109 protein-coding genes, 7 pseudogenes and 1 riboswitch (2 of these 117 cut by a window edge) are annotated in these 115,343 nt (G+C 38.5%); of the genes and pseudogenes, 39 read left to right on the top strand and 77 right to left on the bottom strand.

The genetic code is table 11. From position 1 onward, the window contains the following. Positions 1–1,035: the 3' portion of a sigma-54 interaction domain-containing protein gene (locus PH210_RS12670; protein WP_289985787.1), read on the top strand. The gene continues 384 nt to the left of window position 1, outside the view; only the last 1,035 of its 1,419 coding nucleotides appear in the window; the start codon falls outside the window, past its left edge; the stop codon is at positions 1,033–1,035. A gap of 416 nt (positions 1,036–1,451) precedes the next feature. On the opposite strand, the gene PH210_RS12665 is transcribed toward PH210_RS12670, so the two are convergent. Both PH210_RS12665 and PH210_RS12660 read right to left on the bottom strand, forming a co-directional pair. Beyond that, complete coding sequence (locus tag PH210_RS12665) at positions 1,452–2,180, bottom strand: hypothetical protein (RefSeq protein ID WP_289985786.1); 729 nt, start codon at positions 2,178–2,180, stop codon at positions 1,452–1,454. 186 nt (positions 2,181–2,366) lie between these two features. Further along, positions 2,367–3,359 (bottom strand): VanW family protein, encoded by a 993-nt coding sequence (locus PH210_RS12660; RefSeq protein WP_289985784.1) that lies wholly within the window; start codon positions 3,357–3,359, stop codon positions 2,367–2,369. Between the two features lie 267 nt (positions 3,360–3,626). Between PH210_RS12660 and PH210_RS12655 the strand changes: the two genes are divergently transcribed. Beyond that, the gene (locus PH210_RS12655; RefSeq protein ID WP_223587903.1) at positions 3,627–3,944 is read left to right on the top strand and encodes a hypothetical protein; all 318 of its coding nucleotides are present in this window, start codon (positions 3,627–3,629) and stop codon (positions 3,942–3,944) included. Positions 3,945–4,115: 171 nt separating this feature from the next. Here PH210_RS12655 and PH210_RS12650 read toward each other — a convergent pair whose 3' ends face one another. After that, positions 4,116–4,736, bottom strand: a complete 621-nt coding sequence (locus tag PH210_RS12650; protein WP_289985877.1) for a molybdopterin-dependent oxidoreductase — start codon at positions 4,734–4,736, stop codon at positions 4,116–4,118. A gap of 344 nt (positions 4,737–5,080) precedes the next feature. Here PH210_RS12650 and PH210_RS12645 point away from each other — a divergent pair, with 344 nt between their 5' ends. Then, positions 5,081–5,959 (top strand): alpha/beta hydrolase, encoded by an 879-nt coding sequence (locus PH210_RS12645; RefSeq protein WP_289985780.1) that lies wholly within the window; start codon positions 5,081–5,083, stop codon positions 5,957–5,959. A gap of 119 nt (positions 5,960–6,078) precedes the next feature. Here the strand turns inward: PH210_RS12645 and PH210_RS12640 are convergent, their stop codons facing one another. The 7 genes from PH210_RS12640 to PH210_RS12610 form a co-directional block, all read right to left on the bottom strand. Further along, positions 6,079–6,531 (bottom strand): nucleoside deaminase, encoded by a 453-nt coding sequence (locus tag PH210_RS12640; RefSeq protein ID WP_289985778.1) that lies wholly within the window; start codon positions 6,529–6,531, stop codon positions 6,079–6,081. A 24-nt stretch (positions 6,532–6,555) separates the two neighbouring features. Beyond that, on the bottom strand, positions 6,556–8,097 hold the full coding sequence (locus tag PH210_RS12635; protein WP_289985777.1) for a xanthine permease: 1,542 nt from the start codon (positions 8,095–8,097) through the stop codon (positions 6,556–6,558). A 52-nt stretch (positions 8,098–8,149) separates the two neighbouring features. Next, positions 8,150–9,133, bottom strand: coding sequence for a carbamate kinase (arcC, locus tag PH210_RS12630; RefSeq protein WP_289985776.1), 984 nt, complete (start codon positions 9,131–9,133; stop codon positions 8,150–8,152). Positions 9,134–9,155: 22 nt separating this feature from the next. After that, complete coding sequence (locus PH210_RS12625) at positions 9,156–10,319, bottom strand: tetratricopeptide repeat protein (protein ID WP_289985775.1); 1,164 nt, start codon at positions 10,317–10,319, stop codon at positions 9,156–9,158. Positions 10,320–10,409: 90 nt separating this feature from the next. Next, positions 10,410–11,837, bottom strand: a complete 1,428-nt coding sequence (locus tag PH210_RS12620) for a YlbE family protein (RefSeq protein WP_289985772.1) — start codon at positions 11,835–11,837, stop codon at positions 10,410–10,412. Positions 11,838–11,839: 2 nt separating this feature from the next. Beyond that, positions 11,840–13,387, bottom strand: coding sequence for an acyl-CoA synthetase FdrA (gene fdrA / locus PH210_RS12615; RefSeq protein ID WP_289985771.1), 1,548 nt, complete (start codon positions 13,385–13,387; stop codon positions 11,840–11,842). Further along, positions 13,381–14,268, bottom strand: coding sequence for an oxamate carbamoyltransferase subunit AllH family protein (locus PH210_RS12610; RefSeq protein WP_289985769.1), 888 nt, complete (start codon positions 14,266–14,268; stop codon positions 13,381–13,383). The genes fdrA and PH210_RS12610 overlap by 7 nt, the downstream gene beginning before the upstream one ends. A 218-nt stretch (positions 14,269–14,486) precedes the next feature. On the opposite strand from PH210_RS12610, the gene PH210_RS12605 reads away from it, so the two are divergent. Next, positions 14,487–16,199 (top strand): PucR family transcriptional regulator, encoded by a 1,713-nt coding sequence (locus PH210_RS12605; protein ID WP_289985768.1) that lies wholly within the window; start codon positions 14,487–14,489, stop codon positions 16,197–16,199. Positions 16,200–16,242: 43 nt separating this feature from the next. Here PH210_RS12605 and PH210_RS12600 read toward each other — a convergent pair whose 3' ends face one another. The 3 genes from PH210_RS12600 to PH210_RS12590 form a co-directional block, all read right to left on the bottom strand. After that, positions 16,243–17,466, bottom strand: coding sequence for an amidohydrolase family protein (locus PH210_RS12600; protein WP_289985767.1), 1,224 nt, complete (start codon positions 17,464–17,466; stop codon positions 16,243–16,245). A gap of 21 nt (positions 17,467–17,487) precedes the next feature. After that, on the bottom strand, positions 17,488–18,726 hold the full coding sequence (locus PH210_RS12595) for an amidohydrolase family protein (RefSeq protein WP_289985765.1): 1,239 nt from the start codon (positions 18,724–18,726) through the stop codon (positions 17,488–17,490). 62 nt (positions 18,727–18,788) lie between these two features. Further along, a complete protein-coding gene (locus tag PH210_RS12590) occupies positions 18,789–20,366 on the bottom strand; it encodes a glutathione ABC transporter substrate-binding protein (protein ID WP_354669984.1) in 1,578 nt (525 codons plus the stop codon). A gap of 337 nt (positions 20,367–20,703) precedes the next feature. Between PH210_RS12590 and PH210_RS12585 the strand changes: the two genes are divergently transcribed. The 8 genes from PH210_RS12585 to ncs1 all read left to right on the top strand — a co-directional run bounded on the left by PH210_RS12585 (position 20,704) and on the right by ncs1 (position 28,863). Beyond that, complete coding sequence (locus tag PH210_RS12585) at positions 20,704–21,558, top strand: ABC transporter permease (protein ID WP_289985872.1); 855 nt, start codon at positions 20,704–20,706, stop codon at positions 21,556–21,558. Positions 21,559–21,583: 25 nt separating this feature from the next. Continuing rightward, positions 21,584–22,504 carry a nickel ABC transporter permease gene (nikB, locus tag PH210_RS12580; protein WP_289985764.1) on the top strand — a complete coding sequence of 307 codons (921 nt, stop codon included), beginning with the start codon at positions 21,584–21,586 and terminating at the stop codon, positions 22,502–22,504. An 18-nt stretch (positions 22,505–22,522) separates the two neighbouring features. Beyond that, positions 22,523–23,542, top strand: a complete 1,020-nt coding sequence (locus PH210_RS12575) for an ABC transporter ATP-binding protein (RefSeq protein WP_289985762.1) — start codon at positions 22,523–22,525, stop codon at positions 23,540–23,542. Next, a complete protein-coding gene (locus PH210_RS12570; protein ID WP_289985761.1) occupies positions 23,542–24,537 on the top strand; it encodes an ABC transporter ATP-binding protein in 996 nt (331 codons plus the stop codon). Before PH210_RS12575 ends, PH210_RS12570 begins: the two co-directional genes overlap by 1 nt. A gap of 100 nt (positions 24,538–24,637) precedes the next feature. Continuing rightward, positions 24,638–25,387 carry a sensor histidine kinase gene (locus PH210_RS12565; protein WP_289985760.1) on the top strand — a complete coding sequence of 250 codons (750 nt, stop codon included), beginning with the start codon at positions 24,638–24,640 and terminating at the stop codon, positions 25,385–25,387. After that, on the top strand, positions 25,387–26,079 hold the full coding sequence (locus tag PH210_RS12560) for a response regulator transcription factor (protein ID WP_289985759.1): 693 nt from the start codon (positions 25,387–25,389) through the stop codon (positions 26,077–26,079). The genes PH210_RS12565 and PH210_RS12560 overlap by 1 nt, the downstream gene beginning before the upstream one ends. Then, complete coding sequence (locus tag PH210_RS12555; protein WP_289985757.1) at positions 26,076–27,398, top strand: SLC5/6 family protein; 1,323 nt, start codon at positions 26,076–26,078, stop codon at positions 27,396–27,398. Before PH210_RS12560 ends, PH210_RS12555 begins: the two co-directional genes overlap by 4 nt. Positions 27,399–27,405: 7 nt before the next feature. Continuing rightward, the gene (gene ncs1 / locus PH210_RS12550; protein ID WP_289985755.1) at positions 27,406–28,863 is read left to right on the top strand and encodes an NCS1 family nucleobase:cation symporter; all 1,458 of its coding nucleotides are present in this window, start codon (positions 27,406–27,408) and stop codon (positions 28,861–28,863) included. 27 nt (positions 28,864–28,890) lie between these two features. Here ncs1 and PH210_RS12545 read toward each other — a convergent pair whose 3' ends face one another. The 4 genes from PH210_RS12545 to PH210_RS12530 form a co-directional block, all read right to left on the bottom strand. Next, the gene (locus PH210_RS12545) at positions 28,891–30,114 is read right to left on the bottom strand and encodes an amidohydrolase (protein WP_289985752.1); all 1,224 of its coding nucleotides are present in this window, start codon (positions 30,112–30,114) and stop codon (positions 28,891–28,893) included. 1 nt (position 30,115) lies between these two features. After that, a complete protein-coding gene (locus tag PH210_RS12540; protein ID WP_289985750.1) occupies positions 30,116–30,337 on the bottom strand; it encodes a hypothetical protein in 222 nt (73 codons plus the stop codon). A gap of 45 nt (positions 30,338–30,382) precedes the next feature. After that, positions 30,383–31,948: a glutathione ABC transporter substrate-binding protein gene (locus PH210_RS12535; RefSeq protein WP_289985749.1), complete on the bottom strand. Its 1,566-nt coding sequence runs from the start codon at positions 31,946–31,948 to the stop codon at positions 30,383–30,385. A 126-nt stretch (positions 31,949–32,074) separates the two neighbouring features. Further along, the gene (locus PH210_RS12530; protein ID WP_289985748.1) at positions 32,075–33,544 is read right to left on the bottom strand and encodes an amidohydrolase family protein; all 1,470 of its coding nucleotides are present in this window, start codon (positions 33,542–33,544) and stop codon (positions 32,075–32,077) included. 265 nt (positions 33,545–33,809) lie between these two features. Here PH210_RS12530 and PH210_RS12525 point away from each other — a divergent pair, with 265 nt between their 5' ends. Then, positions 33,810–34,970 (top strand): polysaccharide deacetylase family protein, encoded by a 1,161-nt coding sequence (locus PH210_RS12525; RefSeq protein WP_289985747.1) that lies wholly within the window; start codon positions 33,810–33,812, stop codon positions 34,968–34,970. An 87-nt stretch (positions 34,971–35,057) separates the two neighbouring features. Then, the gene (locus PH210_RS12520) at positions 35,058–35,687 is read left to right on the top strand and encodes a YitT family protein (RefSeq protein ID WP_354669983.1); all 630 of its coding nucleotides are present in this window, start codon (positions 35,058–35,060) and stop codon (positions 35,685–35,687) included. A 10-nt stretch (positions 35,688–35,697) separates the two neighbouring features. Here PH210_RS12520 and cysC (PH210_RS12515) read toward each other — a convergent pair whose 3' ends face one another. Genes cysC (PH210_RS12515) through PH210_RS12495 form a run of 5 tightly spaced genes read right to left on the bottom strand, consistent with a single transcriptional unit; the run spans position 35,698 to position 39,481 of the window. Beyond that, the gene (gene cysC / locus PH210_RS12515; protein WP_289985746.1) at positions 35,698–36,294 is read right to left on the bottom strand and encodes an adenylyl-sulfate kinase; all 597 of its coding nucleotides are present in this window, start codon (positions 36,292–36,294) and stop codon (positions 35,698–35,700) included. Between the two features lie 12 nt (positions 36,295–36,306). Then, positions 36,307–37,455 carry a sulfate adenylyltransferase gene (sat, locus tag PH210_RS12510; protein ID WP_289985744.1) on the bottom strand — a complete coding sequence of 383 codons (1,149 nt, stop codon included), beginning with the start codon at positions 37,453–37,455 and terminating at the stop codon, positions 36,307–36,309. A gap of 20 nt (positions 37,456–37,475) precedes the next feature. After that, complete coding sequence (locus PH210_RS12505; protein ID WP_483312102.1) at positions 37,476–38,186, bottom strand: phosphoadenylyl-sulfate reductase; 711 nt, start codon at positions 38,184–38,186, stop codon at positions 37,476–37,478. A gap of 15 nt (positions 38,187–38,201) precedes the next feature. Further along, positions 38,202–38,729, bottom strand: coding sequence for a histidine phosphatase family protein (locus PH210_RS12500; protein WP_289985742.1), 528 nt, complete (start codon positions 38,727–38,729; stop codon positions 38,202–38,204). After that, the gene (locus PH210_RS12495) at positions 38,714–39,481 is read right to left on the bottom strand and encodes a phosphosulfolactate synthase (RefSeq protein ID WP_289985741.1); all 768 of its coding nucleotides are present in this window, start codon (positions 39,479–39,481) and stop codon (positions 38,714–38,716) included. The genes PH210_RS12500 and PH210_RS12495 overlap by 16 nt, the downstream gene beginning before the upstream one ends. A 163-nt stretch (positions 39,482–39,644) precedes the next feature. On the opposite strand from PH210_RS12495, the gene PH210_RS12490 reads away from it, so the two are divergent. The 6 genes from PH210_RS12490 (at position 39,645) to PH210_RS12465 (ending at position 47,105) form a co-directional block, all read left to right on the top strand. After that, positions 39,645–40,889, top strand: coding sequence for an MFS transporter (locus PH210_RS12490; RefSeq protein ID WP_289985739.1), 1,245 nt, complete (start codon positions 39,645–39,647; stop codon positions 40,887–40,889). Positions 40,890–40,893: 4 nt separating this feature from the next. Next, positions 40,894–41,184: a hypothetical protein gene (locus PH210_RS12485; RefSeq protein WP_483312110.1), complete on the top strand. Its 291-nt coding sequence runs from the start codon at positions 40,894–40,896 to the stop codon at positions 41,182–41,184. Positions 41,185–41,301: 117 nt separating this feature from the next. Further along, the gene (locus tag PH210_RS12480) at positions 41,302–42,066 is read left to right on the top strand and encodes a sulfite exporter TauE/SafE family protein (RefSeq protein WP_289985736.1); all 765 of its coding nucleotides are present in this window, start codon (positions 41,302–41,304) and stop codon (positions 42,064–42,066) included. Between the two features lie 132 nt (positions 42,067–42,198). Next, a complete protein-coding gene (locus tag PH210_RS12475) occupies positions 42,199–42,471 on the top strand; it encodes a YqhV family protein (protein WP_289985734.1) in 273 nt (90 codons plus the stop codon). A gap of 69 nt (positions 42,472–42,540) precedes the next feature. Then, positions 42,541–43,686: a polysaccharide deacetylase family protein gene (locus tag PH210_RS12470; RefSeq protein ID WP_289985733.1), complete on the top strand. Its 1,146-nt coding sequence runs from the start codon at positions 42,541–42,543 to the stop codon at positions 43,684–43,686. Between the two features lie 983 nt (positions 43,687–44,669). Next, positions 44,670–47,105, top strand: a complete 2,436-nt coding sequence (locus tag PH210_RS12465) for a cytochrome P450 (protein WP_354669982.1) — start codon at positions 44,670–44,672, stop codon at positions 47,103–47,105. A gap of 33 nt (positions 47,106–47,138) precedes the next feature. On the opposite strand, the gene PH210_RS12460 is transcribed toward PH210_RS12465, so the two are convergent. Continuing rightward, entirely contained in the window at positions 47,139–47,567 is a 429-nt protein-coding gene (locus tag PH210_RS12460) for a MarR family winged helix-turn-helix transcriptional regulator (protein WP_289985731.1), read from the bottom strand. A gap of 197 nt (positions 47,568–47,764) precedes the next feature. Between PH210_RS12460 and PH210_RS12455 the strand changes: the two genes are divergently transcribed. Further along, positions 47,765–49,012 (top strand): MFS transporter, encoded by a 1,248-nt coding sequence (locus tag PH210_RS12455; protein ID WP_289985729.1) that lies wholly within the window; start codon positions 47,765–47,767, stop codon positions 49,010–49,012. 227 nt (positions 49,013–49,239) lie between these two features. On the opposite strand, the gene pgoN is transcribed toward PH210_RS12455, so the two are convergent. The 7 genes from pgoN to PH210_RS12420 all read right to left on the bottom strand — a co-directional run bounded on the left by pgoN (position 49,240) and on the right by PH210_RS12420 (position 54,733). Then, positions 49,240–50,082: a glyoxal/methylglyoxal reductase gene (gene pgoN, locus PH210_RS12450; RefSeq protein ID WP_289985727.1), complete on the bottom strand. Its 843-nt coding sequence runs from the start codon at positions 50,080–50,082 to the stop codon at positions 49,240–49,242. A gap of 120 nt (positions 50,083–50,202) precedes the next feature. Beyond that, a complete protein-coding gene (locus PH210_RS12445; protein ID WP_289985726.1) occupies positions 50,203–50,925 on the bottom strand; it encodes a sirohydrochlorin chelatase in 723 nt (240 codons plus the stop codon). Positions 50,926–50,953: 28 nt separating this feature from the next. Further along, entirely contained in the window at positions 50,954–51,553 is a 600-nt protein-coding gene (cysC, locus tag PH210_RS12440) for an adenylyl-sulfate kinase (protein ID WP_289985725.1), read from the bottom strand. Positions 51,554–51,565: 12 nt separating this feature from the next. Continuing rightward, on the bottom strand, positions 51,566–52,714 hold the full coding sequence (sat, locus tag PH210_RS12435) for a sulfate adenylyltransferase (RefSeq protein ID WP_289985724.1): 1,149 nt from the start codon (positions 52,712–52,714) through the stop codon (positions 51,566–51,568). Positions 52,715–52,719: 5 nt separating this feature from the next. Continuing rightward, the gene (cysP, locus tag PH210_RS12430; protein WP_289985723.1) at positions 52,720–53,892 is read right to left on the bottom strand and encodes a sulfate permease; all 1,173 of its coding nucleotides are present in this window, start codon (positions 53,890–53,892) and stop codon (positions 52,720–52,722) included. After that, positions 53,825–54,541: a phosphoadenylyl-sulfate reductase gene (locus PH210_RS12425; protein WP_289985722.1), complete on the bottom strand. Its 717-nt coding sequence runs from the start codon at positions 54,539–54,541 to the stop codon at positions 53,825–53,827. The genes cysP and PH210_RS12425 overlap by 68 nt, the downstream gene beginning before the upstream one ends. Positions 54,542–54,622: 81 nt before the next feature. Continuing rightward, a complete protein-coding gene (locus tag PH210_RS12420; RefSeq protein ID WP_483312109.1) occupies positions 54,623–54,733 on the bottom strand; it encodes a YezD family protein in 111 nt (36 codons plus the stop codon). A gap of 113 nt (positions 54,734–54,846) precedes the next feature. After that, a riboswitch (SAM riboswitch) is annotated at positions 54,847–54,947 on the bottom strand. Positions 54,948–55,112: 165 nt separating this feature from the next. Here PH210_RS12420 and PH210_RS12415 point away from each other — a divergent pair. Next, positions 55,113–55,970, top strand: coding sequence for an MBL fold metallo-hydrolase (locus tag PH210_RS12415; RefSeq protein ID WP_289985721.1), 858 nt, complete (start codon positions 55,113–55,115; stop codon positions 55,968–55,970). 36 nt (positions 55,971–56,006) lie between these two features. Here the strand turns inward: PH210_RS12415 and htpG are convergent, their stop codons facing one another. Continuing rightward, positions 56,007–57,887 (bottom strand): molecular chaperone HtpG, encoded by a 1,881-nt coding sequence (gene htpG, locus PH210_RS12410; protein ID WP_483312101.1) that lies wholly within the window; start codon positions 57,885–57,887, stop codon positions 56,007–56,009. Between the two features lie 908 nt (positions 57,888–58,795). On the opposite strand from htpG, the gene PH210_RS12405 reads away from it, so the two are divergent. From PH210_RS12405 to PH210_RS12395, 3 genes are all read left to right on the top strand, one after another. Continuing rightward, positions 58,796–58,906 (top strand): LuxR C-terminal-related transcriptional regulator, encoded by a 111-nt coding sequence (locus PH210_RS12405; RefSeq protein WP_354669986.1) that lies wholly within the window; start codon positions 58,796–58,798, stop codon positions 58,904–58,906. A gap of 57 nt (positions 58,907–58,963) precedes the next feature. Then, a complete protein-coding gene (locus PH210_RS12400) occupies positions 58,964–59,398 on the top strand; it encodes a DMT family transporter (RefSeq protein WP_289985718.1) in 435 nt (144 codons plus the stop codon). 146 nt (positions 59,399–59,544) lie between these two features. Next, on the top strand, positions 59,545–59,922 hold the full coding sequence (locus PH210_RS12395; RefSeq protein ID WP_289985717.1) for a hypothetical protein: 378 nt from the start codon (positions 59,545–59,547) through the stop codon (positions 59,920–59,922). Positions 59,923–59,926: 4 nt separating this feature from the next. Here PH210_RS12395 and PH210_RS12390 read toward each other — a convergent pair whose 3' ends face one another. After that, positions 59,927–60,436, bottom strand: a complete 510-nt coding sequence (locus PH210_RS12390) for a hypothetical protein (protein ID WP_289985714.1) — start codon at positions 60,434–60,436, stop codon at positions 59,927–59,929. Between the two features lie 136 nt (positions 60,437–60,572). Between PH210_RS12390 and PH210_RS12385 the strand changes: the two genes are divergently transcribed. Both PH210_RS12385 and PH210_RS12380 read left to right on the top strand, forming a co-directional pair. After that, positions 60,573–60,773, top strand: coding sequence for a hypothetical protein (locus PH210_RS12385; RefSeq protein ID WP_289985713.1), 201 nt, complete (start codon positions 60,573–60,575; stop codon positions 60,771–60,773). Positions 60,774–60,775: 2 nt separating this feature from the next. Next, the gene (locus PH210_RS12380) at positions 60,776–61,060 is read left to right on the top strand and encodes a hypothetical protein (protein WP_289985712.1); all 285 of its coding nucleotides are present in this window, start codon (positions 60,776–60,778) and stop codon (positions 61,058–61,060) included. A gap of 31 nt (positions 61,061–61,091) precedes the next feature. Here PH210_RS12380 and PH210_RS12375 read toward each other — a convergent pair whose 3' ends face one another. Continuing rightward, entirely contained in the window at positions 61,092–61,340 is a 249-nt protein-coding gene (locus tag PH210_RS12375; protein ID WP_289985711.1) for a hypothetical protein, read from the bottom strand. A 193-nt stretch (positions 61,341–61,533) separates the two neighbouring features. Between PH210_RS12375 and PH210_RS12370 the strand changes: the two genes are divergently transcribed. After that, complete coding sequence (locus PH210_RS12370) at positions 61,534–61,686, top strand: UTRA domain-containing protein (protein ID WP_289985710.1); 153 nt, start codon at positions 61,534–61,536, stop codon at positions 61,684–61,686. 53 nt (positions 61,687–61,739) lie between these two features. Here PH210_RS12370 and PH210_RS12365 read toward each other — a convergent pair whose 3' ends face one another. The 8 genes from PH210_RS12365 to PH210_RS12330 form a co-directional block, all read right to left on the bottom strand. After that, positions 61,740–62,303, bottom strand: a complete 564-nt coding sequence (locus PH210_RS12365) for a DUF2062 domain-containing protein (RefSeq protein WP_289985709.1) — start codon at positions 62,301–62,303, stop codon at positions 61,740–61,742. A gap of 229 nt (positions 62,304–62,532) precedes the next feature. After that, complete coding sequence (locus tag PH210_RS12360; protein ID WP_289985707.1) at positions 62,533–63,009, bottom strand: hypothetical protein; 477 nt, start codon at positions 63,007–63,009, stop codon at positions 62,533–62,535. Between the two features lie 124 nt (positions 63,010–63,133). Next, positions 63,134–63,454 carry a Dabb family protein gene (locus tag PH210_RS12355; RefSeq protein ID WP_289985705.1) on the bottom strand — a complete coding sequence of 107 codons (321 nt, stop codon included), beginning with the start codon at positions 63,452–63,454 and terminating at the stop codon, positions 63,134–63,136. Next, positions 63,454–64,707 carry a flavin-dependent oxidoreductase gene (locus PH210_RS12350; protein WP_289985863.1) on the bottom strand — a complete coding sequence of 418 codons (1,254 nt, stop codon included), beginning with the start codon at positions 64,705–64,707 and terminating at the stop codon, positions 63,454–63,456. Before PH210_RS12350 ends, PH210_RS12355 begins: the two co-directional genes overlap by 1 nt. 296 nt (positions 64,708–65,003) lie before the next feature. Further along, positions 65,004–65,186, bottom strand: a complete 183-nt coding sequence (locus PH210_RS12345; RefSeq protein ID WP_289985704.1) for a 4-oxalocrotonate tautomerase — start codon at positions 65,184–65,186, stop codon at positions 65,004–65,006. A 104-nt stretch (positions 65,187–65,290) separates the two neighbouring features. Continuing rightward, entirely contained in the window at positions 65,291–65,476 is a 186-nt protein-coding gene (locus PH210_RS12340) for an aspartyl-phosphate phosphatase Spo0E family protein (protein WP_289985703.1), read from the bottom strand. Positions 65,477–65,499: 23 nt separating this feature from the next. Then, a complete protein-coding gene (gene odhB, locus PH210_RS12335; protein ID WP_289985701.1) occupies positions 65,500–66,753 on the bottom strand; it encodes a 2-oxoglutarate dehydrogenase complex dihydrolipoyllysine-residue succinyltransferase in 1,254 nt (417 codons plus the stop codon). A gap of 295 nt (positions 66,754–67,048) precedes the next feature. After that, positions 67,049–69,937 carry a 2-oxoglutarate dehydrogenase E1 component gene (locus PH210_RS12330; protein ID WP_289985699.1) on the bottom strand — a complete coding sequence of 963 codons (2,889 nt, stop codon included), beginning with the start codon at positions 69,935–69,937 and terminating at the stop codon, positions 67,049–67,051. A 169-nt stretch (positions 69,938–70,106) separates the two neighbouring features. Between PH210_RS12330 and PH210_RS12325 the strand changes: the two genes are divergently transcribed. Then, a complete protein-coding gene (locus PH210_RS12325; RefSeq protein WP_289985697.1) occupies positions 70,107–70,991 on the top strand; it encodes a LysR family transcriptional regulator in 885 nt (294 codons plus the stop codon). 125 nt (positions 70,992–71,116) lie between these two features. Then, complete coding sequence (locus tag PH210_RS12320; RefSeq protein WP_289985696.1) at positions 71,117–72,676, top strand: catalase; 1,560 nt, start codon at positions 71,117–71,119, stop codon at positions 72,674–72,676. A gap of 51 nt (positions 72,677–72,727) precedes the next feature. On the opposite strand, the gene PH210_RS12315 is transcribed toward PH210_RS12320, so the two are convergent. Together PH210_RS12315 and PH210_RS12310 are read right to left on the bottom strand one after the other, a co-directional pair. Further along, positions 72,728–74,374 (bottom strand): alkyl sulfatase dimerization domain-containing protein, encoded by a 1,647-nt coding sequence (locus PH210_RS12315; protein ID WP_289985695.1) that lies wholly within the window; start codon positions 74,372–74,374, stop codon positions 72,728–72,730. Positions 74,375–74,411: 37 nt separating this feature from the next. Further along, positions 74,412–75,668 carry an MFS transporter gene (locus tag PH210_RS12310; protein WP_289985694.1) on the bottom strand — a complete coding sequence of 419 codons (1,257 nt, stop codon included), beginning with the start codon at positions 75,666–75,668 and terminating at the stop codon, positions 74,412–74,414. A 240-nt stretch (positions 75,669–75,908) separates the two neighbouring features. Here PH210_RS12310 and PH210_RS12305 point away from each other — a divergent pair, with 240 nt between their 5' ends. Next, the gene (locus PH210_RS12305) at positions 75,909–76,826 is read left to right on the top strand and encodes a LysR family transcriptional regulator (protein WP_289985692.1); all 918 of its coding nucleotides are present in this window, start codon (positions 75,909–75,911) and stop codon (positions 76,824–76,826) included. A 52-nt stretch (positions 76,827–76,878) separates the two neighbouring features. Here PH210_RS12305 and PH210_RS12300 read toward each other — a convergent pair whose 3' ends face one another. From PH210_RS12300 to PH210_RS12270, 7 genes and pseudogenes are all read right to left on the bottom strand, one after another. Then, positions 76,879–78,450: a class I adenylate-forming enzyme family protein gene (locus PH210_RS12300; RefSeq protein ID WP_289985690.1), complete on the bottom strand. Its 1,572-nt coding sequence runs from the start codon at positions 78,448–78,450 to the stop codon at positions 76,879–76,881. 37 nt (positions 78,451–78,487) lie between these two features. Next, positions 78,488–79,660 carry an acyl-CoA dehydrogenase family protein gene (locus PH210_RS12295; protein ID WP_289985688.1) on the bottom strand — a complete coding sequence of 391 codons (1,173 nt, stop codon included), beginning with the start codon at positions 79,658–79,660 and terminating at the stop codon, positions 78,488–78,490. 164 nt (positions 79,661–79,824) lie between these two features. After that, a complete protein-coding gene (locus tag PH210_RS12290) occupies positions 79,825–80,733 on the bottom strand; it encodes a LysR family transcriptional regulator (protein WP_289985686.1) in 909 nt (302 codons plus the stop codon). An 81-nt stretch (positions 80,734–80,814) separates the two neighbouring features. After that, a complete protein-coding gene (locus PH210_RS12285) occupies positions 80,815–82,053 on the bottom strand; it encodes an MFS transporter (RefSeq protein WP_289985684.1) in 1,239 nt (412 codons plus the stop codon). 444 nt (positions 82,054–82,497) lie between these two features. Further along, a pseudogene (locus tag PH210_RS12280) lies at positions 82,498–82,797 on the bottom strand (GNAT family N-acetyltransferase); the annotation flags it as partial. Positions 82,798–82,815: 18 nt separating this feature from the next. Next, entirely contained in the window at positions 82,816–83,487 is a 672-nt protein-coding gene (locus PH210_RS12275; protein WP_289985683.1) for a GNAT family N-acetyltransferase, read from the bottom strand. 32 nt (positions 83,488–83,519) lie between these two features. Then, on the bottom strand, positions 83,520–84,383 hold the full coding sequence (locus tag PH210_RS12270) for a carbon-nitrogen hydrolase family protein (protein ID WP_289985681.1): 864 nt from the start codon (positions 84,381–84,383) through the stop codon (positions 83,520–83,522). Positions 84,384–84,627: 244 nt separating this feature from the next. Here PH210_RS12270 and PH210_RS12265 point away from each other — a divergent pair, with 244 nt between their 5' ends. The 3 genes from PH210_RS12265 (at position 84,628) to PH210_RS12255 (ending at position 88,326) form a co-directional block, all read left to right on the top strand. Next, complete coding sequence (locus PH210_RS12265; RefSeq protein WP_289985678.1) at positions 84,628–86,109, top strand: spore germination protein; 1,482 nt, start codon at positions 84,628–84,630, stop codon at positions 86,107–86,109. A 154-nt stretch (positions 86,110–86,263) separates the two neighbouring features. Next, positions 86,264–87,238, top strand: coding sequence for a GerAB/ArcD/ProY family transporter (locus PH210_RS12260; RefSeq protein WP_289985677.1), 975 nt, complete (start codon positions 86,264–86,266; stop codon positions 87,236–87,238). Continuing rightward, a complete protein-coding gene (locus PH210_RS12255) occupies positions 87,235–88,326 on the top strand; it encodes a Ger(x)C family spore germination protein (protein WP_289985676.1) in 1,092 nt (363 codons plus the stop codon). The genes PH210_RS12260 and PH210_RS12255 overlap by 4 nt, the downstream gene beginning before the upstream one ends. Before the next feature lie 61 nt (positions 88,327–88,387). Here the strand turns inward: PH210_RS12255 and hxlR are convergent, their stop codons facing one another. After that, a complete protein-coding gene (gene hxlR / locus PH210_RS12250; protein ID WP_289985674.1) occupies positions 88,388–88,753 on the bottom strand; it encodes a transcriptional activator HxlR in 366 nt (121 codons plus the stop codon). A 150-nt stretch (positions 88,754–88,903) separates the two neighbouring features. Between hxlR and PH210_RS12245 the strand changes: the two genes are divergently transcribed. Beyond that, positions 88,904–89,896, top strand: a complete 993-nt coding sequence (locus PH210_RS12245) for an NADPH:quinone oxidoreductase family protein (RefSeq protein ID WP_289985673.1) — start codon at positions 88,904–88,906, stop codon at positions 89,894–89,896. A 42-nt stretch (positions 89,897–89,938) separates the two neighbouring features. Here the strand turns inward: PH210_RS12245 and rpiA are convergent. Further along, a pseudogene (rpiA, locus tag PH210_RS12240) lies at positions 89,939–90,606 on the bottom strand (ribose-5-phosphate isomerase RpiA). 57 nt (positions 90,607–90,663) lie between these two features. Then, positions 90,664–90,930, bottom strand: a pseudogene (locus PH210_RS12235) (DUF3231 family protein); the annotation flags it as partial. Between PH210_RS12235 and PH210_RS12230 the strand changes: the two are divergent. Continuing rightward, positions 90,923–91,576: pseudogene (locus PH210_RS12230) on the top strand (L-dopachrome tautomerase-related protein); the annotation flags it as partial. The pseudogenes PH210_RS12235 and PH210_RS12230 sit on opposite strands and share 8 nt — an antisense overlap. Before the next feature lie 155 nt (positions 91,577–91,731). Here PH210_RS12230 and PH210_RS12225 read toward each other — a convergent pair. The 8 genes and pseudogenes from PH210_RS12225 to PH210_RS12190 form a co-directional block, all read right to left on the bottom strand. Next, positions 91,732–91,821 (bottom strand): annotated as a pseudogene (locus PH210_RS12225) (spore coat protein); the annotation flags it as partial. Positions 91,822–91,895: 74 nt separating this feature from the next. After that, complete coding sequence (locus PH210_RS12220; protein WP_289985672.1) at positions 91,896–92,795, bottom strand: aldo/keto reductase; 900 nt, start codon at positions 92,793–92,795, stop codon at positions 91,896–91,898. Between the two features lie 174 nt (positions 92,796–92,969). Next, positions 92,970–93,434, bottom strand: a pseudogene (locus PH210_RS12215) (SDR family oxidoreductase). Then, positions 93,412–93,720, bottom strand: a complete 309-nt coding sequence (locus tag PH210_RS12210) for an SDR family oxidoreductase (protein WP_289985671.1) — start codon at positions 93,718–93,720, stop codon at positions 93,412–93,414. The pseudogene PH210_RS12215 and the gene PH210_RS12210 overlap by 23 nt, the downstream one beginning before the upstream one ends. Before the next feature lie 171 nt (positions 93,721–93,891). Next, positions 93,892–94,872 carry an LLM class flavin-dependent oxidoreductase gene (locus tag PH210_RS12205; protein ID WP_289985670.1) on the bottom strand — a complete coding sequence of 327 codons (981 nt, stop codon included), beginning with the start codon at positions 94,870–94,872 and terminating at the stop codon, positions 93,892–93,894. Between the two features lie 22 nt (positions 94,873–94,894). Beyond that, positions 94,895–95,176 (bottom strand): DUF3219 family protein, encoded by a 282-nt coding sequence (locus PH210_RS12200; RefSeq protein ID WP_040375763.1) that lies wholly within the window; start codon positions 95,174–95,176, stop codon positions 94,895–94,897. A 229-nt stretch (positions 95,177–95,405) separates the two neighbouring features. Continuing rightward, on the bottom strand, positions 95,406–96,266 hold the full coding sequence (locus PH210_RS12195; RefSeq protein WP_289985858.1) for an oxidoreductase: 861 nt from the start codon (positions 96,264–96,266) through the stop codon (positions 95,406–95,408). 301 nt (positions 96,267–96,567) lie between these two features. After that, positions 96,568–97,029 (bottom strand): annotated as a pseudogene (locus PH210_RS12190) (YitT family protein); the annotation flags it as partial. A gap of 277 nt (positions 97,030–97,306) precedes the next feature. Between PH210_RS12190 and hxlA the strand changes: the two are divergent. The 3 genes from hxlA to PH210_RS12175 all read left to right on the top strand — a co-directional run bounded on the left by hxlA (position 97,307) and on the right by PH210_RS12175 (position 99,340). Next, complete coding sequence (hxlA, locus tag PH210_RS12185) at positions 97,307–97,939, top strand: 3-hexulose-6-phosphate synthase (protein WP_289985669.1); 633 nt, start codon at positions 97,307–97,309, stop codon at positions 97,937–97,939. Between the two features lie 8 nt (positions 97,940–97,947). Continuing rightward, on the top strand, positions 97,948–98,505 hold the full coding sequence (hxlB, locus tag PH210_RS12180) for a 6-phospho-3-hexuloisomerase (protein ID WP_289985668.1): 558 nt from the start codon (positions 97,948–97,950) through the stop codon (positions 98,503–98,505). Positions 98,506–98,620: 115 nt separating this feature from the next. After that, entirely contained in the window at positions 98,621–99,340 is a 720-nt protein-coding gene (locus PH210_RS12175; RefSeq protein ID WP_289985667.1) for a 3-ketoacyl-ACP reductase, read from the top strand. Positions 99,341–99,400: 60 nt separating this feature from the next. Here the strand turns inward: PH210_RS12175 and PH210_RS12170 are convergent, their stop codons facing one another. The 16 genes from PH210_RS12170 to PH210_RS12095 all read right to left on the bottom strand — a co-directional run. Beyond that, positions 99,401–99,664, bottom strand: a complete 264-nt coding sequence (locus PH210_RS12170; RefSeq protein ID WP_289985666.1) for a hypothetical protein — start codon at positions 99,662–99,664, stop codon at positions 99,401–99,403. Positions 99,665–99,856: 192 nt separating this feature from the next. Next, a complete protein-coding gene (locus PH210_RS12165) occupies positions 99,857–99,982 on the bottom strand; it encodes a DUF421 domain-containing protein (RefSeq protein ID WP_289985665.1) in 126 nt (41 codons plus the stop codon). A gap of 221 nt (positions 99,983–100,203) precedes the next feature. Further along, positions 100,204–101,025 carry a GNAT family N-acetyltransferase gene (locus tag PH210_RS12160; RefSeq protein WP_289985664.1) on the bottom strand — a complete coding sequence of 274 codons (822 nt, stop codon included), beginning with the start codon at positions 101,023–101,025 and terminating at the stop codon, positions 100,204–100,206. Positions 101,026–101,075: 50 nt separating this feature from the next. Continuing rightward, positions 101,076–102,215, bottom strand: a complete 1,140-nt coding sequence (locus PH210_RS12155) for a M20 peptidase aminoacylase family protein (protein ID WP_289985663.1) — start codon at positions 102,213–102,215, stop codon at positions 101,076–101,078. 22 nt (positions 102,216–102,237) lie between these two features. Then, positions 102,238–103,356, bottom strand: a complete 1,119-nt coding sequence (locus PH210_RS12150; protein WP_289985662.1) for a mandelate racemase/muconate lactonizing enzyme family protein — start codon at positions 103,354–103,356, stop codon at positions 102,238–102,240. A 93-nt stretch (positions 103,357–103,449) separates the two neighbouring features. Beyond that, on the bottom strand, positions 103,450–104,781 hold the full coding sequence (locus PH210_RS12145; RefSeq protein ID WP_289985661.1) for a MarR family transcriptional regulator: 1,332 nt from the start codon (positions 104,779–104,781) through the stop codon (positions 103,450–103,452). Between the two features lie 130 nt (positions 104,782–104,911). Then, positions 104,912–106,942, bottom strand: coding sequence for an alkyl/aryl-sulfatase (locus PH210_RS12140; RefSeq protein WP_289985660.1), 2,031 nt, complete (start codon positions 106,940–106,942; stop codon positions 104,912–104,914). Positions 106,943–107,450: 508 nt separating this feature from the next. Beyond that, positions 107,451–107,798, bottom strand: a complete 348-nt coding sequence (locus PH210_RS12135) for a pyroglutamyl-peptidase I family protein (protein ID WP_289985857.1) — start codon at positions 107,796–107,798, stop codon at positions 107,451–107,453. A 57-nt stretch (positions 107,799–107,855) separates the two neighbouring features. Next, the gene (gene fdhD, locus PH210_RS12130) at positions 107,856–108,659 is read right to left on the bottom strand and encodes a formate dehydrogenase accessory sulfurtransferase FdhD (RefSeq protein ID WP_289985659.1); all 804 of its coding nucleotides are present in this window, start codon (positions 108,657–108,659) and stop codon (positions 107,856–107,858) included. A gap of 24 nt (positions 108,660–108,683) precedes the next feature. Continuing rightward, positions 108,684–111,041, bottom strand: coding sequence for an FdhF/YdeP family oxidoreductase (locus PH210_RS12125; protein ID WP_289985658.1), 2,358 nt, complete (start codon positions 111,039–111,041; stop codon positions 108,684–108,686). A 376-nt stretch (positions 111,042–111,417) separates the two neighbouring features. Next, on the bottom strand, positions 111,418–112,377 hold the full coding sequence (locus PH210_RS12120) for an aldolase catalytic domain-containing protein (RefSeq protein WP_289985656.1): 960 nt from the start codon (positions 112,375–112,377) through the stop codon (positions 111,418–111,420). Positions 112,378–112,629: 252 nt separating this feature from the next. After that, positions 112,630–112,767 carry a hypothetical protein gene (locus tag PH210_RS12115; RefSeq protein ID WP_289985654.1) on the bottom strand — a complete coding sequence of 46 codons (138 nt, stop codon included), beginning with the start codon at positions 112,765–112,767 and terminating at the stop codon, positions 112,630–112,632. A gap of 74 nt (positions 112,768–112,841) precedes the next feature. Continuing rightward, entirely contained in the window at positions 112,842–113,066 is a 225-nt protein-coding gene (gene sda / locus PH210_RS12110) for a sporulation histidine kinase inhibitor Sda (RefSeq protein ID WP_289985652.1), read from the bottom strand. A gap of 407 nt (positions 113,067–113,473) precedes the next feature. Continuing rightward, positions 113,474–113,749, bottom strand: coding sequence for a hypothetical protein (locus PH210_RS12105; RefSeq protein ID WP_289985650.1), 276 nt, complete (start codon positions 113,747–113,749; stop codon positions 113,474–113,476). A 255-nt stretch (positions 113,750–114,004) separates the two neighbouring features. Further along, positions 114,005–115,138 (bottom strand): alanine dehydrogenase, encoded by a 1,134-nt coding sequence (gene ald / locus PH210_RS12100; RefSeq protein ID WP_289985649.1) that lies wholly within the window; start codon positions 115,136–115,138, stop codon positions 114,005–114,007. Between the two features lie 25 nt (positions 115,139–115,163). Continuing rightward, on the bottom strand, positions 115,164–115,343 hold the 3' portion of the coding sequence (locus PH210_RS12095) for a EutN/CcmL family microcompartment protein (RefSeq protein ID WP_289985648.1). 102 nt of this gene lie beyond the right edge of the window; the window shows 180 of its 282 coding nt (coding positions 103–282); the start codon falls outside the window, past its right edge — the gene reads right to left on this strand; the stop codon is at positions 115,164–115,166.

Below are 115,343 nucleotides of genomic sequence, written 5' to 3'. Positions count from 1 at the left end.
GAACGTCTCATGAAAGGAAATTTGTATAAGGGGTCTACGAGGTATACCTTTGATAAAATTATTGGAAAAAGTCCTGCTATTCGAGAGGTTATCGAAGCTGCCACCCGTGCAAGTCGTACCTCTTCTTATGTATTAATTGTCGGCGAGACCGGCACAGGGAAAGAGCTTTTTGCCCAAAGTATTCATAATGCCAGCGGCCGGTTATCTGCTCCCTTTATCTCGCAAAACTGTGCAGCCTTACCTGACAATTTAATTGAGGGCCTGCTTTTCGGAACGAAACGAGGTGCGTTTACAGGAGCAACGGATCACCCAGGATTATTTGAACAGGCGGAAGGTGGCACGTTACTGCTTGATGAAATCAATTCATTAAATTTAAATCTTCAAGCAAAATTATTGCGTGTTCTTCAAGAAAAAATGATACGGCGCATAGGGGATACCAAAGATACACCTGTTGATGTTAGAGTCATTGCCAATATAAATGAGGATCCGATTGATGCCATCGCCAATAATCATTTGCGAAAAGATTTATATTACCGCCTTGGTGTGGTGACTATCTTTATTCCGCCATTAAGAGAAAGAAAAGAAGATATACCGTTATTAGTGGAGCATTTTATTGAAAAATATAATGAACGCTTCCAAATGAATGTAAAAGGATTATCTGAGGAGGTTAAACAATCCTTCTTTGAATATGAATGGCATGGTAATGTCCGTGAATTAGAGCATATTATTGAAGCGGCAATGAACATTATAATGGATGAAGAAATTATTCGTTACTCCCATTTACCCTATCAATATCGCAGCAGAATGCAGCTGAAAGAGCGGATGATCCCCCTCTCAACTGTAGATACATTTATAAATGAAAATGCAGATACCACGGTTCCATTAAAGGACCAATTGGAATTATTTGAAAAATCTTATATTGAGCATGTCTTGAAAAAAAATGATTTTAACATTTCAAAGACGGCGGGACTTCTAGGTTTAAGCCGGCAAAGCCTGCAATATCGGATGAAGAAATTAAACATTGAGAATAGCTAAAAAGATAAGCCTTCAGGCAAAAAACGCTCACAAAAGTGAGCGTTTTTACATATAAAATATTATCAAACAATAATAAAGAAGTTTGATAATGGAAAATATAAGCATAAAAATTCCATTTTTCCCCCATACTAATGTAAAAAGATGAGGTGAATTAAATGGGACTTCTCAACTCATTTAACCAATGGAAAGAGACCAGATATCAAAATCATGTTTCAAATATGAAAGACCAAGGCAAATGTCCTGATTGCCAAGGCAGAGGCTATACAGTTTATCCTTATAATGAATTTGCATATTTTAATTCCTTTGAATGTCCAGGGTGTCAAGGCAGCGGCAATTATACGGACTGGGAGGAAATGAGGTAATCCTTACAAAAACCTTTCACAGCTCTATTGCAAAATAGAGCTGTGAAAGGTTTTTTATATTAACCCCAACCTAATAGCTTTGTTAATTTTTTTTTCTAATTTAGCCGATATCTTTCCCAGTTGTAAAGCATCATGCAATTCCTCTTTTGTTAGAGCTGTTTCTTCATCGTCAATCTCTTCTGATATGACAACTTGAAAATCGTCCTGCAGTTCGATAATCGAGTCAAGTCCTAAATACTGATCAATCTCCTGAAGATAATTTGCTTCTGCACTCATTTCTTTTGATGCTTTACGAATCTCCTTAGTAGTTTTATTAAAATCTTTTTTTGCATGTTTTAATTCTTTAATAAATTTATTCTTGGCTTTGATTGTATCTTGAAGATAATCATATTTCGCCTTCATTAACTGATATTTTAATTTTTTCTTCTCTTGGTCAATTTCATCTACATATTGCTTTTTTAAGTCATTAAGCTTTGCATGAGCGGCTTCAAGTCGTTTTGCCATAATCGTATTGATTTCATCAAGCTTTTGATTTAATTCATTCATTGTTTCTTCTACCCGATTTAGATCCCTTTTCACTTGATCATATACTTCCTGTGTTGTTTCACCGCGTTTAAATGCTTCTTCTGTTTTCAGGAAGCGAACCTTGACATCCTCAAAAACCATTTTTCTTACTTCAAATTCTTCCAAAAGCCCATTCTCAGCAGTCTCAAAACTTTCTTTCACTTTCATCGCTTCTTCAATATAGTTTTGCATCATTGAGGAGTAATTACTTTGATCCATCCCACAGTTCCCCCTTCACCCACAAAAATATTTTTTCTATAGACGATTTCACCCATTATTAATCAAAATATGCAGTAAGACATATGATGGTTTAATATTCAAGAATAAATGGGTTTACTTCCTTTAATAAAAAGACCAGCATCTTAAGGATGCTGGCCAAAGGTTAAAAAACTAAGGATTTCCTATTTAAATTGCTTTCTTAATAAGACTTTTATATTCTTTTGAAGTTCTTACTTCAATTGTAAGAGAACCTTTTCTTACAATAGCTTTTAAGACAATCGGAACACCAGTGGTATTTTTAAATCGAAAATCTTTACCTCCATAGGATACTGTAGCATCCCTTCCTTCAGGAACGTATCCTACATGAAGGGAATGATGATGCTTTTCAATATAGCTGACAGCTAGCTGATCAATGGCATTATACAGAGTTGAAGAAGTCTGACAAATCCCGCCGCCATAGCCATCGACTAATTTCCCATCCTGAATCTCAGGTGCTTTTTGATAGCCGTGGGCTGCATCACTTGGGCCAACGGTTGTATTATAAGAGAAGCTGTCTTGGACACCGATGATTACATTATTAATAGCAGCTGCGGATAAAGCAATGTTTTTTGACCTGCCAACAATCCCGCTATTAAAATGGGTCGTATATGAAGCGACAACTGTCTCCCCTAAATGGGATACGTCTTCCACCTTATAACCACTGGCAGTTACATATAGCGGGACTTCAACATTGCCGCCTGTTTCTGAAAGCTGGAGGATCTTTCCTGTTAATTCATCCTCATCTAGAATGGTTTGAGGAGTCCCCTTGATCACCTGGCCATTTGCATCCAATTTATCAAGAATCATTCTTTTATCATATCCAGGGGTATCTTTTGTTCCCCTTGCAAAATCCTTCGCTATTTTTGCTATTTCGGCTTTATATTTTTCAATGTCGGTTTTAAATCCCATATCCTTTGGAGAAAACGTTTTTATAGTCGCTTTAGTATTCGGGTCGATAATATTAACAAAAACAGGTTTCTCTTCCTCTTGTTTTTTAGGTTCATCCTTCTTAACCAGTTTCTTCACTTGCTTTTCCGTTGCATGTGCTACTTTTTCTTTTGTTGTTTGCAACGAACAGCCAGCCAAACCTATTAAACTGACTCCTAATAAAAATGAAATTGCCCATTTTAATTTTTCCATTTCCCCCAGCTTTTCCCCTTCTGATTTACGTCGTTTTAATCTTAGACGTTTTCACACTCAATTTTGTTTCAATAAAATTCCAAAATACTGCTATGAAAAAAGGAAACTTGTATCTTTAGTTTTTAATTCTATCACTTTACCAAAAATAAAATAATGACAAAAGTACTAAAAAGGAGTAAAAGTCATTATCTATTTTCCCTATGAATATTTAAGGGATATTTGCAAATATTAGCATTAAACTGGAATTTAATTGCGGGGGTGCTAAAAATGTCTGTTTATGTTTATCAGACGTTTGAAATCAAACAGGATAAATTTAAAGAGGGGATTGATAATTTAAAAGAAATCAAAAAATTTCGGAATGAAAATTATGACCATAAGGTTGAAATATTGACTCCCATATCCGGAGAAGATCATACATATGCACTACTATCGACCTATGAAGGATTAGCAGAAATGGAGCTTCAAAATAAAAAGATGTTTGATGATGAAGAATATTTGAAGCTTATAGGTGATTTCTTTCTAGAAAATATCATTCAAGGCAGTATGTATACGCAAATATACAGGGCGTTAAACGAAATGAAATAGACTAAATAAATATAGAACATACCATCAAAGTATGTTCTATATTTTTAGTTAGTAAAACGGCTATTTCATCCAGCATATCAAAAGCCCGATATAAAATACCCCAATGAGATTTTTGTCGTTTCTTATCCCCTTGTTTTTTAATTAATTCGTGAATTTGGGTCTGTATTTCATTTATGACAATTTGAATCCGCTGGAAAAGTGAGTTGATTCTGACATCGAACTAGGCTGGCCGGCATGCTGAAAAGGTCCAGAGCCTGGTTTTCCTATTTTCCCCATAATCAAATGCATGGAATTTACCGTCTCATTGGAATTCCTTCCCAAAAAAACAATGACGTCTGTTAAATCGACATCTTCTTCACAGGCAGGAGGCCCATCCGACCCAAAGGTTTGAATTAGCGACCAATCAGCCGTTGCAGTACATTGCCTGGTATTGGCATCGACATGATGCATTCGAAGCCGAGCACATGTGATTTTTGCAATGGAATAATATTCTTCAAGATAGGCTTGGCCAGTATGATAGAGCGCTAAGTCCCCCGGACCCTTCCTCTTTATAACATCCTTAGTTTTATCAATTAATAATGAGTAGGCGTCTTCCCAGGTGGCTGACAGAACCCTGCCATTATGACGAATTAATGGTGACTTTAAGCGGTCAATACTATTATTTGCCCACCACTGTTTCTCTCCCTTTGGACCAAGTCTTCCTCTATTTATTGAATAATTTTCATTTCCCATAATACCCACGATTTTGTCGTCCTTTACGGCAATGAAACACCCACAGCCATTCGAACAAATATTACACTTTAGGGCTGCCTGTTTCCATGCGATATGGCGGGAATAATAATTGTTTGTAGGAAAGGTCTTTATGAAAGGGATTCATATCTACACTCCTTTTCCTGTCTATTCAACGATTATGATTAATTTTATTCTTTTTTTTGGCTTTATTACTTACTTAGTTGGAAATGAACGCAAATGCACTGGGTACTATACACAAAGAGCTCTATTGTACAACTTGTATAAATGAAAGGCTTCTTTTTTGGTCCGCGTGGACGATGAATTATTTGCTTTTTGAGAATACAATTTTTAATGAAAAGGATTTAAAATTAAAAACAAAATTCAACTTGGACGTGAGAATAGGTATGAAGGATACATTAATATACAAACAAATTGACGATTGTTCCATTAGGGCTGATTTTTATGGAACGAGCCTTGAGAACTCTCCAGTGGTTATTTATATTCATGGGGGCGGACTCGTTTGGGGAACAAGAGAAGAAATAACAGAAGAAATGATTAAGCTGTACACAAACAATGGGATATCTCTTTTTTCAATCGATTACCGATTAGCCCCAGAGACAAAACTACAAGATATCCTTGAGGATGTTGAAGACTCCCTTCATTGGCTGCAAACAGAAGGAGCAAAGCGATTTTCTATTGATCCAAAACGGATTGCAGTAGTGGGCAGTTCAGCCGGTGGATTTTTAGCACTTTCTACTGGGACATTTAAACATAAACCGCGTGCAATTGTCTCCTTCTATGGATATGGCGATCTATTAGGCAGCTGGGCAGCAAGTCCGAGTAAATATTACCTTGAAAAGGACCTTGTTCCGAGAAACCTTGCTAATGCACTAGTTACCGACCAGCAAATTTCAAAGGCATCTGTAGAGCAGCGATTCCTCCTCTATGTGTATGCAAGGCAACACGGCGTTTGGGTTGAAGAAATCACTGGTGTTAATCCTGCTTTCAATAAAGAAGCACTCCGTCCTTTTTGTCCCATACACAATGTTACGAAGGAATATCCGCCAACACTTTTGTTACATGGTACAAAAGATAAGGATGTCCCTTTCGAGCAGTCTGTTTTTATGAGAGCTGCTATTTTAAAACAGTCCGTCGAAGCAAAGTTAATTACAATCCCAAATGGAGAACATGTATTTGATAAAGAATTCCACAATCCCATTGTTCAAAGTGCATTAAAACAAGTCATTGAATTTCTACATACTCACTTTACAGGAATAGAGTAGCACTAAAAAAAGGCTCTGTTAAACTTTGTTGTTGATAATCAACATTGCCATTTAACAGAGCAAAAAAAACGACTTTAACATTCATAAATTTGAATATTAAAGTCGTTTTTATGAATTTTTTACTTCTCGTTTAACTTTTGAAAATGCTCAAATAAATAATCGCAATCCTCTCTTGGTTCTACTTTAAGCATTTTTATAACGCTAACATCTTCACCATTTAAATATTTGCGCAGGTGCATATCTGAAAACCCATGCTTTTCAGCATCTTCTTTCGTATTAACATAGTAAACCTTTTTAATCCCCGCCCAAATCATGACAGATACACACATCGGACATGGCTCACATGTTGCATACATTACACAATCTGACAAATCAAAAATCCCTAATTTTTTACAAGCTTCTCTAACAGCAACCAACTCTGCATGTGCAGAAGGGTCTGTATCTCTCATCATTGTATTGCTTACAGCGGCAATGACTTCACCATTGCGTACAATTGTGGCACCAAATGGTCCGCCAATTTTTTTATTCATTCCTTCAATCGTTGCATCTACCGCCATTTTAATGAAATCCATTGCCTAATTCCTCCAAGTTTACTTTTACTCTGTTACAGGTCCGATGTTTTCTTTCTTATTTACATAGAGTTTATATGCTAAAAATCCTGCAATTAATAGATATCCCCAAACGAAAGGCATAGCCGTTGTTTGGGCAATTCCGATTGTGTTTGTATGAATAGCACCAACAAAGGTTAAAACTGCCCCTATAAATGCAGCTATTATGCCCCCAATTGGCGTGTTACGGATCGTAAATATAGCTATACAACCCCAAAGAACACTAGTAATAGGAGCACCATTACCTAGAGCAACCAAGCCATCGTAGAAAAGTCCAGCATTATGCAGGGCATGTGCAGAAACTTGATTGGCAGCAGTTCCAACCGACATACCAGTAGCTGAAATTGCATTATTAACAGCCGTTAGGGCCCAAGTAGCCACCCATGGGAAGAAACATACAAATATTACTGGAACTTCAAATTGCGGACTGTTTTTGACAGCTTGATGCCCTGTTACAATCGCTATAAATACGAGCATCGGAACAATAGCCGCTATTGGGATAACAGCTAGCAACAGACCCATTAGACTTAAAATCGATAATATGAATATGGCAACAGAGCTAGCAATAGAATAGCCTATACCTGCACCAACTTCTTTCCAACCTGCATGACCTACATATACTGTTACTGGGAATGGGTTACCACAAAGGCCGCCTATTGCAGAACAAATACCATTTGTAAGCATAACGTCTCTAGTCTTGTATTCATCCCCACAAACAGCAGCAGCTTCAACGTTTTCTAGATTAAAAATGTAGTTTGCCAGCCCTAGAGGTACAGCAGTTAATAAATATGGCAGAGCAGCGTCGATATGGTCGAAAAGCCCATTTAAATGCAGCATAGGAGGATTAAAGCCAAATGATTTCAGAGCTTCACTAACCTCAGCAGGACTTTGATATCCAAATATCCAAGCAATTGCAGTTCCAATTACGATCAATAATAAACCCGTAGGTATTTTCTTTAATATTGGATGTTTACTTAACCAGTTCATGAAGATGATGATAATTGCAACAAATGCAACAACTGGCATTTCAAACGATTGCAGCATTGGGTTCATACCCAAGAATACAAATGCCAAACCTGCCAAAGCTGCCAGCAATACAGTTCTTGGGACGAACTTTCTAAGAGTATCACCCAGGAATGCACCTATTATTAGCATGGTAGCTTCAAAGAAGCACCAAAGCACACCGACTGTTGTTGTAAAAGCAGCATCCTTTGTTTGATGATATAGAGGAAGCATAATAACAAATACGATAAGAAAAATACCAGGTGAACTAGAACCTGATGGTAGTGCGGTAACATCTTTTCTACCTGTTTTCTTAGCTAGTTTATATGCAAAATAAGCAAAAACAAGGCCAGATAGAAGGACAGCAAAACCAAAGCCGGGAACAATTTGTTTAAAAACAAACTCTTTTGGCATCCCAACTACAGTAAGTAATAATGAGATCATAACCAAAAAGTCGGTCAAAACATTAACGAACAAACCGAAGGAAGCTGCAAAGTCTCCTTTTTTCCATAAAGCTATATTTCCCATGTAAAAATCTCCTTAAAAATGTATTCTTTCTTATTGCAGCTATATTGAAAAATCATTCATTTTTTAAATTATCAGCAGATTCTTTTTTTTTTACAATATGGGTTCCTGCTTTTTCTTGAATCGCATCCCTTAGACTTTCTGGGTTTGTGATGATGACCCTGGAACCTCCCTTTTCCAAAAAGTTTATACTTGCTTCAATTTTGGGAAGCATGCTGCCTTCAGGAAAGTGACCTTCTGAAACATACTGTTTTGTTTCTTCAATTGAAATATTTTCAAGCGCCTGTTGATTTGGCTTGCCAAAATGAATGCAAACTCTCGACACGCCTGTCGTAATAATCAATGTATCTGCCTGAACTTGTTCAGCTAATAGGCTTGTTGCAAAGTCTTTATCAATAACGGCATCAACGCCCACATACTTATTGCTTGCTGCTTTAACTACTGGAATACCGCCGCCGCCGACAGCAATGACAACAAAACCGGCCTCGATTAAGGTTTTTATTGCGTCTTTTTCTACAATATCAATTGGTTTCGGTGACGGTACCACTCTTCTGTAACCACGGCCGGAGTCTTCAATAAAGATCCAATCCGGATGTTCTTTCTTCATTTCTTCTGCTTGTTCAAAAGTAAAGAATGAACCTACAGGCTTCGTTGGATTTTCAAAATTCGGGTCATTTGCACTAACTGCAACCTGTGTAATAACAGTAGCCACTTTTTTGTTAATGCCTCTTTTGGCAAATTCATTAATCAAAGCTTGTTGAACTTGATAACCGATTCCACCTTGAGTTTCGGCACCGCAATTGACCAGGGGCACTTCCGGCATTCCGGCAACTTCATTGGCTATTTCAGATCTTCTTAGACCGAACCCTACCTGTGGGCCGTTACCATGTGTAACAACCACGTTTAAGCCTTCGGCAACCATATCAGCGATATTTACTGCCGTTTCGCAAACAGCTTCATATTGATCTTGAACGGAATCACGTCCATTTTCGCGGACTAATGAATTCCCTCCGATTGCGACAATCACTAATTTTTCCACTGCGTTCTCTCCTATCAGTTTTCTAGTTGTTTAATAATTTAATAGACTGCTCTTTATGAAGGTGATATAAAGGGTTCGATGGGTCATGTTTAATGGCATTTTCAATTGCTTCTATCGCTTCAATATGTCTCCCTAATGATCTTAAACTGTTAGCCTTGTGGAAGGAGAAATCATAGCGATGTGGCTTTATTGCAAGCAGCTTATCCATTTCCCTTACTGCTTCCTCATGTCTGCCCAATTCTCTTAAATAATTAGATTTGTGGTAACGATAAAACGTTTCATCAGGGTTTAATTCACAAGCTTTATCATATTCTGTAAGCGCTTCCTTGGTTTTGTTCATTAATCTTAAGCAATTTGCGGTGTAGAAATAGAAATCAAGATCATTGGAGTTGATTACTAAAGCTTTCTTGAACTCTTCCAGCGCTTCTTCGTATCGCTTTAATTCTTGCAAGCTGTATCCTTTGTAGAAATAATAATCAAGAGTACTTGGGTCCTCTGAAAGAGCTTGATTGATTACTAGGATTGCATCTTCAAAGCTATTTTCTTTATATAGCTTTTTGGCAGTTTGAATCGCTTGGTTATTTTCTTGATATTCCTTTTTAAGAATTTTAACTACTTTATCCTGCATTAATTCTTCGGCATGCTGAAGGGATGATTTTCCGTCTCGATCTGGCAAAGTCACATCTGCCCCTGCTTCCACCAGAACTTCTATAATGTTAGAGTATAATCGGCCTCCATTACCCAAAATCACAGATTCTAGAAGTGCTGACCAGCCTAAATTATTCACATGATTGACAGGAACTCCTGCATCTAAGCATACTTGAACTGTCTTTAAATACCCTTTCTCACTTGAAGGTAATAGGGCTGTACCTCCAAAGCGATTGACACTTTCAAGGTCCGCTCCATACTTTAACATCAGGCTAAGAATTTCATGAAAACCATTTGCACCAGAACAAATGAAAGGAGTTAGCTGGGTAATATCTCTGGTATTAACATCACTGCCTGCTTCTAACAACAGTTTTACAGCATTTGATTGATTTTTTTGAGTTGCAGCCATTAACGCTGTTCGCCCATTTTCATCTTTAAAATCAACACTGGCGCCGTCCTGTATTAATCTTCCTACAGCTTCTGCATCTCCCTGTTCACTTGCATAGATAAGTTCCATATTTAAGGATCTGTTCTCCATTTTTAACCGCTCCTGTTCTAATATCACCAACACTGCTCCAATGACGCATTTGGGGAAGTTACCCTTCTCTTCCCCAATACGCGCAATGGATTAATGAATATTTTCGCTTAAGGTCAACATTGCTTTCTCAAAAGCTTCTACTGGAGGATGAGTAATCCCCGCACCAATCATTCCTATACCTGCCTCTTTATGGGCAATTGCAGTATTAATAATTGGCATAATTCCGGTTTGAACAACCTTTCGAACATCAATTCCAGTTGGAATACCCATAAAATCAAGTAAAGGAATTGTCACGTTAGGGTTTTGCTCTGTGGTGATTTCCTTCATTTTAGTTGTAAAACCGATCGCTTCTTCCACGGTACCACCTACTAATGCCACAATTGCTGGTGCAGTTGCCATTGCAAATCCGCCGAATCCATATGTTTCAGTGATAGCACTATCACCGATATCAAGTCCGGAATCCTCCGGCTTGTAACCTGCAAACATTGGACCAATTACTTTTTGTGCTGGGCCAGTAAACCATGTGTTTCCTGCCATTCCACTGACACGGATACCGAATTCTACACCGTTACGGGCCATAGTTGTCACAATGGTACTATTTTCAATACCATGGGCAGCATCTAGGGCACATTTCGCCATTGCCATCCAGGTTGGACCGGAGAAATAGTCGCTGCTTGCCACGAAATCCAATACTTCCTTCTTCTGCTCGATTGTGTAATCTGTTTGCAAAATATAAGGAGCTAATGCTTGGATTAATAGGGTTGTTCCAGCAACATTCCGGTTGTGGCACTCATCTCCCATATGAAGAGCCTGTGCAAGCATCAAACGTAAATCAATGCCATCTGAATTTAGTTTCATAGCATCTCTTAAAATAGGACCAAATACATCGCGCATCCATATTAATCGATCGATGACACTCTGATCATTAGCGCCCATTCTAAGAATTTTTGCTAGTTGTTCACTTAAGTTTGTATAGGCAATATTGCCATATGTTTTGTTCTCAACGATATGCATGAACATTGATGCAGAAGTAACGCCAGCCATAGAACCAACACAGTTGTGTTCGTGACATGGTGAGAATGTAATTTCACCAGATGCAGCAAGCTCAGCTGCTTCCTCTAAATCCTTGGCCAAGCCTTCAAATATCAGTGCACCGGTAACAGCCCCCTTCATAGGACCATTCATTTTATCCCAAGTGATTGGAGGTCCGGCATGAAGAATTGTTGTTTTTGTCATACCAGGAACACAGTTAATCGCTTGATCATAACCGATTAATACTGGCTGCGAATTTATGATTCTTTCAACTGCCAATTTATTAGCTTCTTCAATTTTTTGCATAATAGCTGGATTTTCAAGTTTATCAAGTGCCGCAATTAAAGCAGGATTCCCTCTTCCAGGAGGTGTCCAATCTATATGAATGACTTGTGCACCTTGTTGTAATAAATCTTCTTTGAATGACTCAATTCCTACATTGACTACATGTGGCTTGCTTTTAAAAAGTTCATTAATCTTACTCATGACTATTCTCCCTTCACAACAAATTCACGAGCCAATAAACCTGCATTCTGCATGCTGCTTGCATGAGTTACATCAGCGGCCAACAGTTTATTAATTTGCTCTTCATAATCTTGCGGATCTAATTCTGTACCAAGTACATATCCAATGATTTCTAAATGTCTTCCTTCTTGTTCTGCCTGTTGTTTTGCTTCTATCATTGCAGGAAGGAATGCTCCGACTGGATCTTCGTGAGCACCGTAGCCTAAAACAAAGTCCATAACGATAACACCAACGGATGGATCTTTTGCTTCTTGAATAAACCTTTCTAGACGAGTAGACGGATCAATCATTGGGTGCGGCTTACCTTGCGTGTATTCATCATCGCCAAAGTCGATGAATGTATGCTCCTGGCTTGTAAATCTATCTTTCAAACGAAATTCTGGATTTCTTTGAATGTTACTGTATACATTGTCAAACTTCTCCATTGCCGCATGCATTGCTTCATCAGCCAACGTTCCTCCACTGAAAAGTCCACGAATATATTTCTGTTCCGCAGTTAACTTTGTGCGAACCTCTTCGATGAGCGGAATATTTAATGCTCGTTTATTTAACTTGCTTTCATCTGCACCAGCTAAAAGTACTGCTTTAAGTGCAGCTTCTTTGGACATTTTTGCAAAATGGGCGCCCGCAGCAGTAATCTTTTCTTCATCACCGCCAACAAACCAAACGACAACCGGTTTTTTACATAATTTAATTTTTGCTAATACTTTCTCTTCCACGCTAGATGCAGGCGGCTTTGAAACAAGAACGATTACTTTTGTTTCTTCATCGTCTTCAAGTGCTTGAATACCATCAAGCATCATGATTCCTCCTACCTCTTCTTTCAAATCTCTTCCACCTGTACCGATCAATTGGGAAATTCCGCCGCCAAATTCGTGGATACGTACGCTTACCTCTTGGCTGCCAGTTCCAGATGCTCCAACAATACCGATGCTTCCTTTTCTTACTGCATTTGCGAAACAGAGGGCTGTATTGCCAATAATCGCTGTTCCACAGTCAGGGCCCATCATTAATAAACCTTTTTCATGAGCTATATGCTTCAATTCAATTTCATCTTCGATGCTTACATTGTCGCTGAACATCATGACATGTAAATCATTCTCAAGAGCCTTTCTTGCTTCTCTGGCTGCATAAGCCCCATTTACAGCAATAATTGCCAAGTTGGCATCTAGGTTATTTTCAGCTGCAGCGGAAATCGTGGAATATTTAACATCACTTTTCCCTTTTTTGCCCGAATCCTTTTTAATAAATAAATCATTAATTTTCGCGAAAGCGGTTTCACAAAGTTCGTCAGTTTCAGCTTTTACGACAATAATTAAATCACTTGTGCCAGCTGCCTCCACTTCAGGTGTCAACAAACCGACATTTTTCATAACCTCTTTATTCATTTCTGTTCCCATTGCAATAATGGCCTGTTCCACACCATCAATTTGATTTGCTTTCGTTGATAGCGACATTAAAGATACGGAATCGAAATATGTGTTTGGCTTAATTAATGCTTGAACTAACATAGTTTACCTCCTGCTTTTATATTGGCTTCTAATCCGCAGACAAGCCCTAAGGCTATATCTGTCCCAGATGAAGAACCGATGTCTAATACTTTATTTAAAGAGAGAATTAAGTCATCCTCATTCTCAATTAACAAGGAGTTAACCAAGGAAATGATAGACTCTCTCACTTTACCAATGGATGCTTGCTTTAAAGCTGAATAGCTGATGTCATTCGTTAAAGGTTTGGCCTTCATTGTTACTTTTTCACAAAAAGATCTGTGTTCATAAAGGGGACTGTGCTCCATCTGAAGGGTTGTAAATAATCCTGTTAAGAAATCATCCCCTGATGGTGTCAAACCAGGTCCAAGTCCTATCAGTGATACGGCATGTTTAATTGCATGGTCCATTCGATTCATGGCTAAATCATATAAAAGAGATTTAGTTCGTTGTTCTAGCATATTGCATGTTTCAGCTTCAAATGGGTTTAATGGTATGAGGTGTTTTTTTATCCCCCCGCCTTTACCTCGACAATCAATGTATTCCCTTGCCCTCCTTACATTGTGAAGGAGGATTTCTTCATTGTTTGGATACGGCGGCAGTATGCTTTCCCAAATATTTACTCGACTTATATTTAAGGCGAGTTTATTTGAAATGTATAAGATTCTATCTTCCACAAACACCCTGTCATTTACCTCAATGTTCCATTGACTAGTATTTTCTGTATCAACAATTAACGTATTTGGCGCATTATCAATATATCTGCATGCAATCGTGTATACCTCGCCGCTATCAAAACATTGAATATTAAAGGTCCGCTTAAATGCACTATGAACAAATCCTGAGAAATTAGAGCCATTCAATCTCTTGATAAAATCGACATCACCAGATAATATATTTCTCACGAAAAACACCTCATAGATCCAGACTTTTTAGCTCTAATTTCTAATATTCAAATTGAACCCCCTTACAAATTTCATTTGACAATTTAAAACCCTTACATGATTATTTTAGTAATAATGCATAAGACAGTCTTCGTTTAATCAAACCAAAAAGCTCTATTTTCATATGTGCATCGTGCACAATGAAATGTGTGGAATTTTTGACAAGGGAGTGGTAAGAATTGCTGCGGGTTAAAGATCTTTTTGAAATAAAAGCTATCGATGGCTTAAAAATAGTGGCAGGTGAAAAAGGAATTAATAATGAAATATCATTGGTTAACATAATTGAAAATCCAGAGGCCTTTGATTGGCTTTCGCCTAATGAACTTCTATTATCAACCGGATACATTTTTAAAGATAATACAGAATTGCAAATTAGAATTCTTAACGAGCTTTCACAAATCAATTGTGCCGGCCTTATTGTAAAAATGAAGCGATACTTCGAGACTCTCCCGCAAGCTATGATCGATCACGCTAACAAGTTAGGCTTGCCATTAATCGAGTTACCTTTTGAATATACATTATCAAGAGTTATTTCTATCATTAATGAAAAGGCTTCTGGAAGATACGACCTGTTGAATAGAAAAACATTGGACATGCATAACTTGTTTTTTAGAATAACCCTTGAAGGCGGCGGAATTGAGAAAATTTCTTCAATGCTGTCGGAAACAATTAATAATCCGATTATTTTAGTGGACAATGATTGGAAATTACAACATTATACTGAGCATGTCGATAACAAAATCCCGCTCGCCTACTGCCTTGATTTAGTCAAAAACAGACCTGTTTTCAAAAAAGATTTCATTGATTCTATTCCACACAATATCAGTGAAATGAAGAAATCCATTAATCGGATGTATCAATTAGAAGGGATGGAGATAAAATGCCGCATTCTGCCTGTTGCTGTATCAAATAATATTTATGGGTATATCGTTGTTTGGCAGACAGTGCGTGAATTATCGGAGTTTGACTCTATTATTTTAGAACAGGCGTCAACCAATATGGCGTTAGAAAGGATTAAAGCAAAGGAAATCGAGGAAGTAAAATTAAAAATCAGGGAAGATTTCTTTGATGATTTATTAACTGGAAAAATAACCTCCAGTGAAACCATCCAGACCTTGAGTGAATTGCATGGGCTAAATTCTAGTTATAAATACTATTGTATCGTCATTGATATTCAGTCAAAGGAATTGGAAAAATATAATGACTTCATTGCACGAAAAGTCCAATTGGAAATCCGAACCAGAAAATGTGTGGACTTAATCTATGATCATTTAAATTTAGCGAATGGGGAGATTACTTGTTTTTATCGAAATAATCGCATTATCATTTTAAATGGTCAGAATGAACATAGACCGCCGATTACTGTAGTCGAAGCGAAGCTTTACGGTTCAAAAATTTATGATATTCTCAAAAAACAATTGAATGATACCACCCTATTAATTGGAATTGGAAGACAGTATGAAAAGATCCATTCGCTGCACAAAAGTTTTTCAGAAGCTAATGAATCCTTAAGACTGATGCAAAAATTTGATGAACGCGGCGGGATATCTCATTTTGAAGATCATTCCGTTTATTATTTCCTAGACTCCAATATTAAGGATATAGAATTAGAAGACTTTTTTATGAAGCATCTTGGAAAAATCTATGAACACGATCGATTACACGGAACCAGTTATCTTTATACATTAGAGAATTATTTTTCAAATAATCTTAATACCAGTGAAACAGCGAAAGCAATGTTCTTACACAGAAATACGCTCATTTACAGGATTGAAAAAATAAAGGAAATCTTAAAGACCGATCTAAAAAATTCTGAGGAACTGCTGCAAATTCAACTTTCTTTAAAGATATTTAGACTTTTAAATAAAAACTTACGATTAGATTCAAAATGAATGGTCCCGTCCAAATTCTAGACGGGACCTTTTACTATAACACTTATTGAAGTTGACCAAATACCACTTTCCCTTTAAAGATAACAGCCTCACGTTCTGGTGTTCTGGCAACGGCCTCTGCTGAACAAGAAGCATTCAATAGAACAAGGTTGGCATCCTCACCGTTAAGCGGCCAGACCATTTCTCCATTTTTAGTTAATGGTGTAGGTCCGCCTGTTGCAAATTTTAACGACTGGGCAAGTGATCGTTCATCACTTTTCCGATATAGCTCACAATATTTTGTTACTTTTTCTAATAGATCTCCTGTTCCGTATGGGCCCCATGAGTCATAGAAGCCATCACAGCCAAGAAAGACATTGACTCCCTTCCGTTCAAATAACTCGATTGGCGGTAATGTTCTGTTTATGGGGATAGTGGACATGATTGACATACCTAGATCACTTAATTTATCAGCGATTTCTTCTTGCTGCGGGAACGGAACATCACCTAAACAAAAGGCATGGCTGACAGCAACCCGGTTGTGCCATTTTGCGTCTGCTGCCAATTCTGCTAATTTATCGACTGTATAAAAACCAACATGGCCGCCGTCATGCAAATGAATATCAACATCAGCATCAAATTCTACTGCAAGGTTCATAACCTCATAGAGAGACTTTTCGATATTATGATCAATTCCGGCTGGGTCTAAACCGCCAACTAGATTGGCACCTGAACTCATCGCCTCTTTCATTAGCGGCAGGACATTCTCTCTTAGAAGGCCGTGCTGTGGGAAGGCGACAATTTCATAGGTTAGTTTATCTGAATAATCCTCAAGAGCTGCTTTGACGCCCTCTAAATTTTTTAAACCGATATAGGGGTCAATATTTACATGAGTTCGAATATGTGAAGCACCCTGTGATAGCAGTAAGTCGATCATGGCACTTGCCCGCTGTTTAGTGGTTGGCGCCAATTCCGCTAGCTCCATCGCTTCAAGACGTAATCGTTCTTCCAAATTCTTGGCCGGTATTGGGGCTTTCCAATTTAGTGAAAGATAGGTTTTATCTAAATGGTTATGCATTTCTTTAAAAGCTGGCACCGCTAAATATCCTTTTCCATCAACTGTTTTCTCGCCAGATGGAATGGAGAAACTACTCTTCTGTTTTTCGACTATTTTTCCATTTTGTATTTTTAAATGAAAAAGTTCTGTCTTTGTTTCATAGACTCCCTTTTCATCCTGGACGAAGCCTGTTTCTAGCTGTACATTTTTTAACCAATATGAGGTTGTCATCAAATCTCCTCCTTTATTATCTTAAACTCGTACTGAATCTACTTCTGTCAGCTTGCTTTCAACTTTTTTTCCTTTAAAAAACAACGCTTCTACGGTTGCCCTTCTTGCAACAGCCTCGGCTGAACATGATGCATTGACGAGCATCATGGTTGCCTCATCGCCAACCTTTGGCCAGACGCGCTCTCCTTTTTCATTAAGTGGCGTCACACCGCCAGTTCCGTACTTAAGGACAGTTGATAAAGAATATTCGTCGCTCAATCGAAATCTTTCGGCAAGAGTTCCCAGCTTTTGGATTGTATTGCCTGTTCCAAACGGGGACCAATGATCCGTAATACTATCATGGCCAACAGAAACGGGAACACCTAATTTATCTAGGGTTGGAATCGGAATCGTAGCCCGATTAATCGGTACTGTCGTCGTCACATCCATCTCTTGATCTTTTAAAATGGCAGCCATTTCTGTAAGTGCTTCCCCATTTAAATCGCCTAATGCAATCCCATGGCTAACGGTGGATCTTCCTTTAAGCCCCGCTTCCTTTGTATAATGCGCCATCCTTTCAAAGGTAAATGCCCCTAAGGTGTTGGGATCATGAAGATGAATGTCGACGCCTTTATTATTTTCAACCGCAATATCAAAGATGGTATATAAGGATTTTTCAATATTACGGTCCACTGTTGCAGGGTCAACTCCGCCAACTAATGTGGCACCATTCTTCATGGCATCCCGGATGAGCTGCACTGAATCACTTTTTAATAGTCCATGCTGTGGAAATGCAACAATATCATAGGTGAGCACATCCTCGTATTTTTTTAAGGCATTTACAGTTGCCTCTAAATTTTTCAAACCGATTACAGGATCCACATTACAATGGGTGCGAATATGGGTATGTCCGTTTTTCAAAAATAATTCAATCATTTTCTCCGCTCGTTCTTGAGCAGTTGGAAGCAGCTTCGGAAGTAATTCTTTCTCCTCTTCCAATCTAGTAAAAATACCGTTCGTGATAGGTGTACAGGCTTTCCATGGTCCGCCATAATAGGTTTTATCGATATGGATATGCATGTCCCTTAAGGAAGGAAGCAAAAGCATACCATTAGCATCCTTTTGCATTACGTCAATTTCAGGCTTTATATTTGTTATTTCAGTAATAGTACCGTCTTCAATCTTCAAGTGGCAATGTTCGGTTTCTGTACCGGAAATACGATCATTTTCATATGTAAAGCCTTTTTCTAAGCGGACATTTGTCAGCCAAAATGTGGTCATCCCAATTCCTCCTAATTTAAATTAGGAAAAGTACTTTCTTTCAAAAGTACTTTTCCCTTTTATTATTTTATGACTACATCATCGATCATTAAATAACTAGCAGCATTTAACCAGAATCCACTTACATTTTTACTATATGCAGCGATATGCTCGTAGTTTCGGATTGGAACATAAACGGCATCGTCAATTTCCTTCTGCATAACTTCTTCATAAAGCTTTAAACGCTTTTTCTCATCTGATTCTCTTCGTGCCGCTTCAATCATTTTATCTACATCAGGATTACTATAGTAGAAATGATTTCCTGGAGGTCCCTGTGATGCTGAATGGAATAGGTTATATTGGTTGTAATCTCCATCTCCTGTTGCATTTCCCCATCCGCCAATCGCCATGTCGTGCTCACCTTTTTCAATCATTCCGATATAAGCACCATACTCCATAACTTGAATTTTCACATCTACGCCAATCCCTTTTAACTGAGATTGAATAACTTCTGCCATATTGATACGTTCTTTTCGATCACTCGTTAGTAATGTCACTTTAAGACCTTTTTCATAGCCAGCTTCTTTTAATAGTTTCTTTGCTTCGTTTAAATCATAGTCATATGGCTTAATTTTATCACTATAGCCAAACACTTTCGGGCTCATCGCTTCGTTTGCAAGAGTTCCTACATTATTATAGACACCTTTGATAATGGCTTCTCTTTCAATCGCATGGCTGATTGCCTTACGAACTCTTACATCATCAAATGGCTTTTTCTTTACATTGAATCCAACATATTCAACGGCTAGTCCTTCTGTACGGTAAAGAGCCATCTTATCAGAAGCTTCAATGCGATCAATTTCTGTGACAGGTACTTGATCATTGATTTGTGCTTCTCCTGTTTCAATCATGGCAAGACGAGTAGCATCTTCAGGTACAACCTTGAATACAACACGATCAATATTAGGTTTTTTGCCCCAATAGTTTTCATTTTTCTTTAAGGAAATTTCTTGTCCTGTCTTCCAAGACTCGAACACAAAAGGCCCTGTTCCAACTGGATGCTGTGATAATGAATCCGGATTTTCCGCCAAAGCTTTTGGACTAATGATACTTCCTTCATTACTTGCCAAAATAGATAGAAGTGGCGCATACGGATATTCAAGGATTAATTGAACCGTGTTTTCATCCACAACCTTCACTTCTTTAATCATTGAAAACTTTTCGCGCTGCGGCGAAGCTGTTTTCGGATCGAGCAAACGATCAAAGGTTTTTTTAACAGCATCTGCATTAAATGGTGCACCATCGTGGAATTTTATACCTTCTCTTAATTTAAATTCCCAAGTAGTACCATCGATTACTTTCCATTCTTTTGCTAGTAATGGTTGAATTTTAAAATCTTTATCTGGTTCAACCAGACCCTCATATACCTTTTGATAAACAATGTTTGCTGAAGGTATATCAGTAATGAAATGCGGGTCTAGTTTGGTTGCATCAGAAAGCCTGACTACGGTTAAGGTTCCGCCTTGTTTTGGCCCTTCTTGTTTACTTGCTGACTCATTAGATGTAGATGGTTTTGTAGAACACGCTTGAGCAATCATCAGCATTAATCCAATTAATACAAATAGAATGCCATTTTTGATGGTTCGTCTTTTTCTCTCCATTTTCCCCTGCTCCTTTGTTGTCTTTTTAAAAATTCAGAATCTAAGATGTAAACCAATTTCACCTGCCTCTAAGCTTGCTTATCTGCATTATAGAAGATGATGAAAAAGAATATTTACAGAATATTTACTGAATTTTTAACTATTTTGACAAACAATTTAAAAAATATTTACATTCATTAAAATTTTGATAATTTGTACATATTCCCATTGAAAAAATGGTTTGGAAGGGGGATCAGAGCAGCGAGAGTCAGCATCATGTTTTTTCAAAAAAATATAAGGAGGTTTTTTCATGTCAGTAGAAGTGAAAACAGATCGTTCTGTCGTAATCAAACAATCTATGAGTCAACCAAAACAATCTAAATTGAAAGATTTCTTTTCTGTTTTAATGTTAAATAAAGCGGCTTTAGTTGGGGCAGTGATTATTGTTTTTTATATTCTCATCGCGATATTTGCCCCACTTTTGGCTCCCTATGATCCATATGAAATAAAATTGGAAAATAAATTAATGCCGCCCTCTGGTGATCATTGGATGGGAACAGATGATAAAGGAAGAGATATTTTAAGCCGGATTATTTACGGTTCAAGACTTTCCATGGGGGTCGGATTTGCAGCTGTATTTTTCGGAGCATTCTTCGGGATTATTTTTGGACTTGTCGCCGGCTATTATGGCAAATGGGTTGATTCTATTATTATGCGAATGATGGACGTTATGCTGGCATTCCCGGGAATTCTACTCGCATTAGCGATTATTAGTGCCCTTGGACCAAGTCTAATTAATGTTACGATTGCTGTTGGGGCATTTTCCGTTCCGTTATTTGCCCGGATTGTACGCGGCTCTACCCTTGAGGTCAAAAGGCTCGAATATATCGATGCGATAAGGTCGTTGGGTGCCAATGATGTGACGATTATTTTTAAACATATTTTTCCGAATATTCTTTCACCCATTATTGTTCAAGGAACCTTACGGCTTGCTACTGCGATTCTTTCCGCTGCAGGATTGTCATTCCTTGGTCTTGGAGCGCAGCCCCCTTCACCTGAATGGGGAACGATGTTAAGTAATGGAAGGGATTTCTTGTTCTCTGCTCCCTATATCGCTATTTTTCCTGGGTTAACGATATCAATACTCGTATTAGGCTTTAATATTTTCGGAGATGGATTACGCGATGCGTTCGATCCACGAATGAAAAAATAATAGATTAAAAGGAGGATGGCCATCAATGTTAATGTTTATTTTTCGTCGTTTATTGCAAACCATCCCGGTCGTAATCGGGGTAACGTTCGTTGTTTTCTTCATTATGCAGCTTGTTCCTGGTGATCCTGCCGTTTTGCTCGCAGGTGAGGGGGCATCTAAAGAAACAATTAATGGAATTCGTGAACAATTAGGATTAAACCGGCCTTTATTGGTTCAATATTTTGATTACTTAACGAATATCTTTCATGGTGATTTTGGCACTTCGTTAAAAAATAGTCAGCCAGTGTTAGATGAAATTATGGTTCGCTTACCGATTACTATGGAGCTTGCATTTTTTAGTATTCTTATCACGATTATTTTAGGGATGGCTGCCGGGATTATTTCAGCAGTAAAGCCTTACTCCCTTAGAGATACAGGTGTAATGTTAGTTGCCCTTTTAGGAATTTCACTTCCAAGCTTTTGGTTTGGATTAATGATGATGTATTTCTTTTCTGTTAAACTTCAAATTCTTCCAGTTGCCGGTTGGGACAGCATCCTGCATGTGATTCTTCCATCACTAACATTAGGTGCCGGCGGTGCCGCCATCGTCGCTCGGATGACCAGATCCAGTATGTTAGAGGTCGTTCGTCAGGATTATATCCGGACAGCGCGCGCCAAAGGACTTCGTGAACGTGTCATCATTTATAAGCATGCTTTACGCAACGCCCTTATCCCTGTTATTACTGTTGTTGGTTTACAATTTGGTTCCCTCCTCGGTGGAACGGTACTTGTTGAATCGATTTTCGCCATCAACGGGCTTGGACGAATGATTGTGGATGCGATTCGCATGCGCGATTTACCAATGGTTCAAGGTGGAGTCCTGATGGCCTCGCTTATCTTCGTAATCGTGAATTTATTTGTTGATGTATTCTATCGATTCTTCAATAAACGGATTGAATTAAATTAACAGGTGGTGAATGTAGAAATGATTGAAAAAAACAAACCGATATTAGAAGTCAAAGGATTAAAAACTCATTTTTATACGAAGCGCGGAGTAAGTAAAGCAGTAGATGGCATCGATTTCACACTTAATAAGGGAGAAACCTTGGGTATTGTCGGCGAATCCGGCTGCGGGAAAAGTATGACATCCCTTTCGATTCTCCGTTTAATCCCCTCCCCTCCTGGTAAAATCGCAGGCGGACAGATTCTTTTCAAAGGAAGGGATTTGGTTTCACTTCCTGAAGACGAAATGAGGAAAATTCGCGGGAACGAAATTTCGATGATCTTCCAAGAGCCGATGACTTCCTTAAATCCCGTCATTCCGGTTGGTGAACAAATTGCGGAGGCTTTAAGGCTGCATCAAAAAATGGGAAAAAAAGAAGCATGGACCAAATCGATTGAAATGCTCAAGCTCGTTGGAATCCCCTCTCCTGAAAAAAGGGCAAAACAGGAGCCTTTCCAATTAAGCGGTGGTATGCGCCAGCGGGTCATGATTGCAATGGCACTTGCCTGTACCCCTGAGGTATTGATTGCTGACGAACCAACAACAGCCTTGGATGTAACTATTCAAGCACAAATACTAGCGTTAATTAAAAACCTGCAAACCAAGTTAGGCATGGGTGTCATCATGATTACACATGATTTAGGTGTGGTCGCAGAAACATGTGACTCCGTTGCAGTTATGTATGCCGGCAATATTGTTGAACATGCAGAGACGGAAAACATTTTTGCAAATCCAAAGCATCCATATACCCTTGGTTTAATAAATTCTTTACCGAAGATTCACCAAGATCAGGAAGAATTGCAAACGATTGAAGGCAGTGTTCCAAGTCCATATAATATGCCAGTGGGCTGTAGGTTCGCCTCAAGGTGCCCTTTTGAGCAGCCGCTATGTCATGCCAAACAGCCGGAGTTAGTAGAACATACTGATGGCTCGAAAGTCCGCTGTTGGATGTATACAGATAAATGGACTGGGCAAGTGATTGAAAAGGAGGCTGTACAATAATGCAAACTGCGGAAAAAAAGAAAATATTATTAGAGGTGGACCATTTAAAGCAGTATTTCCCAGTTAAAACAGACTCCGTTTTTAAACCAAAAAGCTATGTAAAAGCCGTTGACGATGTTTCCTTCCATCTCTATGAAGGGGAAACGTTAAGTATTGTTGGCGAATCCGGCTGCGGAAAATCAACGACTGGACGAGCGATTTTAAGACTGGATGAACCGACAGACGGAAAAGTCCTATATTCTGGGCAAAATATACTCGATTTTAATAAAAAAGAAATGAGAAAGCTCAGAGGAGATCTGCAGGTTATTTTCCAGGATCCTTTTGCTTCACTCAACCCACGGCAAACTGTCAAGCAAATTCTAAATGAAGCAATGGCGATTCAACAAGTTGTTCCAAAGGACAAACGATTGGAGAGAATGTTAGAATTACTTGGTTATGTTGGTCTTCCCGAGGAAGCACTTGATCGCTATCCCCACGAGTTTAGCGGCGGTCAGCGTCAAAGGATTGGAATTGCCCGCGCTCTTGCGGTAAATCCTAAATTAATTATTTGTGATGAAGCAGTTTCTGCTTTGGATGTATCCATTCAAGCCCAAATACTAAATCTATTAAAAAAGCTGCAAAATCAATTTCAACTCACCTTCCTATTTATTTCGCACGATTTAAGTGTCGTACGTCATATTTCTGACCGGGTTATGGTGATGTATCTTGGTAAGGTCGTTGAAATTGCAGAAAAGAAAGCACTATTTGATTCACCGCATCACCCTTATACAAAGGCATTATTATCATCTATTCCTGTTCCAAATCCAACGTATTCAAGGGAACGCGTTATTTTAAAGGGAGATGTCCCCTCCCCTATCGATCCGCCTAGCGGCTGTCGATTTCACACACGCTGTCCGTTTGCGACAGAGAAGTGTAAAATGGAGGAACCTGCATTAAGAGAAATAAATAGAAATCATTATGTCAGCTGCCATTTTGCAGAGCAGCTTTTCCAATAAAGCTATTTTCAAAAATGAAAAAAATTAGATAAAATATTATATTAAAAAAGGGAGTGTGGTTTGACTCCCTTTTTCTACATCTAAAGGAGAATCTTGTTCCATGCTTAATATTGAAACCTTCTCCCTTTATATCATGCTATGTGTGTTAGCCCCTTTATTAGGTGCTTTTACCTTGTTGTTCTTATTTGTTTTTGAAAAACGAATAGACCTTCTAGAAAAACAAACACGGGAAATTGCCCTTGAAAAAGAGCTGCAAACAGCGCTATATAATCAATTAAATCAAGAAATTCAGCCGCATTTTCTCTTTAATACATTAAATTCGATTTTAAGCTTGGCCAGATTAGACAGAAAATCGGAACTAATTCGCTCGATTGAAACTCTCTCAAGATTACTTAAATTTAAATATAAAACCAATTCCCCACTTATTACAATCAATGAGGAATTATCGTATATTAATTACTACTTGGAAATACAAAAAATAAGGTTTCGTGAAAGACTTCATTATGAAATATCGATCGATCCAGAGGTTGGACAATCTGTTATTATCCCTTTTTTAATTCAAACTCTTGTCGAGAATGCCTTTAAACATGCCTTTGAAAAGCACATCGGTGAAGCCTTTTTAAAAATCATCATTAATAAAAAAAATGAAGAAGTATATGTAACCGTTTGGAATAATTCTCTAGAAGGACAGGTGCTCCAATCTAACGATGGCGGGCTTGGATTAGAAAATATCGCCAAAAGGCTTGAGATTCTTTTTCCCGGGGATCGTACTTCCGTAACATTAAACAATACAGATATTGGGACCAGTGTAACCGCCATTTTCCCATTAGCAAAAGAAGGTGCAATGTAATGAATATCCTTTTAGTCGATGATGAACCTCTTGAATTAGAACAACTGGAATATTTAATTCAAAAAAAATTTCCAAACTGGAAATTTTTCAAGGCCCTTGATGCCTCCCAAGCCCTTCAAATTATCAAACAACATGAAATATTTCTTGCTTTTTTAGATATCCAGCTGCCAGGAAAATCTGGTTTGGAGTTAGCGAAGGAACTGACCAGTTCTTATTCGATGGACATTATTATGGTGACAGCATTTCAAAATTTTGAATATGCACAGGCCTCGATAAGACTTGGTGTTGTGGATTACATTACTAAGCCAGTCATTGAAGACGAGTTGATGAGTGTTTTGAACAAGTATGAAAGGTTAGGGCGGTATACCGAACCAATTGTAAACGCTTTACAAATCATTCACCAGGAATATAGTGAAAAATTATCATTGAACTATCTCGCGTCTAAAATCCACATTAACCCTGCTTATTTAAGCAGAAAATTTCATGAGGAAGTCGGGATGGGCTTTTCGGAATACTTGAATGATTACCGTTTAAAAGAAGCGCAAAAAATGTTAATCGACTCCCCTGATTTAAGCATTAGCACGATCTCTGAAAGATGCGGCTTTAACAGCCAACATTACTTCAGTCAAATCTTTAGAAAAACGACTGGACAATCACCCCGTGACTTCCGTCTAAAGGAGACATACCGTTGAATAAAAATTCTTTTCAATTTTATATTAGCGGTGCGATTAAATTAGGTGTTGGCTATGGGGTTGTCAGTCTTTTAGCAAGGTGGATAACAGGCAATACCATCCTTTCCTCTCCTGAAACATTAATTAAATACGGATTAACAGGAGGTCTTGGATATTCCTTAATGGGGGCAATAGCACTCATTTTGTTTGGATTTATAGCCAAAGTACTCCGTGATAAATTCCCTGAGCAGCAAACGATTGGGGATGTATTAAGAAAAAAATTAACACCTGCCGGCTACTGGATCGTCATCGCTGTACTTATTTTTACGAGCCTGCACTCTCTATTTATTCAGGCAATGGGTGCCGGAATCCTCATCCACATTATGTTCCCTATTCCTGTTTTTATTGGGATGTTGTTGTTTTTAGGATTTTGTTTTTTTGTCGGAGGAATGGGTGGAATGCAGCGGATCCATCAACTTGCAGGTGTGAATGTCACCTTAATCTTCGGGACCGTTATCGTTATCCCTGTCTATTTCTTTATCCAGGAAGGTGTTCATCCTGTTTATGAGGGAATCAAATTATATCATCCGTACATCTTATTCTTTAAAAATACTGATTCAATCTGGTTTATTTTTACTGCTATCTTGATTGGTTTTGGACAGGCCATGATTGACCGGGCCACATGGCAAAGAGTATTTATCATTCAACGAGAAAAAGTGCGCATGACCTTTACACTTGCAGGTGTCATTTGGGCAACAGTGCCTCTCGCCTTCACCTCACTTCTCATGATTATTATGTTTGGCAGAAGCTACAAAAATATATATTCTTTACTGTTTGAACTTGTGGATAAAATTCAATCAACCATGCTCATTGTTTTATTTGTCTCATTTTGCTTTAGTGTCATTTCGTCTGCCATTAGTTCAGAGCTCCATGCTACGACAACCTTGGTTGTAAAAAATATAATAGAATTATTTCACCCATTATCAGATCGTGAGAAATGGAAAATTTCCTACATTTTTTCCGGTACCGTCTGTATCGGTTTACTCATTATTGTGAGTATCCTTACACCCAACCCACTGCAGCTTTTGTTTTTCACCGGAAATATTTATGCAGCAATCATAGTGCCGATGTTATTTATAATACTGAGCAACAAAACTTTACCTGTAATCATTCCCCTTTCTTCATTGATTGGTACTGTGGGTGGTTTGTTCCTAACACCATGGAACGACAATTTGCTGACCATTTGGGTAAGTTTCATTATATCTGGTGCTATCTGTTTATTCGTTATGATTTATCAACAATTTTCAATACGATTTAGACATATCAGAAAGTCGGGGTGAGTTCAATTTGAAACAAGAAGATTCAATTATGTATAGCAAGGATTTATTACCAACATCCCCCGAAGCTCGTACATGGAAGTTTGGACATTATTTCTCTATTTGGATGGGCTCCGTACATAATGTCCCATCCTACGTTACGATTGGTGGTTTTTTTGCATTAGGTTTATCCATCTGGCAAGTATTTTTCATCATTATCCTTTCAGCCCTTATATTGGCAGCTATGATGATCTTAAATGGCCATGCCGGAGGGAAATATGGAATCCCTTTCTCAATCCTAATTCGATCAAGCTTCGGTCGGAAAGGCGCTACTTTTCCAGGAATTCTTAGGGGCGTTGTGGCAGCGATTATGTGGTTTGGACTGCAAACCTATGCTGGCAGCCTGGCTGTCACCATATTGATTGGGGAAATTTGGGCGCCGTATCCAACATTAGGAGCTAATTGGAGCTTTTTAGGATTAAGTCTGTCCAGTCTTATTTCCCTTTTGCTCTTTTGGATAATCAATGTTTTATTTATTTTTACCGGCATCAAATCATTAGGGAGGTTAACGAAGCTGCTCTCTCCTTTGGTTTTTGTGGTTTTTGGCGGAATGGCCATTTGGGCCATTCATTTTGCCGGAGGAATCACTCCTATTTTAAACTATCGTTCGAAAGGTGTAGACGGAAATAGTATTTTAATTATTTTAAGCTGCATTTCCGCCATTTTAGCATCGTGGGTAGCACAAATATTAAGTGTTTCGGATGTGACTAGATATTCACGTTCCAATAAAGAACAATTTTGGGGTCAAGCTGCAGGGCTTTTGAGTACTTATTTATTGTTTGCCATTGCTAGTATTACGATTATCATTGGGTCAGAGGTTGCCTTTGGAGTACCCATTTGGAATGTTCTTGAAGTGATTGATCGCTTTGATAGCAAATTTGCAATTGTCCTTTCCTTGCTAACCATTTGTTTATCGACATTATCTGTTAACATTGTTGGAAATATTATTCCTGCCGGTTCTCAATTGGCTGCCTTATTACCGAAAAGTCTCAACTTTAAATCTGGCGCAATACTTGCTGCGTTGATGGGTTTACTGATTATGCCTTGGAAGCTTATGGAGAATCCTGAAAGTATTTTTACCTTTTTAAATATGGTTGGAGGAATGTTAAGTCCTGTAATCGGGGTGATGCTTGTGCATTACTTTTTAATAAATAAAAAGGAAATTAATTTACAAGAGTTGTATTCTATAAAAATCAATATGCTAATAACGAATGAATATCATATTCCTGCCATACTATCTACTCTTTTGGCCGGCAGTCTAAGCTTACTAGGAAAATTCATCCCAAGCCTTGAACCGCTTTATAGGGTATCCTGGTTTAGTGGAATCCTTGTTTCTGCTATTCTTTATCTAATATTCTATTATTTAAGCAATTGGTTTATTGCCCGCCGGTTGGAGCAGAATACGGCAAGCATACCAAAAAGGGGATGATGGCATCATCCCCTTTTGCTTTATAAATTAATTTAATGATCCAGAAACCAAGTTTCCTTGATAAAATACGGCTTGACGGTTTGATCGCCTTGCAACGGCCTCCGCTGAACAGCTTGCTTCTACCAATACCATATTGGCTGTATCACCTACTTTTGGCCATACCTGGCTTCCTTCTTTGTTCAGAGGAGTTATTCCGCCAGTTATATATTTTAAGGTCTGTGCAAGCGACACCTCATCTGTCCAGCGGCAGCGTTCAATTAATCTTCCAGCCCTTTCAAGGACATCCCCATTTCCCGTCGGCCACCACGAATCATAGATATTATCATTGCCGATTGCCACTTCTACACCATATTCAGTTAAAAGGTTTACCGGAGGAATATTTCTTCCAATTGGCAGGCTCGTAACGATTGAAATTCCTGCCTCTTTTAAAATTTCTGCCATTTCAATTGCTTCATCGCGTGATATATCTCCTAATCCAAAAGCATGACTAACCGCTACTCTTCCTTCCCAGCCTGCTTCCTTAGTTAAGATAGCTAGACGCTTCATCGTGAAAGTGCCTAAGTGGCCAGGATCATGTAAATGCAAATCAATATCGGCATTCCCTTCAACTGCTAAATCCATTAACTGGACTAGGGAGGCTTCGATATTTTGATCGACAGTTGCTGGATCGACAGCCCCTACGAGCCCTGCCCCGTTCCTCAACGCCTCACGTAATAGTTCTGCAGTACCGGGACGGAGCAGCCCGTGCTGGGCGAACGCTACAATTTCTGAACTTACTTTATGGGAATAAGTTTCTAAAGCATTCTGCACGCCTTCTAAATTTTGCAATTTCACTTCAGGATAAATATCGACATGTGTTCGAACATGGGTGGAACCATAGGATAATAGAACCTCAAGCAGTGCTTCTGCCCGCTGTTGTGTGCTTGAGGGAAGAGATGCGAGAATATTTTTTTCAATATTGCAACGGTCTATGACACCTTTAGCCGGGATACATGCGCGCCAAGCATCACCCATATAAGTTTTATCTAGATGGACATGCTTTTCAATAAAGGAAGGGATCAAAAGCAGGCCTTTTGCATCTTTAACCGGATAATCATCTTCCTTTTGTTCTGCAGCTTTGATGATTTTTGCTATTTTCCCATCCTCTATTAAAAGGTGACAAAGTTCTGTCTTTGTTCCTACAACTCTATCATTTTCTTTTTTATGTCCAGTTTCTAACCGAGCATTCTGTAACCAATATTTGTTATTCATTTCAAATCTTCCTTTCATTTTTTATTAACATGATGACTGTGTTAAACTTGGCTGTTGATTTGCGCTTCAGCCACTTCGCTTTCCGCGGGCGGTCCGGGGAGCCTCCTCGGCGCTGAAGCGCCTGTGGGGTCTCCCCTGCCCCGTCCTCCCGCAGGAGTCTCGCGCCTTCCGCTCCAATCAACAGAGTTTCAAAATCAACAATGACCTTTAACACAACCAACATGATAAAAGGGGTTATCCAATGGATATCCCTCTTATCTGATAGAGTCTATTTTATTGAGACATCATTTAATTCCAGATAGCCAGATGGACTAATAGCAAAGCCTTTTACATCCTTTGAGACAGCTGCTAAATTTTCAATGACTCGAACTGGAATATAAACCGCTTCTTTCATTTCTAATTGTTGTGACTGGGCATATAATTCTTTCCGTTTTTCTTGGTCCTTTTCACTGCGGGCAGCTTCAATTAAGCGATCAGCTTCTTTATTACTGTAGAAGAAAGTATTCCCAGCTCCACCCTGAGAGTTTGTATGGAAAAGGTTATACTGATTATAATCGGCATCACCCGTCGCATTTCTCCAGCTCAGGATAAACATTTCAGTGTCTCCCTTGTTTGCTTGGTCAACAAAGGTACCGTACTCCAACACTTGGATTTTTAATTTTACTCCAATCCCTTTTAATTGTGATTGAAGCACTTCGGCCATATTCACTCTTTCTTTGCTATCCATAGTTTTAAGGGTCACTTCAAAGCCATTTGGATAGCCTGCCTCAGCCAGTAATTTCTTTGCTTCATTTAAGTTATATTCGTACGCTTTCATATCAGGATTGTAGCCGAAAACTTTTGAACCTAATAACGAATTAGCCTTCTTCCCTACGTTGTTATAAACCCCTTTCAGAATGGAATCCATTTCAACTGCATGGGCAATGGCCTTCCGGACTCTTTCATCATTAAATGGTTTCTTTTGAACGTTAAAGCCAATATACTCGGTTCCATATCCTTCACTTCGATAAACATCTACTGCCTGCGAAGCTGCGACCGTATCCATCATTGGGACAGAAAGCGGTTCAGCAATTTGGGCTTCTCCTGTTTCCAGCATTGAAATTCTGGTAGTTTCTTCAGGTACGACCTTAAAAACAACTTTGTCGACCTTTGCTTTTTCTCCCCAATAATTTTTATTTTTGGTTAAGACAATTTCTTGTCCAGGCGTCCACGATTCAAAAACAAATGGGCCCGTTCCATTTGGTTCTTTAATAATGTTCTTTCCGTATTTTTCGATGGTTTTAGGACTAATGATTCCGCCTTCATGGCTTGCCAAAATTGAAAGCAGCGGGGAAAATGGCTCTGATAAAAGAAACTGAACCGTATAATCATCCACAACCTTTACTTCTTTTACCATCTTAAAAACAACTGCTCTTGGAGAAGCTACCTTAGGATCTAAGAGGCGATCAAATGTAGCTTTCACTGCATTAGCATTAAAATCGGTACCATCATGAAATTTAACACCTTTTCTTAATTTGAATTCCCATGTGGTATCATTCAACTGTTCCCATTTTTCTGCTAATAATGGCTGGATTTCGGCATTTTTATCACGGCCAACTAAACCTTCATATACTTTGCGGTGTGTAACGCTTGCTGCATTAATGGTAGACATAAACTGCTGATCCAAGTTTTCTGCATCAGACAAACGGGCTATCACTAGTGTCCCTCCGTCTTTTGACGCTGTCTTCTTCCCAGTCTCTTTTGTGCTCACGTCCTTATTGGTTGAGCACCCGGTAATAAGAAACACCACCAGCATCACAAGAAATAAACTTCTTCCCCCCCGAATTGCTTTCATCAACTCTACCTCCTGAATATTATTATAATCTTTGTTATTACTTGTCTAATTATAGAAAATATTCAGATAATTTTATTTCGAAAATATTTACTTTAATTTTCAATATCTTTACTTCTTTTTAACAATTTAAATAGAATCTACTACTTTAAAGGAAGGTGGAAATAATTCATTTTCTTCCAATCTCTGATAATCCCTTTCTAAATAGCCCTTTCTCATCTTGTTAAAATATTGCTGTCCTTTTGTTTTGATTTTATCTAAATCTAGATTAGGGATTTTTTGATCTTTCATTACGATTTTTCCGTTGATGATAGAAAGCTTTACGTCCCTTCCTGAACCACTGGCAATCATAGTCCGGATTGGTTCGTCAAGAACTCCCATATGAAAACCATCTAAGTCAATGGCAATAATATCTGCTTTCGCGCCAACTGAAAGTCGGCCGAGATCCTCTCTTCCTAGAAATTTTGCAGCACCAAGTGTAGCCGCCCGGAAGAAATCTGCGTAGGTTGAATCCTCTTGTTCTTTTTCGATAAATCGTGAAAACATACTTCCAGTACGAATGTTTTGGAACATATCCGGTGGAAAGGTATCTGTTCCAAGCGCCAAATTGATACCTGCCCTTTTATATTTGGCAAAGGATTCTAATGCTGACATATGTCTGCCAATGATTAATGGGCAATGAATGACGGTCGTGTTCGTTTCTTTTAAAAGAGCAATATCATCACCCTCGCCTTTTTGCGCTTCACTATATCCAGCAATAAAATGAGCATGGGGGATTCCCGTTTTTGGACCTAAGAAGCCGAGGTTATATAAATACTGAATTGGTGTTACTCCGTACCTTTCTAAAATGGTATGGTACTCAAAGCTTCCCTGGGCCGCATGTAGTTTAATAGGAACACCTAATTGATCACTAAAATATTTTGTTTGGGTGAGACTTTCTGTCGTTTGACACTCAATCCGTTCCGGTGCGAGCATCCCCCTGACCAATCCATCATTTGTGCCGTCGAATTCCTCCACAAACCTTACTGCCTGCTGTAAACCTTCTTTTCCAGCGGCTTCATCCCAGTATAGTTTAATCGTACCATCAGGCTGTACCACTCTTATCCCTGATTGGTAGCTTGGACCGAGATAAATTCTTAATCCCAGACTAACGGCATGATGTGCTGCCGCAGCAAGCTCCTCATACGTTTCTGCCCATTTTTTATAAAAAACAGATGTGATTGGCATCGCCGTCGTGATCCCATGAAGAATCAGTTGTGAGTATGCATATAGGGATTTGAAGGCTTCCTCTTCAGCGGTCATGACCTCATGATGCCCGTTTTGAACATACTGCTCTGACCAGAGCAGGTTCTTCTGTCTTCTCGAACTAGCCTCTACATGTAGGATATCATGGTCAATATCCCCGAGAGCATTTAAATCGATAAAGCCTGGACTTATGACAGCATTCCCTGCATCGATTTCCTCGTTTACTTCACCTGCGTAATTTTTACCAACATAAATAATGGTGTCTTGTTCATAAACGACCTCAGCGTTTTCGATTAGGACGTGGTCATGGCCATCAAAACCAATGACGTATCTTCCTTTTAGTTTTGTTTTCATTTTTATTCCTCCTTTCGTCAACTCCCTATTAGTAAATTATAAAAAAATAACATCCATTATATTTTCGGAATCATTACTCTTTTTTGAAATATTTCTACTTTTTAAGATTTTCGGCACCTATGGGCGAATGTCTCATATCGTATAATTAAGGCAGAAATTAGTACTTTTTTCTCAACCATTCCCTTACATATCCCCTATAAAGCTGAACCATTATCAAACCGATTTCTGCTCCCTGTTTATTCAGAAAACAAAGGGGGAATTTATCTTGCCAGAAATCATCATCCTTCTTCTTTTTCTCATCTTTTCAATTTTTCTTGTCTTGGGGGTAGTCTCCCATATCAAACGAACTGCAGGTAAGTGGATTTACTATTGTTTAGCAGCGATAAGTTTTATAGGTGTTCTATACATGTTATTTTTTCAAACTCTGAACATATTTGATCAAGGTAAACCAATTAAATCACCCACCGTTGAGACTCCTGTTGACAGCGGCAAAAATAACGGGCCTGATCCAGTCAAAGAAGATCCACCTGTTAAGGAGAATCCGCCGCCTGAAACTCCAAACGAGGGAAAACCAGATAATCCAACTCCTGAAACACCCGAAAAAATTAATGTACCCCCCGATGAAATTGTGAAGTATGAAGTTGTTAATGGGGATACACTTTACTCCATTGCAACTCGTGCAGAAGTAACAGTGGTAAAAATTAAACAATGGAATAACCTTAAATCCGATGTCATCTATGCAGGCCAGATCTTAAAGCTTTATGGAAAGAATGTAGAGCCACCGCCACCTGTGGAGCCGCCGAAACAAGATCCGCCGCCTGCCACTGCATCATCCGCACTCATCTCTAACGGCAGCCTGCAGAAAAAAGAAATTGCCTTAACCTTTGATGCCGGAAGTGATGCCGCAGGGATTGCGATTTTAGATGTTCTGAAAAAATATAATCTTAAAGCAACCTTTTTCCTTACTGGCAAATGGGTTGAAAAGTATCCAGTCCTTGCAAAAAGAATTGCCGATGAAGGACACGAAATTGGCAACCATTCCTATTCCCATCCTGATGCAGTAAAAACGACTGCAGCTGCTTTTAAGCAGGATATTCTTAAGGCGGATCAGGCGATTAAAAAAGCGACCGGAAAATCCCCGCAGCCCTATTTCCGCTTTCCATTTGGCTCTTACAACCCCGCAGCATTAAAAACTGTCGGGCAGGCTGGTTATCCATACAGCATTCAATGGTCTCTCGATACGATCGACTGGCAGCAGCCATCAACCGAGACGCTCGTTTCAAGAATAAAAGCTGGTGCAAGCAATGGCGATATCATTCTTATGCACATCGGCGGCATCAATACCCCTGAAGCTGTCGACACCGTCATTCCTTGGCTTCAAGCTCAAGGCTACCAATTGGTTACACTAACAGAACTATTAAATTAAAATAGGGCCGGCCTAGCCGGCCCTATTTGCATTTTTTAAAGGGGGGAATCATAAAATGGACAAGGATGGTTTATTGGGGAGGGATTATTGCAGCTGAATATGAAAAAAACACTCTTAACCTATTTTTGTTTACTGTTTGGAGCTACGCTGCAAGGTTTCTCTATGTCTATCTTTTTATTTCCACACTCGATTCCTTCAGGGGGCGCAGCAGGGCTAGCAATATTATTGAATCACTGGTTTCATTTATCACTTGGATTTTCCTTATGGCTGGCTAATATTGTTTTTTTAATGTTTGCCTTAAAATATTTTGGGTTCACCTGGACAATACGAACCATTATTTCGGTTGCAACAACCTCTACAGTTGTCAGCTTCCTAACTTCTCAAGTCCCCTTTCAGCATATAAATTTATTGTTTGATATGATAGGCGGCTCCCTCTTTTTTGGTATTGGCGTAGGTTTGTTGATTCGGGCAGGTGCTTCGAGCGGAGGAATGGTCATTCCGGCTTTAATGATCGCTAACTACAAGAAATGGAGCCCTGGGAAAGTAATGATGGGCATTAATATGATTATTTTTCTTTTAACAGCCCTTGTTATCAATTATAAAATCGTTGTCTTTGCAATTATTTGCCAATTTTTCTCTACCAATATTATTGACTATATCTATCGTTTCAAGTTTCAGAAACTAAGTTTTTTATCTGCCAGCTGGAGAAAAAAGTAGAAGATCCCTACTATAGGATCTTCTTTACCCTTAAATAGGCAATGACTGCCTCTACTGACTGAACAATTGATAGTTTATTCGTTTCAATAATGATTTCTGGATTATCTGGAATTTCATATGGCGATGAGATTCCAGTAAATTCAGGGATTTCACCCTTTCTCGCTTTTACGTATAATCCCTTGGGATCCCTATCCTCGCATATATCAATAGGACATTTAACAAAGATTTCAATAAACTCTTCCGGTTCGAATAACTGGCGAACAAGTTCCCGGTCCCCCTGAAAGGGAGAGATAAATGCCGAAGAAACAATTTGACCGCTATCAACAAAAAGCTTCGCTACTTCCCCAATTCTACGAATATTTTCCTTTCGGTCCTCGGGCCTGAAGCTTAAATCACTGTTCAAGCCATGGCGGATATTGTCTCCATCTAATACATAACTTCGAAAGCCTAGTCCGAATAATGCATGATCTACTGCGTTCGCCAACGTTGATTTCCCGGAACCTGATAAACCGGTAAACCATAAAACACAGCTTTTATGCCCATTTAATAGATGGCGGTCTGTTTTTGTAACAGCGGATTGATGCCAAGTAATGTTGCTATTCCCCATTTAATACACCCTTTAGTTTTTGGTATAAACTTCCTTCATCCCTTGAATCAGTATTTCTACCACCTCAGGGCGGCTGAATTCCTTGGGGGGCTGTTCTCCGTTTTTCAGCATCCCTCTAACCTTTGTACCTGATAAAATAACATGATATTGTCTGTCATGAGGACACGTTTTTTCCGAGGCCATATTTTCGCATTTTTTGCAGTAAAAACTATGTTCAAAAAAGAGCGGTTTAATTCCTAATTCATCTTCAGAAAAGTGGCTGAAGATTTTCTGCGAATCATAGGTTCCATAATAATTTCCTACACCTGCATGATCTCTTCCTACGATAAAATGGGTACAGCCAAAATTCTTCCTGACCAGTGCATGGAAAATAGCTTCTCTTGGTCCGGCATAACGCATGGAAGCTGGGAATACAGATAAAAACACCCTATCTTGTGGGTAATAGTTTTCTAGGAGCACTTGATAGCTTTTCATTCGAATTTCACTTGGGATATCATCCGCCTTTGTCTCCCCGACTAGGGGGTTTAGGAAGAGTCCATCGACAGTCTCCAATGCGGTTTTTTGGATATATTCATGTGCCCGGTGAACAGGATTTCGTGTTTGGAATCCTACTATCGTCTTCCAGCCTAAATCTTGAAATTTCAGCCTTGTTTGAAAAGGGTCTAGATAGTAGGTTGTAAACAATAAATTTTGCGGCCGTTTAATAAGGGTAATAGGACCTCCGACATAAATTTCTGCTCTCTCAAATAGTTTTTTTACACCTGGGTGGTTTATTTCCGTTGTCCGGTAAACCAATTCAGCCTCTAATTTTTTATCCGGTATAAAGATTTCCTCAATACTCATCACACCATAGATCGTACCATCATGAACTAAATTGATCGTATCTCCAGCTTTTATATCCATTGCCTTCTTTTTGTTAATGGCCAGTGTAATCGGAATAGACCAAGGCAATCCATTTGACAATCTCATATTTTTCACAACTGTGTCATAATCCGCTTTTCCCATAAAACCTTCGAGCGGACTATAAGCTCCGTTTGCGATTAATTCCAAATCACTTAATTCTAATTTGTCCAGTTCTATATGGTTAAGCGATAAATCGATCGGGTAATTATAATCTATACGATCGATTAATTTACCGCCATGGGGCACACTTTCACTCACATTTCTTCCTCCCAAAACCTCTATTCTTGATGAAGTCCGCATTCTGTTTTTGCATGATCCGACCAGCGGCCTGATCGGCTGTCAGCTGTATTCTTGATTGCTTTTGTACATGTGGCACAGCCTATACTTGGATAACCTTTATCATGCAATGGATTATAGGGGAGCTTGTTTAAGTGGATATAGGTCATGATATCGTCCCAAGTCCAATGAATAAGGGGGCAAATTTTTATTTTATTGAATTTTTCATCTCTATTAATATAGTTCGTGTGGCTTCTTGTTGGGGATTGCTCTCTTCGTAAACCAGAAATCCATGCTTTCACATCATTTAGGGCATCTCTTAGGGGAACAACTTTCCTCATATGGCAGCAAAGATTGGGGTTATGGTTCCAAAGTTCTTCACCATACCATTTCTCCTGCTGGCTGAGTGTCATAATGGGTTTTTTCAATTTAATTTGTAATGTTGGATAACGCTCTTTAACTTTTTCTATTAATTCGTAAGTCTCGGAAAAATGCAGTCCGGTATCAAGGAAAATAATTTTGGCGTTTTTCTTAACCTTATGGATTAAATCAACTAATACGATCCCCTCGGCTCCAAAGCTGCAGGCATAAACAATTTCATCCCCATATTCCTGGTACGCCCATTTTAAAACGTCTAAAAAGTCTGGATGCTTTTCCAGAATCTCTGCCTCTTTTCGTTTATCCCAATTTTCATATGTCAACATTTCAGGCAAATCCTCTCCTCCCATTCAAAATGTAACGGTAATACATTCATTGTTTTCGATGGTGATTTTATTCATATTGTTTACATGACCATATTGATTATAGGAAATTGCCGCCCTGATCCAAGAACCATGGCCAAATGCTAGAATATTAGAGGATTTTCGATATTTTTCTAAAAACAATACAATTCTTTTCTCTAAATTTTCAATACTTTCACCTAAAACAATTTCCTTTGGGGATTGCCTCCACTTTTCACCGAATTCATTTATCATGTCAGTCTTTGGCACACCTTCATATGCTCCAAAATCTAATTCGTCCAACAAACTTTCTATTTCGTATTTATATCCATAAAGCCTTGCTGTTTGATGAGTGCGCCTTAAGGAACTGGCTAAAACATGAGTAAATGGGGATAGTTTTTCGAGTAGCAATTGATTCTCAGTAATCTCTTTGTTTACGGCCTCTGTAATTTCTGAAATTTCAATATCCTGACGTCCTTGAAGCCAAGTCTTTTTATTCCATTCTGTTGGAAGATGTCTGATTAAGGTAAGTTGCATTCATGTTCCTCCAAAAAAAAGGTTTCACTTCTAAGGCCGCAACGCTGGGCTTCTAGAACTAGTACATCCGTTAATTTTACATTTCCTAAATTAACGTTCGGTCCGATTTCATTTATAAAGTACATTTGGTGTTTAGCAGAAGGCGCCTCAAAAATAATTTTATTATGATCAATATCTCTTAGTAATTCCTGAATTAAATCGGATTTTATGTTTCCGCATTGTTTATATATACCCGATGTTCCTGAATCTCTTCCCTCTGTAATCACATAATCACAGCCGGCTTCTAGCAAAAGCTGCATTTCCTTTCTCCACTCAGAGACTGGCATTTCTTTATGGCAATCCTTTGAACCTACCTCTGAAATCACATGAAAATCCTGTTTAAAAAGAGAAATAAGATAGAGGCGTTCTGCTATTGGAATATCTATGGTCCCATTTGAAATTTCGACCCAGTTCACACCTAAATCATGTAAATATGATTGATACTCTGAGATTTTATTGTGGTAATAGCATTTTTCAAATAAAGTGCCGCCGCAATAAGGAATAATATTAAATTGCTTATACAGCTCTATCTTTTCCTTTATGTTAGGTGTAACTAATGCAGACCCGATTCCAATTTTAGCAATATCAATGTATGGGCTGTAATCAGCTAAAATATTTTTTAATTCACCAATTGGAGTTCCGAAATCGACAACTGAAGTCAATCCGTAGGTCCTTGTTCCGGAAGTCCTTTTTGGCAAGGTTAAAAAACCCATAAGGATGCGCCTCCTCAATTTTTCTAAAATAGATTATTCGGAAATTGGGTGAATGTGTAAATAATGGGCCCATTCCTTATAAAATAGGCATTTGCCTGAATAATCGAAAGCCTCGCATCAAACAATATAATAGCTAATCATTATTGTCAGGGGTGTACACTTAGTGCCGAAGCAAAAACATAAAGGCTTAACGATTCTCGCCATCGGTTCCATTCCACTGATTCTTGTTCTGGGAAACTCGATGCTAATCCCGATTCTTCCAAAAATGAAGGCAGAGCTTGACGTTTCTCAATTTAAGATTAGTTTGATTATTTCTGTATTTTCGTTTGCAGCTGCAATCTCTATTCCTGTTTTGGGTTACTTATCAGATCGTTTTTCAAGGAAGGCTGTAATCATACCCGCGCTCATTTTATATGGAAGCGGCGGTTTTTTAGCAGGGGCTGCAGCCGCATGGTTTTCCAATTCTTATATGTGGATACTTGCTGGAAGAATCATGCAGGGTATAGGCGCCGCTGGAACAGCGCCAATTGCTATGGCCTTAACTGGGGATTTATTTAAAGGCGGAGAACAAAGCAAGGTTTTAGGATTAGTAGAGGCATCAAATGGCTTCGGTAAGGTCATTAGTCCAATTATTGGTTCATTATTAGCACTTCTGTTCTGGTATGCCGTATTTTTTGCCTTTCCGATTTTTTGCCTTATCTCTGTACTATTAACGATCTTTTTTATCAAGGAGAAGAAAAAGGAAAAAGAACCGCCGCCAGTTGGAAAATATATTAAAGGGTTGATTTCCGTATTTAAAACAGAGGGGCGTTGGTTATTTGCCGCCTATTTTACTGGGGCAACCTGCCTATTTGCGCTTTTTGGAATTTTGTTCTATATTTCCGATATTCTTGAAAAGGATCATCATATTGATGGTTTATTAAAAGGAGGTATCCTAGCCATTCCCCTTTTATTTATGACCACCACCTCTTATATAACTGGAAGTAAAATAGGGAAAAAGATGAAATTAATGAAATCGTTAATTATTTTGGGGTTGCTACTAATGACTGCGTCTTTTTCTACCTTGATATTATTTCATAAATTAGTTCCTTTTTTTGCAGTTCTTGTAATAAGCAGTATTGGGACAGGACTTGTTCTCCCATGCATAAATAGCTTTATTACAGGGTCTGTACCAGCTGACCGGAGAGGCTTCGTTACTTCTCTATATGGATCGGTCCGTTTTTTAGGAGTAGCCATCGGTCCGCCAATTTTTAGTAAATTAATGGAGTGGTCACGTACAGGGATGTTTTTGACAACTGCAGGATTAACATTGCTTTGCGGCCTTCTTTGCCTCATTCTAATTCATGTCTCGAAAAAAGAACCTGCAGAAAATAGCGATACATTGTTTGAAAAATTACAGTTTACATAAAGGGATGATCTGCTTGCAAATTTATTTTTCACCAGAGGTGATTACACCTGAATTTCAGGTCCTAAATGTCGTAGATTCAAAAAACAAGGCGGTTGGCAATGTCGCCTTTCTGTTTGATGAAAAAAAGCTGTTCGTTTACGGGATATTGGAAGAAGAAGGGGTTGGTGCAGATTTTAAAGATTTAGTGACTCCTTATTTAAAAGGATTAACGAAAGCAAAACCAAGTCTAGATATTTTCACCTGCTTATATGTTGGATGTAAAAAAATAAAACTGAATGACGAAGAAGAAAATTAGAGGTGACTCAAAATGAAAACTTTGAGTCGCCTCTTTTTTTATTAACAGGACATTTAACCATTTCATATTTTAAAGGTGTAAATTCATCTTGTTATAGATAAATTCGGGGTGTGCCTAATGAGTATTGGTATCATTGTAATGGGTCTTTTAATTGGATTTTTGGTGGGCCTGACCGGTGTTGGAGGTGCCGCGTTACTGACACCTGTATTAATCCTGTTAGGTATAAATCCGGCCATTGCTGTAGGAACCGATCTTGTATATAATTCCATTACCAAACTGTTCGGTTCGATCCAGCATTGGAGGCAAAAGACGATTAACCTCCAGCTTGTGAAATACTTGGCTATAGGCAGTATTCCTAGCGCCATCGCCGCTGTTTCAATCCTTCATCTTTTTGATTCTTTTTTTCACAATCAAGAGCTGGTGATTAAACATGCACTCGGATATGTTTTAATATTAGTAGCCATAACCACACTCTTAAAAACCTTTGCAAAGGATAGATTTGAATTCAATTCATTTCAAATGAAACCTATTCGTGACAAAAGGTTTTTAACCATTGGTATTGGTGTTATTTTAGGATTTATCGTCGGGCTGACTTCCATTGGCTCAGGATCATTATTCGCTTTAGCCATGCTGTACCTTTATAAAATGAGACCCTCTGAACTAGTCGGAACGGATATCGCGCATGCCTTTTTATTAGTCACAGCAGCAGGAATTATGCATGCAGGCATAGGCAATGTCGATTATCTTCTAATGTTTAACCTTCTGCTGGGTTCGATACCAGGTGTCATTTTAGGCAGCACCTTATCAGCCAAATTCCCGGCAAAACCGCTTCGGACGATTATGGCCGTAATCATATTAATCAGTGGGTTTAAACTAATTTGACCTTGAGACAAAAAAACACGGAGAAATTACCGTGTTTTTTCCATTTCCTTCTCTTCCCATCTAAAAACATGTCCTTTTATCAGAAAAATAAACATATAATTTGTTAGAAATGGATAGATACAGGAGGATTTCATGTTTACCTTTATTGAAAAAGCCGTACTGGGCATGGCATTGTTAAGAATTATCTCAGGATGCATTGAGATAAGCGCTGCCATTTTAATGATCAAGTTTAATTCCGTTGAAAAAGCACTTATTGTTAATAGTTCGCTTGCATTAGTCGGACCTCTCATTTTGATTTTAACGACAACAATCGGTACTTTGAGCATTGTTGAAAAAATATCGTATCTAAAGATGTTATGGATTTTCCTAGGTGTCAGTTTCATATTAATAGGTGTAAAATCTTAGAGTCTTTTCTTCCCCATCCGTAAATGGTATGATACTTTTCGAGATTACTATTTTACAAGGATGGTTAATATGTACAAGCTGCTTAAGATTGCCCTTTTTTCCACTTTAGTGCTTTCAGGCTGCAGCCTATCAAAGGCAGACGCAAAGATGCACAAAGCAGAAAAACTAGTTAAACATACAGAGATATCAAAAGAACCTAAGACTAAAGAACCCAAGTCTAATCAGCCAGAAGTGAACAAAATGACAGTCTTCCAGCCAAATGCTGGCATCTCAGTCAGCCCCTTCGCCTATGAATCTGCAAATGCTATGATATCCACAATAGATAGAACAGTAGAAGTATCAGAGATAAACTACCATATTTGGCGTACAGCCGACGGTCCTGCGAGTATGAAATCCTTTATTTCAAATCAAAAAGAAACTAATTTTTCGTATTTATTTAATACCAAGGAATTTTCGGGAAAGCGCGGCGAGTATCAGATAGAGGCATATGGCATTCTCCCTGATGGAACTGAGGAGCTGCTGGCAAAATCGTCCTTAACGTTTCAACAATATGTACCAATTCTGATGTATCACGCGATTGATGAATATAAAGGTGAAGGACTAAAAGAGTTATTCGTCACTCCAACTAATTTCGAAGCTCAAATGCGCTATTTAAAGGATAACGGCTACACCCTTCTCACCTTCGAACGCTGGGATGAAATTAATAAGGTAAATAAACCGATACTTGTTACTTTCGATGATGGCATGAAAAACAATTTAAATGCTTTTCATATCCTACAAGAATTGAAAGACGACACGTTCCAGCCTTCTGCCACGGAATATGTCATCGCCGGCTATATCGACAGCGGGGATTACCGATTATCCTCCGCAGATATAAAGGAAATGGTGAATTCAGGTATATTCTCTATTCAATCCCATACGATGTCCCATGCAGACCTTCCGAAAGTTACAAATTATGAGGAAGAGCTTAACACATCAAAGGAAAAAATAGAACAAATCACGGGCAAACCCGTCATTGCCATCGCTTATCCCTATGGACATTTTAATGATCAAGTTGTAGCGGAAACGAAGAAATATTATCAATTTGCCACTACCACAAAACCAGGGCAATTTATTGAAAAGGGTGCACCAGATGAAATGTTGGTCATGCACCGCGTTCGCATCTCTTACTCTACAACGATTAACCAATTCGCTGCATTAGTTGCACCAAAATAGGAAGCTGGATAGCTTCCCCAGGCTGTCGAAAAATTTTCGGCAGCCTTTTATTTCATTTATACTTTAATAATATCTTTAATAATAAGGGTTTTTAAACTGGTCTGTTGATTTGCGCTCCAGGCGCTTCGCTTTCCGCGGGCGTGCCGGGAAGCCTCCTCGTCGCTTCGCTCCTGCGGGGTCTCCCCTGCCCCGTACTCCCGCAGGAGTCTTCGCGCCTTCCACTCCAATCAACAGAGTGTTTTTCAATGAGAAAAGTGCTTTATAAATTTTGAAAGAAAAAAATTGAGCGAAGCTTTGCAGATTGGAAAAACTGCAAGACTTCGCTACTGCCGGTTAAGGAGAAAAATAAAAGTAAACGAATAGGCCTTACTGACTATGCCTACCTAAAGTACAAAAAAGTTGCAACGCATTTAGCCAGGTAAGAAAAAGTGTGTTGCAAAAACTTTGTATGTTCTACCTCCCAGTTGATTGGAGCGGAGGGCACCCGACTCCTGCGGGACATAGAGGTCACTTGAGACCCCGCAGGCGCCAAAGCGCCGAGGAGGCTCAAGGACCTCCCCGCGGAAAGCGAGTGCCCGGAGAGGAAATCAACAGGCCAGATAGCACAGACAATCAATTCATAAAAAATTGTCTTGAAAAATTACAAATTTCGCATTAGATATTCTGCCAAAATAATAATTCGCTCTCCGAAGTATTGGAAAAGGACAAAATTAACGAAATAAAATAACACAAATTAAATCGACATGTATTTCTATCTTTTTCTTAGATTGTTTATTTTGTAACCGTTTACAGTCATTCGAACCTTATTATCAAAACATCGGACGATGCCAAAAGTAAGAGTTTTGTCGAAATTTATCTAAATCTTTAATTTTCTGACATCTTATATTACAAACACATACGTGTTATAATCTATGTAAATATTATTTTAATATTATAAATTTTTAAATTGGTTAAATGACAGGAAGGAAGGTCCATAAAAAGACATGGTAACTAATGAGAACGCTGTAATTCCGCAGCCTAAAACGTACGGCCCGCTTGGTAACCTCCCACAACTTGATTTACAAAAACCAACACAATCGATTATGAAACTAAGCTATGAATACGGTCCAATTTTTAAACTGAAATTTCCAACAGGGACTGGTATATTTATTTCTTCTGCTGAATTAGTTGAAGATGCATCCGATGAGTCTCGTTTTGATAAGCTTGTCAATGCCCCATTGCAAAAAGTACGATCCTTTTCCGGTGACGGCCTTTTTACGAGCTGGACCAAGGAGGAAAATTGGAAGAAAGCTCATAATATTCTCCTTCCAAGCTTTAGTCAAAGTGCCATGAAAGGGTACCATTCGATGATGGTGGATATTGCAGTCCAGCTCATCCAAAAATGGGCCAGGTTAAATTCTGACGAGAGTATCGATGTTTCTGAAGATATGACCCGTCTGACGTTAGATACGATTGGCTTATGCGGATTCAATTATCGTTTTAACAGCTTTTACCGTGAAAAACCACACCGTTTTATTAAGAGTATGAGCCGTGCTCTAGATGAAGCAATGAATCAAAGCAATCGTCTTGGCTTACATGATAAATTAATGGTAAAGAAAAAACAGCAGTTCAATCGTGATATTCAATACATGTTTTCCTTAGTTGATCAAATCATTGAAGAACGTAAATCGAGTGAAGATCATGACGCGGAAGACCTGCTATCAAGGATGCTTAACAGCGCGGATCCAGTAACAGGTGAAAAGTTAAGTGACGAAAATATCCGCTATCAAATTATTACATTTTTAATTGCCGGACATGAAACAACAAGCGGATTACTTTCCTTTACCTTGTATTTTCTAATGAAACATCCTGAAATCTTGGAAAAGGCATACCATGAGGTAGACCGAGTACTAACTGGTACTGTTCCAACATATCAGCAAGTTCGCAGTTTGAAATACATTCGCATGATTTTAAATGAGTCCTTAAGATTATGGCCTACAGCACCGCTCTTCTCTCTTTATGCAAAAGAAGACACGATGCTGGCAGGGAAATATCCCCTTAAGAAACGGGATGTTGTCAATGTATTTAACCTGAAACTACATCGCGATACATCAGCATGGGGAGAAGATGTTGAGGAATTCAGACCAGAAAGATTTGAAGATCCAAAAGCCGTCCCTCACCATGCCTATAAACCTTTCGGTAACGGCCAACGGGCATGTATTGGACAACAATTTGCGATGCACGAAGCTACGTTATTAATTGGGATGATTTTAAAGCACTTTCAGCTGGTCGACCATACCAATTATCAATTGTCCGTTAAAGAAACATTGACACTTAAGCCAGACGGATTAACGATGCAGGTTCGTCCGCGTGAATCCCAAAGTGCTGCTGCCATATTCCTAAATGAGACCAGTGAAGGTATGACTAAACCAAAGATGGATTTAGCTCCGGTTAATCAATCCGTTATTGGTTTGCACAATACCCCTTTTCTTGTCCTATATGGTTCAAATATGGGTACAGCAGAAGGGATTGCCAAGGATTTGGCGGTAACAGCTCGTTTCAAAGGTTTCCAAAGTGAGGCTGCTCCGCTCGATGGATATGTCGGCTCCCTGCCTAAAGAAGGTTTAGTAGTAATTGTTTCCTCTTCCTATAATGGCAACCCGCCAAAAAATGCCCGCAAATTTGTGAAGTGGCTTAAAGAAGAAGAAGAAACAAGCTTAAATGGAGTTCGTTATGCTGTTTTTGGATGCGGTGACACCAATTGGGCAAGCACCTATCAAAGTATACCGAATTTTATAGATGAAAAGCTGGCTGAAAAAGGAGCCACTAGATTAGTACCAAAGGGGCAAGGCGACGCCAGCAGCGATTTTGAAAAGCAGTTCGAGGATTGGCATGAACAATTTTGGCCAAATGTCATCGAGGCATTGGGTATAGATTTCAATGAAGAGCCTGATCAGTCTATCAATGGATTAACAGTACAATTTTTAAATGGGGATTCCCAGCCTGAAGAAAAGGTTAATTTTGGGAAGAATGTCCATATTGAAGAACTTCCGCATAATACGGCAGGACTAGTGGAACGTGCTCTTTTTCGTTATGGTTTGGAAGGTAATGATCAATTGGTTTTAACAGGGATGGAACATGATGCCACACATCTTCCATTAGATTTACCTGTTCGTGCCTGGGATTTACTAAGCTTTAGTGTTGACCTCGAGGAGACTGTTACACATGAACAACTACAGGAACTTGCTTCCTTTACAGTATGTCCCCCACATAAAAGAGAATTAAATGCACTTCTTAATGAGGATTCATACAAAGTCCATGTGGTTGATAAAGGCATTTCAATGCTTTCCTTATTAGAAAAATATCCGGCATGTGAGCTTCCTTTTGAAAGATTTATTGAGCTTTTATCGCCCTTAAAAATTCGCAAGCTAACAAAATGAAATTAGAGGTGACCAATGTCGGTCACCTCTTTTTTATTCATTTATTGCGGATTGATTATATTTTTTTAATAGTATAGCAAATGTCTCGCGTTCTTCTTCAGTCCAAGTTCTAGTAACTTTAGCCACTCTGTTCTTTCTCGTCTTTTTATCCTCTTTGAATTCCTCTAATCCTTTTTCCGTTATCTGAAGTGAATATGCCCTTCCATCTGTTTCATCAGGAATTCTGAACAAATAACCTTTATGTTCCAATGCAGCAGCTTGCCTGCTTACAGTTGAAACATCTAATTGAAATTCAGCAGCTAATGATTTTACCCCCGCTGGACCATTTGTCACAATTTGATGTAGTAACAGATAAGCCGACCGATCAAGATGGCCAACTTTTTTATGAGAAGACGCATGTATTACACGCCGTATAAGAATGGATAATTCTATCTCAAGTGTTTCCAACGATTCTTCATACATTCATTAACTACCTCACCGTAAACTTATTTCTATAAAATATGATAGCATACTCGAAAAATGTTTTGTAATAACAGAGAGAGCCAATTTTACATAAAGGCAATTGACGTTTTAAAAAATAGTTGTATAATACAATTAGATAGTTTCATTATACAACTACATTTTAAAAATTTAAAGGGGTTTAAAGGGGAGAATTAGGAATGTCGTCAACAACATCGCAATCTGCTACAGCAGATTCAACCAAGATACTTTCAACAGCAAAGGCGGAATCCAGCCTCCTAAAACAGCCTAAGGCTGTATGGGCTGTATTTTTCGCTTGTATCATTGCCTTTATGGGACTAGGTCTTGTAGACCCCATCCTTCCAGCAATCGCGGAGAAGCTGCATGCATCACAAAGTCAGGTAACCCTGCTATTCACCAGCTATAATGCCGTGATGGCAGTGGCTATGCTTATCACTGGGATGATTTCGTCCAGACTTGGAATTAAATGGACACTCATGGCAGGTATCGTTATCATTGCTGTTTTTTCTGCGTTAGGCGGTTCTTCAAATGGTATATGGGCACTTGTTGGACTTCGTGGAGGATGGGGCTTAGGTAATGCTTTGTTTGTGGCAACTGCTTTGGCAGCTATTGTGTCGCTCTCAAATAGCGGAACTGCTAAAGCGATTATCCTTTATGAGGCAGCTATTGGACTTGGAATCTCTGTCGGTCCCCTTCTAGGAGGCTGGTTAGGCGCCATGTCATGGAGAGGCCCTTTCCTTGGTGTCGCATCGTTAATGGTCATTGCCTTCTTTGGTTTATTAATCTTAATGCCAAAAGCTGCATCACAAAGTACAGTGAAAACTAAAACATCCTTGGCCGATCCGTTTAGAGCCTTGAAGCATCGTTCATTGCTTGTTTTCGGTATTGCTGCAGCCTTATATAACTTTGGATTTTTCACATTATTAGCCTTTGCACCATTCGTTATGGGCTTAGATGAACATGGATTAGGCTATGTTTTCTTAGGCTGGGGAATTTTATTAGCTGTTACTTCGGTTTTCATGGCACCAAAATTACAGGCTCGCTTTGGCACCATTAAATCAATGTGTGCAATGTTAACTTTGTTTGCCCTTGTTTTAGTTGCAATGGGTATTTGGACTTCAACACAATGGGTAATTATTGCAGCAGTTATCGTGGCGGGGGCTTTATTAGGTAATAATAACACTCTCATTACGACTGCTGTTATGAACGCGGCCCCTGTAGAGCGGTCAACTGCATCTGCGGCATACAGCTTTTTACGTTTTATCGGCGGTGCGATTGCTCCTTATACAGCTGGAAAGCTAGCCGAGATTTATAACCCATCCGTCCCTTTTATTGTGGGAGCTGGATTTGTATTAGTTTCTGTGCTGTTTATCTGGTTTAATGGCAAGCATATTAAACATGTGGATGATATTGGGGCTGGGCATTAATACGACGAAAGGATCTGCTATAGGGCAGGTCCTTTTTTCAATAGTCTTGCCAGTGACCGAAGGGCTCTTTTTTAACCTCTGAAGGGCACTGTGATTCCTTTACAATGACCGCCGGCATCTTTTTCAACTGCTCACGGGCACTCTGACTCTTCAATACTAAGTACAGATCTTTTCAATAAAAAAACCAGCAAAAAGTACAAGACTTTTTACTGGTTCATTATTGGTTTCTAATCACTAAACCCATACGACATTTCATCAGGATCAGAGCCTACACGTTCATCCTTGTTAAGCCCATCAATTTTTTCCATGTCCTCTAAAGATAACTCAAAGTCAAAAATATCGGCATTTTCAATGATGCGATGCTCTTTGATTGATTTTGGAATTGTAACCACTTTATTTTGCAGATCCCAGCGCAAAATCACTTGAGCTGCGGATTTACCATATTTTGCTGCAACTTCAGTAATAACTGGATCATTTAATAATTGCCCTTGTTTAAGCGGCGACCATGCCTCAAGCTGAATACCTTCCTTTTGACAAAAAGCAAGCAACTCTTTCTGGGAAAGATGTGGATGATATTCGACCTGATTCACCATTGGTTTAATTTCGGCATCCTTAAGTAAATCCTCTAAATGATGCACCTTAAAATTACTTACTCCAATTGCCCGGACACGACCGTCTTTATATAGCTTTTCAAGCGCTTTCCATGTTTCCTTATACTTGGTTTTTCCTGGCCAGTGAATGAGATAGAGATCCAAATAATCCAGCCCAAGTTTCTCTAAGCTTGTTTCGTATGCCATTAGTGTGGATTCATACCCTTGATCAGAATTCCATACTTTAGAAGTAATAAACAATTCTTCTCTTGGTACACCTGCCTCTCTAATCCCTTGGCCTACGCCTTCTTCGTTTTGATAAATGGCGGCTGTATCAATGCTTTTATAACCATTTTTAATGGCAGCCTTTACAGATTCAATTACTTCTGAACCTTCCTTAACTTTAAAAACACCGAGTCCGAACCATGGCATTTCAACGCCATTATGTAAGGTTGTTGTATCCTTTAAACTTGTTAGCATCGATAATCTCCTTCCATTGAGAAAAATTATTCCTACTTAAAATACTATAATAAGTTGTGAAATTTATCCAAGAACTATGCTCAAAAAATAAAGCACCCAAAAGAGTGCTTGTCCCAAATCTTATTCTATCGCTCGTTGAATAACAATATCCTCTATTATACGGTGCTTACTTAATTGCCCAGTGTGAACAATCCGCTGACCACTATTTTGCCTTTTGAGCACCTTTTGATTTACTTCATTTAAGAGCAGACCCGAAAATAATAAGTACGGGACAACAATAACCCTTCTGGCCGCACCGCTGCTAATATTCTCTAAACCTTCATCCAGTCTCGGCTCAGCTGCTGCCAAAAAACAAACTAAAACATGCTCAATACCAAGACGCTGACGAATACCTAAGGAAATTTCTTTAAAGGCATTGTGAATAGTTGGATCGCTGCTGCCTCTCCCGACAATCAGGATAGAATCGTTTGAAGATAAATCTGATACAGTATCTCTAACAAGTTCAGCAACACCATCAAGGAGGATCCCCTGTACTCCGAAAGGATCCTTTACCTTTATAGGAATGTGTGGATAATTCTCACGCAAGGCAAAAATAGTATTAGGGATATCTTCTTTTATATGACCAGCAGCTAAAAGGAACAGCGGAACAACAGTTACTTCTGTTGCTCCCCTTTCCACACATCGACGAAAGCCCTCTTCAATAAATGGGTGAGTCAACTCGAGGAAACTGACTTCCTGAATCGGAACATTAATCCTTTCAATTACCCTTTGGATAAAGGATTTGGCTTCCTCTGCTCCTTTTTTTGAACGAGTTCCATGGCCAATGTATAGAATTGCCTTCACGGTGACTGCTCCCCTCACTCGAAACCTTCTAAATTATGTTTTTCTCTCGCAGGTAATTTAATACCTGCTCCACCGCTTCTCCAACTGTAACCTCATTTGAATGAATGGTGATTTCTGGTTTTTCAGGGGCTTCATAAGGAGAATCAATCCCTGTAAAATCTTTAATCTCACCGCGGCGCGCTTTTGCATAAAGCTGCTTTGGATCACGCTTTTCACATTCTTCGATTGGACAGCTAACAAAAACTTCAATGAATTCTCCCTCTGTAAATATATCCCTTACTTGTTCCCGATCGGAGCGGAAAGGAGAAATAAAGGCGGTTGTGACGATCTTCCCGCTATCCACGAAAAGCTTCGCCACCTCTCCAATACGTCGAATGTTTTCTGTTCGGTCATGGTCTGAAAAGCCAAGGTCTTTGTTTAAACCATGGCGAATATTGTCACCATCTAGAACATACTCATTAATTCCTTGACGGAACAATTCATTGGAGACCGCATTTGCGATTGTCGATTTGCCAGAACCAGAAAGACCAGTAAACCAAAGTGTACAGCTTCCGTGTCCATTTTGTGCATTGCGATCAGCTTTCGAGATAGTTGTATCATGCCATGTGATATTCGTTGATTTACTCATCTTAGTTCACCCTTAAACAGTTGTTTTTTCTCTCATGCCTTCAATTAGAACTTCGACCACTTCTTTTCTGCTGAAGGTGGACGGTGGAAGCTGTCCGGCACGAAGTAATTCTCTAACCTTTGTACCTGATAGAATCACACGATCTTCCTTACCATGCGGGCAAGTTTTATCGGATGCCATACCATCGCATTTTGTGCAGTAGAAGCTATGCTCAAAGAATAAAGGTTTAATTCCAAGTTCCTCTTCTGTAAAATTACTAAAAATGTGCTGTGCATCATAGGTTCCATAATAATTGCCAACTCCTGCATGGTCACGGCCGACAATAAAGTGAGTGCAGCCAAAATTCTTCCGGGCAATCGCATGGAAAACCGCTTCTCTAGGACCTGCATAGCGCATGGCAGCAGGGTAAACTCCAAGCTGAACACGTTCTTTTGGATAGTAGTTTTCTAATAATACTCGATAGCTTTTAAGACGGACATCTGCTGGGACATCATCAGACTTTGTTTCACCAACAAGCGGATTAACAAACAGTCCATCAACCGTCTCAAGAGCAGCTTTTTGAATATACTCATGGGCGCGGTGAATAGGATTACGAGTTTGGAAACCAACTACAGTCTTCCAGCCTTTTTCTTCAAATAACGCACGAGTTTCTTTTGGCTCGAACCAAACATCACCGAAAACGCCTTTTTCCGGTTTTTTAACGAGCACTACATCACCTGCAACATAAACAGGACCTCTTTCAAATAGACGTTTCACACCAGGATGAGCATGTTCATTTGTCTTATAAACTTCAATAGCTTCCTTCTCTAAATCTGGCTCATACCATTCAGAAACCTTAATGACTCCATAAACCTCATCGTTATATTTTAACTTAATTTCCTCGCCCGCAACCAACGTAGCCGCAATTTCATAGGATACTGGAAGAGTAACAGGAATAGACCAAATTGTATTATCCGCCAAACGCATATTGTTTACAACTGACTCATAATCTTCTTTTCCAAGGAAACCTTTTAATGGACTAAAAAGTCCAATTCCAATCAATTCAAGGTCACTTAAGGCAATCGCATCAATGTTAAGTTCTTTTTCAACATTAGAGAAATCATAGTAAGGATCGAAGGCTTCAACAAGCTTTCCTCCATGAGGTTTTGGTAAAAATGACATAATAATCAACCTTTCTTTACTAGTTTGAATTCATTTGTGATTGGTTTATTGGAAGCCGCACCAGATGGTGAAGACTTTTTCATTAAGAATAGAACTCCGAATACGGAGATGAGAGCGCCAATCATAACAATGATCGGGTAAAAATTTTGAACAATAATTAATTGGATGATCGTATAGGAAAGGACCATTGATAAAACGGGTGAAACGATCCATACTGTAAAAAGCTGTACAACGATGTCCTTTTTTAATACGGATTTCCCATGCTTGGCAAAACCAATTCCTATAATAGAAGACGTTGTGATTTGCGTTAATGGCACCGGTATTCCAAATATGGAAGCAACAGTGACAATGCTTGCTCCTGTACCTGAAATGACACAGCCTTCTTCTAACTTCAGTGTGGTAATTTTTTTACCATTTGTTTCAATCACTTTGTGACCAAGAAGGAATGCACCTAAGGCAACTGCCAGGCCGCCCCAAAAAACTCCAGTTCCTTTTGACATTAAACCTGCGGCCACTAAGGGGCCAACAGCATTTGCCACATTGTTCATTCCTGCTGAAAAGGCTTCGAATAGTCCCATGATGACAACCAATACTGCCAAAATGGGCCCAGCCTTTGAGTTTTCAACAAAAGATTTTATTGGTTTTATTTTTAAAAAACTTGCAGCAAGGATGGCAATCACAAAGGCGGCAAAGGGTGTGAACAGCCAAAACACGGCAATCCATAAAAGCTTCCCTAGGTATACAGATTGATAGACAATGCCTGCCCCAACCACAGAACCTACCGTCACTTCACTGGTGGATAACGGGATTCCAAATACATTTGCTAAAAATAAGGATAATGCTGCTGCAGCTAACACAATTAAGGCAATTGCATTTGTAAAAGTACCGCTTGGAACAATACCGCCCTCAATTGTTTTTACAACCTCGCCACCACCCAGCCAGGCACCTAGAAAGACCACTATTCCACAAAGGAACAAAGCTACTTGTTTTTTTATTACTCCGGCACCATAGGAAATTCCCATGGAGGCTGCTGCCCCGCTTGCTCCAATATTGGCGGCAAAGAATATTCCGATGGTAATAGCAATGATTGTAAGCGTTAGAACCCCCTCCTTACGATGAATGCAAACCGCACTCAGTCTTGCTGCTTCCAGACCAGCGCCCTTCACGAGAATCGCCATTAGCGCTTACTGGCTGAGTACAAGGAAAACATCCTATACTTGGATAATTACGATCGTGCAGTTCGTTATAAGGAAGGTCTTTCTCGCGGATATAGGACCAGACTTCATCCCATGTCCAATGAATCAATGGACAAATTTTAATATTTTCAAATTTGTCATCCTTATTTAGAATTTGAGTATTCTGCCTTGTTGGAGACTGCTCGCGGCGAAGCCCCGAGATCCACGCTTCCTTCTGGGTCAGCGTTTCCCTTAACGGAATTACTTTACGAATTTGACAGCATTGGTTTGGATCCCGTTTCCATAAAGCTGATCCATACTGGGCAGATTGTTCATCCAATGTAAGTGCAGGCTGTTTCTTTTCAATTTTCAATGTAGGAAAACGGGCTTGGATTTTATCAATGACATCATAGGTTTCTAGAAAATGTAGCCCTGTGTCTAAAAAAACTATATGGGCATCCGGTTTCACCTGATGAATCAAATCTATTAATACAATCGCTTCTGCCCCAAAGCTGGATGCATAAACAATTTTCTCTTCTGAATAATTGTTATAGGCCCATTTTAGAACACCAAGAGCACCCTTCGATTCATCTTCTATAGAAAACGAATCTGAAATTTGATTCCAATTTTCATAAGTTACTGAACTCGTCATTTCTTATTAGCCTCCTCTCAGTCTATAAAAAAAGCAGTCTTCCATCAAAAATATGGTAAAGACCGCCTCTAGTATTTCTAGTCAGCGCGTTTTATTTGATTGAAGACGAACCTTTTCATTTTTCTCAATTTGCACTACCTTGCCATCTTGAACCACTAGGGTGATGGATCCGAATTTTAATGTGCCAAGCATTTGCTCAAGGTGTGAAGCAATTTCTTGCCATTCTGTTGGTTTCAGATAATTCGCCCCCCTTTTCACAAAAACGCCTTCCCCATTAAGGAAAGGCGTCTTCACTTATGTAAAACACCTTATCTCCCAAAATGAGCACATTTTGCTGGAATTGGCACCTTTCTTTGTAGGTTGCCGGGCTTCAACGGGCCAGTCCCTCAGCCGCTCTAGATAAGCGATATTTAGTTGATGACATTAATCCTACTATACCAATAGGGATTCGTCAATATAAATGATTAAAATATTTTAACAATTTATTTTGTTTAAAAAACTGCTTTTAGAATAAATGAAGGCTGCTGGGAAAAAACTACTCTCAAACCATTTAATGATAAGGAGATTCCCAATGGATAATGAACTATCGTATGGAGATGATTATAAATTTATTCCAGCCACGTCTATAGGAAGCGGCGTCGGGATTGATGTATTACCAGATTTGTATTGTCATACCATTCAGATTGTCAATATTTGCTTTGTAGGTAACCCTGCTTCAAAGTCATTTGTGTTGGTTGATGCGGGAATGCCCGGATCAGCCGATGAAATTATCTCGGCAGCGGAAGAGCGTTTTGGTGCTGGGAGCAAACCGCAAGCGATTATTTTAACACACGGACATTTTGACCATGTGGGTGCGATTATTGAGTTAGTAAATCATTGGAGAGTCCCCGTTTATGCACATGAATTGGAATTACCATATTTAACAGATAAACAAAGCTATCCAGAACCAGATCTGACTGTAGAAGGCGGAATGGTGGCGAAGATGTCTCCTTTATTTCCAAATGAGCCAATTAATCTTGGAAAGAGTGTTGAAAAACTCCCTTCCGATGGAAGCGTTCCACATTTGCCTGGGTTCCGCTGGATCCATACACCAGGCCATACACCTGGACATGTTTCCTTTTTCAGAGAGGAAGACCGCGCTTTAATAGCCGGTGATGCTTTTATTAATGTAAAGCAGGATTCCTTATATAAAGTCATTACACAAGAACAAGGCATTAATGGTCCGCCAAGATATTTTACAACGGATTGGAAGGCAGCATGGGAATCAGTTAAAAAATTGGAGGTTTTAAAACCTTCTGTTGCTGTAACCGGCCATGGATTGCCAGTGACTGGGGACGTATTGGAAGATGGCTTGAACAGACTAGTGGATGAGTTTGATCAAATTGCAATTCCGGATTACGGTAAGTATGTTGATGGGAATCTGCATTAAAAAAGGATGGCAAGTCACGCTTGCCATCCTTTTTATTTATACCATGATTTTGCAAATATCGTTTGTAAACTCAACCGGATCATTGATTGGAAGACCTTCAATTAACAGGGCCTGATTGTACAGCAGGCTTGTGTATAATGACAATTTTTCTTTGTCGTTCGCAAATGAATCCTTTAACGATTTGAATACTTCATGATTTGTATTAATCTCTAATACCTTGTCCGCTTTTATGTTTTGGTTGCCAGGCATAGCTTTTAAAATTTTCTCCATCTCAATCGTTACTTCACCATCAGTGGTTAAGCATACCGGATGGGTTTTTAATCTTTTTGAAACCCTAACATCCGTTACTTTGCCGGATAAGATGTTTTTCATATAATCAAAGAGGTCCTTGTTTTCAGTCTCTTCTACTGAATCATTCTGCTTATCATCTGCCTCAATTCCGAGGTCACCACTAGAAACAGATTTGAATTCTTTTTCCTTGTAGTTCATGAGCATTTTGATTGCAAACTCGTCAATATCATCGGTGAAATATAGAATCTCATAACCCTTGTCTGACACTAGCTCCGTCTGCGGCAGTTTTTCAATTCTTTCAACGGAATCTCCGGTAGCATAGTAAATATATTTCTGGTCCTCCGGCATTCTTGAAACATATTCATCTAAGGTTACCATTTTCTTTTCTTTAGAAGAATAGAACATCAATAGATCCTGCAATTCTTCTTTATGTGTTCCGAAATCACTGTATACACCGTATTTTAGCTGTCTGCCAAATGACTTGTAAAATTCATCATATTTTTCGCGTTCATTTTTCAATAAAGCTTGTAATTCGCTTTTGATTTTCTTGCTGATATTTTTCGCGATCAGCTTTAACTGGCGATCATGCTGCAGCATTTCACGTGAAATATTCAGTGATAAATCCTCTGAGTCGACCATACCTTTAACAAAGCTAAAGTAATCCGGAAGTAAATCAGAGCATTTGTTCATGATTAATACTCCACTGGAATAAAGCTCTAACCCTTTTTCAAATTCAGGTGAATAGTAGTCGAACGGAATGTTTTCTGGGATATAAAGGATGGCATTATATCTTACAGCCCCATCGACACTAATGTGGATATGTTTTAATGGCTTATCAAAACCATAATGCTTTTCTGCATAGAAATTAGAATAATCTTCGTCCGTCAGGTCCTTTTTGTTTTTGCGCCAGATTGGAACCATACTATTGATGGTTTGTTCTTCTTGATAATCCTCGTAATCATTTTCGCTGCCTTCTTTAAGCCTTCTTGAAGTAACCTCCATTTTAATTGGGTAGCGAATAAAGTCTGAGTATTTTTTAATGATTGATTTTAAACGATATTCTTCTAAATACTCATCGTAATTCTCGTCTTCGGTATTCTCTTTAATTTTTAAAATTATTTCCGTACCTACGGAATCTTTCTCACATGGCACGATCGTATATCCTTCCGCTCCACGAGATTCCCATTTGTAAGCCGTATCACTGCCTAACGATTTACTGGTAACAGTAACAACGTCAGCTACCATAAAGGCAGAATAAAACCCGACACCAAATTGACCAATGATTTCATGGCCATCTTTCACTTCATTTTCGCTTTTAAAGGCTAAAGAGCCGCTCTTAGCAATGGTTCCAAGATTATTTTCAAGTTCTTCTTTCGTCATTCCAATCCCAGTATCGGTGATCGTAAGGGTTCTGGCTGCTTTATCAGCCGTTACCTTTATGTAATAGCTATCTTTATCAAAGGTTAAAGAATCATCTGTTAACGCTTTATAATAAAGTTTGTCAATGGCATCGCTGGCATTGGAAATTAACTCTCTTAAAAAAATCTCACGATGAGTATAAATGGAGTTAATCATCATGTCTAATAGTCGTTTAGATTCTGCTTGAAACTGTTTTGTTTCCACCATTTAAGATATCCCCTTTCAAATTTAAACTCGTTAGCACTCCATCACTTTGAGTGCTAACCCTTATTTTAAATAACATAAATATTTTACTTAGTCAATCCCTTAAAGGGAAATATAAAAAAGCTGCCCAAGATAATCCTCGGGCAGCTGGTTTATTTACTATTTATTGGAATCATCTGTATCTTTTTTATTATAATCGTATTTGGAACAATCAACTGGAGTAATTCCTCATCGTAATGGGCCGCCGTGATGCGTGTTTTAAACTGGAAACATTTCTCTAACTGTCTGTGCGTCTAAGGAATGAGTGCGGGCATTTGGCTAAACATTTCTAATGTATACTTTTGCTTGCGGGTCAAAAATGGCCAAAACACATCTTCCCTTCTTAAATGAATTTATTTCATACATTAAGAGAAACGATTTCTCATAATTCCTATCTATAGGATATAATTATTTCTATAGTTAGAATATTCCCAATTTAATACGTATTATATCCCCTAAAAGGAGTTGATATTTTGACTTCTAAGTATACCTTACAGCAGATATCCATAACTGGATCATGGATGATGCATCTTGCCATGATGTAAGGTTATTTAAAATCCTGGAATCGTACATAGAGCTCTTTCCTGTCAAGAATGCCTACTTATTTAGATTCTCTCCATTAAGCTACCTTGGAGAAGGTATCATTTTATTGACCCAAAATGGAATTGTACATATTAGCGAAATACGTGATGATATCTGTACCTTATTCCGCCATTCGTGAAAAAAAAAGCGAAGCATTGCACTGGTTTGGAGCTGCTGAAGCAAATAAGCAGTAAGTACATAACGACCTCTAACATGAATTCTGTTTTGGTTGTACCTATTTGCTACAAGTCTGTGGTTATTGGATATATTTGTTAAATTCAGTATCAAAAATGGCTGATTCTATGGATATAAGCGAATTGACGGTTAAACAATATGTGAAATCAGCGATAAAAAAGCTGGGAGCGCAAAATAGTACACACGCTGTTGGTGAACTATTTTGAAAAGGATTATATCTTAAATGATTAAAAGCGCTTTATTTCGTGTCAGGAGGAAAAAAAATGAAGTGGATTTTTCCATTTATTTCATTTGTTGGCGGTGTCGCAATAGCCATTCAAGCTCAAATTAATGGAGGATTAGGTAAAAAAACAGGAGCCTTGGAAGCAGCATTTATTTCGTTTTCAATAGGTTCACTTGCCCTATTTTTTCTTGTCCTTTTCTTTGGCAAAGGTAACCTAGGAGCTATTTTTTCTGTACCAAAATGGCAGCTGCTTGGAGGGTTACTAGGGGCATTATATGTTAGTATTATGGTGATAGTTGTTCCAAAAATTGGAGTAGCCCCCACCATGGTTGCTGTAATAGCAGGGCAATTAATCATTGGAGCCTTAATTGATCATTTTGGCCTTTTCGGTGGAAAAACAATTCCAATTGATACAAAAAAGATAATAGCTATTATCCTATTATTTACTTCTGTATTACTGTTTCAAAAAAAATGATTTTGTTTATTGGTGCAATTATATTGATTTTACGCATTGTGACTTATCACAATGCGTTTTTTGTTTCACTGTTTAATTCATATCCTGCCGTCCTGAAAAATAAACTTTATAAGATAAAGGCGATTGTCCAAACTAGGAGGGAGTTTATGTTTAAAATTTTTTCTTTTAGAAAAAAACAGAAAGAAAATAATATAAACTCTCAAATTGTTACGAAACTTGACCGGATCATTGAGCTTCTTGAACAGGGGCAAAAGCAGGGCAGCAATAAAAATCTCCATTTTGAACATGTTCAAATTGATTACTTAGAGAATATTGTTTTCCGCTTGGATAATATTGAAATTGACGAGCTGAGCGGAAAATTAATAATCGGGAATAATATCAGCAGCACCGAAGACTTGGTCGAGCCGCTTATTCTAAAGGTTGACAAGGAAAGTGCCAAAAAAGAAGCAAGGTCTGACCATGATTCTTTTCAACAAGAAAAAATGGTCAAAACCTCAAAAGGATTTCGAGTCCGAAACGATTAATAGACTATTCCTTCATGATATTGGAAATTTTTATATCTTGATCTTCAATGAGGGCATCAATTGTATCTTGATCATAATTCAAATTGAAATTATTTAATAATTGATTGCTATTGCCAAATAAACTTCCTTGCGAATAATTCGCTTTTTGATTCGCATCCATACCCGTTACATGTCCTTTTCCTACGAAAACAGAGCTATTATCCAATTGCGTATTTACATTAATGCTATCAAGATTGATACTCGAAGCCTGATTTTCTTCCCCTGGAAAATCAAAGGATAAATTTATATCCCGATCGTCAATTGGCGTATCAACTAAATCAGGGTCCAGTAATATAGAAGTATTTTGATAGAGAAAATTTGATTGTCCGCTAATATTTCCAATTACATAATTTTCTTTTCCGTGTGCACTCCAGCCGATGGCATTATTATTTTCCCCTATAAAAATGCCCGATTGTCTTTGCATGGTTTGGACATTTATTCCTCCAATAAAATTAAATTGTGAAGTTTTTAACATAAAAGGCTCACCACATTTTAAATTTGTATGAAATTACTTTATGTTTACGGAAGCGGGATGGTGTTTCCCTCAAAATAGTGTCATTAGCCTATTGATTGAATACCCTAATATATAATGAAGCAAGGGGATGGCAACTATGATTAATCTTTCTCTTGGAAAAATCGACATCAAGGAATTGGGTAACTCCGCTGGCATTTTTATCGGTAATAAAAACAGGCTAAAAAAATTTCATACCACTAAGGTCACAAATGAAGTAATGGGTGTTATTTCTGGAGATGAAAATTGCATCAGTGAAAATCAATGGGTTAAAACCAAAGAGAAAATGGAGGATGAGTAAAAATGGAAGCCCCAATTTTATCTCCAACTTTTCATATTGGAACAATAAAAATCGGAAGTATTGAAGGAGCATCTTGCTTTAGCATCGGTAACAATTTTATTGAGGATTTTAAAAGCAACAAAAAACATAATCAAGGTCTAGGCAACATCCATGGCGATCGAAACAATCTTGCCCGTACGAGTGCATCCTTAACAAATTATGAACAAAAAGCGACGAAAAGAAAACAATTAAAAGAAGAACACAAATTACAAAAGATGGCCAAAAACAAACAACAAACCCAGGATTAAAAAGGGTTTGTTGTTTTCAACTTTCCGTTCTTTATACATTTCCACCTATACTTGGTTTAAAGTCTTGGTCAAATATAACCCCATCCATCACTTCAAAACTATCTGCATTATTAACGAGATTCCCAGTTACAGCATTCAGGGTACCATAAAGTCCCCCAATCCCTAAATTATATTTTCGGTTCGCGTCCATCCCTGTCACGACAGATTGCCCGATAAAGATTGCCGCACTGGGCTGCTGGGAATTAACATTTATCATGCCTAAATTAATTACTGAGGGCACCCCATTTCCTCCTATTCCAACTCTCCGTAACTGGTAACCATTTTATGTTCCAACCATCATTTCGGTGACGAACAACCTAAATGGTTAACTATTAGGAGGAAATGGTTCCTCAAATATGTTCAGCGAATTATAACAGGTTTATGTTTTTAGGTAAGTGAACGGAAGTCAGAATTTCTAGTTCAGTTAATCTTTTATGAGTATAGGAAGACCCCTTCAATTTAATATCGGTGATCCATGCTTTGTACTCGATACCTGTGCCTATCTTCAGGATGGGTCAATCATAGAATTTTCGAAAACCATCTATCGCGGTGATTTGGCTCATTTTGTCATCGAACGAAATTATTAACAATAAAAAAAGAAGGAGCAATGATTTTTTCATTGCTCCTTTACATCGTAACCTTACACAAAATTCTTATTGGGTACGTTTTTTTGAAGTGAATGTTTCGTACGTCTTTTTGTTAATCTTCTGTTTTTTTCCGTTTCGTAAAGGTAATGAACAACAAAGTAAGAAGCTACTCCTAGAACAATGCCGAAAAAAGTCATACCGATTAAAACATGAACTCCTCCGTGCAGGAGCGTTAATAATGAACGGAAATCGCCATGCATTAAACTTTGAAACGAAAATGGTGTATGATGCCCAACCTTAACTTTCATTGGCAGGACTAACTTCCCAATTTTTCTAGCAAAGGGTAATAGAATAATGGGTAAAAAAGTAAGCTTGCCAATAACATTTCCGATAACTGATGCAGGTAATGATCCTTTTGCTAAACGTACAACTGGAATAAAAAATATATAGATCAGCGATGCAGTTGATATCACCAGCATTTCTAAACCGAATCCTATCGCAAATCCTAACGATACTTTTTTTGCCCCTCCTGAGGACCGCAAAAGCTTCACATAATTCAGCTTAAAAGCCCTTCCAATCCGAGTGAAAAAATTATATTTTTTTTGATTTATCTTCATAGGTCACCCCGTCTTGAAAATAAGTATAGTCATTTTAGTTAAAGTAAATTATTCAAGGCCAGGCCTAAACACTAAAGCGTTGTCACTTGAAATTAATTCTTCTTACTTACAATATAGCATAAAATAAGCCTTTTGTTCTAAAATGAAAATTAACAATTTCAGGGGATTTTTAATTTTCTTACATATTAAAAAACCTCCGCCTAATTTTTTAGGAAAGAGGTCCATAGAACTACCTGCGTTTAAAGCCTTCTTCAACTAAAAACATCTCAGCTTCCTCATAAGTGCTGAAGGTTTCCTCCAGGTTTAGTCCAAAATAAATGTTCCAAGCTTCGTCTTCATTTATTAAAAGAAGTTGTTCCTTTTCCTCGTTAACCCAGCGTTCTTCTTGATTTTCTCCAATAATTGCGGTCTCTGTTACCGGTTTTTCAACAGCAGTTAGGCTGCTGATGGATTCTTTAATGATTTGTTTTAATTCTTTCGCAGAAAAGTCACGAATATTCGCCATGCCTTTATCATTAGTTTGATAATTTGGCAGCCGGCCAGCATAAACAAAGCCATTTCCATTTGGATGAAGGTGATAAACAACATTTTTCTTATCGGAAACACTTTCGTTAAATTGGAAATTAACCCTGCCAAGCGAAACATTTACTTTCTCAAGTTCAGGAAATGCTTCTATAATTGCAAGTTTTTCTTCAAAAGTTAGCATATTTGCCTCCAGACGGTAATAAATACTATATTCTTATATTTGGTTATTTTAACACTTTTTGTTTGACATAATCCAACTTAAAATCCCAAATTTCTTCTTGTCTTAAAAAAAAGCAGCTGCCTCTTCATTGAGTACAGCCTTTGGAAAATGTATTGATATCAAAATCAACAATAATGATGTCTTCCAATCCTATCTCCTTCAAATAGGCAAAAATCTCTTGATGTGCGGGATGGGGACCATAGTTTTCTAAAGAAGTTCTATCCTCGAAGCGAACAGTTAATCCTATATCATAGCCTTTATTTCTGTTTGAAAAATTAATGCCCTGCTGGATCTCTATGATCCCAGGAATGATATCTTTTAACTGCAAAGTGCGTCGTATAAGCTCCTCTTTCTGTGCCTTCGTTACATTTGGCAGAAGCTTTATCAAAACAATATGTTCAACCATTATCGTACCTCGTGTAAACTGTTCAATTTTTGACGGTCAAATCCGGCAATTTGTTTGTATCTTTTGGAAATTTCCTCTAATTCTTTTTGGGAAATTACTTCTTCTAAGTTTTCAAAGCCGTTTGGTGCTCGCTCTTCAACAATTTGCATCACGACTTCTGGCCCATTTTTTCGATTAGCTAATACAATATTCGCTGTCGCCTCTAACCTTGCTTCTTCATATGCTTTTAATGCCAATTCAAGATTAGGCTGTTCAACAACTGCTAACCCCAAAGCATCTGCATCAAGAATAGCTTGGGATGCACCATTTGAACCAATCGGATACATTGGATGTGCCGCGTCTCCAAGTAAAGTTACTCGGCCAAAGGTCCATTGTGGAAGTGGATCGCGATCGACCATTGGGAATTCAAAAACATCTTCTGTTTCCTCAATTAACTTTGGTACATTCAGCCAATCAAAGTCCCATGATGCAAAAGCAGGTGCGAATTTTTCCTTATCGATTTTCTGGTTCCAGTCTGCACGTGAAGGCATCTCATCCGTGACAGATAATTCAGCAATCCAGTTTACGAGAGAACGTCCTTTTGCAGCGGTGTCAGGGCAAACCGGATAGGCCACAAATTTTTGGTCCTGGTAGCCAGCCATAATCATGGATCTGCCTGTTAAAAAGGAAGTAGATTCAGTAATACCGCGCCATAAAATCCGACCACTGAATTTAGGCAGTCCTTCATTTGGGTAGTAGAATTTTCGAACTGCTGAATGGATCCCATCTGCTGCAATCAGGATATCAGCACTGAAAGTGCCCAAATTCTCCCCGGTTTTACGGTTTTCAAACTGAGCTTCGACTTTATTTCCCACTGTTTGAAAGGAGGTTAGATGATGTCCTGTGAAAACAGCATTTTCTCCCAGTTGTTCTTGTACAGCTTTTAAAAGAAGCATTTGTAAGCGGCCGCGGTGGATGGAGTATTGCGGCCAACGGTATCCGGCATTAATTCCCCTAGGTTCCTGCCATATTTTTTTGCCAAATTTATTTACATACATAAGTTCTGCTGTCGGCAATCCCGTTTTTTCAAGCTCTTCTGCTAGACCAAGCTCCGTCAGCACCCGAACAGCATGCGGAAGAAGATTGATCCCAACTCCAAGTGCTTTAATGGTCTCCACACTTTCAAACACACGCACTGACACGCCAACGCAGTGAAGTTTCAGCGCAGTCACAAGCCCGCCAATTCCACCGCCAACAATTATTGCTGAATTCATGTTAGTCAAAGAAATTCCTCCAAGCCTTTTTTCGCTTTTCTTAATTTTACAATAATAATTCTGCTTTTCAATAAAAAAGGCACTTTTCGTAAACTTTGTTGCTCTTAGAACTAATTAAGAGTCATTTACAAAATTTCCAGGCAATTTTCGCAAATGTTCTTACGAAAAGATGCCACGAAGAATCTTGTTATACGGGTTGATGAACTTATTCGTAAAACAACAATCTTTGCGAAAATAGCCATAAAAAAAGAGTAAGTTTTAACACCTACTCGACAAATTTTTTAATTCGATAACTATTATTTTTCAACTGGTTCCCCGGCTTTTCCCCAATGCGTTTTAGGAATTTCAGTGATAAGTACTCTAATATTCTCCTTCGGTGAATCTAATGTTTCGGATACAGTGTTCGTAACGTTGCGGATTAATTCGGCAACTTTTTCTTTTGGTCTTCCTTCCATCATTTGAACATGAATTATCGGCATTTAACCACTCCTTCCTCGTTCCTTACTATATTACAATGGAGTAAATAAAAAAACTACACAAGTGAAATCACTGTGTAGTTTAGTTTTTATGATTAATTAACCAGCTAAACTTTCTTTAAAGTGCTGAGATTACGGACTATTTTTTGTAACAAAGAAATTTCATTATCTATTTGTTGGCTGATTTTTATGACTTCCGGATGAGACAACCCTTTGCTTTTGGCCAAAACATACAAGGCATTTCGATGTTCGCGTATGTCTTTCCTTAAGTCAAGAGCATTCTTAAGCATCATAAATCTTGCTCCTCCTTGAGCTTTTACCCTTCTAATAAAAGGGAATGTGGGTCTTCAAGCAATTCTTTTACTGTTGCCAAGAAGCTGACGGCTTCTTTTCCGTCAACAATCCGATGATCGTAAGACAGGGCAATATACATCATAGGACGGTTTTCCATTCTTACTTCATCGATTGCTACTGGTCTTGTTTGGATTTTATGCATGCCGAGAATCCCTACTTGAGGGCTGTTCAAGATTGGTGTAGACATTAAAGAACCAAACACTCCACCGTTTGTAATCGTAAATGTCCCACCCTGTAAGTCATTTAATGTCAAGGCATTATCACGGGCTTTTTTACCAAGATTGCTGATTTCCCCTTCAATTTCAGCAAAGTTTTTCTTATTTGCATCGCGTACGATTGGAACGACTAAACCTTCTGGTGCAGCCACGGCAATTCCGATATCGTAAAACTTCTTGAGAATTAATTCGTCTCCTTGAATTTCTGCATTTAAAAGCGGGAATTGTTTCAAGGCAGAGACTACAGCTTTTGTAAAGAATGACATGAACCCAAGACGAACACCATGTTTTTCGAAAAAGGCATCCTTCCGCTGACTACGTAGATTCATAATCGCAGACATGTCAACTTCGTTAAATGTGGTTAACATTGCTGCAGTATGTTGAACTTCAACCAGGCGTTTGGCGATAGTTTGACGTCTACGAGACATTCTTACGCGTTCCACTGGTTTATCAAACTCTTCATCTATTTGTTTTTGTACAGCTGGTTTTGTGCTAGCTTTTTCCACCTTTGGCGCTTCCTGTACCGCAGGTGTTTGAGTATGTGCTTTCACATCATCTGGTCTAATTCTTCCAAGTGGGTCATTGCTGCGTACTTGGTTTAAATCGATTCCTAGTTCTCTTGCCATTTTTCTTGCCGCTGGCGACGCAATCGGACGTTCAGCTTTCGGAAGTTCTGGCTCAGGTTGTGTGCTTGGCTGATTGATCGTTTCTTGTACTGGTTGTTCCGGGGCTGCAGTCGTTGCAGCCGGAGCAGAGCCTTCAGCTGCATTCTCTTCGATAATGGCAATAACATCGCCTACTTCTACCGTATCGCCTGGCTCTTTTAATACCTTTGTGATAACCCCTGAATCTTCGGCATTCAATTCGATATTAACTTTGTCAGTCTCCAATTCTACGATACTATCACCCTTGGCGACTTTATCTCCAATATTAATAAGCCATTGTGAAATCGTTCCTTCCGAAATGGATTCCGCGAGTTCTGGTACTTTGATTTCAATCATGTGTCAAATCCTCCTGTGAAATATGTTAAGTCCACTATTAAACTTGGTTTTTGATGATGGCGTGGTTCCTATTGGACATTACCCTTTGATTTTTGCTGTGTTTTTGTCCTATCGAGCTCTTCTATGTGACACTTTCCATCAAATTCGCCTGTGTTTTGTCTCATAGAGCTCCCCTATGGGACACTTTCCATCCGATTCGCCTGTGTTTTGTCCCATAGAACTCTCCTATGGGACATTTACCTAGCCAATCTGATACGTTTTGTCCTATAGACTTCCTCTTAAACACTTTCCATTATTAGCGTGCAAATAACTGACTTACTTGATTCTGTGTATCTACTAAGCTATCAGAATTTAATGTTTGTTGGACAATGCGTTCTTGTTCCTTTTTATGAACAAGTGGATCTCCGCCTGCCGTGCTGGAACGGTATTGACGTCCAATGTAACCGACTGACAATCTGCCAGATGCAAGTTCAAAAAGGGTTGGGGCAATATAATGCCACGCTCCCATATTCTTCGGCTCTTCCTGCACCCAAACGATCTCCTTCAAATTAGGGTAACGCTTTACTATGGCCTCTATTTTTTCCTGCGGGAATGGATACAATTGCTCAATCCGAACGATGTGTATCTCGTCCAGGCTTCGATTTTCTTTACTGGATTCGATCTCTAATGCCAAATCAATGGCCATCTTACCCGTAGTTAACACTAAACGCTTTACTTTATCAGTTTCTTTTCCTAGCTGTGGTTGTTCGATCACCGTTTGGAATCCGCCTTCGCTAAGAGCGGCTGCCGGCGAAGCGACTTGTGGGTGACGAAGCAGACTCTTTGGTGTCATAATCACCAATGGCCGAACAAATTCTGATCCTAACGTAGCGGCCTGACGGCGTAAAATATGAAAATATTGAGCCGCGCTTGTTAAGTTCGCAACTGTCCAGTTGTTTTCCGCTGCCAATTGTAAGAAGCGTTCAGGACGTGCACTGGAGTGCTCAGGACCTTGGCCTTCATATCCGTGAGGCAGCAGCAGGATCATCCCTGATTTTTGCCCCCATTTTGCTCTTGCTGAAGATATAAATTGATCAAAGAGTGGCTGTGCCGTGTTGGCAAAGTCTCCGTACTGAGCTTCCCACATGACAAGCGTTTCAGGTGCAAATACGTTATAACCATATTCATAGCCTACTACTGCAGCTTCTGACAGCGGACTATTATGAACCGCAAACGATGCGGTAGCTTGCGAAAGATTGTGCAATGGCGAATACATTTCGTTTGTTTCAGCATCATGTAGTACAATATGACGCTGCGCAAACGTTCCACGCTCGGAATCTTGACCAGTTAAACGAATCGGTGTGCCGTCTTTTAACATCGACGCGAAGGCTAGCACTTCGGCTACCGCCCATTCCACTTTTCCGTTCTCATCCAGGGCATTTTCACGGCGCTCTAGAATCCGTTTTAATTTTGGATACACATTAAAACCTTCTGGCCATTTCAGCAACTCACGATTTAATTCTTGAAGAGTGTCAAGCGGCACATTCGTTTCCATCGGTGGAATACCCTTTGCAATAACACCTGGAACCGCTACTTCTTCTGGTGCTTCACCATGCTGCTTCTCTGAGACTTTGTCATATTCAGAATGTAATAGTTCTTGAACACTACGATTGATTTCTTCAACTTCAAGTTGATTTAGAGTGCCTTGGTTTAACAGCTGTTCAGCATACAATGCTCTAACTGTTGGATGGTTCGTAATTTTTTTGTATACCTGTGGCTGGGTAACCGCTGGATCATCCATTTCATTGTGGCCAAATCGGCGATATCCGACTAAATCAATCACAAAATCCTTTTGGAAACGAGCCCGGTATTGATAAGCAAGACGAACTGCTTCAAAACAAGCTTCTGGATCATCTGCATTAACGTGCACAATCGGAATCTCAAATCCTTTTGCTAAATCACTAGAATATCGAGTTGAACGAGAATCATGGCTGTCTGTCGTAAAGCCGACCATGTTATTCGCAATAATATGAATCGTTCCACCGGTTCGATATCCTTTTAGTCCACCTAAATTCAATGTCTCCGCTACAATTCCCTGGCCCGGGAAAGCTGCATCTCCATGGACCAAAATGGCAAAGGCTTTCTTTACATTCTGCTCTGGATAACCTGGTTTCTGTCGTTCTTCTTGCGCGGCCCTTGCGAAACCTTCCACAACCGGATTGACAAATTCGAGATGACTTGGATTATTTGCTAAGGTAATGCGTGTGCGGACCGTATCTGAACCTTCGACAAATCGGTCCAGACCTAAATGGTATTTCACATCCCCTGTCCAGCCTTCGCTAATGTCGACTAAATCTGCTGACGGACCTTGCTGCTTGGCAATGGAATGCTGAAACTCAGAGAAGATTTTGCTATATGGTTTTTTTAACACATGCGCTAGTACACTTAAACGTCCGCGATGGGCCATTCCAATTACGACATTGCTGGCTCCCTCTTCAACGCCTTTACGAACTGCTTCATCCAACATTGGAACAAGCATGTCTACTCCTTCAATGGAGAATCGTTTTTGACCAACGAAGGTTTTGTGTAAAAACTGTTCAAAGCCTTCGACTTCTGTCAGACTCTTTAAAAGGTTTGTTCGTTCTTCTTTCGATAAAGAACGCTTCAAGGAATCATTTTCAACCTTCTGAGACAGCCAAGTCCGTTCTTTTTCATCACTAACGTGGTTAAACTCGTAGGCAAGGGATGATGTATAACTTTCCTTTAAACGATTCATGGCATCAAATGCGGTTTGAATGCCTTCCGGTGCACCCTCCCAAACGAAGTTCGCAGGAATCGCTTTCAGGTCATTTTCATTCAGCCCATACTTTCCTAGGGCAAAAATCTCAGGATTTTGTGCATTTGCCTCTAATGGATACATGTTTGCTGCTAAATGTCCATGTGCGCGAATGTCTTCCAAAAGTTTTACCACTTTCATTGCTTTTGCTATATTTGCCGATGGAACAATGGATTCACGTTCAACGGTATTTTCTTGTTGAGTTGTTTCATAAGAAAGAGGTGAGCCCCATTGAATGAAAAGCTCTTTTAATTTAGGATCAATGGTTTCTTCCCCATTTGCAAAACGCTCATATTGTTCGATTACATAGCCAAGGTTCGGACCGTTAAATTTTTTCCATGGATTTGGTTGGTTTTTTCGTTCTCCCATTCACATTACCCCCATGATTTGTACTTTTTATGTTATATTTGAATAGTTTTTAAAGTAGGTAATTTTAATTGCCTATGAATAAGGATAATGTAATAATTGAAATAAATAAAATGCGAAAAAATTATATTTATCTATAAAAAATATTTATATCAGATAGATGGGTGAAACAATGGATTACCGTGATTGGGAAATACTGAAAGAACTATATAATCAAAAAAATCTAACAAAAACAGCACGACTTTTATTTCTTACTCAGCCTGCATTAACAAGTCGATTAAAGCATATGCAGGAAGAGCTAGGTGTTCAAATCGTAACTCGTGAAAGCAGGGGCATACATTTTACCCCTCAAGGAGAATATCTTGTCCATTGTGCTGAAGAAGCGCTCGCTCATTTAGAAAAGATTAAAGAAAATGTCCAAAATATGAGCAATAACGAGAGTAATCTAATCGCAGGAACGTTAAAATTGGGGGTATCAAACTTTTTTGCGAACTATGAACTTCCATATATATTAAAACAATTTAAAATCAAATACCCCCATGTGGAATTCAAAGTCATTACGGGATGGAGCAGAGATGTAACCCAACTGATTCACAATAAGGATGTTCATATCGGCTTTGTTCGAGGAGACTACGGTTGGAGAGGATTATCCACGCATCAGCTATTCGAGGAGACCATCTGCATCGCTTCCAAGGAACAGATCAATATTACTGATCTCCCTCGTCTGCCAAGAATCGAATATAGAGGAGATTACTTATTAAAATCCATCATTGATCATTGGTGGGCGGAAAATTATGCCGAAGCTCCCTTTATTAGTATCGAAGTCGATCAAGTGGATACGTGTAAGGAAATGGTATTAAACGGTTTAGGCTATGGCATCTTGTCCAGCAGGGTCCTGGCCGGGATAGATGACTTATACAAGACCCAATTGAAGGATCAAGATGGAAATCCGATATTACGAAGAACGTGGATGTATTATCATAAGGAATCTCTGGAGTGGAATGTTGTTAAGGCATTTGTCCAATTCATTGAAGATTTTGGTTGGATAGAAAGTTAATTTTTTTAGTGATGAAAATAGGGTCACGTAGATTATTTCTACGTGGCCCTATTTACGTCAATTCATACATACTTCTCCATCCGATGGAAATACTTTCTATTGTTGTACATTAAGGAGGCTCATTTATGTCGGAAAAACAAAATAATGAAACAGAAGATATGTTAACAAACCAGCAAGGACATCCTGTCACCAACAATCAAAGTGTCCGCACAGTCGGTAACAGAGGACCTATGACATTAGAGAACTATGATTTCTTAGAAAAAATCAGCCATTTTGACCGTGAACGGATTCCTGAGCGGGTTGTGCATGCTCGTGGTGCTGGTGCCCACGGGTATTTTCAATCGTATGGGACCGTAAACGATGAGCCAATTTCCAATTACACCCGTGCAAAGGTCTTTACCAACACAGATGTCCAAACACCTGTATTCGTTCGCTTCTCCACGGTTGTTCACGGCGGTCAATCTCCCGAAACATTAAGGGACCCAAGAGGGTTTGCGGTTAAATTTTACACGGAAGATGGCAACTGGGATTTAGTCGGAAACAATTTAAAAATTTTCTTTATTCGTGATCCATTAAAGTTCCCTGATATGGTTCACTCATTTCGGCCAGATCCGGTAACAAACGTTGCAGACCCTGAAAGAACCTTCGACTTTTTATGCCAAAGTCCTGAATCTGCCCATATGGTAACCTTTGTCAATTCCCCTTGGGGCATACCCGCGAATTATCGGCAAATGCAGGGATCGGGAGTACATGCTTATAAATGGGTGAATGAAGAAGGAAAAGCTGTATTAGTCAAATATCATTGGGAGCCGCTTCAAGGGATTAAAAACCTTACTCAAAAAGAAGCCGATGAAATTCAAAAGACCGATTTCAATCACGCTACCTTGGATTTGTATAAAGCCATTGAAAAGGGCGACTATCCAGAATGGGAGCTCTATGTTCAAATCATGGAGGACGGAGAGCATCCAGAATTAGACTTTGATCCACTTGATCCAACCAAGCTTTGGTATAAAGATGACTTTCCATGGCATAAGGTTGGTAAAATGGTATTAAACAAAAATCCTGAGAATTACTTTGCCGAAGTGGAACAAGTTGCATTTGGAACCGGTGTTCTTGTTGATGGACTGGATTTTTCTGATGATAAGCTTTTGCAGGGGCGTACCTACTCCTATTCGGATACACAGCGTTACCGAGTTGGCACAAACTATTTACAACTGCCAATTAATAGCCCAAAGAAACATGTGGCCACCAATCAAGAAGGCGGACAAATGGACCATCGGACTGATTTTGGAAAAAACAAAAACAAACATGTGAATTATGAGCCTTCGTTAATAGGCGGATTAAAGGAAGCAAAAAATCCTGGAAAAGAACATGAGCCTTCTGTTGAAGGAAATCTAAAAAGGGAAATCATTCCACGAGAAAACAATTTTGGGCAGGCTGGCGAAACATATCGGAGATTTAGTGAATGGGAACGGGCCGAATTAATTTCCAACCTTGTCGGAGCCCTTAGCTCATGCCGAAAAGAAATTCAGGACAAGATGATTGAAATCTTTACCAATTGTGATGAAGACTATGGAAAAAGAGTTGCGGAAGGTCTTAAAAACGCTGGAGCGAATGAAAATACTAAAATGGAAGAGGCCGTCCAACAAGCTGAACAATTGGGGCAGCCTTCTGATCCTTATTAATAGTAGATAGAGCTAAACTCAATAGGTTTAGCTCTATTTTTCTATCTTAGTTTACTGAAAAAGAGCAATAAATTCATTAAACAGAATAGAATCTCCTTCTATATGTAGTTTCCCTGTTTGTTTTACCTCGTCAATAGCTCTTGCCCCTATAATAATTTCCTTCCAAATCTTTTCGTCCGCTTTAATAGTAAGAACTGGTTCTTGTGCTGTTCCTTTTCGAATTTCTGCAATCCCTTTTCTAATCTCAATTTTATAGTCTGCAGCTTGATCGGTTATCCCAACATTAACAGAAAACTCTTTATCGAGGCATTTCTCGGGTTTAAGTAGAATAGTCATATTGGAAAAGAAGCTGTCAAGCGGCATTGCATGAGCATAAGACATCCTAGTTTGTAAAGGTTTGGTTTTCGGTGCTTTGGAGTTGCCTTTTAACTCATTGGCCTGAGAAAGATAATAGGAGCGATTATTGGAATTAAAAGATCTTAAACCAAGTTCAGTTAATGCTTCTATTTTTATTTGTTTAACATCATCATTGTCAGACAATAATTTCAAAAGCAGGTCCGAAAGCTCTGCAGCCCATTGATACTCTTCTTTTTCTAGTGCCTTTTTCGCCTCTTGAACTAAGACGTCTGCTCCTCCTGCTAATTGCGCAATTTTCTGCGCATAAATTTTGGGAGGCAGCTTTTCTAGATTTGCAGCGTTCCCATCAAACCAGCCTAAGTAACCATCATAAATAGCTCGAACAGCTTGCGAAACACTTCCATAAAGTTCCCGAAGCTCACTATACTCGAGCAAATGGTTAGGCAGAGTAATCTCTTCAACAAGCTGGTCCGGGGTTTTACCTTTATTCATTCCACGAACAGTGCTGTCATGAACAAATTGGATAGCATCTCTATACATCGTTAATAGCTCAGCAATTTGTTCAGAACCAAAGACCGGTTCCGTATGCCCGAGGACTAAATATTCTGCTTGAAGATCCCGCATTTTATCTAGGGAATGAACCCATTGCAATACAGGTCTTGGAGATGTCCCTCTTATAGTGTACAAATTTGGGAAAGCAGGATAATAATTATCTGCACCCAGCAATACTTTCTGCTCTGGAATCCAAATAAAAATTTGATCATCTGTTTCACCAGGAGCTGAAACAAGCTGTAAGGTTACATCTCCAATGATTAATTCCATAGAATTTTCAAAGACCTGTGTCGGGAATATTAATTTTTGTTTAGTTGGACTCACCCTTAATGAAGGACCTAATCCGCTGCATGGTGTATGTTCAGGCGGCAAGTAAACCCCAAATTGTCTTCCCCCGCGCATGTCTAGAATGTTTTTAAGTTGGTTGAATTGGGTTGTAAAAAATTCAACTGTTTTTGTATTAGAATAAATTTCTGTATGTTCATTCATGAATACAGACGCACCGTTCACATGGTCTGCATGTCCATGGGTATAAATGATTGCGGCTGTTGGAAGTGGTGAAATTTTATCAAACTCTGCCTTAATCTCCTCTGCAGCCTCAATGCTTTCAGTCGTATCGACAATGATATTTCCATCTTTAGTAACAATAAGAGTTGAATTTCCTAGGCCATACCCTACAGCACAATAAATATTTTCGGTAACTTTCTGTATCCTTTTTTCAAAACGTTTTTTGTGCTCCTTTAAATAAGCAAGAGCTTTCGCTTTCTCATCTATAATCATTTTTTGCATCACATTTTTCCTCCCCTATTTTTCCGAATAAAAGACCTTAGCTTACTGATGATGTAAATTTGTTTGAAGATTGAATGTTATTAGCTTGACCGTGAGCTGGCCTTGCAAAAATCGTAAACAGAGCCGCACCAACAACTAAAAGAACTGCGAGTACTTGAATATTAAGATTGAAGCCGATGTTGGCCCCTGCCCCCTGAATGACCTTACCAAAAATGATGGGTCCGATGATCCCTGAGGTAGTGGCAATGCCCATCATAATCCCGGACATCAGCCCTTTTCTCTCAGGAAGCAGACTGTTAACAACAATCGGGCAAATGGTAAACAACAATAAAATGAAGGCATTCTCAAAAATTAATGCAACAATCATTAACGGTACTGAATTTGTCATAGTGTAGATATAAAATAAGACTCCTGCCGCGGAGACACAAATGGAGGATAACAAAACACGAGAAATCCAAACATTCTGGGTCTTCTTATAGATTCTGTCAGAAAAAACGGAAGCAAATACTGATAATATCGCCCCAACACTCCCGCTAATAGCTTTCATGTATCCCATTGTTTGTGGAGAAACATGTTTGACCTCTGTTAGATAGGCTGGGCTAAAAACCAGGCTGAAAGTAATCACTGCATATCCAATGAAGGCAATCAAGGTTGTAAAAACAAAGGTTGGTGAACGTAAAATTTTGAAAGTTTTTCCCCAATCTATTTTGGCAGGAACTGTGTCTGCCTCATTGACTGTCAATGGGGGTTTCACCCTGCCTAACCACAACCAAAAGATGAAAAAGGCCAAACTTACAACCCCAAGGCTGAAAAACGCTTCACGCCAGCCGAGTTTGGCTATGAGGAGAACTAGTATTGGAACAGATACTGCCTTTCCGATGGTATTCCCTAAGTTCAAAATGGATAAAGCGAATCCTCTCGATTCGGGTTTGAACCATTTACTTAAATGACTAACAGCTGTTGCAAAAAATGGACCTTCCCCAGCACCGAGCATTACTCGTGTCAATATCAATAAAGGTAACCCTGCCACAAAGAGAATTATAGATTGGGCAATCGTCCAGACAAGCGCCATAATCAAGAGCATTTTTCCTGTGCCAATCCGGTCAGACAATGCAGCACCAACTATCCCTGCAATAGAAAATAACCAAAAAAAGCTGCTGCCGACTATCCCCCATTGGCCATAGTTTAGATTCAAGTCATGCATAATCGGAACCGCTGCTAATCCCGTAATCGTTTTATCAGCAAAATTAATAACCGCCAGTACGAAGATTGAGAATAATATAAGCCAACGCACGTCTACCATCCTACCTTTCAACACACAATTCATTTCGAGGAAACGCTTCCAAATCAGAATGAAAAATAGTTGACATCTATTAAAGCTGTTCGAGAAAACCCTTGCTCCTCCACCTCTTTTCGTTTAATTTTGCAAAAAATTATGAAATGCTTGAATTTATTATACAATCTAGATTATCATTAATAAAATTAAACATTTTAATAGAAACATTAGATAGATTTATAGAAAAGGGAGAAATCCATGCAGATTGAACAATTAGAATACGTGATCGAAGTAGCAAAAGCAGGAACCATTTCAACGGCTTCCAAAAACCTTCATGTTACCCAATCCGCTGTCAGTCAATCTATTTCTAGTCTAGAAGAAGAACTGGGGGTTACGTTGTTCCATCGTTCTCGCACAGGGACCATTCCAACCGATGAAGGTAAAAAAGTCATTCAAAAAGCCTATGAAATTATCATGAAAATCCAAGAATTAAAGTTTGAAATGCAAAGTGTAAAAATGGTTGTAAAGGGTGAATTAAAGCTAGCTTCTATTCCAACATTCATGACCTTTCTTCTCAATCCGCTGTCTGCTTTTAAAGGAGACTTTCCTAACGTGAATCTCGAAATAAAAGAACAAGAAACACAAGAAGTGGTAGATTCCGTCAATCAAGGTAATGTTGACATCGGGATGATCGCCATTCATGAGGGACTGAAAGATAAAACGGAGGATTTAGAGTTTATACCGTTAATTAAAGGAGAAATGAAAGTTTATGTGCCCAAAAATTCTCCACTCGCGATTTATGATACGGTTAGACCACACGATTTAATTAATCAAACCATTGTGATGTACGACGGGGACTATGTTAAATGGTTTGTCAATAATTTCTTACAACAAATTGGTCCATTAAATATCCTTTTTAAATCCAACAATACGGATGTTATTAGAAAAGCGGTCTTAAAAAGTCTAGCCATCACCTTTTCTCCCAATTGGTACCCAAGAAACCACGAGTTACCGTTAAAAGATAAGATAAAAATGCTGCATATCAGCAATCATCATCCAGTAAACATGGCATTTGGACTAGTTTATTCAAAGAAAAGACCCTTATCGGCATCGTCGGCAAAATTCATTAAGTATGTAGAAAAAGCATTCCAAACGAAGGATCATTTTACAAACTAATTCAAAAAGAAAGAAAGCTGGGAATGAAATCATATTCCCAGCTTTCTTTCTATTAAATGGTTAACAGCCCTTGGGCATACTTATGTTTTAATTCTTTCTTATCAATCTTTCCAATTGGAGTAAGCGGGAACTTATCCTGGAAATACACCACTTTAGGAACCATATACTTCGACGTGCTCTCTTTGCAAAATGCGATGATTTCCTCCTCCTTACAGCTAACCCCCTCTCTTAGGGCTACAACGACGCAGACCGCTTCGCCCCAATCCAGATGGGGAATACCTATACACGCACTCATCGCTACAGCGTGATGCTGATTGACCACCCTTTCAACTTCTGAAGAATAGACGTTCATTCCGCCAGATATGATCATATCCTTTTTCCGGTCAACAATATAGAGGTAACCATTTTCATCCATCCTGCCAATATCACCCGTATAGAACCAGCCGTCACGAATGGCTTCTTCGGTAAGTTCGGGTCTTTGATAGTATCCCGCCATCATGGCAGGAGATTTTACGATAATCTCTCCCAGCTCATCTGTCCCAACATCATTCCCATTGTCATCTATAAGCCTAACCTCGGTTAGTAGGCATGGTTTACCACAGCTTTTCAAGACTTCCTGATTGTGATGGTAGGCCCAAAGATGGGCACTTTTTGCCAGTCTTGAAATGACGATATTGCATTCTGTCATTCCGTACTGCTGGCGCATAATAGGCCCGAACACTTCAAACGCTTCCTTCAAACGCTTTGGTGAAATCGGTGAGGCACCATAATAAATATTGCGCATCGAGCTTACATCATAGTCCATTTTCTTCGTCTGATCGAGGAGCCTGTACAGCATGGTCGGAACCATAAATGTAGTTGTAATTTTATATTTCTTAATGTTTTCGATAAACAGTTCAGCATCAAAGTAACGCATGACATAGACATGTACTCCTGATGTTAGAGCTCTCCAAAGCAGAGATCCGGCAGAATGCACGATTGGCGTACTTAATAATACCCTGTCTCTGTCGTCAAGCGGATCTTCAATGGCAGCAGACAGAAGGCCGGCTGCTAATCCTTCCTGTGTATGCATGACACCTTTAGGTGTGCCCGTCGTCCCACCTGTGTAAGATAGGACAGCGATATCTTCAGGCATGGCGGCAGGCAAAGCTAGTTCCTTTTTTTCCTTCGGCCACTGGAATAGTTCAAACTGGTCAGGGTACTCGACACCAAATTCCGGCAGACCAATAATATGAATATCCGGACTATTAGATTCTTCCAAGTATTCAAGAATGGCTGCCGTATGTGTCTGGGAAGCCATAATGACCACTTTTGGTTTTGCCTCCCTCAAAATATAACCAACTTCACTGGTACCCAGCTTCTCTCCTAACGGGACTAACGTTCCTCCACTTTGCTGGACTGCTAAACCAAATAGGACCGCCTCTAGGCTATTAGGAATAAGAGTGGCAATATGGGTGCCCCTCCCGCACCCTAATTCGAGCAAATATGAAGTTAGGAGCTCTGTTTTGGCCAACAACTCCTTATATGTTAACGTCTCCTCTGATGGCAGTAAGGTGATGGCGGGCAGCTCGCCAAATCGTTTTATTCCTTTAAGAAGCAATGACTGAAATGTCATCTTTTGCATAATTTCTAGTTCCTCCTCCAAAACTTTCAAACTATGATTAATCCCTTAATAATTCTTTTGCAATCGTATTTTTTTGAATTTCCGAGGTCCCTGTAAGAATTCGGTACATACGTGAGCTTCTGTACATTTTTTCGACCGGATGCCCTTTAACCAGTCCCTGAGAGCCGAATATTTGAATAGCCTTATCAGCGACACGGTTAACTACCTCTGATGCAAAGAGCTTGGCCATCGAGGCACCTGCCCGTTCTTCCTCTCCCCGATCAATTTTTTCAACCACATCGTAAACCATACATCTTGCTGCGTAGATATCTGTAGCCATTTCCGCTAACATATGCTGAATGGCTTGAAAATCCGCAATAGGCCTTCCGAATTGGACCCTCTTTTTAGCCTGTTCCACCGATAAATCAAGAAGGTGCTGAGCCATCCCGACAAAACCGGCAGCATGGGAGGCGCGATTCGTGTTTATTCTTTTTAAACCAAGGAGCAAGCCTTTCCCCGGTGCTCCAATAATGTTGGTGGCAGGTACACGGCATTGTTTAAAAATTAATTCAGCATGAATACGTTCTCCCGATATTGGAACTTGAATGTTCCCCAGTTCAAAGCCGGAATGGTGAGGTGTTTTTTTATCTACTAGAAAAGCTGTGACTCGTGGTTTCTCTCCGTCTACTAATTCTTTCGCTATGACTATAGCAAAATCAGCATAAGGGGCTGCACTGATAAAGTGCTTTTTCCCAGTTAAAATATAGTCCTCACCATCCCGAACGGCCGTGGTTTCAATGGCAAAGGCATCCGAACCAGCATTTGGTTCCGTCAGTGCGAAACAACAGCTTGCGTCTCCGGCAGCGACCGGGATGACATATTTTTCGTTTTGCTCCTTTGTAAAGCTTTCCAGCATTTGGCCGATTCTTAACGGCCCGCCAATTTCCCCAAGCACCTGGCCCCATAAAACAGCTCCAGAACGGGCCAATTCCTCTTTTAGTAAGCAAAGTCCTTTTAAGCTGATATCTTGTCCTCCATATTCAATCGGGAGGTTAATTCCATAGAATCCTAATTCTCTGGATCGCTGTCTTACCCATTTAATCGCTTCTCTTGGAATATCTTCTTCTGCATTCAACTGATGCTCCTGTTCATATGGAAACAATTCAGTTTGGATGAAATCCTGCAATTTAGCACGGAGCACCTTTAAGTCCTCTCCCAGCGTTGTTAACATCGGTTTCCCTTCTTTCAGTTTTTTTAATATTGTTTAAATATTTTAAATCTTAAACAAATTATATATATAAATTATTTTTAAGTAAAATAAACAATTATTATATATACTTAAGTTTTAATGATGTAATCCCCCAAAAAAATTAGTCCCCTATCGTTGATAGGAAACTAATATTTTAAAGTAGTAGTATAGAACTCCAGACATTTGATGAACTCTTTGGCTGCCTTTGAAAAGTTCTGTTTTTTAGAGCGAACAAACCCGAGTTTCATGGTATTGTTATTTAGATTAACCAAGGGTATTGGGACAAGATCACCAGTTTGGTAATATGGATCACTGTTAATACCGATTTCAAATGATAATGAAATCGCCAATCCTTCCGCAACCGTTTTCTTAATAATCTCTGTATTATTGGTTAAAAATAAAACCTTCATTTCTCCATATTGGTCAAAAAATTCCTTGATATACTCTTTCATTTTTGGACCATTATAAAAAACTAGATTCTGATCCAGTAACTCCTGCGGTGTAATGCTTTTCCTGCCGGCTAAAGGAGAATTCCCGCTGACTGATACGATTATCTTTGCCTCCATCAAGGTTTGAAAATCTAACTCATCTTCTCTCGGATTTTTCTGTGGGATATTTAAAAGTCCGATGTCAATCTTATTATTCAAGACATCATTAACAACTTCTTGTCCGCCTTTTTCTTCGATAACGATATTAACTTCCGGGTACTTTTTCTTGAATAAGGCTAATGATTTGGGCAAGACCGTAAGAAATAGGCCTTGGGTAGATGAAAGGCGCAGCTCTTTCTCCATCGTCCCTGTATGCATTTGAGCCTTGTCTTTTATTTCTTCGAGCTTACTCAATACCTCATATGCTTTTTGGATGATTTCCTTTCCCTCATCTGTGGGAATCGTACCTAATCGTGAACGTTTGAAGATTTTAATACCCAATTCCTTCTCCAAGCTCGTTATGGCCATACTAATTCCGGCTTGGGAAATATGGAGGCTTTCTGAGGCGGTGGAAATGGAACGCATTTCGGCAACCTTTATGATATATTCCAATTGTTCAATATTCATGGATGATTCTCCCCCTATCTCTCTTAATTGAATCATACATCGAATAGTAGGTCTGTTCAAATCATAGAGAAAACTGTTTTTTTAAACGGCTGCTGTTTTATTTTCAAATTCTTTTGATGGTTGGGCTGAATTATTTTTTATGGAAAGGGCAATAACCGTCCCTACTAACGCTGCTATAACTAAAAACCAGAAGGCTGCATTATAGGAGCCCTTAAATAAGCTAATAATTAAGCCGATTGCTGATGGAGAAACCGCACCGGCAATTTGGCCAGCAGATGTTACGAGCCCAGAAGCAGAACCCGTAAGTTCCTTTGGCGAATATTTGATAATAATCGTATAAAGAACAGTTCCGAAGAAAGATAATGCTATGGAATTGAGGGTTAGAAACGTAATAATCATTGCAATAGACGTGGCATTTGCCATGAAATAAAGGAAAATGGCAGAAGCAAGAGCACCTGCAGCGGCAAGATACTTCTCCTTACCGGCCATAAACTTATCGAGAACCCATCCGCTAACATTAAACATAAAAAAGCCGATAATATAAGGAATGGCCAGTAAACTTCCTGCAGCGACAAAATCCACTCCTTTTTCTTTTACTAAATAAATAGGCATCCAGGTGATCAGACCGTAGTTAATAATATTCGATAGAAATTTAAACGAGATAATCTTCCAAATGTTTTCTATTTTTAATAAAAGCTTCAAGGGAACTTTGTTTTGTTTCTTGCTGCTTACCTTCTTCTCCTGGGTGCGTTGCGGCTTCAGGATAAACCAAAATCCGAAGGCTACAATCATGCCTAAAATACCGGCAAAAGAAAACATCCCTCTCCATCCGATTGCTGCCACCATGGCTGCAGCAAGAGCGGTTCCTAATATTCCACCTATGTTTTGAGCAGAAAGGAAAAAGGAATTGGCCCTACCGCGTTCCTTTTGCGGGAAATAATCCCGAATGGTAGACATACTAGACGGATAAAAAGGACCTTCCCCTAAGCCAAAAATAAAACGAATGAATAATAATGAAACAAATGACCAAGCAAATCCAGTCAATAACGTAAACAAAGACCAACTAAAGAGTGAAAAAGTAATCATGACCCTTGCACCAAATTTATCTGTCATCCATCCGCCTAGCGGCTGCATGAGCGAGTAACTAATAAAAAATATACTAATAAGCAAACCCGTCTGGGACGTTGTAAGATGAAACTCTTTCCCCATAGGAATAACCGCCACATTAATGGCTACTCGGTCAAAAAAACTTAAAACCATTCCAAAAAATAAAAGACCCATAATCATCATTTTCCGATTTCTGCTAGCATACAGCTCCATTCCACTCACTCCATTATTTCATTTTTTCATCACCTACTAAAAGGAAGCGTTTCCATTTAATAGTTCAGAATTTTATTAATGTTGGATTAATTCTAGCATAAATCCAATTTAAGTAAATTCAATGATTATTATATAATCATAACTAAAATTTATATATCCATAAAAAAAGAGTCCTTTAGATGGACCTCATCCTTTCATTCCTTTAATAGATATTAACTTACTATTTTTATTGGTTATGTGATATGATTTTAATATGACATATTTGAGGGATAGAAATGGCGTTGGCTGCAATTTATTTACGTTTATCAAGGAATTAAGAACAACTGGATATCGAGGAAATTTTTAACAAGTCATCGAAATGCACTTACCAAACTTGTAAAGCAACATAAGTTAACATATGACGTTTATCAAGAAATTTCGAGTGGTGTCAATACACAAAGACCTCATTTCATTCAGATCTTCTAGTCTATTATTCGCTAAAAATGGACCGATGCCTAAGCCTGCTTGGCCAATAATTGTAAAATCCGTCATTGCTACATTAAAATCTTCATAATAACGGTACTCAGTTGCGCCCACTACTTTTTCTTTATGAACAGCAACAAAAACACGGATACCTGGATCTTCTAACGGTTCTTTCCAAAGATCAAATTCTAGTACTCCTTCTGGGGGGAACACATCTTGCATTAATTGATGCATTTGTTTAAATAACGGATCGCTGATATTGGTAATTCTACTATATTCCATTGGATCATCTCTTTTTCTTTATTTTAAATGGGAAAACGGATTTTTCCATTCCATTAGCGTGCCATAATTATACGATTCTTCATCCTCTAAATAATTTGCTACTACTTTTACTGGTGTACGGCCGCAACGGAGGAGAAAAGTGATAACTGGATCCTTCAGCTCACCTTTTACCACAGCATCTATATATTGTTCAGGTGACTTTTCATTCGCATGTTTGTGATAACCTGGCATCCTACCCCCACCAAGCAGTCTTTCCAACCCCAAATGAACAACAACATCATACATAGAAAACATCAACCACTTGCCTAAACCTAACTTTCGAAAAGCTGGACGGACACCAATATCGACAACGTATAAGGTATTCCCTTTTGGGTTGTGGTTCCGGATATAGCCATTATCCGTTATTTCTTCCCAGGAATGTTCTGGATGTTGAGGATCAAATTCGACAAGAAGTCCAGTCATAGACCCAGCTATTTCACCATCCACTTCGATAAATAAAGCTCCCTGTGGAAAAAGAGTCACATGATTATTTAGTTGCTCTTCATTCCACCATAATTCAGATGGAAATGGAGGAGGAAAGCTTTCCTGTTGAATACGAATTAAGTCAGGAAAGTCCTTCTTTTCATAATTTCGGATGACAACTGGAACAGGTTTGTCTTGGTCGAAAACGAAAAATTCTTTTCGATACATGAGTATTCCCCCATTTCATTGTATAAATCAGCTTATTTTGTTTCCCAATCTGGGTAAAGATCTTTGCGTCGGTCACGCCATGTGGTCACCGATCCTTTTTCACGGACTTGATATAATAGCTCTAAATTCAAGTCAGCTGTAACGATCATATCCTGATTAATCTCACCTTCTACCAAAATCCCTTTTGGCGGGAATGGAATGTCATTTGGTGTGATGACAACTGCCTGGCCAAAATTGGCACGCATGAAATCAACGGTTGGCAGCGCACCGACCGTACCAGTTGTGACAACATAGACTTGATTTTCTATGGCTCTTGCATGACTTGTGTAACGAACACGGTGAAAGCCGTGGCGATCGTCTGTACATGATGGACAGAAAATGACATCTGCTCCTTTCGCCTTTGCCATACGAACGATTTCCGGAAATTCAATGTCATAGCACGTTAACATAGCGATTTTCCCTTTTTCAGTCTCGAAAACTTCCAGACCGTCTCCGGGACTCATATTCCACTCATGTACCTCTGTTGGAGTTATATGAAGTTTCGCTTGTTCCACCACTCTTCCATCCGGGTAAAACATATGAGCAACGTTATAAAGGCGATCACCCTTACGAATCACATGTGTCCCACCTATAATGTGCATCTTATAGTGTTTGGCAAGTTCGATAAATAACGACCGGTACTGATCGGTATAATCAGGTAATTCTTGGATGGTTGATGCTTCCCCTTTATCGTTGCCAATGGACATAAGTTGAGTAGTGAAAAATTCAGGGAAAATTATAAAATCGGATCCGAATTCTTCTGCTGTTTTTATATAATGCTCCACCTGGTCTGCAAACTCTTTAAAAGAGCTAATGGTATGAAGAGAATACTGAACGGCTGATACTCTCATTTGCATACTATCCCCTTCTTTCTATTTGTAATAATAATTTAATCCTATTATTAGCGAAATGAAAAATTTGAACAAGTACGCACTTTTTCATTACATAGTGAAAAAAACTATACTGTAAAATTTATATAGTTTCCCCTACCTTATTTTATTAGGATAAAATAATCTTTTCTTTTTCATACTAATAGGAAGAATTACCATTACACTTTTTCTAAAGTGAACAAATGGCAGCTTATATCAGTGAGGGATTTTTATGTTTTGGAAAAAGGGTAAAAGAATTGCTAATGATAGTAGTGACACACAACAACCTGTGCAAAGGAAGATATCACTAGACTCTCTAAAACAGGTTTTAGACAATATGGACGATGTAGAGATAATCGAACGCACTACACTTAATGATCAAAAAGTTGTCTTAATCTATTTAAGAACCTTAATTGACCAGGATCGTTTGAATGAATCGATAATAGAACCTGTTATCCAATGTCCACATGCCATGATTTACGAAAGCATAGCCACACCTAAAGTAATGAAGATCCACTTACTTGAAGAGGCACAGAAATTACTCCTCACCGGTGCTGTACTTCTGAATGATTGTATCCAAGAACAATGGTTGGTCATTCCTCTTCCTAACGAATTAAGTAGGGGGATTGAAACCTCTGAAACAGAAACAATTTTATACGGTGCAAAAGATAGTTTCACTGAACAATTAGAACCAAATATCACCCTCATACGCAGAAGACTTCCTATTACTGAATTAAAAACAGAGAAATATAAAGTAGGTTCATTAAGTGAAACAACGATTGTCCTAATGTACATAGACGGGTTAACCAATCCTGAATATATATCAATAGCAAGAAAGAAAATCTCTGAAATTAACTTTGATTTATTTTTCGATTCATCCCAGGTAGCGGCATTTATGGAGGAACATCATCACAGTATTTTTCCACAATTCCAACAAACTGACCGCCCAGATGTTTGTGCTTATTCCTTAGGGCTCGGTAAATTAACTATCTTGGTAGAGAACACACCGTTTGTATTAATTGCACCAATCACCTTTTTTCACCTTTTCCAATCACCTGAGGATTATATTAATCGTTGGCCGGTTGCAAGTTTTTTAAGAATTATTCGATATTTAAGCTTTTTTCTGTCCGTCACACTGATACCATTATATGTTGCACTAACAACCCACCATTATCAAATGATTCCCTTACAAATACTATTTGTTATAGTGGAATCTAGAAGTAAACTACCTTTTACACCATTTTGGGAAGCAATATTAATGTTAACTATTCTTGAAATCATAAAAGAAGCTAGTTTACGGATGCCGACCAAATCAAGTCAAACCTTAGGGGTGATTGGTGGTATAGTTATCGGTCAAGCAGCGGTTCAAGCGGGGTTTGCGAGTAAAGTATTAATTGTATTAGTTTGTATTTCAACTATCTCCTCATTTTTAGTACCAAACTATTTGATGACGAAGGCAAATACACTCATTCAATTTTGTTTTCTTCTCCTTTCATCCTTTTTTGGTGTTTTTGGCATTGCCATGGGAGCTGTTGCCATTTTGGCACATCTAAATGGTCTTACTTCCTTAAAACAACCCTATTTTTCACCAATCGCTCCATTTTACTGGAAGGACTGGATCGATCTCTTTATTAGAGGGCCTTTAATAAACATGAAATCCCGTCCGGATCATTTACACCCTTTACAGAAATGGAGATACAAACGAAGGATGTGACTCAAAGTTGACTACATTTTCCTTATTTGATAAATCATCTAAAATGGACGGAATCTATGTCTTTTTCATCGTCAACCGTTTCCAAATGCTTTTCCTATTTTTTTTATTGCCTACCTACCTATTACACCCGTTTATGATTTGGGGCATTGTTGCAATGGCAATCTTTTCCCAACTCAATATAAGGCTGTTATGCAAATGGCTAGAATCAAATTATGCTAAAAAGGGATATCAAGGTTTTGTAGAGCTTTTTGGTGTTCGAATGGTAAGGCTTTTGACTTTTATTGGCCTTATATTGATACTAATCAAAATAACGGTGATCACACTCGGATACTTAGAAGTCATTCATGATTTTATTTTCCCATCAATGAATTCAAATTGGATTATTTTTTTCATTCTTCTTACGAGCTCCTATGTTGCTTCATTAGGAATGAAAAATACCATACGGTTTGTGGTAATTGTTTTTTTATGTGTTTTTTGGATAATTTTTTTATATTTTCCCTTTTTTATTCCACCAATCGCTGCATTACATGATTTGTATCCCTTGATACCAACAAATTGGACAACTGATTCATGGAAAGGATTGTTACTCATTTGGTCTTCATATTCAGGACCAGAGTATTTAATCTGTTTAATTCCTTGGATCAAACCACAACAAAAAATGCGTAAATATTTAACCTATGCGAATGCTCTTTCTACTTCAGAGTATTTGCTATTGTTTATTGCGAGTTTATTCTTTTTCGGTTCAAATTATTTAAGTAAAAGTAAATACCCTATTATTCATATGATTCGATATTTACAATCTCCCATGTTTGAACGACTGGATATTATCCTGATTTCACTACATATGTTTGTATTGGTTTTTGCTTTATCAATTTTCTTGTTATGTATATATGGGGCTACAAGAATCATTCTAAAAAAAACAAGTACCCAACCTTCACGTATGGGTTTTGCTGTCACTTGTATTGTGTTATTTCTCTGCTTTGTATTTGTGAATAATTGGATTTGGTCCATTAAAACGGAACAGAATATTCTCCTGAATATTCAAATTTGGTTAAGTGGAATAACTTACTTTATCGTCCCAACATTCTTGCTACTATTGACAAAGCTAAAAGGGCGTGTAAAAGCATGAGACGAAAGAAAATTCTTTTAGTTTGGGGAATCTTTGTTTCATTAGTCATGATTCCAGGATGTGCCCCATTTGTTGAGAACAACACAATTGAAGATATTGCCCCTGTCACTTTTTGGTCAATTAGTAAAGGCGAAAAACGAAAAATAAAAATGAGTACATTAGTCCCTCCATTAGTAAATGAGCCAAAAAGCTTATTAACACTAGAAGTTGATCTCCTTAAACAGGGAGGAAAAGACTTTAATTTAAGATATTATCGTGAATTGAAGGTTGGACAACTCCGTATGTTTTTAATTCATGAGGAATTAGCGAAACAAGGGATTATTCAGTTAATTAACACGCTATTGACAGACTATGATATTTCGCAACGAATGTATTTAGTAATCGTTAAAGGGAATTTTGACGAATATATTAACAGACAAGCAAAGAAGCAAGAAAACCTTGATTATTACCTGTATCGGATGCTAAAACACTATGAGAGGAAAAAACAAGGTGAAATGACCATTGTCAATTTGCATGAATATAAAAATAAGCTATTTTCACCATTTTCAGATCCCGTTCTTCCTGTTTTCAAAGTAGCGAAAGATAACTTTACTTATGAGGGGACTGCTTTTTTTAGCAATGATAAATTAATAGAAACAGTCAAAAATACCGAAGATCAAATATTTCAACTTCTTGACAATGATCACTATTTGAAGTTTTTTCCAATACCCAAATTAGATGTGGTTATTGGACATCTACGCTCAAGAGTAAATGTGGATTTAGATAAAAATCTTTCCCTAGTTACAATAAACGTGAAACTAAATGGAAGAATTGAGGAATATCAAGGTAATAAAAATATCCTCAACGGAAATGAACTGATGCAGCTTCATAAGGAAATTGAAACTGAATTAGAAATGAAAACGACGGACCTCATAAAAAAAATGCAAGAGCTGAAGGTGGATCCTCTTCAAATCGGAACACACACCCTTAGCCCCTTTTCCAAACCCATCAGCGAAAAGGTATGGTTAGCCGCTTGGGGAAAAATGAATATAAAAGTTAATTATCAGCTTTATTTTGAGGCATTACAAAATACTAAAAATAATTATTAAATTATCATGAAAAGAGGTTGACCCCCTTGGCCGGAGTCAACCTTAGATTACCAGTTAAAATTTACCTAATCGACTCTTGTCTTACTAAAGGATTCAACCCAGCAGTTTCCATATAATCTTTCCCCCAGTTATACATAGCATCGAGAATCGGCATCAAGCTTCTTCCTTGTTCAGTAAGGGAGTATTCTACTTTTGGAGGAACCACGGGATAGACCTCGCGTTTTACAATCAAGTCTTCTTCCAGTTCTCGCAATTGATTAACTAGCATTCTCTGCGTGATCCCTGGCATAAGAGATTTCAGTTCACCAAATCGCTTCGTTCCCTCTTTTCCTAGATGCCATAGTATAAGCATCTTCCATTTACCACCGATAACGGAAAGAGTTAATTCTTTTTCACAATTAAACATCTTATCCTGCATTCGTGACATTTCACTTCACCTCCATATTTATTATAACCAACAGTATACTTTTTTCACTATATAAAATAAAAGTATGTACTTGTAATATAATTCCATATATTATATATTTGCAGTGATTATATATTTCTATTCTGCTGTTCAAGAACGGAGTGAAAGAAAATGGAACAATTTAAAGCATTGATGATTGATAAAAATGAAAACGATTTTTCTGTTCAAGTCAAAAATATTACCTTAAATGAGTTACCTCAAGGTGATGTTTTAATCAAAGTTGTTTATTCTGCTATAAACTATAAAGATGGTTTAGCAAGTATTCCGAATGGGAAAATCGTTACAACCTATCCCTTTATTCCAGGTATTGATTTAGCAGGTGTAGTCGTATCGTCTCAAGATCCACGCTTCCGCGAAGGAGATGAGATCATAGCAACAAGCTATGAAATTGGTGTATCCCATTATGGAGGTTATAGTGAATATGCCCGAATTCCTGGTGATTGGATTGTCCAATTACCAAAAAATTTAACGTTGAAAGAATCAATGATTTTGGGGACAGCAGGTATTACTGCAGCCCTCTCCATTCAAAGGTTAGAAGATAACGGTTTAACACCAGAAAAAGGCAAAGTTCTTGTTACAGGAGCAACTGGCGGCGTAGGTAGTTTAGCTGTTTCCATGCTTTCAAAAAGAGGATACGAAGTAGTCGCTAGTACTGGTAAAAATTCTGAGCATACTTTTTTACATAAGATCGGTGCAAAAGAGATTATCTCTCGTGAAGATGTCTTTAACGGTAAAATCAAGCCCCTTGATAAACAAATATGGGCTGCGGCGGTTGATCCAGTAGGAGGAGAGACACTTGCTTCCATTTTAAGTAAAATCCACTATAATGGTTCAGTTGCGGTCAGTGGGTTAACTGGTGGAGGAAGCGTTCCTACCACCGTGTTTCCGTTTATTTTACGTGGCATAAACCTTCTCGGAATCGATTCTGTTTATTGTCCAATGCATGTTAGACAAGACCTTTGGAATCGAATGGCAACCGATTTAAAACCTTCTACTCTTTCTGAAATTATACAGAAAGAAATTACACTTGAAGAATTACCTGAAAACTTGCCTACTATTTTAAAAGGACAAGCAAGAGGTAGAATCATAGTAAAGATTCAATAAAACTATAAATAGAGAGGGACCCAAAGTCTCTCTCTATTGTCCTTACCTTCTTAACATGACAACATTTTTTTCTTGATCTAAAGTGATCACCAAGTCAGTCATTCCAACAAACAACCCATTTTCAACGACTCCCGGTATCATGTTAAGCATTCGTTCCAACATTTCAAGCTGAAGGTGCTCAGGAATTTGGCAGTCAAAAATATAGTTTCCATTATCAGTAATAAACGAATTTTCTCTGTTTAATCGAATTTCTGGGACTAAACCAATGGCTCTAATATGTTTTTCCGTCATTTCATAACCAAACGGGATAACTTCTACGGGCAATTGAAACGCACCTAATTTCTCTACTCTTTTTGATGCATCTGCTACAACAATAAATGTTTTAGCTGCTCTCGCTATGATTTTCTCTCTTAAAAGTGCGCCGCCACCACCTTTGATTAGTTCTAATTCTGAATTGACTTTATCTGCTCCATCAATAGCAATATCTATACTTTCTATTTCACTTAAGCTAGTAAGTGGAATGCCTAATTCTTTAGCCAATTCTTCCGTTTGAACAGAAGTTGGAATACCTTTAATGGAAAGGCCTTCCTTCACTAGCTGACCAAGCTTTTGTATGTATAATAAACTGTCGAACCCGTACCAAGCCCCACAACCATGCCATCTTTAACAAACTCTGCTGCTTTTTCACCGACTATTTTTTTATCAACCATTTTGACACCCATCATAACTATGTCCTTTCTTTTTCATAAAGCATAATTATCATTAATCTAATTCTTTGCAATAGTTTCGTGATCAGTGGCAGAGGGAGGTTGTTCCATCCATCCCTTTTCTATTAATAGATTTATACCATCTTCAGCAATTAAGGCAACTTCGTTAATCATTCGTGCGTAATCTGCCGTTAAATCTCTTCTTTGTCCCATTGATAATGCCTCACTATAATAAGCAATTGCTGCAGAAAGCAGTGTCGCTATATGAAATATCATAAGTTTATCTGAAAAAGGTGGAACTGTTGAATCTGTTACTTCTGTTGGAAAAGCGGGTTATGAATATATAACAGATTCATCTTCCAAAGGAACAGGAGCTATTATCGTTGTAGATCTAGAAAATGGAAACTCGTTTAGACGGCTAAATGGAGCAAATTCAACTTCACCCGACCCTTATATTTTACCGAAAGTAGAAGGTGAAATTTTGATGAACCGAAACAAAGATGACTCAACATTTCCATTTAGATCGGCGTCTGATGGTATAGCGATTTCTCCCGATGGAAAGATTTTATTTTATTGTCCACTTACCAGTCGGCATTTGTATTCGATCTCAACAGAAGCTCTAAGAGACAGAACGATACTTGACATGGATTTACTTTATCAGGTGGAGTACTGGGGAGAAAAAGGTGCGTCTGATGGAATGATCACTGGGGCAAAAGGAACCATTTATGCCGGAGACTATGAAAACAACAGTATTCGAAAGATATTGCCGAATGGCATAATGGAAACAATCGCTCATGATCCGAGAATTTTATGGCCAGATACTTTTTCAATTGGGCCGGATCAATACTTATATGTCATTGTGAACCAATTACATCGGCAGGCAAGGATTCATTATGGAAAAGACCTGCGACAGAAACCTTATAGTTTACTTCGTATGAAAATTGATGAATTCCCTGCTTCTACCTTTTCGTAATAAAAAATAGTTGAATAATTTTTACATTACGTCAGGTGAGGTTTAATCGGTTTTTATCCGGGAAATAGCTGACGAGTCTACCTTCAATCTTAAAACTCATATATTTCCGACCATTTCACAAAAAAATGGTTTTTAAGAACAGTTTTATTGGTCACCAAGTGACGAGTTAGAATCTCTTTAACTTCAGGCGTTCCTGATTCGGTAACTGCAAACGGATAATTTCTAATTCCACTTTTAGCTGCATCTTGAGTAAATCTTCCAATACCTCTGTTGACATACACATTCTATCCCCTCTCTCTTTGTCTATCCTCTAAAATTTCTATATAATGTCCAAAGGCATTTTTCTAGTCGGTTGCGGAAATACTTCATCAAGTCTATTTAAATCCTCTTTTGTCAATTCAATAATAGCTGCTTCCGCATTTGCTAGTACATGTTCTTCTTGAACAGCTTTTGGAATAGCTAGACAATTGTTAGAACGGATTGTCCAAGCGAGAGCTATTTGTAAGGGTTGTACAGCGTATTTTTCTGCAATCTCTAAAATGGTTGGATCCGTTAACAGTTGTCTTCTTAAAGAACCTCCTTGAGCTAGCGGGCTATATGCCATAATAGGCATGTGATGTTCTCGCTGCCATGGTAAGAGATCATACTCTATACCCCTTGAACCAAGATGATATAATACTTGATTAATCATACAATTTTTTCCGTTAGTGGTGTTCCATAACTCTTTCATATCATCGGAATCAAAATTGGAGACTCCCCACCTTACTATTTTTCCTTCCTTGCGTAGCTTTTCCATTCCTTCAATGGTTTCTTCTAATGGCACACGTCCTCGCCAGTGTAAAAGGTACAAATCAAGAAGATCGGTTCCCAGCCTTTTTAGACTGTTTTCACACGCTTTGGCAATCATATCTAATCCTGCATGATGAGGATACACTTTTGATACTAAAAAGATGTCATCTCTTCGTCCTTTAATTGCTTCACCTACTAAGCGTTCAGAATCGCCATCACCATACATTTCCGCCGTATCTATTAGTTTCATGCCTAATTCTATTCCGAGTTGTAAAGCTTTGATTTCCCTTTCTCTCATTTGAGGATTTTCTCCCATGTACCAAGTTCCTTGTCCTATTCTTGGCATAGAAGTTCCATCAGGCAATGTAACTACACGACTTTCAAGGGAATTTTTTATTTTTGTTAATTTATTTTCGTCCTGTACACTCATTAAAAATCAACACTTCCTTTTGTATCTTTTTATGTACCTAATAACAAAAAAGGCGGCAATACTCTTTTGCAGTATTGCCACCAGTAAATTACTTAATTCTTAACTTATTTCTATTTTAGTTAGAACCGTTGCTTGGCAGGGTGATAAGCTTCCGTTCAACATCCTTTTAGGCCATTATACTAAGTGGGCTCCACCATCAATAAGAACAGCCGTACCAGTAGTAAAACCATTTTTAGCAAGGTATACATAGGTTTCAGCTATGTCTTCCGGCTTTGCAATCCGTCCAACAGGGAGCTGTTGTGCAATGCCGTTGAACAGTGCTTATTTGCAACAAGAACTGGTACGCCCACTCAATTTACACTGGACGAATTGTAATTTCATTGACATTCACAAAGTCAGGTTGGGTAATTGCATAGACAACAGCCTTACCATATCAACTGCATCAAGCATTTTACGATCATTCCAGTCGTAATTGCTGTTCAAGTCTGTATCTACCATCCCTGGTGAAATATTCGTTATTCTTACATCTGTTTTGGCAAGTTCCTTTTCTAATCCCATGGAAATAGACCGAACAGCGTACTTTGTAGCACTATAGACGGTACTTGTTTTTGAAAGTTCAAGTCCAGCAACCGAAGGCAATATTAATAATATGGCCTGTTGAGCGGCTCAGCATAGATGGCAATACAGCATGAATGCCATAAATCACACCTTTAATATTTACATCAATCATTTGCTCGCATTCCTCCACCTGCCCCGAAAGAATAGTTGATGTTAGCATTTGCCCAGCATTATTGACAAAAATATCTACATTACCTACCTTTGCTTGCGCCTTTTCCACGTGCTGATCAACTTCATTTTTAACTGACATATCCGCCTGGACAGCAATTACTTTCACCTTGCCATTTGTTAACTCCTGTAATTTCATTTTTTACTTCGTTTAATTTTTCCAGTCGGCAGCAGCCAAGACAACATTTGCTCCCATCACGGCTAATTCCTTAGCAATAGTAACCCCTATTCAAGAGCTGTTACCAGTGATGATCGCTGTTTTCCCTTGTAGTCTGTTCATGACAATTTCCTCCTTTTAATCTTAACTTTTTCATTTAATAAATTGTTCTGCGATTAATCGATATGATTGATGCTTATCCTTTGATGAATAAGTGATAGTTACAATCATGATTTCATCTGCTAATACATGAGATTGAATTTCTAATATTTTACTTTTCACCTCATCAGGAGTACCTATAATCATTTTCTTTTTTATTCTTTCAATAGACTTTTGATTACGTAGATTTAATAGAATTTTTTTTGCCTCATCAACAGAAGGAACTCCTTTGTTTCCTTCCATACTCTCATTTTGTAGTTCCCAAACAATTGAACTTAAAGCAATTTCTTCTGCTTTTTGAGTAGTTTCTGCACATATTACTGATAAAGCCATAATGACGTATGGTTTTTGGCCTTTTTTTCTTGGTTGAAATGACTGACGATATTGTTGGACGATTTCTGCTCCGTTTTCATCACTCATAAATTGTCCGAAACTATAGGCTAAACCGTTTTCCGCCGCAAAATTTCCACTTTTTCTACTTGTACCTAACATCCATAGATTAGGACTAATTTGCGGTAACGGAGAAGCCTCTAATACGGTCCCTTCATTATCTATGTATTTAATTAATTCATTTACTAAATCAGGCATTTTATAGACATGTTGCAAATAATTATCCGATAATGCATTTGATGCTTCAGCAGGACCACCCGGAGCCCTTCCAATCCCTACATCAATTCGATTAGGAAATAGAGTGGATAACATGTGAAAGGTTTCTGCTACTTTATACGGCTTATAGTATGGCAATAAAACTGCTCCAGAGCCAATTCGTATATTTTTTGTATTTGCCCCAATATACCCTAACATTACCTCGGGCGCGGAGCATGCAAGCCCTGGCATTGCATGATGTTCAGCAATCCAATAACGTGAATATCCTAATGTCTCCCCAATGCGTGCGAGATTCATTGATTCCTGTAATGCTTCATTTGCCGTTTGATTAGTTGAGATGGGAGACTGATCTAAAATGCTTAATTTCATAAGATGAAAATCCCCTTTTCTATTATTCCGCTTCTTTCAAAGTCAGTTTATATTCACCAATTTGCCCTTTTTCGTATAGATTCGTAATTGATGTTGAATATTCTTGAATCGTTCCGCGGAACTCAAGATGTCTCTCGAGTACGATTACATCAAATGTTCCTTTGTATAATAACGTTGCTATGTCATGGTAGTCGTCACTTGTAACATAAAAAGTTAACGATATCTGAGTTTTACCTTCTATCTTTTTTTCATCATATTGTGTGATTTTAATTTTAGTATCATTTAGTTGGATTTCTGTAACCATTTCATCATCGTCCCTTTCTAAAATAACATATTCCTTATACATTTAACGTACTCTAACTTAGTTAGAAATGAAGCCGTATGATATGATTTTTCTAGAATATCGTGACGAACGTAAACTTTCTACGTTCGTCACAACCATGTAAAAAGTTAATCAACCGTTAATACTCCCGTTAGCTGTATTCAAGAATGTAACCAACTTACTTGCGACCCGCGCTTTTATTGAATTTGGTTTAGCGTAATCGATCAGGCATCATAATACTCAGGAAATCTACAATCCCATTCCCTATCATGAGTTCTTCTCTATCTTGATCAACTAGTACTCTTCTGATCGTATCTTCTTTTCCCTCTAGCACTTTTCTTGTCCAATGAGGGTCAATGATGAGAGAGCGCCCTACTGTCACTATTTCAGCGTTTGTCAATGTATCCTCTGCATCCTGTTTAGTACGAATATCACCAACACCAATTAAAGGTACACGTCCATTTATTTTTTCATGAACATATTGCATAATAGATTTTTCTTTATAATCTTCAGATACAGATACTCGCTTAAAGTCACCCAATGATATATGCAAATAGTCTAACTTTTTATCAGCTAATTTATCAACAAGATAAAGGGTATCTGACATTTTTATTCCAGGTTCTTCATATTCTTCTGGAGAAAAACGATATCCCACAATAAAATCTCCCCATTGGTCTTCACCACGGTTTGAGTGTGGAGAGAAAAATTGTTGGATTATATAGGTGTTTGCTCCATGAATTTCTACCCCATCAAATCCAGCCTTAATTGCATGTTCAGTCGCTTTTTTAAAGTCTTCGATTAAGTCGAATATTTCATCTTCTGTTAACGCTCTTGGAATTTCTGCATTCGGACGTTCGGCAGCGATGGCACTGGCAGAAACCGGTTGTACACCACGTAATACTCCTGAATCTGTCATTCTTCCTGCATGGAAAAGTTGTAAAATAGCTTTTGTTCCATTTCGTTTGATAGTTGATGATAATCGATTAAGACTGGGAATAAATTGATCTGATGCAACGCTCAATTCACCTTCCCATCCTTTTCCGTTATCTTGAACATTTGCTGCTGCAGTGATGATTGCCCCTACTTCGCCTGTTCTTCGCTCGATAGCAATTGCTTATCTTCTACTTTATACCGGCTTACGTGTTTCTGAATTAACGACTTTAAACCAGCATGATGTGCAAATGGGGGAGCGATCCGGAAATGTGGTGGTACGTGATGGGAAAGGTGGAATTTCCCGTACTAATAAGAATCGCTTAACAGCAATTTGGTGGATCCTTTCCGTTAATACCAAAATACCCAGTAGAATACTAAGTTAGATTAAAGGCTAATGATGATATATTCCTATTAAGTACTCTTTTGCTTTAATAAGTGGTTTCTAGTGAAAAGACAAAAGCAGCAATATTAATAATTACAACATTAACAGCTAATAAGAATGTGCCAATCGGAATTCGATTATTCCGGTTAAACCATATAGCCAGCATTTCAATCCATCGATGGCCCCTCCGCTTTTTACAACAATTCCTACCCCTACACCTAAAATTACTCCACCGTAAATAACAATTAACATCCGATTGTGTAATATCAGGCATGGATTAAAAATAACTAATCCAAAAGAAGTAATGATGTTTGCATACAATGTTCTAATCACAAATGTTTTTCTTACTTCTTTAGCTTAAAGAGTAATATAGGGATATTTAAACCTAAAAAAGTGCAAAGATTGGTAAGCCCCACATGGCATTTGCCATAATTGATAAGGCAGTTACCCCATCATCTACCAGCCCTTTTGGCGCTAATATCATTTCTAATCCCATTTTCCAAGCAACTAAATAGGCCATGCGGAATGGTGCATTGTTTCTTTTATAGTTAATAGTATGACTATATAAGCGTTTGTCTCATAGTATACTTTTTAGCACTATGTAAAATAAAAGTGCGTACTTTTATTATTGTTATATACGTTGTATACTTGCAATTGTTCAGCGAGAGAACATGATATCTCTTATGCTGGCAGGTACAGATAATGCACTATAAGGATAATATTACTGTAAAAGTATTATTACCCTTTGGGAACATTATCACTGTATAACAATAATAAAATTATAGGAGTGAATATAGATGGAATTACAATTAGCATTAGATTTAGTCAATATCCCAGAAGCAATTCAGTTGGTAAAAGAAGTAGAGGAACATATTGATATCGTTGAAATCGGAACACCTGTTGTTATCAATGAAGGTCTCCATGCAGTAAAGGCAGTAAAAGAAGCATTCCCTAATTTAAAAGTTTTAGCAGACCTAAAAATCATGGATGCAGCTGGTTATGAAGTAATGAAAGCTTCTGAAGCAGGTGCAGATATCGTCACAATTCTTGGTACTTCTGAAGATATGTCTATTAAAGGTGCTGTTGAAGAAGCGAAAAAACAAGGTAAAAAAATCCTTGTTGATATGATTGCTGTAAAAGATCTTGCTGGACGTGCAAAAGAAGTGGACGCTATGGGTGTTGATTATATTTGTGTGCACACTGGCTACGATCTACAAGCTGTTGGAAAGAACTCATTTGAAGATTTACAAACTATTAAAAGTGTTGTAAAAAATGCTAAAACTGCAATCGCAGGTGGTATTAAATTAGACACACTTCCAGAAGTCATCAAAGTACAACCAGACCTTGTCATTGTAGGTGGCGGGATAACTGGACAAGCTGATAAAAAAGCTGCTGCTGCCAAAATGCAACAAATGATTAATCAAGGGTAATTCAGATCATGAATACAACTCAATACCTAGCTGAAATCATAAAAGAGTTAAATCGCTCCGTAGATTTAATTTCGAATGATGAAGCTGAAAAATTAGTTAATGGGATACTTGAATCAAAAAAAATCTTTGTTGCAGGCGCAGGTAGATCTGGATTTATGGCTAAATCATTTGCTATGCGAATGATGCACATGGGGATTGATGCCTTTGTGATTGGCGAAACAGTAACCCCTAACTTTGAAAAAGATGACATCTTAATCATTGGATCAGGTTCAGGAGAAACGAAAGGTTTAGTTTCCATGGCTGAGAAAGCAAACAGCATCGGTGGTACGATTGCAGCTGTAACTATTTTCCCTGAGTCCACTATTGGACAATTAGCGGATATCACAATTAAGTTGCCTGGCTCACCTAAAGATCAGTCGGAGAGTGATTTTAAGACGATTCAACCAATGGGCTCATTGTTTGAGCAAACACTTTTACTATTTTACGACGCTGTAATTCTTCGGTTCATGGAGAAGAAAGGTTTGGATACCAATAAAATGTACGGTAGACACGCCAACTTGGAATAAATATATTATTCCTCGAGTTCTAAATAGGAAAGACCGCAAGCTGTTTCCATGCAAGATTGAGGTTTTTCTGTTAGAATGAACTACTTCAATTTGTAATAATTTTAGGAGTGATACAATGATTTCTTTAAATGGAAAAACTGCAATAGTTACTGGCGCAGGTAGAGGCATTGGACGTGCTACTGCTATCGCCTTAGCAAAAGAAGGCGTTCATTTAGGCCTAATCGGCTTAAATATGGCTAATCTTGAAAAGGTAGCTGCTGAACTAGCACAATTTGATGTAAAGGTTTCTGCAGCAACTGCAGATGTGACCGATCTTGAATCCGTTACCCATGCTGTTGAACATATCAAATCAGACTTAGGCCCAATTGATATCCTAATCAACAATGCTGGTGTTGCTAAATTTGGTGGGTTCCTTGATCTAACACCAGAAGAATGGGAAAAAATCATCCAAGTCAATTTAATGGGTGTGTATAATGTAACAAGAACAGTATTACCAGGAATGATCGAAAGAAAATCAGGAGATATCATTAATATCTCTTCCTCTGCTGGCCAAAAAGGTGCTCCTGTAACAAGTGCCTACAGTGCTTCTAAATTCGCTGTTTTAGGGCTAACAGAATCACTTATGCTAGAAGTAAGAAAACATAATGTCCGTGTTACTGCTTTAACACCAAGTACGGTCGTTACAGATTTAGCCATTGATACAAATCTTGTTAAAGGCAATGAAGAAAACGTGATGCACCCAGAAGACCTTGCAGAATTAGTCGTGGCTAGTTTAAAATTTAATCCAAGAGTATTCGTTAAAACAGCTGGATTATGGTCAACAAATCCATCATAAAACTAAGCAGATCCAGTGGGGGTCTGCTTCTTTAGTTCGTAAAAAATACTCTTATATGTATCAGTGATACAAGGACATTACTTTCTCTAAATCAACAATTAACTGGTTAACTTCATTCTGTGCTAAGCGTACAAGCATATGATCGTATAAAGTAATAATCTGCCCATCCTCTTCATGCTGATGTTTTTTTAAATAATGATAAATATTATTTAACTGGTCTTCATTAAGGACCGACTCTATTTCGAAATTCTTAACTTTCTGTAAGGAAAATTCATTGATAATCGAATCAAATTCACCTGCAATAATGTTCCCTTTCACGAACATCCTCTCACTCCTCAAAGTCAGTATATGTTAGTTTAACCCTAAAACAAGGTACAAATTGCACGATCTTTATACATTGAAACCACATTGCTTATTTTGATGCCAACATTAGTCCTCTTTGAATCAAAACTTGGTATTCCTCATTCAATTTCTTAACCTGCAGCCATTCGGCTATAAATACGTCTTTATAATTCGTTATATTTTGTTTTTCAATTGTGACTGCAGCCATGATTCATCGAAGCCCAATTCCATGATTTCATCCCATAATACCTCACCGTCTCGAATGATCGTGACAGGAACAAATACTGCTTGTGAAGGCAAATTAAAATCATCCTGAGTAGCTTTTAATTTTTCTTCCAACAAGCTTCACTATTATGAACAAAGAAAAAAATCCAATGATAAGTTCTATTGTCAGGTACATGATTTTCATTAAAAGACAAACTCCATCAAACAAAAGGCATTAAAAGTTTTTGTTTAGTATTCTCAAATACTGAGAAAATAATTAAAGGGATGAGGCTTTTTAGCTCATCCCTTTAATTACTTCATTTATTCATTTGCTTTAATACATACAAATATAAATTAGCATTGGATTGGCTCTTCACTAAATCGATTGCCGTCCAGCCATTTTGAAAATAGTGTGTAAAAACTTGCCGGGTGCTCATTCTCCACGATAACGCGAGCTCTGGACTATATTTCTTAAGATTTTGCATATCACTTGGTACTGGTACAAAAAGAAAAGCTGATTCCGAATTCTTCCTTATTTCCGTTTCTAAGGGAACTGGGAATCCGTTGGAATCATTCACTACCTTCATTAATAGAGAATCGTTATCGATTTCATACTGGTTGGGTTTTTCAACCGCTTCTTCTTTAATCCACCATTCCACAGTGAATCGATCGGATGGCATTCCCTCATTGAGTTCATCCTGCATTTCTCCATAGCAGTTTTCAACATATGTGTTACATCTTGCTCCAAGCTTGTGCAGATTCAAATTTCCATTGACGGTTTCCAAAGGATCGTATGTCCAGGTAATTAAATCATACCCCTTTTTCAACGCTTCTTCTTTTTGCAGGCGTTTCAGTTTTTCACCAATCCCTAATTTCCGATACTCGGGATGAATCCCTAGTATATGGGAACATAAATAGACCTTTTCTCCATTAAAACCAGGAAAGCTGAATTGAAATCCAATAAGTTTTTCATCGGTAAATGCCCCCAGCATGATTCCCCCATTTTTAATCGCAGTAAGGGTTTGGTGGATTGGTGTGGACTCATACTCACTCCAAATGATTGATTCTAACCTTCTTACATTTTCGAGATCACCGATTGATTCGATGGCACGAAAACTGATATTTTTTGTATTGCTCATCCCTTTTACTTCCTTTACATATAGTTATCCTATTTATTATTTTGTCCCACTTACTGATTAGCTTGTTCAAAAGTTGCAAGCACGGTTCGAGTTAGAATTTCAATTCCATCTAATAATGATTCCCGGTTAAACTTCATATTTGGATGATGCAAGCCAGGCTCTAAATCACAGCCTAGCCCAAGCATAGCAGCTTTCAGATGCGGGCGCTCCTTTGTATAAAAATGAAAGTCCTCCGCACCTGGTGTTACCACCGGCGGCTTTACCTGCTCCTCGCCCAATGTTTCCACAATCGCTTGAGCCATAATCTTCTGAGCTTCTTTATTTAACACCGCCGCATAGACCTTTTCTTTATGGTCATAAGCAATTTTCACTTCATATAGTGATGCTACTCGTTCTAAAATATGATCAACTTTTTTAGCCAACTCATTCATAGTCTCATTGGTTTGGGCCCTTAAATCTAAGTGGAATTGGGCCGATCCAGGTATGATGTTACTGTTTTCACCGCCAGCGCTGACCTGTGTCATTTTTACAGAGTAAGAGTCATAAGGATTCAAACGAATTCCTCTTACTTGCTCAACAATCGTTCCAACCACTTCAATTGCATTCACCCCTAAGTCGGGTCTTGCCCCATGGGTATCAAAACCTATGATTCTAGCAGAAACTGTTTCTGCTGCCCCATGTAAAATCCCAGGTGATGCCGTCCCTTTCGAAAGCTCATGGATCGGACGTAAATGGACGCCATATAAAAAATCAAGTTCGTCCACAACCTGTTTTTCGATCATTTTTAAAGCACCATTGCCCGTTTCTTCTGCAGGCTGAAAAATGAATTTTAAACGCCCCGGCAAATGTACTTGCATTTCATTTAATAAAAGCAGCATCCCTAAAACCATAGTCATATGGGCATCATGACCGCAGGAATGATTGGCTTGAACCGTTCCGTTGACCTCCTGCCATAACGAATCCATATCAGCGCGGACTCCAACGGTCAAGGAATCCTCTGTACCATTCCCCCATTCACCGACAACACCGGTATGGTCTGGAAAAGTCCTGACAAGACATCCGTTTCTTTGTAGAAAATCTGCAATGAATTGGGTTGTTTTTACCTCCTTCCAACTAAGCTCCGGATGCTCATGTAAATGATCAAATAACTCAAAAATAATGGGCCTAATTTTTTCTATTGCCTTTTTCATACTCAATCCCTCATCACTCTGTTTAGGCTAGTAGCTGTACAGTCTCTTGTTTTACCGTTAACTCTTTTAGCGCATCCTCCTGCACATCAACCCCTAATCCTGGCTTGCCACTTAAATGAACGAAAGGAATTTGATATTCCAAATTACCAATGTCCTTACTAAATAATAATGGTCCCGTCAGTTCTGTACTTGTGATATTTTTTCTTGCCATGGCCGTATGGTAGCCGGCTGCCGACCCGATGGAGGATTCAACCATCGATCCAACTTGGCAGGAGATTCCTGCGTATTCTGCTGTTTTGGCCATATGAATCGCTGGATAGATACCGCCGGATTTCATTAATTTAATGTTGATTTTATCGGCCGCATTTTTCTTGATAATTTCATGTAGATGCGCGCCATTATGAACACTTTCATCCGCCATAATCGGGATAATTGTTTTCTTTCTAAGCTCCGCGAGCCCATCGATGTCTCCCATTTTGATTGGCTGCTCGAGCCAGGAAATCCGCAGCGGTTCAAGTAATGGAAGGGCCTGAGCTGCTGTTGAATAATCCTTCCAGCCTTGATTGACATCCACTCGGATTGGCACCTCAAATCCTACCGCATTTCGAACAGCTTTCACCCGTTCTAAATCCATATAAAGATCAAAACCAACTTTTAGTTTTAAGGAGCTATAGCCTAGTGCAACCGCCTGTTTCGCTTTCTCGGCCATAATTTCAGGCTCCTCGATACTTAACACTTTTGCAAAAGTGAGTTCGTCATGAAATTTCCCGCCAATTAATTCGTATATGGGCTTGTCCGTATATTTTCCCATTAAATCAAAGCAGGCAATATCAATCGCAGCCTTTGCTGCCGGATTAGCGTGAATGCTGCTATCCATAATGTGATGGAGTCTTTCAATCGCAAATGGGCTCTCTCCCATAATGGCAGGGATTAAGTGATGTTTTAAAACTTCAATTGTGCTGAAAAACGTTTCCCCTGTTACATGCTCATCAGGAACGGCTTCCCCATAACCCACCAATCCATCATCTGTTTCCAGCTTCACAATAATGGAAGGCATGTAATCAAATGTCGCATAGGAAATAATAAAAGGTGTTTTTAACGGCAAATGGATGCCAACGATATCCGCTTTAATAATTTTCAAGTTGATCTCCCTTTCTATTTAACGACAATGTCGTTATAGTGTCGTTAATTATTAATTTAATAATATGCTGTTAATTTATAAAAATCAATATTTTTATGAATTCAGCATATCATTTAGTTTCTCCGTGATATTATATAGTGCCCGAGGACGTCCTTGATCATATGGCTGTTCTTCGCCAGTAATGAATAAATATTTTTGATCAAGAAATCTTTTTATCATCCGTTCAGCTGACCGCCTGCTTACGGCGAAATAATCAGCTAATTCCTGGGCAGAAAAAGAACGAAATTGATTGATTCTCAGAAAATCAAAAAACCTTAGCAAATTCTTCGCCGACATTTTCAGTTGCTCAGCTATCAATTGAATTTCCTGATTCTCGTTTTTTAACTTAAATTGTTTTTCATTCTCAAATAGTGGTCCAATTAATTTTTTATCTTCATCTAATAGAAAAATAGTGGTCTTTTCCGAAGGTTGCTTTTCAGTAAAATACAATGCTTGATTTGCATGGTTTTCCGCATCATTCATGGTATAACCGTACCCAATTCCGATTTTTATGGATGATCTTATTTTTCCTTCAAATTCTAAGATATTTTGCAATCGCTCTTTCTGAACGGCTTCCAATGATCCTCTATTGGTATAGATTAGAAAAGGCTGAAAGTGATCGTGTGACACCCTTGCATTTAACTGTCTTGCGATATCGTGTAAATGTTGCAAGATTTGGAGTCTAAACACTTGTTCATCCGGATGTAAAGGATAGTTGTTAACTTTAATGGAAAGTACAGCAATTTGTGAATCTTTTGTTTTCTTTAACCTCGTCAAAGTTATGGCCTTTTCCAATGCTTCTTTTAAGGATTGTTTAGGCTGAACCATATAAATAGATGGAATCTCTAATTTCTGAAGTTCCTCATATACAGCATGAATGCTTGTTAAGGCAAATTGTGTTTTCTTCTCCTGATATAAATCAGCATGAAACTTTACAAATTGCGAAAAATCAAAGGATGACTTCTCTTCTTCAAAGTTAAAAATCCAAGGATAATCTTTAATAAAAATAGGCCCACTTGAAATCTGAATTTCCTTTATTACATTTTCAATAAAATCCTGCATCGGCAAATCAATCGAAATCTTTTCCAGCGGTATCTTTTCATGATAATAAATGGAAAATAATGATAACGAAACAACAAACTCATGAAAAGGAACATAAGTTGCCATTAGTTTGTTCTCGTTAATCTTTCTTTGACCAAAATAAAAGGCAATTGCTCCAGAAAAAAGTAAGGTATCAACCTCTTTTCCTGCTTTATCAATCAAATGGTCAATTTCCCAAGGAGATTCATAGGTATAGTCAACAAACGAAACTTCTGGAAATAATGGATAATATTCAGAAATGGCTTCAATAAATAAGTTAGATCCTAAAACACCAATAACGAACATTTTGACAACTCCTGATCACTTGCACTTACTAAAAATGCCTTAATAAACACTTCATAACGTTTTATTTTTATAGTAAACCATGCTAAATTAAAAGGCTACCATTTGAATGTTACAATTCCTGTTTTTCCTATTACGGTATTACAATGTTTGGTTCCGGGTCAAAGTTGTCCATAAGAGACAGTAAATCATTTAACTTACCTTCGTCTCCGTGAATGGCCAGTTTTCCTTCTGCAATTGTTTGGTCAACTGTTACGGCACCTGAACCTATTCCGAACAGAGTAGCTTTATCTAACGTTAAGGAGGCATCTGGCTGAACTGAAACTTGTCCTTTTTCATACCGTAATACTGAGTTTTCTAAGATCAGCAAAAACTTTTCCTTCGTATCAATGATATACAATGTTAATGTGATTTTTTTCTTATCTGCTTTCATTCCATTCAGTTTAACAGATAGAAAGTCTAAGTAGTCACTTACTGGCATATTTGCAAATAAGGCAGATGTATTCAATCTATGGCTTTCATAAAACTTTTTATCAATACCATTTCTTAATTCGTGAGCACCAACGAGGTACGAGTTACGCCAGATCGCTGATTCTGCCTGATAACCAAGTTGCTCATAAGCATCCGCCAAAAGAATTTTTGCTTCATTATTTGAAGGATTTGCCATGACCACATTTTTCAACACTTGTGCGACCCAGCGATATTGACCCTTTTTGAAGTCTTCTTTTGCACGATTTAGCACCTTCTTTTCTCCACCCATGTACTCTACATATCTTTTACCTGAAACTTCTTGTGGAAGTGGATCTAAATCAGATGGGTTACCGCTGTAATAACCTAGGTAGAAGTTGTAGATAGCCTTTACATTGTGTTTGATGGTTCCATAATAGCCCCTATTTGCCCAGAATTTACCCAAGCTATCTGGAAGTGTAACCATTTCTGCAATTCCATCCATTGTGTACCCTTCATTTGCTAAACGGATCGTTTGGTCATGTAAATACTTATACAGGTCACGCTGTTTTTCCAACAATTCATTTATTCTGTCTTTACCCCAAGTGGGAAAGAAATGAGAAGTAATTAATACTTCTGCATCCGTTGTTTGGACAAATTTCTCTACACGATCAATAGCATCAGACCAAGCCGCAGCATCACGAGTTTTTGCACCACGCAGCGCATAAATATTGTGAAGTGAATGATTAACATTCTCTGCTACCCACATTGTCTTATAATTTTCTATATATGCATTCATTTCTGCTGGGGCTTCTGTATTTTGAGCCATCAAAAAGGAGAAGGTTACACCATCAATCACCTGTTTTTCACCATCTTGTTTGATGACAATAGTAGGTTTTAAAATACCACTTGACCCAATTGATGCACTTTCTGGAATTGCGGGTCCAATCCCTTGCGATACTGATCCAGCAGCACCTATAGGAATTACTTGAGCAAACTGATATTGTGCGCGTCTTGCCATGATGTTTCCTAAAAGGACATTTTCACTAACAGCCTCATCCATAAATCCATCAGGAGCCACCACTGGAATAGTTGGATGTTCTGCATATTGCATCACCCCTTGCATTCCACCAAAATGGTCTATGTGACTATGACTGACTACGATACCGGTAACCGGTTTTTTACCTCTTACTTTAAAATACAACTCTAATGCTGTTTTGGCATTTTCTTTTGTAGTCAGTGTATCACAAATGACGATACCTTCTTTTCCTTCTATAATAGTCATGACCGCAATATCCAAACCTCTAATTTGAAAAACCCCATCTTTCACCATAAATAACCCGCCGATATTTTGTAATTGGGCTGAACGCCACAAACTAGGGTTAACGGTAGATGGCGATGCAGGAGTATTAACTATTGCTGCAAGTTTAGAAAAATTTATAGGTAAATCACCATTATCGGTTTTCAATACTGGCTCTAATGGAGCAAGGAAACCTCGATGTGCATCCTCAAAATCCTGTCTATCTGCAAAATTCAATTGACTTTTAATGTTTGCATTTACCTTTTTGGTTATTTCTGTTGCACCTTTAGGTTTAACAGGTTTTTGCAGTATGGAAGCATACGTACTACTTGCAAGATCACCACTCAACCATAAAGCAATTACATATGGGACTGCTTTCAAACACTTTTTAATAAAATTCTTGGGGTTTAACGTCATGGCATGTACCTCCACGTTTATTTGTTATGATTTTACTCTCCTTTTCTTTTATCCTATAATTTAAATATTATTTTTTGATTCAATCAGCTAATACATACCGAACCTAAATATCCCTATTAACATCAAAAAAATCCCCTGCATGAATGCCTTTTTAAATGACATTCATGCAGGGGATTTAAAGCTATGATTAGCTTCCTCAAATTAAATTTAATATTTAAAAGACTTTGCTATGATTTCCCATTGTTCCTCGTCAGTAAGTTCACGGTAATCTACTTTTACCGTATAAATTAGATCTTTTAAAGGTTTAATCAAACAATTCCCCATATCAAATTCCCCTCTCCTAGTACAATATTAGCACCTTTTATTACTCCTCTGAATGTACTAAGTTGTTCTTGAAAGCCATTTTGATAGTCTAGGTTTGTTTAAAAAGCGTTGTTTGCATCCGCCTATAATCACTATAATTGCAAACGCTTTCAAAGGCAACAGAATTTTATGAGATTTCAGAAATTTACCTTTTGGCAACATGAAAACCCGCTGTTCCTTTTCGCAGATTGGTAAAGTATGCAGATGGACCGCCTGGAACAATCTCTAATTCAATTGGCAGATTATTCTCGTTATCCGCGATTCTTGCATCATCCACATTGATGGCTACCTGTTCCGGAGTGATCGTGGACCTCCCTCTTGCCTGACCCACGCAAATGACAAGATCAGGATTGATTTCATCAATTGCCTCTATAAGCCTGGTAATTGCTTTGCCGAAAACCGTAGGTATTTCCCATGTAATAACTTCATAGCCTCTAATTATTTTTCCATCTAATTGCTTTACTGCTTTGAGCGCGGGATTGGACAGGCTCACCGCCAAACGGGTCAAAACCTGTAACTAGTATCTTTTTCATTTCCATTTCCCTCTCAATTAGTCATGAGTTACTAATTCTTGGATCCGTTCTTGATGGGTGTACACATTAAATCCGTTTTCACGAATAAAGCCAACAGCGGTAATTCCAAGTTCATCCGCCAGACTTAAGGCGAGATTCGTTGGGGCGGATTTCGATAGGATTATGCCCACTCCAATCTTAGCTGCTTTTAGTAAAACCTCCGATGAGATTCGGCCGCTAAAGGCTATAATCTTTTCCTTTAGTGGAATTTTATGGATAATGCAATAGCCAAAAAGTTTATCCAAGGCATTATGCCTTCCTATATCGGTTCTTGATATAATGATTCCGTCCATTGTGCATAAAGCGGCATTATGCACGCCCCCTGTTTGCTGAAAATGTGGAGAGCTTTCCTGAAGTTTCTCCATTAATTTTCGGCATTGATGAGGTGTAATCGTCAAATTTGATCTGACGGTTTTTGCTGTTTTGACATCATTATGAAAGTAAAACTGACGCCCTTTACCACAACAGGATCCAATAAATCGCTTCGAATGAAAATCTTTTTGAATTGAATGTTGGTTTATTAGATCCACATATGCGAATCCCTTATCCTCATCGATGTGAAGCGATTTGATATCTGAATAGCTCCGAATCACTCCTTCAGAAGCTAAAAACCCAACCACCAATTCCTGCAATTCAGAAGGGGTGCATACCATTGTGGCAAACTCGTCTCCGTCTAATATGATCGTTAAGGCTGATTCGATTGCTATGTCATCCTCAACCTCAACAAATCTCTGTCCATTATACCTGACAATGTTTTTCAGAGTAGTGATTTCATTTATCACAGTGCTTTCTCCTTCCTATTAGAATTAACCTACTTCTGTTTCCAGGTCAGGAATTGAATTTTCAAGGTAATCTGTATCCTTTCTGGCATTATATCTCTCTGCCTTTTCAACATAAACCGTGATATTGTAATCCGGAATTCCGGCAAATTTCTCATACCGGCCGCGCGGGAGCAAGAAGTTTCCTTCCGGGAAGTGAACTTCAATATTCCCTGGTGCAATTTCAACGAATTTTGCTTTGCCTTGGAATACTCCAAAACCGTTATATACAACAATTCCTTCACCTTCCGCGATGCTCAGTTTTTTAGCATCAACTGCATTCATGAGAACGTCATACCGGCCAGCACCGTTTAACGGATCCACCTCGTTATAAACCATTGAATTAAACTGCTTGCCGCGGCGGGATGTGACGATAAATTGTTCAGGTTTTTTATTTAAATCTGGAATCTCAACTGGAATCAATGTTCCCTTTCCATCAGAGGTCGGGCAGATCCCGTCCTCACATAACCATGCGCCGCCCCACTGAAAGGAGTCTCCCTGGTTTTTTAAGTGTTGGATGCCTTCATAATCAGGATTTGCTTTTGCGATTTCCTCCCGGACGGCATAACCATTGGCAAAATGAATCAAATGGGCCGATTCGGGTTTGACACGCTTGGCAAGATCTATATAAATTTTCCATTCTGCTCTTGCTTCTTCGATTCTATTTTTATTGCCGGGAATCTCAGGTGAGAAATAGACCATCCGTTCCGTTGATGTACTCGTGCCCCCATCCTCCTGCTCGTATCGTGTTTTTGCCGGCAATACGATAACCGCCTCTTTAGCATCAACCAAGGTCGAGGTGTTTAAAATAATATCCTGGTGAACACGTACCTCCAATTCAGATAATGCTTTTTCTATAAAATCAGGGTCCGGCATCGTTTCTAAAAAGTTCCCACCGGATAAGTAATACAGCTTGATTTTTCGCTCGTGATCATCCGGAAGCACGATGTTTTCCAGTGTTACCCCCACGATATCTCCCTGCCACTTTGGAAGTTCAAATCCCCAAAGCTTTTCGATTTTCTCTGCGTTAGTCGAATCCCATCCTCCGCCAGGTAATACGAATGGATCTGCCCCCATCTCGCCGCTTCCTTGTACACTAGAGTGACCCCGGAACGGCATCAGACCTGCATGCTTTCGTCCAAGATGTCCACGAAGCAGAGCCAGGTTTGCCACTTGAGAGATATTGTCTGTTGCAAAGGAATGCATCGTAAGCCCAAGTGCCCATGCATACACCGCATTCTTGCTTTTGGCTAAAAGCTCTGCCAGTTCTATAATTCGTTCCTTTGGAACTCCTGAGGATTCAACGATCGATTCCCAGCTTTGTTCTTGAACCTTTTTCTTTAGCTCTTCATAGCCATTTACATGAGTCTCAATAAACTCATGATTAATCGCTGAGCCATATTGGTTCTCTTCCATTGCAAACCAATGTTTCATAATCCCATGCATGAAGGCGATATCACCGCCAATGTTAACTTGATAGAAATCATCCGCGATTTTTGTTCCAAACAATGCCGATTCCGGGTTCGAAGGAATCCAATATTGATCCATAGCTGGCTCCCGATACGGGTTTACGACAATGATTTTGGTTCCTTTTTTCTTGGCCTCAAGCATATATTTGGAGGATACAGGGGAGGAATTCGATGCAACACTTCCCCAAAATAACAAGACATCAGTGCCAATCCAATCTAAATAATTACTGGTCGAAGCCCCTACCCCTATGGAACGCTTTAAAGCGGTTTTACTTGGTGCATGACATATCCGGGATGCATTATCGATATGATTGGTCCCTAGAAAACGGGCCACCTTCCCCGCCACATAATAGCTTTCATTTGTAATCCCGCGTGCCGTCAAATAAAAAGCATATTGTTTTGGATTCAATTTTTGCATTTTCAGCGCTATCATTTCCATCGCTTGATCCCATGTGAGACGCGAAAAAGTTCGTTCCCCTTTTCTCCGAATTAACGGATAGGGGATACGTCCAAGCTTCCGAAGCTCAGTACTGTCCAATTTCCTTAATTCGTCAATGTCTGCATGAAGAATTTCCGGCTTAATCGCTGGCATCGTATTGAGCCTTAACACATTTAGGCGGGTTGTACAAACATGCGGCCCTGTTAATGTCTGGTCATATAAACCGGAAACGCCAAGCGCACAGCCATCACAAACCCCTTTGGTGATAATATTGGCTGCATAACCAAAATTATCTTTATTCTCCCAAACGACTTTCATAGTATCGCGAATATGTTTTGGTTTTAATTTACCCAGCCCAAACGGAATGGGACTTACCCAGTGTTTTGGTGCCGGCACCATTGATTTTTTCTGCGGCCCCGGATGCAATGTTTTCCCCATGATCCGCTCCTCCTCTAATATTCTAAATTCCAATAAAAAACCACCTGGGAAAGAATTCATCGCAAAAGAGGATGAATGCTCCAAGGTGGTTAGCCTCAACAGGTTCACTGCCAACTACCAACAAACTGTCATTCGGTAAAAGTTATTAATTAAATTTATTCACGAAGCTCCTATACTTTCTGTTAAACTAGTAAATGATAAGTTTTCTTAAAATTCACAACTTGTTCACAATTGATGGTTTTTATATTACCATGGAAGCGGATTCAATTCAATACATAAACAAACAAAACTCGCTCCTTGTACTGCTCCCTTCATTGTAAAATTAAGTCCAACAATTCGGGTGCTGTTCAAGATTAGCGAGTTTTTCATTTTCAACCTATTTTAAATTTGGAGCCAAAGCAACCTCTGGTGATGTTACCTTATCATAAAAATCGACAAATTTATCACGGTCTTCGCTATCGCGGTACGCCATAGCGACACGTGGATGCTCATTTAGTACACCAGAAATCATATAAGGAATGATGTAGCCCCACTCCCACCGTTGTCGCATTTCCAGCATATGCTTCTCTATGATGCCAAGAACTGGCTTAAGCTCATAGCTCGGTTTTTGGATGTAACTGACCAAAAGCTCTGTGTTACAATTACCAGCAGCACGGCCCATGCCATATACAGAAGAATCCAAAAATGTAACGCCATTTCGAATTGCCGTCAAGGTGTTAGCGAATGCCAGCTGCATGTTGTTGTGGGTATGGATACCAAGCTGCTTATTAGGAATCAACTCTTTAAACTTTTTCACCTGGTGGTCGATATCAACAGGATCTAAGCTTCCGAAAGAATCAACAATGTAAACAACATCGACAGGACTCTCTTTCACCAATTGAAACGCTTTAATCAGCTGTTGTTCCGGTACACTTGATAAAGCCATGATATTTAAGGATGTTTCATATCCCAAATCATGAAACATTTGCACTAACTCTAATCCTTTATCGACTTCCCGGATATAACACGCCACTCGAATCATATCCAGTACGCTTTGTTCTCTCGGAAGAATGTCGTTCGGATCAACCCGTCCAATATCAACCAAAGCAGAAAGCTTGGTAAATTTTTTCTCAGGAATAATTTCTTTTAGGAAATTATCGTCTAGAAATCTCCATGGATTTGGCTCAGTCGCTTTAAGAAGCTTTGGAGAATTTTTGTAGCCGATCTCCATGTATTCAACACCGGCTTCACTTAGGCCATTATACAAATCTTGAACAAATTCGACACTGAAGTCCCAATTGTTAACCAAGCCTCCGTCTCGAATGGTACAGTCTAATATTTTGGTGCGTTGTTCCATGATCGTTTTTCCCCCTGTTTCCTCAATTAAGAATATCTTTTTTAACTTTCACGCTTTTAAGTACTAAAATTAACTTATGGTGTTTATATCATAGATTTTACAGAGAAGTCAATCTATTTCCCCAAAATACATCTTCTTAATCTGTTATGCTAGTTAATTTTAAAAAGAGAATTATAAAGGAATAAAAAAACTGCCCAGCAGTTTGAGCAGGTCAAAAAATATTTGATTCTTAATCATTTCTATTAAGTAAGCTTACAACTTACTTTTTTTATCTCCTAATTCAATTAACCGAATCAATTCATCAATAATATCATTTAACTTCATCATTTTTGTTTCTTTTCCTAAAATGATGGAAGTTTTATACATTAAAGTTTTTTCTTGATCATTCATTAAAGTGCCTCCATTTTCTTTGATTAAGATTTATTGTTTATCAGGTGCATCAATTTGTCAGATATAACTTAGATTTAAGAACGTTGTGGTGAAATATCCTCTTTTTGTAAATGTACAGTATATCGTTTGTTTACCTCAGCACGTAATAAATCAATAAACTCTTGGCTTAAGTTTAATTCAACTGCTTTATTAATAACTTCTAGCAATTGTTTAGTGTTAAGGTTCTCTATAATAAATTCACTCCATCTCTTTTTTATATTTACATGTTTATCACGATTGTTTTCACCAATTTTCTTCAAAGTTAAACTAAAAAATAGATACCCGCTAAAAGCGAATAATCACTTAACTATTATTTAGAGTTCCAATAGTTTGTTAGGAGACCATCGAAAATTTGTACCACGATCAAACCAAATAAGGTTTTAGCTGATATTAGGAAAAATCAAAATCTTATCGTAACGATTTATTTTAAATTGGCCGCTTTTCTTCAAATTGTAAAGAAATGGGCTATGTTTAACCTTTATATCCCCAGCCAATAAATTAATTCTGTCAATCTATAATCATATTGTTATAAAAAAATCGAATTTATTATAATTGCTGTTTAACAAATATGGTAAAGAATTTTTAATATTACTTTTTTAATCTCTCCATGACTAGAAAGATAGAGGAGGGTAAGCTAGGAAATTCCCCCTCCACCATTTTTATATTTCTAAACTCCAGAATCTGATGAAATCATCACAGGTATAGGAGAAAAACTAAGAGTTCCTGAAGGGGTAATTAGCCGTTGGAATTTTATTTTACCCTTAATATCAACTTGTTGGCCTAAGCTGAAATTCATTTTATTCGATGTGAGTGCTGGAATATAATGAATCCTTAATCCATTGACCATTACCCCATCATGAATCCTGAGAAATAAGAGGTAATTATTTAGATTACCATTCTTGTTATAAAGACGCTTACGAACAATTTCTCCTTGTATTCTCATGGTTTATCTCCCTCTCAGAGCAAAAAGTAAATGATGATACAGCCTGATTATTGGATATCCATTAATCCCTTTAAGAATAATCATGTGTCACTTTAAGGAGGCTTATTATTGTTATTACCAAAGTTTAATTGCAAAGATTACAATTTTATTTATGAAACTTAAAAAGCTGGCAGTAATCTTAAAACAAAAAACAGCCTCAACTAAGCACTGTTTGTTGTTTTACCTTTCTATCTAAATAAAAATACATTACACACCCTATAATGTAACCAATTCCTTTTCTAAAGCCTTTTCAACTTTCACAAATTCAAAATCAAGGTCCTTAGCAACTGCTTCATATGTGATTTTACCTTTTGCAACGTTAACTCCAAGCTTTAATGGTTCGTTTTCTGAGATTGCTTTATATACCCCCTTATTTGCTATTTGCAAGGCAAATGGCAGGGTAACGTTTGTTAGGGCTATGGTGGAAGTTCGTGGAACCGCACCTGGCATGTTTGCAACAGCATAATGAACGACACCATGCTTTTCATATATTGGCTGATCATGGGTAGTAATATGATCAATCGTCTCAACGATTCCACCTTGGTCGATTGCCACGTCAACAATGACGGAACCCGGCTTCATCCTTTTTACCATTTCTTCGGTGACGAGCTTTGGAGCTTTTGCACCAGGAATTAAGACGGCACCAACTAAAAGATCAGCCTCCTGAACTGCCTCCGCAATATTAAATGGATTTGACATTAATGTTTTAATTTGATTGCCAAAAATATCGTCTAATTGACGTAAACGCTCCGCACTTAGATCGATAATGGTTACATCAGCTCCCAAGCCGATTGCCATTTTCGCAGCGTTCGTTCCTACTATCCCCCCGCCAATGATGGTTACTTTCCCACGGTTAACACCAGGTACACCTGCAAGAATAATGCCTTTCCCGCCATTAGATTTTTGCAAAAATTGTGCGCCAATCTGTGCTGCCATTCGACCAGCAACCTCACTCATTGGAGTAAGCAGCGGTAAGGTTCGATTAACAGAAACCGTTTCATAGGCAATGGCAAGCACGCCCTTTTGTTTAAGCGCTTCAGCTAAGAAAGGTTCAGCGGCCAAATGTAAATAAGTAAATAAAATTAAGTCTTTTCGGAAATAACCATACTCTTGAGGAAGAGGCTCCTTCACTTTCATAATCATATCAGACCTATTCCATAAATCCTCTGCATGATCAATAATTTCAGCACCAGTAGTTAAGTAATCTTCATTTGTGAATCCACTGCCAGAACCGGCTTCCTTTTCGACCAGAACTTTATGACCTGCATTTATAAATGAAATCACTCCAGCTGGTGTTAAAGCTACTCGGTTTTCATTATTTTTAATTTCTTTCGGTATACCAATAATCAAGATGAACATCCTCCCCATAAGCTCATTAATTAGCCGTTTGTAACTCAATTTCAAAAGAATCGATAATACCAACAATGGCTGCATCAATCGGAGAATTCTTATCTGCAGTTAATTTCTGTGCAGGTGAGCCTTGTGTAATAAGTACAAATTCTCCGATTCCTGCCCCAATTCGGTCCATTGCTGCTAAAGTATTTCCCACTGCTTC

Source organism: Paenibacillus sp. BSR1-1 (genome assembly GCF_030403775.1).
Taxonomy (GTDB): domain Bacteria; phylum Bacillota; class Bacilli; order Bacillales; family Cytobacillaceae; genus Neobacillus.
This window is presented reverse-complemented; position numbering and strand designations above follow the sequence as displayed.

What these genes read in the sequence shown, in the direction of transcription:
- PH210_RS12665 (WP_289985786.1), bottom strand. Translation starts at nt 2,180, where the DNA reads ATGGATCAAAGTAATTACTCCTCAATGATGCAAAACTATATTGAAGAA.
- PH210_RS12660 (WP_289985784.1), bottom strand. Translation starts at nt 3,359, where the DNA reads ATGGAAAAATTAAAATGGGCAATTTCATTTTTATTAGGAGTCAGTTTA.
- PH210_RS12655 (WP_223587903.1), top strand. Translation starts at nt 3,627, where the DNA reads ATGTCTGTTTATGTTTATCAGACGTTTGAAATCAAACAGGATAAATTT.
- PH210_RS12645 (WP_289985780.1), top strand. Translation starts at nt 5,081, where the DNA reads ATGAAGGATACATTAATATACAAACAAATTGACGATTGTTCCATTAGG.
- PH210_RS12640 (WP_289985778.1), bottom strand. Translation starts at nt 6,531, where the DNA reads ATGGATTTCATTAAAATGGCGGTAGATGCAACGATTGAAGGAATGAAT.
- PH210_RS12635 (WP_289985777.1), bottom strand. Translation starts at nt 8,097, where the DNA reads ATGGGAAATATAGCTTTATGGAAAAAAGGAGACTTTGCAGCTTCCTTC.
- PH210_RS12625 (WP_289985775.1), bottom strand. Translation starts at nt 10,319, where the DNA reads ATGGAGAACAGATCCTTAAATATGGAACTTATCTATGCAAGTGAACAG.
- PH210_RS12620 (WP_289985772.1), bottom strand. Translation starts at nt 11,837, where the DNA reads ATGAGTAAGATTAATGAACTTTTTAAAAGCAAGCCACATGTAGTCAAT.
- fdrA (WP_289985771.1), bottom strand. Translation starts at nt 13,387, where the DNA reads ATGTTAGTTCAAGCATTAATTAAGCCAAACACATATTTCGATTCCGTA.
- PH210_RS12600 (WP_289985767.1), bottom strand. Translation starts at nt 17,466, where the DNA reads ATGACAACCTCATATTGGTTAAAAAATGTACAGCTAGAAACAGGCTTC.
- PH210_RS12595 (WP_289985765.1), bottom strand. Translation starts at nt 18,726, where the DNA reads ATGACCACATTTTGGCTGACAAATGTCCGCTTAGAAAAAGGCTTTACA.
- PH210_RS12590 (WP_354669984.1), bottom strand. Translation starts at nt 20,366, where the DNA reads ATGGAGAGAAAAAGACGAACCATCAAAAATGGCATTCTATTTGTATTA.
- PH210_RS12585 (WP_289985872.1), top strand. Translation starts at nt 20,704, where the DNA reads ATGAGTCAACCAAAACAATCTAAATTGAAAGATTTCTTTTCTGTTTTA.
- nikB (WP_289985764.1), top strand. Translation starts at nt 21,584, where the DNA reads ATGTTAATGTTTATTTTTCGTCGTTTATTGCAAACCATCCCGGTCGTA.
- PH210_RS12575 (WP_289985762.1), top strand. Translation starts at nt 22,523, where the DNA reads ATGATTGAAAAAAACAAACCGATATTAGAAGTCAAAGGATTAAAAACT.
- PH210_RS12570 (WP_289985761.1), top strand. Translation starts at nt 23,542, where the DNA reads ATGCAAACTGCGGAAAAAAAGAAAATATTATTAGAGGTGGACCATTTA.
- PH210_RS12565 (WP_289985760.1), top strand. Translation starts at nt 24,638, where the DNA reads ATGCTTAATATTGAAACCTTCTCCCTTTATATCATGCTATGTGTGTTA.
- PH210_RS12560 (WP_289985759.1), top strand. Translation starts at nt 25,387, where the DNA reads ATGAATATCCTTTTAGTCGATGATGAACCTCTTGAATTAGAACAACTG.
- PH210_RS12545 (WP_289985752.1), bottom strand. Translation starts at nt 30,114, where the DNA reads ATGAATAACAAATATTGGTTACAGAATGCTCGGTTAGAAACTGGACAT.
- PH210_RS12540 (WP_289985750.1), bottom strand. Translation starts at nt 30,337, where the DNA reads ATGTTGGTTGTGTTAAAGGTCATTGTTGATTTTGAAACTCTGTTGATT.
- PH210_RS12535 (WP_289985749.1), bottom strand. Translation starts at nt 31,948, where the DNA reads ATGAAAGCAATTCGGGGGGGAAGAAGTTTATTTCTTGTGATGCTGGTG.
- PH210_RS12530 (WP_289985748.1), bottom strand. Translation starts at nt 33,544, where the DNA reads ATGAAAACAAAACTAAAAGGAAGATACGTCATTGGTTTTGATGGCCAT.
- cysC (WP_289985746.1), bottom strand. Translation starts at nt 36,294, where the DNA reads ATGGGGAATAGCAACATTACTTGGCATCAATCCGCTGTTACAAAAACA.
- PH210_RS12500 (WP_289985742.1), bottom strand. Translation starts at nt 38,729, where the DNA reads ATGCAACTTACCTTAATCAGACATCTTCCAACAGAATGGAATAAAAAG.
- PH210_RS12495 (WP_289985741.1), bottom strand. Translation starts at nt 39,481, where the DNA reads ATGGGTTTTTTAACCTTGCCAAAAAGGACTTCCGGAACAAGGACCTAC.
- PH210_RS12485 (WP_483312110.1), top strand. Translation starts at nt 40,894, where the DNA reads ATGATCTGCTTGCAAATTTATTTTTCACCAGAGGTGATTACACCTGAA.
- PH210_RS12480 (WP_289985736.1), top strand. Translation starts at nt 41,302, where the DNA reads ATGAGTATTGGTATCATTGTAATGGGTCTTTTAATTGGATTTTTGGTG.
- PH210_RS12475 (WP_289985734.1), top strand. Translation starts at nt 42,199, where the DNA reads ATGTTTACCTTTATTGAAAAAGCCGTACTGGGCATGGCATTGTTAAGA.
- PH210_RS12470 (WP_289985733.1), top strand. Translation starts at nt 42,541, where the DNA reads ATGTACAAGCTGCTTAAGATTGCCCTTTTTTCCACTTTAGTGCTTTCA.
- PH210_RS12465 (WP_354669982.1), top strand. Translation starts at nt 44,670, where the DNA reads ATGGTAACTAATGAGAACGCTGTAATTCCGCAGCCTAAAACGTACGGC.
- PH210_RS12460 (WP_289985731.1), bottom strand. Translation starts at nt 47,567, where the DNA reads ATGTATGAAGAATCGTTGGAAACACTTGAGATAGAATTATCCATTCTT.
- PH210_RS12455 (WP_289985729.1), top strand. Translation starts at nt 47,765, where the DNA reads ATGTCGTCAACAACATCGCAATCTGCTACAGCAGATTCAACCAAGATA.
- pgoN (WP_289985727.1), bottom strand. Translation starts at nt 50,082, where the DNA reads ATGCTAACAAGTTTAAAGGATACAACAACCTTACATAATGGCGTTGAA.
- cysC (WP_289985725.1), bottom strand. Translation starts at nt 51,553, where the DNA reads ATGAGTAAATCAACGAATATCACATGGCATGATACAACTATCTCGAAA.
- sat (WP_289985724.1), bottom strand. Translation starts at nt 52,714, where the DNA reads ATGTCATTTTTACCAAAACCTCATGGAGGAAAGCTTGTTGAAGCCTTC.
- cysP (WP_289985723.1), bottom strand. Translation starts at nt 53,892, where the DNA reads ATGGCGATTCTCGTGAAGGGCGCTGGTCTGGAAGCAGCAAGACTGAGT.
- PH210_RS12425 (WP_289985722.1), bottom strand. Translation starts at nt 54,541, where the DNA reads ATGACGAGTTCAGTAACTTATGAAAATTGGAATCAAATTTCAGATTCG.
- PH210_RS12420 (WP_483312109.1), bottom strand. Translation starts at nt 54,733, where the DNA reads ATGCTTGGCACATTAAAATTCGGATCCATCACCCTAGTGGTTCAAGAT.
- PH210_RS12415 (WP_289985721.1), top strand. Translation starts at nt 55,113, where the DNA reads ATGGATAATGAACTATCGTATGGAGATGATTATAAATTTATTCCAGCC.
- htpG (WP_483312101.1), bottom strand. Translation starts at nt 57,887, where the DNA reads ATGGTGGAAACAAAACAGTTTCAAGCAGAATCTAAACGACTATTAGAC.
- PH210_RS12405 (WP_354669986.1), top strand. Translation starts at nt 58,796, where the DNA reads ATGGCTGATTCTATGGATATAAGCGAATTGACGGTTAAACAATATGTG.
- PH210_RS12400 (WP_289985718.1), top strand. Translation starts at nt 58,964, where the DNA reads ATGAAGTGGATTTTTCCATTTATTTCATTTGTTGGCGGTGTCGCAATA.
- PH210_RS12395 (WP_289985717.1), top strand. Translation starts at nt 59,545, where the DNA reads ATGTTTAAAATTTTTTCTTTTAGAAAAAAACAGAAAGAAAATAATATA.
- PH210_RS12390 (WP_289985714.1), bottom strand. Translation starts at nt 60,436, where the DNA reads ATGTTAAAAACTTCACAATTTAATTTTATTGGAGGAATAAATGTCCAA.
- PH210_RS12385 (WP_289985713.1), top strand. Translation starts at nt 60,573, where the DNA reads ATGATTAATCTTTCTCTTGGAAAAATCGACATCAAGGAATTGGGTAAC.
- PH210_RS12380 (WP_289985712.1), top strand. Translation starts at nt 60,776, where the DNA reads ATGGAAGCCCCAATTTTATCTCCAACTTTTCATATTGGAACAATAAAA.
- PH210_RS12370 (WP_289985710.1), top strand. Translation starts at nt 61,534, where the DNA reads ATGAGTATAGGAAGACCCCTTCAATTTAATATCGGTGATCCATGCTTT.
- PH210_RS12365 (WP_289985709.1), bottom strand. Translation starts at nt 62,303, where the DNA reads ATGAAGATAAATCAAAAAAAATATAATTTTTTCACTCGGATTGGAAGG.
- PH210_RS12360 (WP_289985707.1), bottom strand. Translation starts at nt 63,009, where the DNA reads ATGCTAACTTTTGAAGAAAAACTTGCAATTATAGAAGCATTTCCTGAA.
- PH210_RS12355 (WP_289985705.1), bottom strand. Translation starts at nt 63,454, where the DNA reads ATGGTTGAACATATTGTTTTGATAAAGCTTCTGCCAAATGTAACGAAG.
- PH210_RS12350 (WP_289985863.1), bottom strand. Translation starts at nt 64,707, where the DNA reads ATGAATTCAGCAATAATTGTTGGCGGTGGAATTGGCGGGCTTGTGACT.
- PH210_RS12345 (WP_289985704.1), bottom strand. Translation starts at nt 65,186, where the DNA reads ATGCCGATAATTCATGTTCAAATGATGGAAGGAAGACCAAAAGAAAAA.
- PH210_RS12340 (WP_289985703.1), bottom strand. Translation starts at nt 65,476, where the DNA reads ATGATGCTTAAGAATGCTCTTGACTTAAGGAAAGACATACGCGAACAT.
- odhB (WP_289985701.1), bottom strand. Translation starts at nt 66,753, where the DNA reads ATGATTGAAATCAAAGTACCAGAACTCGCGGAATCCATTTCGGAAGGA.
- PH210_RS12330 (WP_289985699.1), bottom strand. Translation starts at nt 69,937, where the DNA reads ATGGGAGAACGAAAAAACCAACCAAATCCATGGAAAAAATTTAACGGT.
- PH210_RS12325 (WP_289985697.1), top strand. Translation starts at nt 70,107, where the DNA reads ATGGATTACCGTGATTGGGAAATACTGAAAGAACTATATAATCAAAAA.
- PH210_RS12320 (WP_289985696.1), top strand. Translation starts at nt 71,117, where the DNA reads ATGTCGGAAAAACAAAATAATGAAACAGAAGATATGTTAACAAACCAG.
- PH210_RS12315 (WP_289985695.1), bottom strand. Translation starts at nt 74,374, where the DNA reads ATGCAAAAAATGATTATAGATGAGAAAGCGAAAGCTCTTGCTTATTTA.
- PH210_RS12305 (WP_289985692.1), top strand. Translation starts at nt 75,909, where the DNA reads ATGCAGATTGAACAATTAGAATACGTGATCGAAGTAGCAAAAGCAGGA.
- PH210_RS12300 (WP_289985690.1), bottom strand. Translation starts at nt 78,450, where the DNA reads ATGCAAAAGATGACATTTCAGTCATTGCTTCTTAAAGGAATAAAACGA.
- PH210_RS12295 (WP_289985688.1), bottom strand. Translation starts at nt 79,660, where the DNA reads ATGTTAACAACGCTGGGAGAGGACTTAAAGGTGCTCCGTGCTAAATTG.
- PH210_RS12290 (WP_289985686.1), bottom strand. Translation starts at nt 80,733, where the DNA reads ATGAATATTGAACAATTGGAATATATCATAAAGGTTGCCGAAATGCGT.
- PH210_RS12285 (WP_289985684.1), bottom strand. Translation starts at nt 82,053, where the DNA reads ATGGAGCTGTATGCTAGCAGAAATCGGAAAATGATGATTATGGGTCTT.
- PH210_RS12275 (WP_289985683.1), bottom strand. Translation starts at nt 83,487, where the DNA reads ATGTATCGAAAAGAATTTTTCGTTTTCGACCAAGACAAACCTGTTCCA.
- PH210_RS12270 (WP_289985681.1), bottom strand. Translation starts at nt 84,383, where the DNA reads ATGCAAATGAGAGTATCAGCCGTTCAGTATTCTCTTCATACCATTAGC.
- PH210_RS12265 (WP_289985678.1), top strand. Translation starts at nt 84,628, where the DNA reads ATGTTTTGGAAAAAGGGTAAAAGAATTGCTAATGATAGTAGTGACACA.
- PH210_RS12260 (WP_289985677.1), top strand. Translation starts at nt 86,264, where the DNA reads ATGGCAATCTTTTCCCAACTCAATATAAGGCTGTTATGCAAATGGCTA.
- PH210_RS12255 (WP_289985676.1), top strand. Translation starts at nt 87,235, where the DNA reads ATGAGACGAAAGAAAATTCTTTTAGTTTGGGGAATCTTTGTTTCATTA.
- hxlR (WP_289985674.1), bottom strand. Translation starts at nt 88,753, where the DNA reads ATGTCACGAATGCAGGATAAGATGTTTAATTGTGAAAAAGAATTAACT.
- PH210_RS12245 (WP_289985673.1), top strand. Translation starts at nt 88,904, where the DNA reads ATGGAACAATTTAAAGCATTGATGATTGATAAAAATGAAAACGATTTT.
- PH210_RS12220 (WP_289985672.1), bottom strand. Translation starts at nt 92,795, where the DNA reads ATGAGTGTACAGGACGAAAATAAATTAACAAAAATAAAAAATTCCCTT.
- PH210_RS12210 (WP_289985671.1), bottom strand. Translation starts at nt 93,720, where the DNA reads ATGAAATTACAGGAGTTAACAAATGGCAAGGTGAAAGTAATTGCTGTC.
- PH210_RS12205 (WP_289985670.1), bottom strand. Translation starts at nt 94,872, where the DNA reads ATGAAATTAAGCATTTTAGATCAGTCTCCCATCTCAACTAATCAAACG.
- PH210_RS12200 (WP_040375763.1), bottom strand. Translation starts at nt 95,176, where the DNA reads ATGGTTACAGAAATCCAACTAAATGATACTAAAATTAAAATCACACAA.
- hxlA (WP_289985669.1), top strand. Translation starts at nt 97,307, where the DNA reads ATGGAATTACAATTAGCATTAGATTTAGTCAATATCCCAGAAGCAATT.
- hxlB (WP_289985668.1), top strand. Translation starts at nt 97,948, where the DNA reads ATGAATACAACTCAATACCTAGCTGAAATCATAAAAGAGTTAAATCGC.
- PH210_RS12175 (WP_289985667.1), top strand. Translation starts at nt 98,621, where the DNA reads ATGATTTCTTTAAATGGAAAAACTGCAATAGTTACTGGCGCAGGTAGA.
- PH210_RS12170 (WP_289985666.1), bottom strand. Translation starts at nt 99,664, where the DNA reads ATGTTCGTGAAAGGGAACATTATTGCAGGTGAATTTGATTCGATTATC.
- PH210_RS12160 (WP_289985664.1), bottom strand. Translation starts at nt 101,025, where the DNA reads ATGAGCAATACAAAAAATATCAGTTTTCGTGCCATCGAATCAATCGGT.
- PH210_RS12155 (WP_289985663.1), bottom strand. Translation starts at nt 102,215, where the DNA reads ATGAAAAAGGCAATAGAAAAAATTAGGCCCATTATTTTTGAGTTATTT.
- PH210_RS12145 (WP_289985661.1), bottom strand. Translation starts at nt 104,781, where the DNA reads ATGTTCGTTATTGGTGTTTTAGGATCTAACTTATTTATTGAAGCCATT.
- PH210_RS12140 (WP_289985660.1), bottom strand. Translation starts at nt 106,942, where the DNA reads ATGACGTTAAACCCCAAGAATTTTATTAAAAAGTGTTTGAAAGCAGTC.
- PH210_RS12125 (WP_289985658.1), bottom strand. Translation starts at nt 111,041, where the DNA reads ATGGGGAAAACATTGCATCCGGGGCCGCAGAAAAAATCAATGGTGCCG.
- PH210_RS12120 (WP_289985656.1), bottom strand. Translation starts at nt 112,377, where the DNA reads ATGGAACAACGCACCAAAATATTAGACTGTACCATTCGAGACGGAGGC.
- PH210_RS12115 (WP_289985654.1), bottom strand. Translation starts at nt 112,767, where the DNA reads ATGAATGATCAAGAAAAAACTTTAATGTATAAAACTTCCATCATTTTA.
- PH210_RS12105 (WP_289985650.1), bottom strand. Translation starts at nt 113,749, where the DNA reads ATGAGAATACAAGGAGAAATTGTTCGTAAGCGTCTTTATAACAAGAAT.